General features: G+C 70.8%; 93 protein-coding genes and 1 pseudogene (1 of these 94 running past the window's edge). 47 read left to right on the top strand and 47 right to left on the bottom strand.

Features of this window, described 5'->3' with window-relative positions; translation table 11 throughout:
• Window positions 1–34: 34 nt before the first annotated feature.
• Window positions 35–280, top strand: coding sequence for an exodeoxyribonuclease VII small subunit (locus Vqi01_RS05680; RefSeq protein ID WP_204033464.1), 246 nt, complete (start codon window positions 35–37; stop codon window positions 278–280).
• Between the two features lie 229 nt (window positions 281–509).
• Here Vqi01_RS05680 and Vqi01_RS05675 read toward each other — a convergent pair whose 3' ends face one another.
• The 3 genes from Vqi01_RS05675 to Vqi01_RS05665 form a co-directional block, all read right to left on the bottom strand.
• Window positions 510–1,355 (bottom strand): hypothetical protein, encoded by an 846-nt coding sequence (locus Vqi01_RS05675; RefSeq protein WP_204033437.1) that lies wholly within the window; start codon window positions 1,353–1,355, stop codon window positions 510–512.
• Window positions 1,356–1,534: 179 nt separating this feature from the next.
• Entirely contained in the window at window positions 1,535–2,335 is an 801-nt protein-coding gene (locus tag Vqi01_RS05670) for a hypothetical protein (RefSeq protein WP_239098202.1), read from the bottom strand.
• A 99-nt stretch (window positions 2,336–2,434) separates the two neighbouring features.
• Window positions 2,435–3,082, bottom strand: a complete 648-nt coding sequence (locus tag Vqi01_RS05665) for a DUF4245 domain-containing protein (protein WP_204033436.1) — start codon at window positions 3,080–3,082, stop codon at window positions 2,435–2,437.
• A 165-nt stretch (window positions 3,083–3,247) separates the two neighbouring features.
• On the opposite strand from Vqi01_RS05665, the gene glpX reads away from it, so the two are divergent.
• Both glpX and Vqi01_RS05655 read left to right on the top strand, forming a co-directional pair.
• Window positions 3,248–4,273 carry a class II fructose-bisphosphatase gene (glpX, locus tag Vqi01_RS05660; RefSeq protein WP_204033434.1) on the top strand — a complete coding sequence of 342 codons (1,026 nt, stop codon included), beginning with the start codon at window positions 3,248–3,250 and terminating at the stop codon, window positions 4,271–4,273.
• 4 nt (window positions 4,274–4,277) lie between these two features.
• Window positions 4,278–5,261, top strand: a complete 984-nt coding sequence (locus tag Vqi01_RS05655; protein WP_372444312.1) for a DMT family transporter — start codon at window positions 4,278–4,280, stop codon at window positions 5,259–5,261.
• 37 nt (window positions 5,262–5,298) lie between these two features.
• Here the strand turns inward: Vqi01_RS05655 and Vqi01_RS05650 are convergent, their stop codons facing one another.
• The 5 genes from Vqi01_RS05650 to Vqi01_RS05630 form a co-directional block, all read right to left on the bottom strand.
• Window positions 5,299–5,952, bottom strand: a complete 654-nt coding sequence (locus Vqi01_RS05650) for a rhomboid family intramembrane serine protease (protein ID WP_204033433.1) — start codon at window positions 5,950–5,952, stop codon at window positions 5,299–5,301.
• Window positions 5,953–6,121: 169 nt separating this feature from the next.
• Complete coding sequence (locus Vqi01_RS05645; protein ID WP_204033432.1) at window positions 6,122–6,793, bottom strand: aggregation-promoting factor C-terminal-like domain-containing protein; 672 nt, start codon at window positions 6,791–6,793, stop codon at window positions 6,122–6,124.
• Window positions 6,794–7,087: 294 nt separating this feature from the next.
• A complete protein-coding gene (gene phoH2 / locus Vqi01_RS05640) occupies window positions 7,088–8,500 on the bottom strand; it encodes an RNA 5'-3' helicase PhoH2 (protein ID WP_204033431.1) in 1,413 nt (470 codons plus the stop codon).
• Window positions 8,501–8,827: 327 nt separating this feature from the next.
• A complete protein-coding gene (locus Vqi01_RS05635; RefSeq protein ID WP_204033430.1) occupies window positions 8,828–9,163 on the bottom strand; it encodes a hypothetical protein in 336 nt (111 codons plus the stop codon).
• 28 nt (window positions 9,164–9,191) lie between these two features.
• Window positions 9,192–9,536: a hypothetical protein gene (locus Vqi01_RS05630; protein WP_204033429.1), complete on the bottom strand. Its 345-nt coding sequence runs from the start codon at window positions 9,534–9,536 to the stop codon at window positions 9,192–9,194.
• A gap of 264 nt (window positions 9,537–9,800) precedes the next feature.
• On the opposite strand from Vqi01_RS05630, the gene Vqi01_RS05625 reads away from it, so the two are divergent.
• The 3 genes from Vqi01_RS05625 to otsB all read left to right on the top strand — a co-directional run bounded on the left by Vqi01_RS05625 (window position 9,801) and on the right by otsB (window position 11,647).
• The gene (locus Vqi01_RS05625) at window positions 9,801–10,241 is read left to right on the top strand and encodes a helix-turn-helix domain-containing protein (protein WP_204033427.1); all 441 of its coding nucleotides are present in this window, start codon (window positions 9,801–9,803) and stop codon (window positions 10,239–10,241) included.
• A gap of 160 nt (window positions 10,242–10,401) precedes the next feature.
• Window positions 10,402–10,755 carry a hypothetical protein gene (locus Vqi01_RS05620; protein WP_204033426.1) on the top strand — a complete coding sequence of 118 codons (354 nt, stop codon included), beginning with the start codon at window positions 10,402–10,404 and terminating at the stop codon, window positions 10,753–10,755.
• Window positions 10,756–10,822: 67 nt separating this feature from the next.
• Window positions 10,823–11,647 carry a trehalose-phosphatase gene (gene otsB, locus Vqi01_RS05615; RefSeq protein ID WP_204033425.1) on the top strand — a complete coding sequence of 275 codons (825 nt, stop codon included), beginning with the start codon at window positions 10,823–10,825 and terminating at the stop codon, window positions 11,645–11,647.
• Window positions 11,648–11,660: 13 nt separating this feature from the next.
• On the opposite strand, the gene Vqi01_RS05610 is transcribed toward otsB, so the two are convergent.
• From Vqi01_RS05610 to Vqi01_RS05600, 3 genes are all read right to left on the bottom strand, one after another.
• Window positions 11,661–12,431: an isoprenyl transferase gene (locus Vqi01_RS05610; RefSeq protein ID WP_204033422.1), complete on the bottom strand. Its 771-nt coding sequence runs from the start codon at window positions 12,429–12,431 to the stop codon at window positions 11,661–11,663.
• A 30-nt stretch (window positions 12,432–12,461) separates the two neighbouring features.
• Window positions 12,462–13,604 (bottom strand): geranylgeranyl reductase family protein, encoded by a 1,143-nt coding sequence (locus Vqi01_RS05605; RefSeq protein ID WP_204033421.1) that lies wholly within the window; start codon window positions 13,602–13,604, stop codon window positions 12,462–12,464.
• 230 nt (window positions 13,605–13,834) lie between these two features.
• Entirely contained in the window at window positions 13,835–15,685 is a 1,851-nt protein-coding gene (locus Vqi01_RS05600; protein WP_204033420.1) for a phosphoenolpyruvate carboxykinase (GTP), read from the bottom strand.
• Window positions 15,686–16,068: 383 nt separating this feature from the next.
• Between Vqi01_RS05600 and Vqi01_RS05595 the strand changes: the two genes are divergently transcribed.
• Together Vqi01_RS05595 and Vqi01_RS05590 are read left to right on the top strand one after the other, a co-directional pair.
• Complete coding sequence (locus Vqi01_RS05595) at window positions 16,069–16,635, top strand: GtrA family protein (protein ID WP_204033419.1); 567 nt, start codon at window positions 16,069–16,071, stop codon at window positions 16,633–16,635.
• A 63-nt stretch (window positions 16,636–16,698) separates the two neighbouring features.
• Window positions 16,699–17,412: a GtrA family protein gene (locus Vqi01_RS05590; protein WP_204033418.1), complete on the top strand. Its 714-nt coding sequence runs from the start codon at window positions 16,699–16,701 to the stop codon at window positions 17,410–17,412.
• Between the two features lie 192 nt (window positions 17,413–17,604).
• On the opposite strand, the gene Vqi01_RS05585 is transcribed toward Vqi01_RS05590, so the two are convergent.
• Complete coding sequence (locus tag Vqi01_RS05585) at window positions 17,605–18,162, bottom strand: PH domain-containing protein (protein ID WP_204033417.1); 558 nt, start codon at window positions 18,160–18,162, stop codon at window positions 17,605–17,607.
• A gap of 188 nt (window positions 18,163–18,350) precedes the next feature.
• Window positions 18,351–19,247, bottom strand: coding sequence for a biotin--[acetyl-CoA-carboxylase] ligase (locus Vqi01_RS05580; protein ID WP_204033416.1), 897 nt, complete (start codon window positions 19,245–19,247; stop codon window positions 18,351–18,353).
• Between the two features lie 48 nt (window positions 19,248–19,295).
• Between Vqi01_RS05580 and Vqi01_RS30595 the strand changes: the two are divergent.
• A pseudogene (locus Vqi01_RS30595) lies at window positions 19,296–19,409 on the top strand (carboxyl transferase domain-containing protein); the annotation flags it as partial.
• A gap of 31 nt (window positions 19,410–19,440) precedes the next feature.
• Here the strand turns inward: Vqi01_RS30595 and Vqi01_RS05570 are convergent.
• From Vqi01_RS05570 to Vqi01_RS05560, 3 genes are all read right to left on the bottom strand, one after another.
• Window positions 19,441–20,295 carry a hypothetical protein gene (locus tag Vqi01_RS05570; RefSeq protein ID WP_204033415.1) on the bottom strand — a complete coding sequence of 285 codons (855 nt, stop codon included), beginning with the start codon at window positions 20,293–20,295 and terminating at the stop codon, window positions 19,441–19,443.
• The gene (locus Vqi01_RS05565) at window positions 20,288–20,788 is read right to left on the bottom strand and encodes a SigE family RNA polymerase sigma factor (RefSeq protein ID WP_204033414.1); all 501 of its coding nucleotides are present in this window, start codon (window positions 20,786–20,788) and stop codon (window positions 20,288–20,290) included. Before Vqi01_RS05565 ends, Vqi01_RS05570 begins: the two co-directional genes overlap by 8 nt.
• Window positions 20,789–20,899: 111 nt before the next feature.
• Entirely contained in the window at window positions 20,900–21,643 is a 744-nt protein-coding gene (locus Vqi01_RS05560; protein ID WP_204033413.1) for a M50 family metallopeptidase, read from the bottom strand.
• Window positions 21,644–21,826: 183 nt separating this feature from the next.
• Between Vqi01_RS05560 and Vqi01_RS05555 the strand changes: the two genes are divergently transcribed.
• Window positions 21,827–22,579: a GH25 family lysozyme gene (locus tag Vqi01_RS05555; protein WP_204033412.1), complete on the top strand. Its 753-nt coding sequence runs from the start codon at window positions 21,827–21,829 to the stop codon at window positions 22,577–22,579.
• A gap of 108 nt (window positions 22,580–22,687) precedes the next feature.
• On the opposite strand, the gene Vqi01_RS05550 is transcribed toward Vqi01_RS05555, so the two are convergent.
• The gene (locus tag Vqi01_RS05550; RefSeq protein WP_204033411.1) at window positions 22,688–22,924 is read right to left on the bottom strand and encodes a hypothetical protein; all 237 of its coding nucleotides are present in this window, start codon (window positions 22,922–22,924) and stop codon (window positions 22,688–22,690) included.
• Window positions 22,925–22,987: 63 nt separating this feature from the next.
• Complete coding sequence (locus Vqi01_RS05545; protein WP_204033410.1) at window positions 22,988–25,105, bottom strand: serine/threonine-protein kinase; 2,118 nt, start codon at window positions 25,103–25,105, stop codon at window positions 22,988–22,990.
• A gap of 91 nt (window positions 25,106–25,196) precedes the next feature.
• On the opposite strand from Vqi01_RS05545, the gene Vqi01_RS05540 reads away from it, so the two are divergent.
• The 6 genes from Vqi01_RS05540 (at window position 25,197) to Vqi01_RS05515 (ending at window position 30,090) form a co-directional block, all read left to right on the top strand.
• Window positions 25,197–25,409: an acyl-CoA carboxylase subunit epsilon gene (locus tag Vqi01_RS05540; protein WP_204033408.1), complete on the top strand. Its 213-nt coding sequence runs from the start codon at window positions 25,197–25,199 to the stop codon at window positions 25,407–25,409.
• Window positions 25,410–25,533: 124 nt separating this feature from the next.
• Window positions 25,534–25,995, top strand: a complete 462-nt coding sequence (locus tag Vqi01_RS05535) for a hypothetical protein (RefSeq protein WP_204033407.1) — start codon at window positions 25,534–25,536, stop codon at window positions 25,993–25,995.
• On the top strand, window positions 25,992–27,365 hold the full coding sequence (locus Vqi01_RS05530; RefSeq protein WP_204033406.1) for a hypothetical protein: 1,374 nt from the start codon (window positions 25,992–25,994) through the stop codon (window positions 27,363–27,365). Before Vqi01_RS05535 ends, Vqi01_RS05530 begins: the two co-directional genes overlap by 4 nt.
• Entirely contained in the window at window positions 27,362–28,543 is a 1,182-nt protein-coding gene (locus tag Vqi01_RS05525; RefSeq protein ID WP_372444310.1) for a S8 family serine peptidase, read from the top strand. The genes Vqi01_RS05530 and Vqi01_RS05525 overlap by 4 nt, the downstream gene beginning before the upstream one ends.
• 227 nt (window positions 28,544–28,770) lie before the next feature.
• Window positions 28,771–29,427: a Maf family protein gene (locus Vqi01_RS05520; protein ID WP_204033405.1), complete on the top strand. Its 657-nt coding sequence runs from the start codon at window positions 28,771–28,773 to the stop codon at window positions 29,425–29,427.
• 9 nt (window positions 29,428–29,436) lie between these two features.
• Window positions 29,437–30,090, top strand: coding sequence for an O-methyltransferase (locus tag Vqi01_RS05515; RefSeq protein ID WP_204033403.1), 654 nt, complete (start codon window positions 29,437–29,439; stop codon window positions 30,088–30,090).
• A gap of 75 nt (window positions 30,091–30,165) precedes the next feature.
• Here the strand turns inward: Vqi01_RS05515 and Vqi01_RS05510 are convergent, their stop codons facing one another.
• Window positions 30,166–30,921 (bottom strand): ABC transporter permease, encoded by a 756-nt coding sequence (locus tag Vqi01_RS05510; protein WP_204033402.1) that lies wholly within the window; start codon window positions 30,919–30,921, stop codon window positions 30,166–30,168.
• Between the two features lie 18 nt (window positions 30,922–30,939).
• A complete protein-coding gene (locus Vqi01_RS05505) occupies window positions 30,940–31,899 on the bottom strand; it encodes an ATP-binding cassette domain-containing protein (RefSeq protein ID WP_204033401.1) in 960 nt (319 codons plus the stop codon).
• A gap of 183 nt (window positions 31,900–32,082) precedes the next feature.
• Between Vqi01_RS05505 and Vqi01_RS05500 the strand changes: the two genes are divergently transcribed.
• Window positions 32,083–33,837 carry an acetyl/propionyl/methylcrotonyl-CoA carboxylase subunit alpha gene (locus Vqi01_RS05500; protein WP_204033400.1) on the top strand — a complete coding sequence of 585 codons (1,755 nt, stop codon included), beginning with the start codon at window positions 32,083–32,085 and terminating at the stop codon, window positions 33,835–33,837.
• Between the two features lie 52 nt (window positions 33,838–33,889).
• Here the strand turns inward: Vqi01_RS05500 and Vqi01_RS05495 are convergent, their stop codons facing one another.
• Complete coding sequence (locus Vqi01_RS05495; protein WP_204033398.1) at window positions 33,890–34,795, bottom strand: LysR family transcriptional regulator ArgP; 906 nt, start codon at window positions 34,793–34,795, stop codon at window positions 33,890–33,892.
• Between the two features lie 70 nt (window positions 34,796–34,865).
• On the opposite strand from Vqi01_RS05495, the gene Vqi01_RS05490 reads away from it, so the two are divergent.
• The 6 genes from Vqi01_RS05490 to Vqi01_RS05465 all read left to right on the top strand — a co-directional run bounded on the left by Vqi01_RS05490 (window position 34,866) and on the right by Vqi01_RS05465 (window position 42,493).
• Entirely contained in the window at window positions 34,866–35,462 is a 597-nt protein-coding gene (locus Vqi01_RS05490) for a LysE/ArgO family amino acid transporter (protein ID WP_204033397.1), read from the top strand.
• Between the two features lie 69 nt (window positions 35,463–35,531).
• Window positions 35,532–36,971, top strand: a complete 1,440-nt coding sequence (locus Vqi01_RS05485) for a GuaB1 family IMP dehydrogenase-related protein (protein WP_204033396.1) — start codon at window positions 35,532–35,534, stop codon at window positions 36,969–36,971.
• 75 nt (window positions 36,972–37,046) lie between these two features.
• Complete coding sequence (locus tag Vqi01_RS05480) at window positions 37,047–37,514, top strand: MarR family winged helix-turn-helix transcriptional regulator (RefSeq protein WP_204033395.1); 468 nt, start codon at window positions 37,047–37,049, stop codon at window positions 37,512–37,514.
• Entirely contained in the window at window positions 37,508–39,241 is a 1,734-nt protein-coding gene (locus Vqi01_RS05475; protein WP_204033393.1) for an ABC transporter ATP-binding protein, read from the top strand. The genes Vqi01_RS05480 and Vqi01_RS05475 overlap by 7 nt, the downstream gene beginning before the upstream one ends.
• 76 nt (window positions 39,242–39,317) lie before the next feature.
• The gene (locus Vqi01_RS05470) at window positions 39,318–41,357 is read left to right on the top strand and encodes an ABC transporter ATP-binding protein (protein ID WP_204033392.1); all 2,040 of its coding nucleotides are present in this window, start codon (window positions 39,318–39,320) and stop codon (window positions 41,355–41,357) included.
• 407 nt (window positions 41,358–41,764) lie between these two features.
• A complete protein-coding gene (locus Vqi01_RS05465) occupies window positions 41,765–42,493 on the top strand; it encodes a DUF998 domain-containing protein (protein ID WP_204033391.1) in 729 nt (242 codons plus the stop codon).
• Window positions 42,494–42,558: 65 nt separating this feature from the next.
• Here Vqi01_RS05465 and Vqi01_RS05460 read toward each other — a convergent pair whose 3' ends face one another.
• Entirely contained in the window at window positions 42,559–43,962 is a 1,404-nt protein-coding gene (locus Vqi01_RS05460; protein ID WP_204033459.1) for an NAD(P)H-quinone dehydrogenase, read from the bottom strand.
• A gap of 106 nt (window positions 43,963–44,068) precedes the next feature.
• On the opposite strand from Vqi01_RS05460, the gene Vqi01_RS05455 reads away from it, so the two are divergent.
• Window positions 44,069–44,524, top strand: coding sequence for a gamma-glutamylcyclotransferase (locus tag Vqi01_RS05455; protein ID WP_043719680.1), 456 nt, complete (start codon window positions 44,069–44,071; stop codon window positions 44,522–44,524).
• Between the two features lie 94 nt (window positions 44,525–44,618).
• Here Vqi01_RS05455 and Vqi01_RS05450 read toward each other — a convergent pair whose 3' ends face one another.
• The 3 genes from Vqi01_RS05450 to Vqi01_RS05440 form a co-directional block, all read right to left on the bottom strand.
• Complete coding sequence (locus Vqi01_RS05450) at window positions 44,619–45,356, bottom strand: SCO6745 family protein (RefSeq protein ID WP_204033390.1); 738 nt, start codon at window positions 45,354–45,356, stop codon at window positions 44,619–44,621.
• Window positions 45,357–45,441: 85 nt separating this feature from the next.
• Window positions 45,442–46,374: a hypothetical protein gene (locus Vqi01_RS05445; RefSeq protein ID WP_204033389.1), complete on the bottom strand. Its 933-nt coding sequence runs from the start codon at window positions 46,372–46,374 to the stop codon at window positions 45,442–45,444.
• A gap of 4 nt (window positions 46,375–46,378) precedes the next feature.
• Window positions 46,379–47,011 carry an MBL fold metallo-hydrolase gene (locus tag Vqi01_RS05440; protein ID WP_204033387.1) on the bottom strand — a complete coding sequence of 211 codons (633 nt, stop codon included), beginning with the start codon at window positions 47,009–47,011 and terminating at the stop codon, window positions 46,379–46,381.
• Between the two features lie 115 nt (window positions 47,012–47,126).
• On the opposite strand from Vqi01_RS05440, the gene Vqi01_RS05435 reads away from it, so the two are divergent.
• Complete coding sequence (locus Vqi01_RS05435; RefSeq protein WP_204033386.1) at window positions 47,127–48,104, top strand: DUF4349 domain-containing protein; 978 nt, start codon at window positions 47,127–47,129, stop codon at window positions 48,102–48,104.
• Window positions 48,105–48,508: 404 nt separating this feature from the next.
• Here Vqi01_RS05435 and Vqi01_RS05430 read toward each other — a convergent pair whose 3' ends face one another.
• Genes Vqi01_RS05430 through Vqi01_RS05415 form a run of 4 tightly spaced genes read right to left on the bottom strand, consistent with a single transcriptional unit; the run spans window position 48,509 to window position 51,776 of the window.
• A complete protein-coding gene (locus tag Vqi01_RS05430) occupies window positions 48,509–48,661 on the bottom strand; it encodes a hypothetical protein (RefSeq protein WP_204033385.1) in 153 nt (50 codons plus the stop codon).
• Window positions 48,662–48,712: 51 nt separating this feature from the next.
• Window positions 48,713–49,750 (bottom strand): hypothetical protein, encoded by a 1,038-nt coding sequence (locus tag Vqi01_RS05425; RefSeq protein WP_204033384.1) that lies wholly within the window; start codon window positions 49,748–49,750, stop codon window positions 48,713–48,715.
• Window positions 49,735–50,496: a histone deacetylase gene (locus Vqi01_RS05420; RefSeq protein ID WP_239098200.1), complete on the bottom strand. Its 762-nt coding sequence runs from the start codon at window positions 50,494–50,496 to the stop codon at window positions 49,735–49,737. The genes Vqi01_RS05425 and Vqi01_RS05420 overlap by 16 nt, the downstream gene beginning before the upstream one ends.
• Window positions 50,493–51,776, bottom strand: a complete 1,284-nt coding sequence (locus Vqi01_RS05415) for an amidohydrolase (RefSeq protein WP_239098199.1) — start codon at window positions 51,774–51,776, stop codon at window positions 50,493–50,495. The genes Vqi01_RS05420 and Vqi01_RS05415 overlap by 4 nt, the downstream gene beginning before the upstream one ends.
• Window positions 51,777–52,497: 721 nt before the next feature.
• On the opposite strand from Vqi01_RS05415, the gene Vqi01_RS05410 reads away from it, so the two are divergent.
• The 4 genes from Vqi01_RS05410 (at window position 52,498) to Vqi01_RS05395 (ending at window position 58,422) form a co-directional block, all read left to right on the top strand.
• Entirely contained in the window at window positions 52,498–54,639 is a 2,142-nt protein-coding gene (locus Vqi01_RS05410) for a serine/threonine-protein kinase (RefSeq protein WP_204033382.1), read from the top strand.
• Window positions 54,640–54,711: 72 nt separating this feature from the next.
• Window positions 54,712–56,442 (top strand): phospho-sugar mutase, encoded by a 1,731-nt coding sequence (locus tag Vqi01_RS05405; protein WP_204033381.1) that lies wholly within the window; start codon window positions 54,712–54,714, stop codon window positions 56,440–56,442.
• Window positions 56,443–57,365: 923 nt separating this feature from the next.
• Window positions 57,366–58,226 (top strand): helix-turn-helix domain-containing protein, encoded by an 861-nt coding sequence (locus Vqi01_RS05400; protein WP_307825020.1) that lies wholly within the window; start codon window positions 57,366–57,368, stop codon window positions 58,224–58,226.
• Window positions 58,219–58,422 (top strand): DUF397 domain-containing protein, encoded by a 204-nt coding sequence (locus Vqi01_RS05395; protein ID WP_204033380.1) that lies wholly within the window; start codon window positions 58,219–58,221, stop codon window positions 58,420–58,422. The genes Vqi01_RS05400 and Vqi01_RS05395 overlap by 8 nt, the downstream gene beginning before the upstream one ends.
• A 129-nt stretch (window positions 58,423–58,551) precedes the next feature.
• On the opposite strand, the gene upp is transcribed toward Vqi01_RS05395, so the two are convergent.
• Entirely contained in the window at window positions 58,552–59,184 is a 633-nt protein-coding gene (upp, locus tag Vqi01_RS05390) for a uracil phosphoribosyltransferase (RefSeq protein WP_204033379.1), read from the bottom strand.
• Window positions 59,185–59,393: 209 nt separating this feature from the next.
• Between upp and deoC the strand changes: the two genes are divergently transcribed.
• The 12 genes from deoC (at window position 59,394) to Vqi01_RS05330 (ending at window position 73,559) form a co-directional block, all read left to right on the top strand.
• A complete protein-coding gene (gene deoC, locus Vqi01_RS05385) occupies window positions 59,394–60,485 on the top strand; it encodes a deoxyribose-phosphate aldolase (protein ID WP_204033378.1) in 1,092 nt (363 codons plus the stop codon).
• A gap of 5 nt (window positions 60,486–60,490) precedes the next feature.
• The gene (locus Vqi01_RS05380; protein ID WP_204033377.1) at window positions 60,491–61,921 is read left to right on the top strand and encodes an aldehyde dehydrogenase family protein; all 1,431 of its coding nucleotides are present in this window, start codon (window positions 60,491–60,493) and stop codon (window positions 61,919–61,921) included.
• The gene (locus Vqi01_RS05375) at window positions 61,914–62,732 is read left to right on the top strand and encodes an aldehyde dehydrogenase family protein (RefSeq protein WP_204033375.1); all 819 of its coding nucleotides are present in this window, start codon (window positions 61,914–61,916) and stop codon (window positions 62,730–62,732) included. The genes Vqi01_RS05380 and Vqi01_RS05375 overlap by 8 nt, the downstream gene beginning before the upstream one ends.
• A gap of 418 nt (window positions 62,733–63,150) precedes the next feature.
• Window positions 63,151–64,485: a bifunctional o-acetylhomoserine/o-acetylserine sulfhydrylase gene (locus Vqi01_RS05370; RefSeq protein WP_204033374.1), complete on the top strand. Its 1,335-nt coding sequence runs from the start codon at window positions 63,151–63,153 to the stop codon at window positions 64,483–64,485.
• Window positions 64,486–64,492: 7 nt separating this feature from the next.
• The gene (metX, locus tag Vqi01_RS05365) at window positions 64,493–65,632 is read left to right on the top strand and encodes a homoserine O-acetyltransferase MetX (RefSeq protein ID WP_204033373.1); all 1,140 of its coding nucleotides are present in this window, start codon (window positions 64,493–64,495) and stop codon (window positions 65,630–65,632) included.
• A 9-nt stretch (window positions 65,633–65,641) separates the two neighbouring features.
• Window positions 65,642–66,013, top strand: a complete 372-nt coding sequence (locus tag Vqi01_RS05360; protein ID WP_204033372.1) for a BlaI/MecI/CopY family transcriptional regulator — start codon at window positions 65,642–65,644, stop codon at window positions 66,011–66,013.
• 10 nt (window positions 66,014–66,023) lie between these two features.
• On the top strand, window positions 66,024–66,929 hold the full coding sequence (locus Vqi01_RS05355; RefSeq protein ID WP_204033370.1) for a M56 family metallopeptidase: 906 nt from the start codon (window positions 66,024–66,026) through the stop codon (window positions 66,927–66,929).
• Window positions 66,930–67,044: 115 nt separating this feature from the next.
• Window positions 67,045–68,301, top strand: a complete 1,257-nt coding sequence (locus Vqi01_RS05350; protein ID WP_204033369.1) for a cytochrome ubiquinol oxidase subunit I — start codon at window positions 67,045–67,047, stop codon at window positions 68,299–68,301.
• 10 nt (window positions 68,302–68,311) lie between these two features.
• Window positions 68,312–69,319: a cytochrome d ubiquinol oxidase subunit II gene (locus Vqi01_RS05345; protein ID WP_204033368.1), complete on the top strand. Its 1,008-nt coding sequence runs from the start codon at window positions 68,312–68,314 to the stop codon at window positions 69,317–69,319.
• Window positions 69,316–70,980: a thiol reductant ABC exporter subunit CydD gene (gene cydD / locus Vqi01_RS05340; protein WP_204033367.1), complete on the top strand. Its 1,665-nt coding sequence runs from the start codon at window positions 69,316–69,318 to the stop codon at window positions 70,978–70,980. The genes Vqi01_RS05345 and cydD overlap by 4 nt, the downstream gene beginning before the upstream one ends.
• Window positions 70,977–72,782, top strand: coding sequence for a thiol reductant ABC exporter subunit CydC (gene cydC, locus Vqi01_RS05335; RefSeq protein WP_204033365.1), 1,806 nt, complete (start codon window positions 70,977–70,979; stop codon window positions 72,780–72,782). The genes cydD and cydC overlap by 4 nt, the downstream gene beginning before the upstream one ends.
• A gap of 102 nt (window positions 72,783–72,884) precedes the next feature.
• Window positions 72,885–73,559 carry a permease prefix domain 1-containing protein gene (locus Vqi01_RS05330; protein ID WP_204033364.1) on the top strand — a complete coding sequence of 225 codons (675 nt, stop codon included), beginning with the start codon at window positions 72,885–72,887 and terminating at the stop codon, window positions 73,557–73,559.
• Between the two features lie 81 nt (window positions 73,560–73,640).
• On the opposite strand, the gene Vqi01_RS05325 is transcribed toward Vqi01_RS05330, so the two are convergent.
• Window positions 73,641–73,982: a PadR family transcriptional regulator gene (locus Vqi01_RS05325; RefSeq protein WP_204033363.1), complete on the bottom strand. Its 342-nt coding sequence runs from the start codon at window positions 73,980–73,982 to the stop codon at window positions 73,641–73,643.
• Window positions 73,983–74,127: 145 nt separating this feature from the next.
• Here Vqi01_RS05325 and Vqi01_RS05320 point away from each other — a divergent pair, with 145 nt between their 5' ends.
• From Vqi01_RS05320 to Vqi01_RS05310, 3 genes are all read left to right on the top strand, one after another.
• Complete coding sequence (locus Vqi01_RS05320; RefSeq protein WP_204033362.1) at window positions 74,128–75,066, top strand: SatS C-terminal domain-containing protein; 939 nt, start codon at window positions 74,128–74,130, stop codon at window positions 75,064–75,066.
• Between the two features lie 65 nt (window positions 75,067–75,131).
• Window positions 75,132–77,447: a transposase gene (locus Vqi01_RS05315; RefSeq protein WP_204033360.1), complete on the top strand. Its 2,316-nt coding sequence runs from the start codon at window positions 75,132–75,134 to the stop codon at window positions 77,445–77,447.
• A gap of 127 nt (window positions 77,448–77,574) precedes the next feature.
• Complete coding sequence (locus tag Vqi01_RS05310) at window positions 77,575–78,792, top strand: ABC transporter substrate-binding protein (RefSeq protein WP_204033359.1); 1,218 nt, start codon at window positions 77,575–77,577, stop codon at window positions 78,790–78,792.
• 72 nt (window positions 78,793–78,864) lie between these two features.
• On the opposite strand, the gene Vqi01_RS05305 is transcribed toward Vqi01_RS05310, so the two are convergent.
• From Vqi01_RS05305 to Vqi01_RS05290, 4 genes are all read right to left on the bottom strand, one after another.
• Window positions 78,865–79,458, bottom strand: a complete 594-nt coding sequence (locus Vqi01_RS05305; RefSeq protein WP_089011241.1) for a GTP-binding protein — start codon at window positions 79,456–79,458, stop codon at window positions 78,865–78,867.
• A 1-nt stretch (window position 79,459) separates the two neighbouring features.
• On the bottom strand, window positions 79,460–79,837 hold the full coding sequence (locus tag Vqi01_RS05300; RefSeq protein WP_204033358.1) for a DUF742 domain-containing protein: 378 nt from the start codon (window positions 79,835–79,837) through the stop codon (window positions 79,460–79,462).
• 100 nt (window positions 79,838–79,937) lie between these two features.
• Window positions 79,938–80,342 (bottom strand): roadblock/LC7 domain-containing protein, encoded by a 405-nt coding sequence (locus Vqi01_RS05295; RefSeq protein ID WP_013731521.1) that lies wholly within the window; start codon window positions 80,340–80,342, stop codon window positions 79,938–79,940.
• On the bottom strand, window positions 80,339–83,809 hold the full coding sequence (locus Vqi01_RS05290; protein ID WP_204033357.1) for a sensor histidine kinase: 3,471 nt from the start codon (window positions 83,807–83,809) through the stop codon (window positions 80,339–80,341). Before Vqi01_RS05290 ends, Vqi01_RS05295 begins: the two co-directional genes overlap by 4 nt.
• Before the next feature lie 427 nt (window positions 83,810–84,236).
• On the opposite strand from Vqi01_RS05290, the gene Vqi01_RS30590 reads away from it, so the two are divergent.
• A complete protein-coding gene (locus Vqi01_RS30590) occupies window positions 84,237–84,611 on the top strand; it encodes a hypothetical protein (protein WP_239098197.1) in 375 nt (124 codons plus the stop codon).
• 35 nt (window positions 84,612–84,646) lie between these two features.
• Here the strand turns inward: Vqi01_RS30590 and Vqi01_RS05280 are convergent, their stop codons facing one another.
• Complete coding sequence (locus Vqi01_RS05280; RefSeq protein WP_204033354.1) at window positions 84,647–85,726, bottom strand: adenosine deaminase; 1,080 nt, start codon at window positions 85,724–85,726, stop codon at window positions 84,647–84,649.
• Window positions 85,727–85,800: 74 nt separating this feature from the next.
• Between Vqi01_RS05280 and Vqi01_RS05275 the strand changes: the two genes are divergently transcribed.
• A complete protein-coding gene (locus tag Vqi01_RS05275) occupies window positions 85,801–86,829 on the top strand; it encodes a putative RNA methyltransferase (protein ID WP_204033456.1) in 1,029 nt (342 codons plus the stop codon).
• Window positions 86,830–86,866: 37 nt separating this feature from the next.
• Here Vqi01_RS05275 and Vqi01_RS05270 read toward each other — a convergent pair whose 3' ends face one another.
• The 11 genes from Vqi01_RS05270 to Vqi01_RS05220 all read right to left on the bottom strand — a co-directional run bounded on the left by Vqi01_RS05270 (window position 86,867) and on the right by Vqi01_RS05220 (window position 99,165).
• Entirely contained in the window at window positions 86,867–87,547 is a 681-nt protein-coding gene (locus Vqi01_RS05270) for a DUF4272 domain-containing protein (protein WP_204033353.1), read from the bottom strand.
• Window positions 87,548–87,656: 109 nt separating this feature from the next.
• A complete protein-coding gene (locus tag Vqi01_RS05265) occupies window positions 87,657–88,937 on the bottom strand; it encodes a thymidine phosphorylase (RefSeq protein WP_204033352.1) in 1,281 nt (426 codons plus the stop codon).
• A gap of 123 nt (window positions 88,938–89,060) precedes the next feature.
• The gene (locus tag Vqi01_RS05260) at window positions 89,061–89,762 is read right to left on the bottom strand and encodes a cytidine deaminase (RefSeq protein ID WP_204033350.1); all 702 of its coding nucleotides are present in this window, start codon (window positions 89,760–89,762) and stop codon (window positions 89,061–89,063) included.
• Window positions 89,763–89,777: 15 nt separating this feature from the next.
• Window positions 89,778–91,058 (bottom strand): ABC transporter permease, encoded by a 1,281-nt coding sequence (locus Vqi01_RS05255; protein WP_204033349.1) that lies wholly within the window; start codon window positions 91,056–91,058, stop codon window positions 89,778–89,780.
• A gap of 3 nt (window positions 91,059–91,061) precedes the next feature.
• Window positions 91,062–92,387, bottom strand: a complete 1,326-nt coding sequence (locus tag Vqi01_RS05250) for an ABC transporter permease (RefSeq protein ID WP_204033348.1) — start codon at window positions 92,385–92,387, stop codon at window positions 91,062–91,064.
• On the bottom strand, window positions 92,384–93,904 hold the full coding sequence (locus Vqi01_RS05245) for an ABC transporter ATP-binding protein (protein WP_307825026.1): 1,521 nt from the start codon (window positions 93,902–93,904) through the stop codon (window positions 92,384–92,386). The genes Vqi01_RS05250 and Vqi01_RS05245 overlap by 4 nt, the downstream gene beginning before the upstream one ends.
• 248 nt (window positions 93,905–94,152) lie before the next feature.
• Complete coding sequence (locus Vqi01_RS05240) at window positions 94,153–95,217, bottom strand: BMP family lipoprotein (RefSeq protein ID WP_204033454.1); 1,065 nt, start codon at window positions 95,215–95,217, stop codon at window positions 94,153–94,155.
• A gap of 278 nt (window positions 95,218–95,495) precedes the next feature.
• On the bottom strand, window positions 95,496–95,837 hold the full coding sequence (locus Vqi01_RS05235) for a hypothetical protein (RefSeq protein ID WP_204033346.1): 342 nt from the start codon (window positions 95,835–95,837) through the stop codon (window positions 95,496–95,498).
• Between the two features lie 47 nt (window positions 95,838–95,884).
• Complete coding sequence (locus Vqi01_RS05230; protein WP_204033345.1) at window positions 95,885–96,739, bottom strand: sugar ABC transporter permease; 855 nt, start codon at window positions 96,737–96,739, stop codon at window positions 95,885–95,887.
• Window positions 96,739–97,755, bottom strand: coding sequence for a carbohydrate ABC transporter permease (locus Vqi01_RS05225; protein WP_204033344.1), 1,017 nt, complete (start codon window positions 97,753–97,755; stop codon window positions 96,739–96,741). Before Vqi01_RS05225 ends, Vqi01_RS05230 begins: the two co-directional genes overlap by 1 nt.
• Window positions 97,756–97,863: 108 nt before the next feature.
• Window positions 97,864–99,165 carry an extracellular solute-binding protein gene (locus Vqi01_RS05220; protein ID WP_204033343.1) on the bottom strand — a complete coding sequence of 434 codons (1,302 nt, stop codon included), beginning with the start codon at window positions 99,163–99,165 and terminating at the stop codon, window positions 97,864–97,866.
• A gap of 297 nt (window positions 99,166–99,462) precedes the next feature.
• On the opposite strand from Vqi01_RS05220, the gene Vqi01_RS05215 reads away from it, so the two are divergent.
• On the top strand, window positions 99,463–99,555 hold the start of the coding sequence (locus Vqi01_RS05215; protein ID WP_204033341.1) for a LacI family DNA-binding transcriptional regulator. The gene runs 984 nt beyond the window's last position; 93 of the gene's 1,077 nt are visible here — the first part of the coding sequence; it begins with the start codon at window positions 99,463–99,465; the stop codon falls past the right edge of the window.

Raw genomic sequence — 99,555 nt, 5'->3', positions numbered from 1 at the left:
GGGGTGGGGGTGGGGGTGTGTTGAGATGGGGGTGATGAGTGATGGAGAAAGCGGCGGGTCGGACGAGCGGCTCAGCTACGAACAGGCCCGCGCCGAACTCGCGTCGGTGGTGGAGCGGCTGGAGACCGGCGGCACGTCGCTGGAGGAGTCGCTCGCGCTCTGGGAGCGCGGGGAGACGCTGGCGGCGATCTGCCAACGCTGGCTCGACGGCGCCCGGGCCCGACTCGACGCCGCACGGCAGGAAACGGCCGCTGAGCCCGGCAAGAGGGCGACGGGCTGAGCCCGGGCACGAGCGCAACGAACTACACCCCGGGCACGAGCGCAACGAGCTACACCCCGGGCACGAGCGAGACGGGCTGAGTCGGCCAGGAGAGCGACGGGTCGAGCCCAACAGGCACGCGACGCCCCAACAGGCAGGCGACGGGTCGAGCCCAACAGGCAGGCGACGGGTTGAGCCCGGCACGAGTTGCGGCCCGTGCCGGGTATCGCACGCCGGGGGCGAAAACCGCTCAGTCGAAGAGGTTGTACAGCTCTGGCGGCGCCTCGACGACCTGGTCGGCTGAGGGCTTCTGCGCGGCCGTCGCGTTGCCGTAGTCGCGGTACGTGACCCGGATCTCCTGGGCCGCCGCCTCGCCGACGGCGGGGATCTGGAGGACCAACTCGGTGAGGCGTCCCTGCGCGTCGGTCGACGCGGTGAACGGCACCGAGTTCGCCTGCGCGCCGAGCGCGGTGATCAGCCCCTGGTCGAGCGAGCCGGCCTCGGCGGCCTTCGACACGTCGATGGTGCCGGCGTACGCGCCGTTGCCGGTACGGCGTACCTCGGTGACGGCCTGGGTGAGCACCTGGCTGCCGGCCGGGTCGACCTGGTCGAAGTCGAAGCCCAGGCTGCGGTTGCCGCGGATCCGGTGTTGGTCGAGATGCTGGTACTTGCCGAGGTTGAGCTTGTCGCGACCGGGCACCCCGGCCGCCGCCGCACCGCTGAGGTCCAGCTTGACCCAGCTGTCCGGCCTGGCGTGGATGAGGTCGAGGGTCATCGCCAGGTCGTCGCCCGCATCGCCGATGTTCACCCGCAGCTCGGCGCTCTGGCTCGGCTGGTGCACCTGCCCCTCGGCGGTGGATCCGACGCCGGACATCCGGAACCGGAAGTTGCCCTTGCTGATCTCCCGCGTGGAATCGAGCAACGCCTGCTTGGCGTCGGCGTCGGAAGCGGCGGCGTCCGTGGCGGCAGCGGTGACCGTGGCGGATGGTGTGGCAGTGGCCCCGGCACTACCGCCGCCGGTGGCGGTGCAGGCGGCGGCTGTGGGCGTGAGCAGCGTGGCGGCCATCAGGGCGGCGCTCATTCGTCGTACGCTCATCGATGTCTCCCAGCAGGGTCAACCCGACGCGGCACGCGCCGGAGGTTCACCTCTTTCTGTTCCCTGCCGGCGGCTCGCGCAATCACCGGAGCCTCGGCGGCACGTCGCCGCAGTGCGGCGTCACGGACGCGAAACGGGGGCGAGCCCAGCCCGCCCCCGTTCGCGTACCGCCGTCCGGCCTACTTGAACATCTCGTAGATCTGCTCGTTGGCCTCGATGACCTGGTCCGCCGACGGCTTCTGGGCAGGGGTCGCGGCGCCGTAGTCGGCGTAGGTGACCTTGATTTCCTGCGCCTTGACCTCGCCGACCGCGGGCACGGAGATGACCAGCTCGGTCAGCCGGCCCTCAGCGTCCAGCTTCGCGGTGAACGGGATCTCCTTGGCCTGGTCGCCCAGCGTCTTGAGCATGTCCTCGTCGGCAGCGACCGACTCCTTCACCGCGGTGAGGTCGACCTTGCCGCTGTACGCGCCCTCGCCGGTCTTCTGCACGTCGGTGACGCCCTTGAACATCGCCGCCGCGTCGGCCGGGTCGGTGCCGTCCTTCAGCAGGTCGAGGTTCTTGTTCCCGGCGGCCTTGGTGGCGTCGAGGTGCTGGTACTTGTCCTTGAACGCTTCCATGCCCGGGATCCCGGCGAACAGGTCACCCAGGTCGACCTTCACCCAGGTGTCCGGCTGGATCTGGATGAGATCGAATTCCATGGCGAAGCCTTCGGCGCTCACCTTCATGGCCATCTGGGCACTGTTACTGGGCTTGTGGAACACGCCCGTGCCGTTCATCGAGTCGGCCGCGATCGTGAAGGTGAAGTTGCCCTCGGCCAGGCCCTTGGTGGAGGCGACCAGCGCCTCCTTGGGGTCGGCGGGGACGTCCGACGCGGACGAGGACCCGGTGGGCGAGTCGGTGGTGCCGGAGTTGCAGGCGGCTACGCCGGGAACGAGCAGCGCGGCGGCGATGACCCCCACGCTCCAGCGTCGAATGTTCACAGATTGTCTCTCTTCAACCAGGAAAACCGCCCGGCCGATGTGTCGGCCGGGCATCGAACTCGGGGAGCGTAGCGGATCGGCCCGACATTCGTGGAACGCTCAGTCGACGGCCGTGGCCATCTCCCGCAACTCGTTGTCGCGGGCGTCACCGATCACGATCACGGTGCGGCCCGGCTGGAGCAGCACCAGTGCCTGCTCGTTGCCGCGCGCGGTGTACCGCTGCCAGGTGCTGGCACCGAGGTCGGTCTGCCCCTGGGGCTGCCCCTCGTCGGTCAACTCGGTGGGCAGCAGCCGCTCCGGCGGTACGTCGCTCTGCACCATCTGGAGCCCTCGCCCCTCCGGTGTGACATACCCCACGCGCAGGATCGCGCCCCCGTCGGCCGATCGGTAGCTGGCCCGTACGGTCCGCCACCCCTCGCTCAGCCCGGTCGGTTCGCTCACCGGAAACGCCCCGGCCGACCGCGCCTGCTCGAAAGCTGGCGTCGGGTCGACGGTGTTCGGCTGGTCTCCGCCGAGAAACCCGCGGTAGAAGGCGAGTAACAGGACGATCGGGACCATCAGCACCAGCAACGAGATGGCCATGTCCCGCGGCGACCGCTCGGACCGCACGGCGGGCGGGGCCGGCGGCGCGGCCGGGTGGGGTTGTTTGTCGGGTACGTCCGGTCCGCCCGCCCGGTCGACGGCCGGCTGGTCGCTGGTCGACGGCGAATCTACGGGTGCCCGGTCGGCGGGCTGTGCGGGTTCCACCCCACCATTCTGGCAGCCGCCCGACCGGCGGTATCCGGCCCATCACCGCCCCGCTCCGCTCCCGCATCCGCCATCGTGTGAGGATCAGGAGCACAGCCGGCAGTGGCCATACCCAGGCCCTCCGGCCCGGTCGACCCCGCAACGCCGCGAGGAGGAGCCGTTTCGATGACGACCACCAGGAGCCCACAGAATCTCGACCGCAATCTCGCCCTCGACCTGGTCCGGGTCACCGAGGCGGCGGCCATGGCCGCCGGCCGGTGGGTCGGCCGGGGCGACAAGGAGGGCGGCGACGGCGCCGCCGTCGACGCCATGCGCAAGCTGATCAACTCGGTTCCCATGCGGGGCGTGGTGGTGATCGGCGAGGGCGAGAAGGACAACGCGCCGATGCTCTTCAACGGCGAGGAGGTCGGTGACGGCAGCGGTCCGGAGGTGGATGTCGCGGTCGACCCGATCGACGGCACCACGCTGATGAGCAAGGGCATGCCGAACGCCCTGGCCGTGCTGGCCGTCGCCGAGCGGGGTGCGATGTTCGACCCGAGCGCCGTGTTCTACATGGAGAAGCTCGCCGTCGGTCCGATCTACGCCGACGTCGTGGACATCAACGCCGGGGTCGCCGAGAACCTGCGCCGGATCGCCAGGGTCAAGGGCACCGACGTGTCCGAGGTGACGGTCTGCGTCCTCGACCGGAGCCGGCACGACGACCTGGTCGACCAGATCCGCCGGGCCGGTGCGGGTATCCGGTTCATCTCCGACGGCGACATCGCCGGTGCCATCGCCGCCGCCCGCGGCGAGACCGACATCGACGTGTTGATGGGCATCGGTGGTACGCCGGAGGGCATAACCGCCGCCTGTGCCCTCAAGTGCATGGGTGGGATGATGCAGGCCAAGCTCTGGCCACGCGACGACGCCGAGCGGGAGAAGGCGATCGCTGCCGGGCACGACCTGGACCGGGTGCTCACCACCGACGACCTGGTGACCGGCGACAACTGCTTCTTCGTGGCCACCGGCATCACCTCCGGGGATCTGCTGCGCGGCGTGCGTTACCGGGCTGGCGGCGCATACACCCAGTCGATCGTGATGCGCTCCAGGAGCGGCACGATCCGGGTGATCGACTCGTACCACCGGTTGGAGAAGCTGGCGCTCTACTCGGCGGTGGACTTCGACGGGCGCCCACTGGCTGAGCAGACGTGATGGTGTGAGTGCGGCTGCGACGGCGACCGCGCCGAGGCTGTCGGCGCGCCGCCGGGCCGCCGCGGTGGGACTGGCGACGATCGGCGGGATCGCCGTGGCCGTCCAGTCGCGGATCAACGGGGAGTTGGGCGCGCGACTGGGCGACGGTCTCGCTGCGGCGGTCGTCTCGTTCGGGCTGGGCCTGCTGGTGTTGTCGGTGCTGGTTCCCGCCACCCGTGGCGGGCGACGCGGGCTGCGCGCACTGCGCGACGCGCTCACCAGCGGCGCGCTGCGGCCCTGGCAGTGTCTCGGCGGCGCGTGCGGAGCGTTCCTGGTGTTCACCCAGGGCACCACGGTCGGCGCCCTCGGTGTGGCCGTGTTCACCGTGGCGGTGGTCGCCGGACAGTCGGGCAGCAGTCTGGCCGTCGACCGGGCCGGCATCGGCTCCGGCGGCCGGCAACCGGTGACCGCCGCCCGGCTGGGAGCGGCGGCGCTGACCGTGGTCGCGGTCCTGCTGGCCGTCGGCGACCGGCTCAGCCAGCCGGCGGCTGTCGGCCTGGCCGTGCTGCCCCTGTTGGCCGGCGTCGGAGTGGCCTGGCAGCAGGCGGTGAACGGACGGGTCCGGATGCTCTCCGGCAGCACCCTGACCGCCACGCTGGTCAATTTCACCGTCGGCACGGTCGTGCTGCTGGCCGCGTTCGCCGCCAGCCTCGCCCTGCGCGGTGGACCGCCCGGGAGCCTGCCCAGCGAACCCTGGCTCTACCTCGGTGGATTGATCGGTGTCGCGTTCATCGCGGTGGCCGCGGCCGTGGTTCACCTCACCGGCGTACTCCTGCTCGGCCTGGCCACCATCGCCGGCCAGGTGATCGGCGCGGTGCTGCTGGACGAGCTGCTTCCCACAGCGGCCTCACGCCCGGATCTGACCACCCTCCTCGGGGCCCTGCTCACCCTCGTCGCCGTGACGATCGCCGCGCTCGGTGGTCGGGTCGCGGGACCGGGCGACCGGTAGGGCCCGCGACCGCGGCGGGGGCGATCCGACGTGGGGCTCAGGGCATGGTCATCGGCGACTCGGAGCGGTAGGGCCCGCCGAGGTCGGGCCGCCGGCGGCGGAAGATGATCGCCGCCACGATGCCGCCCAGCAACCCGAACAGGTGCCCCTGCCAGGAGATCCGTTCGTCAGTCGGCAGTACGCCGACCAGTTGGCCACCGTAGAGGAGACCGACCAGCAGGAAGACGGCGAAATTCCACCAGCTCCGCTCGAAGATGCCCCGGGTCAGCAGGATGCCGAGATAGCCGAAGATCACCCCGCTGGCCCCCACGACGATCGTGTTGGGTGACCCGGTGAACCACACACCCAGACCGCTGACCAGCACGATCACCAGGGTGGACCAGAGGAAACGGCGGGCTCCCGCAGCCAGCACGAAGGTGCCGAGCAGGATCAGCGGAATGCTGTTGCTGTAGAGGTGGTCGAAGCCGTGGTGCAGGAACGGCGAGAAGAAGACGCCGTCCAGGCCGTCGATGCGCTGCGGAATGATGCCGGCGGCGCCGTCGAACCCGGCGCCGAGCCACTGGTCGAGGCCCTCGATCAGGAAAAGCACCGGCACCACCGCGCACATGGCGACGAAGGCCCGGCCGATGGACGCGTAGAAGCCCTCGGTGCCGAACTGGTGCGGGTCGCCGCTTCCCGGGTGCAGGGTCACCCGTCAAGAGCTATCAGCAAACGACGACAGCCGCCACTTTTCGCCCCGCCAAAGCGGTCCACCGCCCGTCCGGGGCATTCTTGGGCCGGGTCCGACGCAGTTGCGGCTGACCGCGACGACGGGCGGGAGCCCGGTCACCCGGTGGCTCCCGCCCGTCGTGGCGGTCAGGTCAGTACCATCCCTTGTTCTGCGAATGCGTCCAGGCATTGCAGGGGGTGCCGTACCGGCCCTCGATGTAGCCGAGCCCCCACTTGATCTGGGTCGCCGGGTTGGTCTGCCAGTCGTCGCCGACCGAGGCCATCTTGCTGCCCGGCAGCGCCTGTGGAATGCCGTACGCACCGGAGGACCGGTTGTGGGCCTTCGGGTTCCAGCCGCTCTCCTTGTTCCACAGCCGGTCCAGGCAGGGGAACTGGTCGATCTTGAAACCCGCGTCGATCATCAGTGCACAGCCGGTCTTACGGTGACCGCCGTACTCCTTGCAGGAGGCTGGAACCGGGCCGTTGTACGGCTTGAGGGCCCGCTCTGCGGCCTCCTTGGCCGCCTTCTCCTCAGCGGCCTTCTTGCGCGCCGCCTCCTCGGCCTTCCGGGCCCTTTCGACGGCGGCACGGGCCCGCTTCCGGACCTCGGCGGCCTGCTGCCGCGCGGCCCGTACCTGGCGGGAGACCTGCTGCTCCTGCCGGTAGTCGACGTCGATTTCGGTGACGGTACCAGCCACCTGCGCCCCGAGACCGGGGCGCTGCGACTGGCGGTCCTCGCTGAGGTAGAAACCGCCGGCCACGCCCACGGAGAGCAGCGCTACAGCAGCGCCGCGGGCGGCGAACCGGCTCCACGGCCGACTCACGAAGTGATCCCTTCGTCGGGGTCAGGGACGCGGCGCGACCAGAGCCTGCACTGGGCCGAAGCGCGCCGCGGGCACCCGTGACCGGCGGGTTACCGGTCACCGTCGACGCACCGGTCCGTCTCCCCGGCGAGCCGCCCGTCCCCTTCAGGGGTGAACGATCACCAGCGATACGCAAGGTGCGTGGGAGCCCGTGGGACACAATCGCGCACAGTGAGGCTGATGGGAAACACTCGGGATCAATTGTGATGTGGGTCACTCAAAAACTACGCCCAAATAGGCATGAGACGGGCATCGCTACGGGATGTCCTCCAGTAGATCCGTCACCATCGCGGCGATCGGCGACCGCTCCGAACGGCTCAGCGTGACGTGCGCGAAGAGCTGATGGCCCTTCAGCGCTTCGATCACCGCAGTCACACCGTCGTGCCGGCCGACCCGGAGATTGTCCCGCTGCGCGACGTCGTGGGTCAGCACCACCCGAGAGCCCTGACCGATCCGGGAGAGCACGGTCAGCAGGACCCCGCGTTCGAGCGACTGTGCCTCGTCGACGATGACGAAGGCGTCGTGCAGGCTCCGGCCGCGGATGTGGGTCAGCGGCAGCACCTCGAGCAGCCCGCGCGCGACGACCTCCTCGATCACGTTCTCGTGCACCACCGCGCCGAGCGTGTCGAAGACCGCCTGGGCCCAGGGCGACATCTTCTCCGACTCCGAGCCGGGCAGGTAACCCAGTTCCTGGCCACCGACGGCGTACAGCGGACGGAAGACGATCACCTTCTTGTGCCGGCGGCGCTCCATCACCGCCTCCAGCCCGGCAGAGAGGGCGAGGGCCGACTTTCCGGTGCCGGCCCGGCCGCCGAGCGAGACGATGCCGATCGACTCGTCGAGCAGCAGATCGAGGGCGATCCGCTGCTCGGCGGAGCGCCCGTGCACGCCGAACGCCTCACGATCGCCACGCACCAGCCGGACGGTCTTGTCCGGTAGCACCCGACCGAGCGCCGAACCCCGGGTCGAGTGCAACACCAGGCCCGTGTGGCAGGGCAGCCCGGCCGCCGCGTCCACGTCGATGGTCTCGCCGCCGTAGAGCCGGGCGATCGCGTCCTCGCCCAGGTCCAGCTCGGCCATCCCGGTCCAGGTCGGGTCACTCGCCTGGCCGTGCCGGTACTCGTCCGCGCGCAGCCCGATCGAGGCGGCCTTCACCCGCAACGGCATGTCCTTGCTGACCAGCGTCACCTCCCGTCCCTCGGCGGCGAGGTTCAGCGCGACGGAGAGGATCCGGGCATCGTTGGACTCGTTGCGTAGCCCCGGCGGCAGCACTCCGTCGTCGGTGTGGTTGAGCTCCACCCGCAGCGTGCCGCCGTCATCGTTGGCGGGTATCGGCCGATCCAGCCGGCCGTGGCGCACCCGCAACTCGTCCAACATGCGCAGTGACTGCCGGGCGAACCAGCCCAGCTCGGGGTGATGTCGCTTGCCCTCCAGTTCCGAGATCACCACCAGGGGGAGCACCACCTCGTGCTCGGCGAAGCGGTGGAACGCCGCCGGATCACTGAGCAGGACGGAGGTGTCCAGGACGAAGGATTGGCCCGCTGGTCGGGGCTCCCTGGTGTCGGCCGACCCGGTGGCCCCGGCACGGCGGCTCCGGGTGGTGCGGCGGGTCGTGGCAGTCGCGGCCGGCCCCTGGTCGGCACCGGCGGTCGTACGGCGAGTCGTCACAGGCCTGCTCCGGCGGATGGGCACCCGGCCACCCGCGGTCCGCCTCCTCCGGTGCCCGGCGGACACGGGGTCGGATGCGGGCCCCGTGCGCGAGGTCGCAGGCCGGGCGGGCCGGCTGGCCCGGGACAATCCCGCGCCATGCCTAGACGCTAGCCGTCCGCAACCCGTCCGGCTAGTGCCCGCCGGTGAACCGGCCGGGATGCATGCCCCCTGCGCGCATCCCGGCCGGTGAGGCCACCGTCACCGGTCCGACCGTGGCCCCGGCGGCGCCCGCCCGTCGCAAGACGGTGCACCGCGTCTGCACGGGCCGAGGCCCGTCGACCGGTCTCAGCCGGTCCGTCGAACGAGGGTGCCGGTCGGGTGCCGCCCGGTGACCGAGGCGGCCGGCTCTGCGAACGACGACCCGGTGTACGTGGTGCCCGCGCGGACCACCGTGGCAGCGACCCGGGTGGCGGGGGGCGTGGTGACGGCGAGGGCGGAGGCGATCGCGGCCTGGGCCTCCCGGCGGCGTCGGTTCCACGCTCCGCGGTCACCGTCGAAGTAGCCCTGCCGATAGCCGAAGCGGTAACCGATCCGGTAGCTGAGCTGCCCGTGCAGCCGCCCGGCGGCGTAGCTCGTAGCGGCGAGCACGAGGACCAGGAAGATCGCGAGGAAGGGGCTCATCCGGCGGCTCCGATCCCTCGCGCGCGCCTCATCGCTCCTCCGGCTCGATCGTGGTGGGGTCGGCGACGAGCAGCCGGTCTAGGTCGTCGGTGCCGATCTCCTCCACCAACTCGACACTGATCCGGCAACCGTCCAGGACTACTTCGGCCATCGACGACCGACGTATCTCCCCACCGGCGTCGTAGACCCGGACGCTGAGTTCCGGGCAGCCGAGGTGGGTCCGCCAGGCGTTCCATTCGGCCCGGTCGCCGACGCTCAACGAGAGGTAGCGACAGCCCCGAGCAAGGTAGAGGCGCCAGGGGGCGCTCAACCCGGCCGCGACGCCCTCTGCGACCAGACCAAAGGCCTGGGCGCGGGTAGCCAGTTCGGTCACCAGGCCCTCCTCGAACCGGGCGCGTGACGCTGACGATGAGCAATCGTCTCATGCACGTGACACACCGTAGGTTGTCCCATGCACGTGACAGTATCAGCTTTCCCTTTGTTTGCCTCTACACCTACGCACATCTATCCTGCCCAGGTGGCACCCCTCAACAACACTGCTACATCGGTAACCCGACAGCCGATCCCGGCGTCACGCAAGCGTGACAACCGCGTGCCGAGGCCCTCTGGTCAGGCCAGCCGGTCGTACGGTCGCGAGGTGACCGAGACGACCAACGCGCGGAAAGTCGCCTTCGCCACCTTCGTCCGGCGGGCCCTTGACGAGGCCCGCGCGACCCGGGCCTGGAGCGGCACCGAGGTGGCCCGGCGCACCGGCGTCTCGCGCCAGACGATCAACCGCTGGGTACGTGGCGACTGGGCCAGCGACCCGGCCGCCGAGCGGGTGGTGTCGTTCTGCGAGGGCCTCGGGCTCGACCCCGCCGCGGCCTTCGCGGCACTGGGCTGGGAGCGGAAGACCTCCCGCCGGGAGGCTCCGGTTCCGCCACCGATGGATCCCGACGTCGAGGCGTTGCTGCGCCGGCTGGTCGACCCCGAGGTCTCGGACGCGGAGAAGTTCCACATCCGCGAAACCATTCGTTACCTCGCATACCGCCCCACTCTTCCGACGAATGTCCGAAAACGAGGGGACGCGGCCGGCTAGTTCCTCAGATGGCGAAAGAACGGCAGGTCAGGATCAATCGTTTCGCTACGGGGCCGGAACGGGCGCGCTAGCGTCCGTATTCGTACTGCTTGGGCTCGTCGTCGGCGGGGGGACGGGACAAGGCCGAACCCAGCCCTGCGGGACAGAAGGAGGGTCTCTCATGACCCTGAAGTGGTTGACAGTCGTGGTCGCAACGGTCTCGTTGACGCTGTGCGCCACCGGAAACGCGGTGACCCTGGCCCTGAACGGCGGGCAGTTACCCCTGCTCGTGAACCTCCTTGCGCTCGTCACCGCCGGCACCTCGATCATCCTGGCCGTGCTCGCCGAGCTGCACGACCGGCTCAACGACCGGCTCACCGCGCTCACCGAGTTCCTGGTGGAGCGGCTCCGCGAGATCGAGGCGCACACCGGCGACAGAAACACCGGTTTCGTCGAGGGTTACCTGCTCAGCCACGGTCAGGAGGCGGCCGTGGTGCCGTTCGGCCGCCGGGGACGGGGGGCCGCGGAACGCTGACCCCCACCCGCTGCACGCAACTTCCACGCCGGGATTGACCCGCGGCACCCGGGGTACGCTGTCGCGCGTGCCACCGTTGAATCTGGGCAATTCCCAGCCGAAGGTCCCGCTGAACGCCGACCTGGCCTGGCGAACCACTGCCGACCGGGCGACCGAGACAATCCTCTTCTTCGACTTCGACGGCACGCTCGCGCCGGTCGCTGACGATCCGACGCAGGTACAGCCCGCGCCGAAGGTGTTGGCCGCCATCGAGGCACTTGCGCGGGTGGTACGGCGGGTCGCGATCGTCTCCGCCCGGCCGGTGGAGTTCCTCCGGGAACACTTCGACGGGCTGCCCGGCGTCGACCTCTACGGGCTCTACGGCCTGGAGCACAGCCACTCCGGCGGTCCCACCGTGACCGAGCCCGCCGCCCTGCCGTGGGTGCCCACCATGGCCGAACTCGCCGACCTGGCCCGCGCCGAACTGCCGCCGGGCACCCTCGTCGAGTACAAGCGACTCTCCGTGGCCCTGCACTGGCGCACCGCACCGCACCTCGCCGCCACCGTCGAGGAGTGGGGGCACGCCCAGGCCGAACGCCTCGGCCTGCGGGTACAGGTCGGGCGAATGGTGCTGGAGGTCAAGCCGCCGGTCGACCGGGACAAGGGCATGGTGATCGACGAGCTGGTGCAGGGGGTGGGCGGAGCCTGGTACTTCGGCGACGACGTCTCCGACATCAAGGCGTTCGCCGCGCTGCGGGCCCGGGCCGCCGCCGATCCGGACTTCCTGGGCGTCTGCGTCGCCGTCGCCAACCCGGAGACCGGGCACGAGGTGGCCGAGGCCGCCGATCTCACCATCGACTCTCCGGCCGCGCTGGGCGACTTCCTCACCGCAGCCGCCCATCACCTCCGCTGAGGAAAGGGGCTGTTCAGACCCCGTAACGGCGTTGGCGGGTCGCGTACGAGCGCAGCGCGCGGAGGAAGTCGACCCGGCGGAAGTCCGGCCAGTTCAGCTCGCAGAAGTAGAACTCCGAATGCGCCGACTGCCAGAGCATGAAGCCCGAGAGGCGTTGCTCCCCGCTGGTCCGGATGATCAGATCCGGATCCGGCAGGCCCCGGGTGTACAGGTGCTCCGAGATGTCGTCGACGTCCAGCGACCCGGCCAGCTCCTCCAGCGTGCCGCCGTTCGCCGCCTGCTCCAGCAGCAGCGAGCGCACCGCGTCGATGATCTCCCGCCGGCCGCCGTACCCGACCGCGATGTTCACCTGGGCGCTGCCGGAGCGGCCCCGGGTCCGTTCCTCGGCGGCTTTGAGGGCCGCGGCGAGACCCGCCGGCAGGACGTCGAGCGCACCCACCATGCGCAGCCGCCAGGGATTGTTCTCCTCGGCCAGTTCGGTGGTCAGATCTTCGATGATCTTGAGCAGCGGATCCAGCTCCGCTGCCGGCCGGGACAGGTTGTCGGTGGAGAGCAACCAGAGCGTCACGTGCCCCACGCCGGCGGCGTCGCACCAGCGCAGCAGCTCCTTGATCCGCTCGGCGCCCATGCGGTGCCCGTCGTTCGGGTCGACAAAACCCATCTCCCGGGCCCACCTGCGGTTGCCGTCGCACATCACGCCCACGTGGCGGGGCACCGGGCGGCCCGCGAGCTTGGCCGCCAGCCGCCGCTCGTACACGGAGTAGAGAAGTTTCCGCAGAGTCATCACTTGCAGAGTAGCGAGCCCGCACGCGGATCAGTGTGCCGGTGGCCGATGCCGCGCCGAGAGGCCGAGGGCAATCAGTCCCAGCGTCCTTGCATTCAGCAGACCGTCGCCCAGGCCCAGTTCGACCATTGTGTCGAAGACCCGCTCGTCTCGGCGGGCCGCCAGCACCGCCGCGTCGACGATCCGGACATGCCGGGCCAGCCAGGCCGCCATCGAGCTGTGCCGCAGGTGGGTGCCGAGCCGGCGGCGCAGCGCCAGCGCGTACCACCGGGCGGCCTGCTCGGGTGCGCTGGTCGCGGCGACGCCGGCCAGGGCGCCGGAGCGCAGCGCATAGAAGATCCCCTCACCGGTGAACGGATTGATCAGCGACAGCGCGTCGCCAGCGAGGAGTACGCGACCGCGCCCAGGCAGCGGCCGGAAGGTGGACAACGGCAGGTGATGGGCCCGCAGCCCGGTCACCCTCGCCGATCCGGTACCGGGTAGCAGGGCGGCGAGCCGGTCGAGCAGATGCTCCCGGCTCAACGCCTCACCCCGCAACACCTCGCCGTAACCGACGTTCGCGCGGCCGTCACCGATCGGGAAGGACCAGGCGTACGCTGGCCAACGGGCGGCCGAGGTGACGATGAGCTGGACCGGTGGACCGGGCGGTGCGGGTGCGTATCCCCGGATCGCCAGCGCCAGGTGACGATCGGGATTGGCCCGCTGGCCCAACGCTCGGCGGACGACGGAGCCAGCGCCGTCCGCGCCGACGAGCACCCGCGCGGAAATCTCGCCGTCGAGCACCACCCGATCGGGCCGCGTCTCGACCCGCCGTACCGTACGGCGGCGCAGCAGCGCACCGGCGTCGACCGCCGCCGCCACCAGCCGGGCGTCGAAGACCTTCCGCGGCACCGTGTACGCGGGCCTCGGCAGCACCCGGGCCACCGCGCCGCCACGCGGGGCGATCAACCGCAGCGCCGGCACCGGCGGGTGGCCGGCCACGGCGTCGGCCACTCCAAGTTCGGCGAGTACGTCCAGGGCGTGCGCGGCGATCCCGTCACCGCACGCCTTGTCCCGCGGAAAGTCGGCGCGGTCCAGCAACAGCACCTCGGCCCCCGCTCGGCGGGCCGCCAACGCCGCGGCCGCCCCGGCCGGCCCCGCCCCGACCACCACCACGTCGAACTCGTCGCGCACAGTCCCTCCTCCCGTATCCCCGACAGCCCCTCTTTGCTCTGCTTCAACCCGCGCACCGTCATGGTCGCGAATTTGTTGCGCCGGTTGAAGCAGAGCAGAGCGTGTTGTGGTGGGAGGCCGCGGCGGTGACCGCGAGCGGTGTGGTGAGCGCCCGGACGGCGGACGGCCGCCGGACCTCGGTCTCGGCGGCCGTCCTCATGGAATCCGATGATGCCCGGACCGGGCGCGGATCACACCCCCCGCTGCGGCTGCTCCGCGTCGAGTCGGGCCCGCAGGGCGTCCAACTCGGCCCACAGTACGCCGGGCAGCTTGTCGCCGAACTTCTCGAACCACTCGGTGACGAGCGGCAGTTCGTCCCGCCACTCGTCCGGGTCGACCTTGAGGGCGATCCGGACATCCTCCGGGGTCATGTCCAGGCCCTCGACGTCGAGGGAGTCCGGCGCGGGGACCATCCCGATGGGGGTCTCCACCGCTTCCGCCCGGCCCTCGATACGCTCGATGATCCACTTGAGCACCCGGGCATTCTCGCCGAAGCCGGGCCAGAGGAAGTTGCCCTCCGGGTCCTTACGGAACCAGTTGACGTAGTAGATCCTCGGCAGCTTCGACTCGTCGCCGTCGGCGCCCTTGCCCATCTCGATCCAGTGCCGGAAGTAGTCACCGGCGTGGTAGCCGATGAACGGCAACATCGCCATCGGGTCGCGGCGGACGACGCCCACCGCGCCGGAGGCGGCAGCGGTGGTCTCCGAGGAGAGCGTGGCACCCAGGTAGACACCGTGCGCCCAGTCCCGGGCCTCGGTCACCAGCGGGACGGTGTCGCGGCGCCGGCCGCCGAACAGGATCGCGTCGATCGGCACCCCGTTGGGGTCGTAGTAGTCCTCGGCGAGGATCGGGCACTGCGTGATCGGGGTGCAGAACCGGCTGTTGGCGTGCGAGGAAAGCTCGTCGCTCTCCGGCGTCCAGTCCCGGCCCTTCCAGTCGATGAGGTGGGCGGGCGGGTCACCCATGCCCTCCCACCAGACGTCTCCGTCGTCGGTGAGGCCGACGTTGGTGAAGATGGAGTTGCCCCGGTCCAGCGTCCGCATCGCGTTGGCGTTGCTCTTCCAACCGGTGCCCGGCGCGACGCCGAACAGGCCGTACTCGGGGTTGATCGCGTACAGCCGGCCGTCCGGGCCGAACCGCATCCAGGCGATGTCGTCACCGATCGTCTCGACCTTCCAGCCCGGGATGGTCGGCTCAAGCATGGCCAGGTTGGTCTTGCCGCAGGCCGAAGGGAACGCTCCGGCGATGTGGTAGACCCGCCCCTCCGGAGAGGTGATCTTGAGAATCAGCATGTGCTCGGCGAGCCAGCCCTCGTCGCGCCCCATCACGCTGGCGATCCGCAGCGAGTAGCACTTCTTGCCGAGCAGCGAGTTGCCACCGTAGCCGGAGCCGAAGGACCAGATCTCCCGGGTCTCCGGGAAGTGCGAGATGTACTTGGTGTCGTTGCACGGCCAGGCCACGTCCTGCTGCCCGGGGGCCAGCGGCGCGCCGATCGAGTGCAGCGCGTGCACGAAATCCGCGTCGTCGCCCATCGCCTCAAGGATCTTGGCGCCCATCCGCGTCATGATCCGCATGGAGGCGACCACGTACGCACTGTCGGTGATCTCCACGCCGAACATCGGGTTTTCGGCCTCGACGGGGCCCATGACGAACGGAATGACGTACATCGTCCGCCCACGCATCGAACCGCGGTACAAATCCGTCAGGATGCGCTTCATCTCGGCCGGCGCCATCCAGTTGTTGGTGGGTCCGGCGTCCGCTTCATCGACGGAGCAGATGAATGTACGCTCCTCGACCCGCGCGACGTCCGTCGGATCCGTTCGCGAGTAGAACGAGTTGGGCTTCTTTTCGGGGTTCAGACGGACGAGGGTGCCGGCCTCGACCAGCTCGTCGGTGAGCCGACGCCATTCCTGATCGGACCCGTCCACCCAGACAACCTGCTCAGGGGTGGTCAGTTCAGCGACCTCACGGACCCAGGCGAGCAGTTTGGGGTGGGAAGTCGGGGCCTGATCGATCCCCCGAACGGTGGCCGGAGCAACCATGACACATCTCCTTGTGGTCGACGCTGACCGGTCTATGGAGTGCACGAGTATCGGCGGCGCACTGCGTCGCCTTCGTGGGAACCTGGGATTGGGCTCAGCGTAAACCGGTTGACCTCGTCAGTCAGTGGGACCGGTTGTGAATAACTGCACAAGGTGCGGCCACGCTGCGGCTTCACGGGCCTTTACCCGCTTTCGCGCGCAGTTTCACGCAAATCCTGCGGCGATCTCTGCTCGGGCGGCTCCGGGGGCCCGGGCCGGCCCTCCGCGACCAGCCGACCAGAAGGACAAGCAACTCCGGAGCCGACAGTCGGCGGTTAGGCTCCGTTCGTGCTCGTTCGTCTCGCCGCCCCGGCGGACCCCGCTGGCCGTTGCTACCCGTCCGGATGGCCCTCAACCGGTACGCTCGCACGGTGGCCGCCACGATGACCGGGGAGTCCGAGTCCCCGCCGACCCGCACGGGTCTGGTGCGATCGCTGCTCGACCGGTTCGGTCATCTCGTACGGGAGTTGAGCAAGTTCGCCACCGTGGGCGGGGTCGCCTTCATCCTCGACTTCGTCCTGTTCAACTACCTCATCGGCCCGCAGGGCGTCGAGCAGATCACCGCCAAGACCATCTCCACGGTGGCCGCGGCGACCTTCGCCTTCCTGGGCAACCGGTTCTGGACCTGGCGGCACCGGAAGCGCTCCAACCCGGCCCGTGAGTACGCCCTGTTCTTCGTCTTCAACGCCGTCGGCCTGGGCATCGCGGTGGCGTGCCTGGCCATCAGCCGGTACGGGCTCGGCAGCCTCTGGCCGGAGATCTTCCAGAACCGGCTCGCCGACAACATAGCCAGCTACATCGTCGGCACCGGGCTCGGGACGATGTTCCGCTTCTGGTCGTACCGGCGGTTCGTCTTCGTGGAACCGGGAACTCCAAGCGTCGCGGAAGTGCACCCGGATCTACGGGCGTGAGCTGTCGCCCACAGACCCGGACGGAACCGGCCGATCTCAGTCCACTGCCCTAAGGTGTTTCGCATGCCTCTCGCCCGACTGCTGCCTGAGCGCTGGCAGAAGTTCCTCCACGAGGCGTTCAAATTCGGCCTGGTCGGCGGCATCAACACGGTCATCAATTACGCCGTGTTCAACGCACTCGCACTCACCGTTTTCGTCGACGGTCAGCTAAAGGCGACGGTGGTTGCCACCCTGGTGGCGACCATCACGTCGTATCTGATGAATCGGCACTGGACCTACCGCGATCGCCCGAAATCTGCGCTACGTCGAGAATATGCCCTTTTCTTCTTTTTCAACGGGGTGGGCCTGCTGATCGAGGTCGGCGTACTCGCCGCCGCCAAGTACGGGCTGGGCGTGACCGGACTGTTGGCGTTGAACATCGCCAAGACCGGCGGCGTGGTGCTGGCGACCCTGTTCCGCTTCTGGTCGTACCGGACCTTCGTCTTCCAGCCCGCAGCGCCCCCCGAGGCCGCCGAGACGTGGCAGGGCCTGCCGCGCGACGAGTGGGACACGATGGCCGAGATGGACCCGGTCGCCGAACTCGCCGAGTCCGTCACAGAGTTGGAGGAAGAGGAGCCACCGGCGGGGCAACCGGGAACCAGTCCCCGCCCGCTCCAGCCACGGGCCCGGTCGCTGAGCACCCAGGCCGATCTGACCGCGGCGCTGAACGGGGATTTCGAAGCCGAACTGGCCGAGCTCCACGTCGCCCCGGCACCACGCCGCTTCCGTCGCCGCTGACCCGATCACCCGAACGCCCGGCCGATCACCCGAACGCCCGGCCGATCACCCGAACGCCCGGCCGAACACCCGAAAGCCCACAACGCCCGAACGCCCGGCCGAACACCCGAAAGCCCACAACGCCCGGCCGAACGCCCGCCGCTCGGTCGGCGGGCGTTCGAATTTCACCCCGACGAAGGGCCGGCGGCCTGATCAGGCGTCGGCGCTCCGGTCGCGCTCGGCGAGGATCTCGCGCAACTCGCCGTCGCCCAGCGAGTGCTTGTCGTGGAACGCCTCGACAAGCTCGTAGAGCTTCGTCTGGACCCGGTCCACCTTCGGCACGTCGACCAGCACGGACTGTCCCCGCTCACCGGCCGACTCGATGGTCAGGGTGCCGTAGCCCAGCAGACGCCCGACGAAACGCTGGTTCATCGAGTGGTCGTTGACCCGGCTGAGCGGAATGTCCCGCCGTTCCCGGGAGAAGACCCCGTGCTGGAGCACCACCCGCTCGTTGGTGAACAGGTAGTGCGTGGTGCGCCAGGCGATGTAGGGCCAAGCGCTCAGGCACAGCACCGCCAGCACGGACAGGCCGCCGATCACGGCGAGCGTTATCGAGCCGCCACCGCCGGAGGGGAGAAACAGGACACCGGCCGCCACCGCGGCGATGGCGAGCACCAGCACCGCCACCGGCCGGATCAGGGCCTTCCAGTGTGGGTGCAGGTGCAGCACGACATGCTCGTCCTCGGTGAGCACGTCCTCGGGAAACGCCACGGAAACCTCCTCGCAGAACCGGACGCGCAGACGCTAACCCCCCACCGCAACTCCCCACATCCACCACCCGGCCACGCGCCACCCCCCAACCCCGCGCGATCTTGCACTTTTGGTCGCCGTTTCACACCTTAAGACCCGATTCGCCCCGACAAAAACTGCATGATCGCGTGGGGGGTGGGGGGTGGGGGTCAGCGGAGGTGGAGGAGGTCGGCGGCGGAGAGGGAGTGGGTGGTGGGCGGGCTGGTGGGGGTGGGAGGGGGGGTGGTCAGGAGTAGGTGGCCGTCCTGGTCGATGGTAGTGGCGGTGCCGGTGAGGGTGGTGCCATCGGGAAGCAGGGCGCGGACCTCGCGGCCGACGGTGGCGCACACCGCCAGGTACGCGTCACGCAGGCCGCTGGCCGTCGCATCGCCACCGGCGGCCCGCCAGCGGGCGTACCAGTCGGCGAGCGAGCGGAGCAGGGCGCGCAGCAGCGGATCCCGATCGGTGGCCGTGGCACCGGCAAGGTGCAGCGAGGTGGCCGGCAGGCCGGTCGGGTATTCCGGCAACTCGTCGGCACGCAGCGTGACGTTCAGCCCGATACCGAGCACGACCGCGGGCGGGTCGCCGGGTGTGGGGCCGGGCACCGCCTCGGCGAGGATCCCGGCGCACTTGGACCCGCCGATGAGCAGATCGTTCGGCCACTTCAGGGCGGCTTCCAGCTCGGCCAGCCGGGTCACCGCCTCGACCAGCGCCACACCGGCCAGCAACGGCAGCCAGCCGTACCTCACGGATGCTGCGGGCAGCCAGCCGCGGTCCGGCACGGCCTGTCCGGGCCGGAGCAGCACGCTGGTCGCGATGCCGGCCCGCGGCGGCGACTGCCAGGCCCGCCCGCGCCGCCCCCGCCCCGCGGTCTGCCGCTCGGCGACCACGACCAGGCCCTCCGGCTCTCCGGCCTGGGCCGCCGCAGCGACATCGGCGTTGGTGGAGCCGGTCTCGGTGCGCAGTTCCAGGCGCGACCACGGGCCGTACGGCGCGACCAGCGCCCGGCGCAGCCGCGCCGCCGACAGCGGCGGGCGATCCAGATCGGTGTACGGCGAACGTGGCATTCCGCCAGCCTACGGCTGCGTGACTCAGGCACACCGCACACCGTCGGTGACCTGAACCATCTCGCCCGGCACCGCTGCACCAACTTCGGCCTGGAGAAGACCCGCCCCTACGGCGACGGCGTGCTCACCGGCTACGGCACCATCGACGGCCGGCAGGTCTGCAGACTGGATGAACCGCCGGGCATCCTGGGCGTCAACAGACCGGGTTGGCCGCCACGCAGAGCCGATCGGCCGCGACGGCGGCGAGCCGGCGCAACTCGGACTCGGTGCCGTCGCGGCCGAGCCTCAGCACCGTGACCAGGTCGCCGACCCGCAGCACAGCGGTCGTCTCAGGGCGTGCCGTTCCCCGGCTCCCCCCGGTGTCCAGGTTGCGGGTTTCCGTGACGGTTTGCCGGATCAGCATCGCCTCGTCGCCGGCGAAGTCGCGGTCGGTCACCTCCCACCGGTGGTCCGCCTCGGCCCGCGCGATCCGGCCCCCCCACTGGGCCTCGCCCTCCGATCGCCACCTCGCGCACGGTGCGAGCATCGCGTCGAGCCGCATGAAGAAGCCAGCGACTCTCTCCGGTGCGAGCCGGTAGACATCCTGGCTGAACACCACGTCGGCGGGCCCCGGTTCCGTCCTCGCAGACGTCCGCAGCAGGGTCTGCGAACGCGAGTACCGGGACGTTTCCCAATAGGTTGTCCGCCCTTGCGACTCAAGACAGACCAGCAGCATCTGGTCGATCCGCACCGGCTCACCGAGACCCGCCTGGCCGAGCGGCGGATCGGTCTTCGCGGCGATGTCTCCCGGCTGCACCAGCGCCTCTTGTGGAATCGCGGCGGGTGCCGGAGACGACGCCTGCGACTGTAGCGAGGAGGTGGGCGGCGCCACGAGACGCATCCCCACGATCATCGGCCCGCCGGCCAGGAGCAGCACTGCGATCGCCGCGCCCACCATGGCCCGGCGTCGCCGGCGGCGGGCCCGCGCACGCAGCACCGCAGGTTCCGGCCAGCGGACATCGCGCAGATCGTTGTGGAGTCGCTCGACGAACGTCATCTCGTCATGCACCGGAAGCCTCCTCCAGGTCAGTGACGGCGAGCAGCCCGGCGAGCGCGGCGCGCCCCCGGAAGAGGCGGGCCTTGACCGTGCCAACGGGGGCTGAGGTCTGCCGCGCCACCTCGGCGACCGGCATGCCGACCAGGTAGTACAGCGCGATGGCGACCCGCTGTTCCTCGGGCAGGCGGCGCAGGGCGGCGACCACCTCGACGGTTTCCGTGCCCGGTGGGGGGACGCTCTCCACAGCTCCGTGCCGCAGGTAGGCCCGAGCCCGACTGCGCAGGCTGCGCCAACGGCTCACCGCGAGCCGGCTGGCCACCACCCGTACCCACGCCTCGGGGTCGTCGTAGTCCCCTACGGTGGACCATCGTTGCCACGCCCGTACGTACGCCTCCTGGACGACGTCCTGGGCTTCGGCGAGGTCCCCGGTCAGCACGTAGACGAAGCCGAGCACGCGTTGCCGGCTGCCCCGGTAGAACTCGTCGAACCCGTCGACCTCCGGCACCTGCCACCTCCCTGCGGGTCGTAGGGGACACGCACCAGGGGGTGGGCGCGGTTGCCGGAGCACCCAAACTATCGACATCGCGCGAACCCGTCGGGGCCGGATGGCCCCGGGTCACCAGGTGACGCCGGCCTCCGACAGCAGCGGGCCGGCCAGCATCAGACCGCCGACGACCAGCACAGCAAGGTTGACCAGGCCGAAGAGGGTGACCCAGAAGAACGCCGGAAACCCGGTGATGCCGGCCAGTTGGTCGGCGTCGGAGGCGGGCATCCCACGCTGGGTACGCAGCCGCTGCAGCTCGACCACCGGACGTACGCCGCCGAGGAGCAGGAACCACACACTCGTCCAGGCGAAGGCGGCCTGCACCTGCGGGCTGGCGTACCACGAGACGGCGAGCACCACCCCGCCGGTGACCAGCAACGACAGCACGCCGAACAGATTGCGGATCATGACCAGCATGGCCAGCAACAGGACCACCGCGATCCAGAGCAGCAGCGTGATCCGATTGCTGGCGAGCAGCCACGCCCCGCCGAGGCCGATCAGGGGTGGCGCGATGTAGCCGGCGAGCAGAGTGAGCACCATGCCCGGGCCGGTGGGACGGCCGGCGGAGAGCGTCAGCCCCGAGGTGTCCGAGTGCAGCCGGATGCCGCGCAGTTTGCGTCCGGTGAGCAGCGCGGCCAGGGCGTGACCGCCCTCGTGGGCGATGGTGATCGCGTTGCGCGCGACCCGCCACGGCAACCGGGTGGAGACCACCAGCAGCGCGACGAGGCCGGTGAGCAGCACCAGCAGCGGGGGCGGGTCGGGCTGCGCGCCGAGCAGGCGGTCCCAGAACTCCGTCATGCCCTCGATCGACACCATGGGGCGCGAGCCTACCGTTCGCATTCCGGCCCCGGTCCCCCAGCGGGCGGCCATTCCTGCGCTGATCACCAGGTGGGCCGGCACCACAGTCGATACGTCTAAAGTTTTCCTGGCATCCATTGATTCGTCGGCGGCCCACCTTCAAAGATGGCTGTCAATCGACACCCGTCTCAGGAGGACGTCATGGGTCGTACCAGATCATCGTTGCGCAGGCTGACCGCCGCCGCGCTCACCGTGCTCGCGACCGCTGCCGCCGGGCTCGTCGCCACCGCGACCCCGGCCGCCGCGGCCACCGTTCCCGGCATCGACGTCTCGCGCTACCAGGGCACCATCAACTGGACGAGCGTCCGCAACGCCGGCATCCAGTTCGCCTTCATCAAGGCCACCGAGGGTACGAGCTACAAGGACCCGAACTTCAACGCGAACTACGTCAACGCGTACAACGCGGGAGTGATCCGCGGCGCGTACCACTTCGCCCGGCCCAACATCTCCTCCGGCGCGGTCCAGGCAAACTACCTGGCGTCCAACGGCGGCGCCTGGTCGGCCGACAGCCGCACCCTGCCGGCGGCGCTGGACCTGGAGGCCAACCCGTACAGCGGCGGGTACTGCTACGGCCTGAGCACCACCGCGATGCGCAACTGGGTGCAGGACTTCCTCAACACCTACCGGTCGCGCACCGGCCGCTACGCAGTCATCTACACCACCACCAGCTTCTGGAACCAGTGCACCGGAAGCTGGACCGGCCCATGGAACAACCACCCGCTCTGGGTCGCCCGCTGGTCCTCCTCGGTGGGCGCCCTGCCGGCTGGCGCCCCGTTCTGGAGCTTCTGGCAGTACACCGACTCCGGTAGCGTCGCCGGCATCAGCGGCGCGGTCGACCGCAACTACTGGAACGGCGACCGCAGCCGGCTGATCGCCCTGGCCAACAACACCTGACGTACGGCGGCGGGTCGGCGTCCCTGCTCGTAGCAGGCCGCCGGCCCGCCGCCGCTCACAGCTCTTGCCGGCGGTGCCCACCCGCAGCCTCCGCCAGCGCGGTCACTCTCAGACTCGCCGCCGGGCAGCGAGCCCGGCCGGCACGCTCATGCCGCCACGACGAGTAGCGGTGCCCCGGCGGGTCACACTCCAGCCGACGAACGCGGCTCCGGCCAGCGTCAGAACACTGACCAGCGTGGCCAGCACGGCGGCACCAGCGGCAGTGACCAGCAGTACGACGTTACCCAGCACCACGAGCGTCCACAGTGCCAGACGGGGCCGGGCATCCCATTCTCGGTAACCCATTTCGGGCCTCCCTTCCGTCGTCGGAGATCAAGTACCCCGAAACGGAGGAGGGCATGCCTCGGATCAATCCTGACGGTCCGGCACGAACTCCCGGAAGGCCGTCTCGAAGTTCGGCAGCTGCGCTGCCCACTCGCTGTCCGGCACTTCCCAGCGCAGCGCGAAACCCCGGTTGCTGGCGGTCACGAAACCCCGGTTACGGACCCGGATCTTGACCCCGTTGCGGGTCTGGTACCAGTCCCAGTCGGCGCAGGTCCGCCACTTGCAGTCCAGCGGCGAGATGTCGATCAGCCGGTAATCCTGCACGCCACGGACGTTCTTCCGGCCCGGTTCGAGCTGCCGCCAAGTCGCGGCGGCGTCCCGCTGCGGCCGGTCGGTGCGGTCGATGGTCAGTTCGCTGACGCCGTTCGGGTCCCGGTACTTGACCCAGGTGCCACCGGCGCTGCGCCGCCAGCCGTCCGGCACCGCCACCTTGAAGCCCACCGGGTCGCTACGCATCGTCCACCCTTGCGGCAGGCCACCGGCGGCGGCCTCGGACGGGCTGGGCGAAGCGGACGGGCTGGGCGGAGCGGCGCTGGTGGGTGGTGGTGGGGCGGGTGCCTCGGAGGTCGCCGCAGGGCTCGCCTCGGAGGTGCCGGCCGTGCCCTGCGGGGTCTCCCCCTCGTTTCCGTCGCCACTGCTGAGCAGCGGCACGATCACCACCAGACCTACCAACAGCAGGGCGACCAGGGCACCCACGAGGACGGCGCGACGGGTCTTCTCCGATCGCAGCTGGCCGGCTCTGAAGACGGAGCCGCGAGCCGGTGCCGGGCTCACCGGCGCCGCGGGCAGCAGCGAGGTCCGCTGAGGTACGGCCCGAGCGACGTCCTTCGCCGGTGGCGGCGAGTCCCCCCGCTCACCCGACACGTCGTGGCCCGGCACGTCCTCGTCGCCGTCCTTCTCCCCGGCGGCGGAGTCCTTGCTTGCAGCAGTGGGCGAGGTGTCCTGCTCGCCCGCCGGGGCGGCTGTCTCCACGGCGTCCACCTTCGCCGTCGGCGCGGCATCCGGCTCGACGGTGGGCGCGTCCACCCTGGTCGTCGGGGCGGTGACCGCATCCGGGGCGGCGCTGTCCACCTTCGCCGTCGGCGTCGTGTCCGAGCCGGACGGGGCATCGGTCGAGCGGTCCTGCGCGGAGCCGGCAACGCCAGCGGCGAGGGCGGACAGCGGGGGCGTACGGGGCGCGGGCGGAGTGACCGGGGCGGACGGCGTGGCCGTCCGCTCCCCGGCCGGTCGTGGCCCCGGCACCAGTGGCGGGCGCGGCTCACGCGGACCGTTCGGCCCCGGCCGGCGTACGCCGTCGAGCAGCGAGATGCCGCGTGCCCGCCGGCCGCTCGCCTTGCGCAGCATGCGCTCGGCGGACTCGGCGGTGATGCGCTCCTGGGGATCCTTGCGGAGCAGCCCGGCGAGCACCTGCTTGAGGGGGCCGGCGTTGCGCGCCGGCGGCACCGGTTCGGTGGCGAGCGCGGCCAGGGTGGCGATCGCTGACGGGCGCGCGTACGGCGACTTGCCCTCCACCGCGGCGTAGAGCGTGGCGCCCAGCGACCACAGGTCGGCTTCGGGCCCGAACGTGCCGTCCCGGGCGCGTTCCGGAGCGATGTACGCGGGCGAGCCGAGCACCATGCCGGTGCGGGTGACGTTCGGGTCGCCGGGGATCGTCGCCAGGCCGAAGTCGGTCAGCACCACCCGGCCGTCGTTGCCGAGCAGCACGTTGCCGGGCTTGACGTCGCGGTGCATGATGCCAGCCTTGTGCGCGGCCTTCAGCGCGTTCAGCACGCCCAGCCCGATCTCCACCGCCCGCGCCGGGGACACCGGCCCGTCCGCCGCGAGAGTGTCCTGCAGGGACCGGGACGCCACGTACTCCATGACGATCCACGGGTCGCCGTCGGTGCGGAGCACGTCGAAGATGCGTACCACATTGATGTTGTTGAGACGGGCGATGGCCCGGGCCTCGCGCAGCGAACGCTCGCGCATCTCGCGGCGCTCGTCGTCGGTCAGACCCGGCGGCGGTACGAGTTCCTTGATCGCGACGTCGCGGTGCAGCACCTCGTCGCGGGCCTTCCAAACCCGGCCCATGCCGCCCTGACCGAGCGGCGAGATGAGCCGGTACCGGTCGGCGACGAGTTGGGGGGAGGAAGCGTCAGACATCGCTGAGACGGTACCCGGCAACGCTGAAGGTCACACCGCCGGCACGCCACTGTGCGACGAAGATCAAGGCCATGCCGCGTACGCTGAGGACATGCCTGTGGATGAGCCGCTGTTCCGGATCGTGCGCGGCGCCCCGACGGCCGAGGAGGTGGCCGCGCTGGTCGGCGCGCTCCTCGCGCGATCCCGCCCGGCAGCCCCGCCGTCCCCGGCTCCGGCTTCGGCCTGGGCGCGCAGTGGCCGCCCGGCGGGCACGGGCCACCTGCCCGGTCCTGGCGCATGGCGCGCCTCCGGGCTGCCGAACTGACCCCGAAGCGCCCGGCGGCGCCCCGACGCGCCGGGTCCCGGCTTGGCGGCTGGGGCTCCCGAGGGCGGCGGGCACCCACTAACCTCACTCAGGGGAACGAAGCCGTGACAGTTTGGGAGGGCCGATGATCCCCGAGGAGGATCGACCAGCGTCCTGGTTACGCGGTTCCGGCGGCATCGATGCGGATATCCGGCAGCTGCGGGAGTTCGCCGACCGGCTACACGCCGAGGTGGAGAAAAACTACGCGACCCACCTGCCGTACATCGCCAACGACATGCTCGCCAAGGTGCCCGACCCGGCAGACGCGTTCATCGAGTTGGTGCACTTCATGCGGGCGCACTGGGAGACCCAGCAGGCCGCCGCGAACGCCGTCTGGGGCCTCGGCCACACCACCGGCCACCTGGCCGCTGCCGCAGGCCAGGTCGCCGAGCGGTACGGCACGGCGGACGCGTTCTCCGCCGCGCGGGTGACCGACGTCGAGCAGGCACTCAACCGGGCCGGGGCCGCCTCCATGCGACCCGGGCCATCGCCGTCGCTCACCGACCCCACCGGACCCGACAACGTGAACCCGGTGGTGCTGCCATGAGAGAACCCGGCGTCGGCCGCAGCGGCGGCCTCACCGACTGGTACCTCATGAACGTCGCCGACATGTGGGCCTGCCTCCAGGACCACCAGACCGATCACCACTGGCGGCACGTGGCCGGTTGGCGCAAGGTCTGCGACCTGGCCGGCCAACACCTCGACCGGCTCCGGACATACCGCGACGGCCTGGCAAAGGCCTGGCCGCCAGAGACCAACGCCGCAGCCCGCGTGTACCTCGCCGAGTTGGACGACCTGATCGAGCAGGTACAACACACGCACGATGCCGCCGCCGCCAACCAGAGCGCACTGTCGGCCGCCACCCAGGCGCTCACCAGCACCCGCAGCGAACTGAAGAAGATCTACGACGAGTACGCCAGCAAGCTCCAACAGAAGCGAGCATGGGAAGAGTCAGCAGCCGACCCGAAGGCCGCCGCCGGCAGCAGGACGAGCCAGCCGCCGGTCACCGACACCGACCTGGAACGCCTGAACATCCAGGCACGCGGCATCATGTACGGACTCAGCGGAGAACTCCAGCAAGCCCAAGTGATGCTCCGCCAACCCCCACCGCCACAGCGAGCCCAACCAGCCAGAGATCAGCCGCCGTTCGAAGGAAATCTTCCCACAGCCGCGGTCCCGATCATTCCCCCTATCGTGCCCGTGCCACTAACTGCGCCCCGCAGCGCTCAATCACCTAGCAGCCTGCCCTCGCCGACGCGGCCGGTACCAATGTCCAGCGCTCCCAAGGCGGGCCCAATTCTGGGTATGGCCACCCCCGGCCCAGCGCCCGCCCCTCCCAATCCCACAAATCTCGTGGGATCGCCCACCTCGCCGCCGTCAGGCCTAGGTACGCCGTCGGCACCGCTGCCCCCCGGGCTACCACGACCCGCTATCCCAAACCCCGGGCATATCCAAGCTGGCCAGGTCGGCCGGCCAAGCGGTGAAAGGCCAAACCCGCGATCGATGCCATATGGAGGCGTGATCGGCGGAGACCCAGGTTCCAACCTAAGCCGCCCCGCAGCGAGCGGCGACCAGCCCCGACGGGTCAATCCAATCGGTGGGGTAATCGGCGGTGGTGGAGCCGGCACCGCCCCGACGGGCGCAGCTGGTTCACGCCCGGCCGGGGGCAAGGGATTTAACGGAACCCAAAAGTTCCCAATTGCCAGCACGCCACCGCCCCAAATGGGAATCTCGAACGCGAGCGGGATAGGCGGCGCGCCCGCTCGGCCCGGCGACAACAAAAAAGATTACGAAGAGCTGCGCCAGTGGGACCCGGACAATCCCTGGGAGACGGATCGAGGAGTGAGCCCGGTGGTTCAACCACCCGACGACGAGGGGCCAATCGACCCCGGCCCCGCTATCGGCATTAATCGGTGATGATTTACGCCACAAGGGTGTGGGCTAGCTTTATCTGCACCTCGCTACTCATTCCGACTCCCACCTTGTCTTTGCAGGCTAATGCGTTGATCGCACCAGCAATAGCAACGGAGGCCAGCAAGATTCGTAATAAGCAATGGCATCTCGATTTTCTCGGGATCAGCAGCGCCCACGCGATCAGCAGAGGCGATGGGGTAGTCGTTGCCGTAGTGGATACGGGAGTCGATCCACACCCAGACCTTCGGAGTAACCTGCTTTCAGGCGCTAATGTCATCCCTGGTGAAAGCGGCGACGGCCGACAGGATCGAGACGGCCATGGCACTGGAATGGGCGGGCTCATAGCCGCCCATGGCCAAACGCCAGACAAAGGAGCACTGGGCGTTGCACCAGAGGCGAAGATACTGCCGGTTCGCTTCAAAATAGATGGCCCTCATGGAGAGGCAGGCGGACTTGCTCAATCTATCGGCTACGCGACCCAGAATGGGGCTCGTGTAATTAGCATTTCGTCCACTGGCGCTCCTGGCGCCGAGGTTCAACAGGCAGTTCAGGCGGCAGCTCAAGCGGACATCGTGCTTGTCGCAGCAGCTGGAAACCAACCGGATGACCAGCACATCGGGTTCCCTGCAGCCTATCCGAATGTGATTGCCGTTGGCGGCATTAACCGAGACGGAAGACATGCCGACGTTTCAGTAATCGGACAAGAGATTGACATTGTAGCGCCAGCAGTTGAGATTTACAGCACTGGCATCAACGGCGGATATCGAGTTGGCACGGGTACGTCTGGGGCTGCGGCGATTGTGGCGGGGGCGGCGGCGTTGATTCGGGCGAAGTATCCGTACCTTCCGGCGGACGAGGTGGCGCATCGGTTGACCGCTACTGCGATCGACAAAGGGCCGCCTGGCCGCGACGACCAGTACGGGTACGGGGTGATCGACCTGGTGGCGGCGCTGACGGCAGACGTACCGCCGAGGGGTTTTGAATCGGTGCCGGCGACCGCGCCGGACGACGGTGGCCCGACCACGGCGGCGGATGGGCCGCGGGCCGACCAAGAGAGCAGTGCCGCGACGGTGCGTGGCCTGGTGACCCTCGGCGTGTTGCTGGCGGCTGGCGGTGCCTGGGGGTTGTTTGCTCGTCGCCGGCGCAGATCCGATGATCCGCCACCGCGGATCAGCCGCTGAGGCGCCCAGGCGGAGGCGGCATCCCCGATCGGAGCAGCTGGCACGGGCCCGATCAGGGGCGGGAGGCCATCTTCCTTTTGGACGATATTTCACTGTGACATATTTATTTCTGTATGACATAACGCTCTCAAGAAAGACGGGCCCACGGGGTTACCGCCCGTGACGGACGACGAGATCCAGGCGGTAGTGGGCGCGTGGCGCGCTAGGCAACCGGTAACCTCGGCGGCGTGTCTGATGCCCTGCCGCTCCGTCTGGTGCTCGCCTCGGCGAGTCCTGCCCGCCGCAAGACCCTCCAGGCCGCCGGCATCGAGCCGGAGGTGCTGGTCAGCGGGGTCGACGAATCGCTCGTGGTGACCGAGCAGGCCGAGGAACTCTGCCTGGAACTGGCCCGGCTCAAGGCGCAGGCGGTGCTGACCCGGTTGCGGCCCACCGACGACCAGCGCACGCTCGTGTTGGGATGTGACTCGGTGCTCGCCTTCGACGGCGAGATTCTCGGCAAACCCGAGGATGCCGGCGACGCTACCCGGCGGTGGGAACGGATGCGCGGCCGCAACGGCGTGCTGCACAGCGGCCACTGTCTCATCGACGTGGAGGGCGGGCGTCGGGCCGAGGCGGTGGCCTCCACGGTCGTGCACTTCGCCGACATCAGCGACCACGAGATCGCAACATACGTCGGCACGGGCGAGCCGCTCGCGGTGGCCGGCGCGTTCACCATCGACGGGCTCGGCGGGGCCTTTGTGGAGCGGATCGAGGGCGACCCGGGCACCGTCGTCGGGCTTTCCCTACCGCTGCTGCGGCGGCTGCTCGCCGACTTGGATCTGCGGATCACGGATCTGTGGACGAAGGTCGCGCCGGGCAACCAGTTGATCGAGCCGCTCGGTTAACGTCCAAGCATGACGCTCAAGTCGATCCCGCTCACCGACGAGTTGCACACGTACCTCGTCGCGCACGGCGCGCCGCCGGACGCTGTGGTCCGCGACCTGGCCGAGGAGACGCTGGCCCTCCTACCCGCGCAGGCTTCCATGCAGATCGCACCGGAGCAGGCCGCCTTCCTGACGTTCCTGACCCGGCTGCTCGGCACACGGGAGGCGGTGGAGGTGGGCACCTTCACCGGTCTCTCCTCGCTGGCGATCTCCCGTGGGCTCGCCGAAGGCGGCCGGCTGACCTGCTTCGACATCTCGGAGGAGTACACCAACGTTGCGCGCCGGTACTGGGCGCGCGCCGGTGTGGACGACCGGATCGAGCTGCGCATCGGGCCGGCCGGAGAGCGACTGCGGGAGTTGCCGAACGAGCGGTACCTGGACTTCGCGTTCATCGACGCCGACAAGATCGGCTATCCGATCTACTGGGACGAGCTGGTGCCGCGGATGCGCCCGGGTGGCGTGATCGCTGTCGACAACGTGCTGCGGCATGGCCGGGTGATCGCGCCGCAGAGCGCCGACGACCGGGCGGTAGCCGCGTTCAACGACGATGTCCTGGCCGACGTGCGGGTCGACGCGGTCATGTTGCCGATCGCGGACGGCCTGACCCTCGCGCGGGTGCACTGACCGGTCGCACGCCAGCGGGTTAATAAGGGGCCCCTCCTATACCGCAGGCGTTAATAAGGGGCCCCTCCTTACACTTCAGCGGACGCTGCGGGCGAACTGGCGGGCGGCCCAGAAGACGCCGGCGGCGGCCAGCACGGTGATGATGGTCAAGCCCTGCCAGACCCGGTCGTTGCCGATGTCCCCGTTGAACAATGCCCGGGTGCCGTCGACCGCCCAGGAGAACGGGTTCCACCTGGCGATGCCCTGCAACCAGCCGGGCGCGAAGGCGAGCGGCAGCAGGATGCCGGAGAGCAGCAGCACCGGCTGGGCCACCGTGTTCATCAGCGGGGCGAGCGCGTCCTCGCTCTTGACCTTCAGCGCGACGCCGTAGGAGACCGCCGAGGTCATCAGCGCGATCAGGGCGAGCATGAGGTACGCGAGCAGCAGGTCACCGATGAAGACGCGCAGGTCGAACAGGAGCGCGAGCACGGTGATGATGACCGCCTGGGCCAGCAGCGACACCACGTCGCGCAGTGAGCGGCCGAGCAGCAGGGCGAGCCGGCTGACCGGAGTGACCCGGGAGCGTTCGATGACCCCGGCGCGCAGCTCGGCGATCAGACCGAAGCCCTGGAACAGGCCGCCGAAGATGGCCAGCAGCACCAACAGGCCGGGCACGAAGATTTTGTACGCCTCTGCCTGGGTCGGCGCGTTCAGTGCGGGCTTGAGCAGCGGGGCGAACAGCAGTAGATACATCACCGGCTGGAAGACGCCGACGAAAACCCACACGGGGTTGCGCAGCAGCAGGTGCAGCTGCCGCTGGAAGATCAGCCAGGTGTCACGGGCGAGCTTCATGGGATCTCCTGGGCGGTGTCAGGACTCGCGCAGCGAGCGGCCGGTCTTGGTGAGGAAAACGTCGTCGAGGCTCGGGCGGTGCAGCTCGATCGACTTGAGGTCGAGCCCGGCCCCGTCGATGCGACGCAGGATCCGGGGGATGGCGGTGGCGCCGTCGTCGACGAAGAGACGCAGTGCGCCCTCGTCGAGGGGCTCCAGCCGGTTGACGTACTCCTCGCCCTCGAGCAGCTTTCCGACCGCGTTGGCGGCGGTGAGGTCGAGGCCGACCTGCACCACGTCGCCGGAGATCTCCCGCTTCAGCTCGGCCGGCGTGCCCTCGGCGACCACCTCGCCGTGATCCATGATCGCGATCCGGTCACAGAGCGCGTCCGCCTCGTCCAGGTAGTGCGTGGTGATGAAAACCGTCATCCCGTCGGTACGCAGCCGCCGGATCTCGTCCCACATGTGGGCCCGGCTCTGCGGGTCGAGCCCGGTGGTGGGCTCGTCCAGAAAGACGATCTTCGGCTCGTGGATGATGCCGAGTGCGATCTCGACGCGGCGTCGTTGCCCACCGGAGTACGTCTTGCACTTGCGGTCGGCGAACTCGGTGAGCTGGAACGCCTCCAGCGCCCGGGCGGCCCGCCGCTGCGCCTCAGCCTTGGCGATGCCGTACATCCGGGCCTGGAGGACCAGTTCCTCCCGCGCGGTGGACTCGTCCCAGGTGCTGCCGCCCTGGGCGACGTAGCCGATCCGGCGGCGCACCTCACCGGGATTTTTGAGCAGGTCGGCCCCGGCGATGGTGGCCTGACCACCGTCCGGCTCGATGAGCGTCGCCAGCATCCGCAGGGTGGTGGTCTTGCCGGCGCCGTTCGGGCCGAGGAACCCGAAGATCTCGCCCGCCGACACGTCGAGGTCGACGCCGCGTACCGCCTCCACCGTCTTCGTCTCCCGACCGGCACGGCTGCGGAACGACTTCCGCAGCCCTCTGGTCTCGATCATTTGCACTCCCCGTTCGAAGCCACCGTCGGCCATCTCATCACCGTCACCCGACCACACACGTACGACAAGGTTTCGCCTGGCGGGCCCGACGGGCAGGTGCGCCATCGCACACTGAGCGATCGTTAGGGCCACCAGGGTGAGCTATAAACTCCCGGTCAGTAACCACCGGGAGGAGTCACCAAGGTGCGCAAGGTACTCATCGCCAACCGGGGCGAAATCGCCGTCCGCATCATCCGCGCCTGCCAGGATGCCGGCCTGGGCAGCGTCGCGGTGTACGCGGACTCCGACCGGGAGGCCCTGCACGCCATGCTCGCCGACGAAGCGTACGCCCTGGGCGGTGAGACCGCTGCGGACACCTACCTACGCATCGACAAGCTTATCGACATCGCCACCCGGTCCGGCGCCGACGCGCTGCACCCCGGCTACGGTTTCCTCGCCGAGAACGCCGACTTCGCCCAAGCCGTCATCGACGCGCGGCTGACCTGGATCGGCCCCACCCCGCAGGCCATCCGCGACCTCGGTGACAAGGTCACCGCCCGGCACATCGCCCAGCGGGCCGGCGCTCCGCTGGTGCCCGGCACCCCGGATCCGGTCGGCAGCCCCGACGAGGTGATGGCCTTCGCCGTCGACCACGGTCTGCCGGTGGCGATCAAGGCGGCGTTCGGCGGGGGCGGGCGGGGCCTGAAGGTGGCCCGCAGCATGGAGGAGATCCCGCAGCTGTTCGAGTCGGCCACCCGGGAAGCGGTCGCCGCGTTCGGCCGGGGTGAGTGCTTCGTCGAGCGGTACCTCGACCGGCCGCGCCACGTCGAGGCGCAGGTCCTGGCCGACCAGCACGGCAACGTGATCGTGGTGGGCACCCGGGACTGCTCGTTGCAGCGCCGGCACCAGAAGCTGGTCGAGGAGGCGCCGGCGCCGTTCCTCTCCGACGCCCAACGGGCCCAGATCCACGAGAGCGCCAAGGCGATCTGCCGGGAGGCCGGTTACCACGGCGCCGGCACGGTCGAATACCTGGTCGGCAACGACGGCACCATCTCCTTCCTGGAGGTCAACACCCGACTCCAGGTGGAACACCCGGTCACCGAGGAGACCGCCGGCATCGACCTGGTACGCGAGCAGTTCCGCATCGCCGACGGCGAGAAGCTGCGGTTCACCGGGGACCCGGTGCCGCGCGGGCACTCCATCGAGTTCCGGATCAACGGCGAGGACCCGGGGCGCAACTTCCTGCCCGCCCCCGGCACGGTCACCGCGCTGCGGCTGCCCACCGGTCCGGGCGTGCGGGTGGACACCGGCGTCTCGGCCGGCGACGTGATCGGCGGCAACTTCGATTCCCTGCTGGCCAAGGTGATCGTCACCGGGGAGACCCGTACCGAGGCGTTGGAACGGGCCCGCCGGGCGCTGGACGAGCTGGTGGTCGAAGGGATGGCGACCGCGCTGCCGTTCCACCGCCTGGTGGTGCGCGACCCGGCCTTCACCGCCGAGCCGTTCGCCGTGCACACCCGTTGGATCGAGACCGAGTTCGACAACACCGTGCCGCCGTTCAGCGGCACCGCCGGTGCCGAGGTGGTCGCGGCCGAGCGGGAGACCGTCGTGGTCGAGGTGGGCGGCAAGCGGCTGGAGGTGACCCTTCCCGCCGGCCTCGGCGCGGCTCCGACCGCCAGCGCACCTGCCGCGAAGAAGCCCACCCGCCGAGGCGGCGGCACCATGGCCAGCGGGCCGGCGGGCGGTGCGGCTCTCACCTCCCCGATGCAGGGCACCATCGTCAAGATCGCGATCGCCGAGGGTGACACCGTCGCCGAGGGCGACCTGGTCGTGGTCCTGGAGGCGATGAAGATGGAGCAGCCCCTGCACGCCCACAAGGCGGGCACGGTCAGCGGCCTGTCGGCCGAGGTCGGCGCGGTCATCACCGCCGGCGCCATCATCTGCACCATCGACGGGTGAGGTGAAAGGAAGGGGCCCTTCTTAACGCCTCGTGTATTGAAAGGGGCCCCTTCTAACCGGTCACCGGGCGGAGGGTCTCGGCGGCGACTGCGCGGACGGCGGCGGTGAGCGCGATGAGCATCGGCGAGTCGAGATGCCAGTGCTGCCAGTAGAGCGGGATGTCCACCACCCGGCCGGGTGCGATGTCCACGCAACTGCCGACGGCCACGTCGTCCTCGGCGATCTGCTCCGGCACCAGCCCCCAACCGAGGCCGAGCCGGATCGCCGCGCTGAACGCGGGCACCGACGGCACGTAGTGCACCGGCGGATCGAGGACGCGTCCAGCCACCGTACGCAGAAAGCGGTGTTGCAGGCGGTCCTTGCGGTCGAAGACCACCACCGGCGCGGCGGCGAGCGCCGCCCGGGTGAGCCCGTCGGCGAACCACCGGTCCACCACCGGCGGGGCGGCCAGGGCCCGGTAGCGCATCGCGCCGAGCGTTCGTGCCCGGCAGCCCTGCACCGGTTCGCGCTGTGCAGTCACCGCGGCCATCACCGTGCCGGCACGCAACAGTTCGGCGCTGTGGTCCTGGTCGTCCTGCCGGAGGTCGAAGGAGAACCCGGGCTCGGCCGGCAGCCGGGCCAGCGCCGCGGGGAACCAGGTCGCGAGCGAGTCGGCGTTGACCACAACGGCGACCCGGGTACGACCGGGGTCGACGCCCGCCCCTCGCGCCTCGGCCAACGCCTCCCGTTCGAGCAGGGCGAGCTGACCGGCGAGGCGGAGCAGCGGGCGGCCGGCCTCGGTGGCGTCGCAGGGCCGATGCCGCCGGACGAGCACCTGGCCGACGGTCTCCTCCAGCGCCTTGATCCGCTGGCTGACCGCCGACGGGGTCACGTGCAACAGCCGCGCCGCCGCCTCGAAGCTGCCCTCGGCAACGATCGCGGCAAGCGTACGAAGCTGGATGGAATCCAGGCCATTCATGAAGCGGACCTTAATCATCTGAAGAATCTTTAGCTGGACCGGCGCTGGCACGTGCTCCTACCGTCGGTGCGTGCTCACCTCAGCCATCGCCGGTTTCTCGCTGGCCATCGCCCTGATCGTCGCCATCGGCGCGCAGAACGCCTTCGTGCTCCGCCAAGGCCTGCGTCGCGAGCACCTGGTGCCGGTCGTGCTGACCTGCGCGGCTTCGGACGCACTGCTGATCGGCCTCGGTATCGCCGGGGTGGGCTCGGTGGTGACCGGGCGCCCCGACCTGCTCACCGCGATCCGGTGGGGCGGTGCGGCGTTCCTGCTCGCGTACGCGGCGTTGGCCGCCCGCCGCGCGCTGCGCCCCGGCACGCTGACACCCACCGAACGACCGCCGGCCCGGCTCGGCGCCACGCTGGCGGCCTGTCTGGCCTTCACCTATCTCAATCCGCACGTGTATCTGGACACCGTGCTGCTGCTCGGCAGCCTGGCCCAGCAGCACCAGCATCGCTGGGTGTTCGGTCTCGGCGCGGCGGCGGCCAGCGTGGTCTGGTTCACCGCGCTGGGTGCCGGTGCGTACCGGCTCGCTCCGCTGCTCGCCCGGGCTCGGGTCTGGCGGGTCCTCGACGGCGTGATCGCGGTGGTGATGGTGCTGGTGGCGGTCGCACTGCTGCTCGAATGAGAGCGACTGAGCGGGTGTTTTCGCTTACCACGGACAACGCCGGGGACCGACGACAGGAATGATGGCCGAGTGCGGTTCCTCAACGGCGCGACTCCCGCGTACGACCTGACCTACAACGACGTCTTCATGGCACCGGCCCGCTCGGAGGTGAGTTCGCGGTTGGATGTCGACCTGGCCACCGGCGACGGCACGGGCAGCACGATCCCGATCGTGGTGGCGAACATGACGGCGGTCGCCGGGCGGCGGATGGCCGAGACCGTGGCCCGGCGCGGCGGCATCGCGGTCATTCCCCAGGACATCCCGATCGAGGTGGTGGCCGAGGTAGTCGCGTGGGTCAAGCAGCGGCACCTGGTGTACGACACCGCCATCGCGCTCGGGCCGACCGACACCGTCGGCGACGCGATCCACCTGTTGCCCAAGCGGGCACACGGCGCGGTGATCGTGATCGACGACGCCGGTCGCCCGATGGGGGTGGTCACCGACGCCGACACCGTCGGGGTGGACCGCTTCGCCCAACTGCGCGACGTGATGTCCACCGAGCTGCACACCGTGCCGGCGGACGCGGACCCGCGTACCGGCTTCGATCGGCTCTCCGCCGGCCGGCGGCGGCTGGCCCCGGTGGTCGACGGCGAGGGTCGACTGGTCGGCGTGCTCACCCGGCAGGGTGCGCTGCGGGCAACGCTCTACACACCGGCGGTGGACGGCCAGGGCCGGCTGCGGATCGCGGCGGCGGTGGGCATCAACGGTGACGTGGCGGGCAAGGCCGCCGCGCTGCTGGAGGCGGGGGTGGACACCCTGGTCGTGGACACCGCGCACGGTCACCAGGAACGGATGATCTCCGCGCTCCGGACCGTCCGCGGGCTCGACCCGGGTGTCCCGGTGGCCGCCGGCAACGTGGTCACCGCCGGTGGCGTACGCGACCTGGTCGAGGCGGGCGCGGACATCATCAAGGTCGGCGTCGGTCCGGGCGCGATGTGCACCACCCGGATGATGACGGGGGTGGGTCGCCCGCAGTTCTCGGCGGTGCTCGACTGCGCGGCGGCGGCCCGGCGGCTGGGCCGCCACGTCTGGGCCGACGGCGGCGTGCGGCACCCCCGCGATGTGGCACTGGCGCTGGCCGCCGGGGCGTCCAACGTGATGATCGGCTCCTGGTTCGCCGGCACCTACGAGTCGCCCGGCGACCTCTACAACGACGAGGACGGCCGGCGGTACAAGGAGAGCTTCGGCATGGCCTCGGCGCGAGCGGTCAGCGCGCGGACCGCCGAGGACAGCCCGTACGACCGGGCACGCAAGGCGATCTTCGAGGAGGGCATCTCGTCGGCCCGGATGTACCTGGACCCGACCCGCCCCGGCGTGGAGGACCTGATCGACGAAATCATCTCCGGCGTACGGAGCGCCTTCACCTACGCTGGCGCGCGGAACCTGGACGAGTTCCACGAGCGGGTGCTGATCGGCGTGCAGAGCACCGCCGGCTACACCGAGGGGATGCCGCTGCCGACCAGTTGGTGACCCGCGGCTCGGCACGGAGCGGCCTGGAGCGGAAATTCGTTCGGCCCCTGATTGTCAGGAGGCTAATGTGCGAACATGACTTTGATTCAGCTGGCGGACGTGCCGCTCGGTCGGCTGTTGGTGGTCGCCGGCCACCTCACCGGCCAACGGTGGAATCGCTACCTCGCCGACGAGCACGGTCTCACCCAGGCCGGCATGGCCACCCTGCTGGCCCTCGCCGAGCATGGTGAGCTGCCACACCGGCGAGTGGCCGAGGTGTGCTTCGTCCGCCCGGCCACTCTCACCGGCATCGTGGACACCCTCGAACGGGACGGCCTGGTGGAGCGACATCGCGACGACACGGACCGACGTAGTGTCAACCTCACGCTGACGACGGCCGGTCGGGAGCGGGTGGCCGCGCTCACCGCCGCGATCCGGTCCGGGCAACCGCTCACCTCGGTCGACGCCGATCCGGCGAAGGCAGCCGTCATCCGGCAGTTCCTGTTGGAGGTCATCGGCAGCGACGAGGCATCCGGCGGGGCGGCGGGAGGCCCGACGTGCTGATCCGGTTGCTGCGCGGTCACCTGCGGCCGTACCAACGACTGCTGGCGGCCGTGGTGCTGCTCCAGTTCGTCGGCACCATGGCCTCGCTCTACCTGCCCAGCCTCAACGCCGACATCATCGACCTCGGCGTCGCCCGGGGTGACACCGGCTACATCACCCGCACCGGCGGGTGGATGCTCGCGGTGAGCGTGGTGCAGATCGTCTGCGCAATCGTGGCGGTCCGTCTCGGCGCACGGATCGCCATGGGCTTCGGCCGGGACGTACGGGCAGCGGTCTTCGGACACGTGAACACCTTCTCGGCGCGGGAGGTCGCCCGTTTCGGCGCCCCGTCGCTGATCACCCGGAACACCAATGACGTGCAGCAGGTGCAGATGCTCGTGCTGATGAGCTGCACCATGCTGGTCGCCGCTCCGATCATGAGCATCGGCGGTGTGGTGATGGCGCTGCGGGAGGATGTCGGGCTCTCCTGGTTGATGCTGGTCTGCGTACCGGTGCTGGCGATCCTGCTGGGCCTGGTCATCCGGCGGATGGTGCCCGGCTTCCGGCTCATGCAGACCCGCATCGACGCGATCAACCGGGTGCTCCGGGAGCAGATCACCGGGATCCGGGTGGTTCGGGCTTTCGTCCGGGAGCCGTACGAGGTGAGACGCTTCGCCGCAGCGAACGCCGACCTGACCGCGACCGCCCTCCGCACCGGCCGACTGATGGCGTTGATCTTCCCCGTGGTGATGCTGGTGCTCAACGTCTCCAGCGTGGCGGTGCTCTGGTTCGGCGCGGAACGGGTGGACGCCGGAGCGATCCAGGTCGGCGCGCTCACCGCCTTCCTGCAATACCTGATGCAGATCCTGATGGCCGTCATGATGGCCACCTTCATGCTGATGATGGTGCCCCGCGCGGCGGTCTGCGCCGAACGGATCGTGGAGGTGCTCGACACCGCCTCCTCGGTGGTGCCCGCCCCGGCGCCGATCACCGAGGTGTCGACCCGGGCCGAGTTGGAGCTGCGGAACGTGCGGTTCCAGTACCCGGGCGCCGCCGAACCGGTGCTGAAAGACGTTTCGTTCCGGGTCACACCCGGCACCACCACGGCGATCGTCGGCAGCACCGGCGCGGGCAAGACGACCCTGCTCAACCTGATCCCCCGGCTGGTCGACGTCACCGCCGGCGCGGTGCTCGTCGACGGCGTCGACGTGCGGGAACTCGCGCCGGACGAGCTGTGGCGCCGGATCGGGCTGGTGCCGCAGCGGCCGTACCTGTTCACGGGGACGGTGGCGACCAACCTGCGCTACGGCAACCCGGACGCCACCGACGAGGAACTGTGGGCGGCGTTGGAGATCGCCCAGGCCCGGGACTTCGTCGAGGCCATGCCGGAGGGCCTGGACACACCCATCACCCAGGGCGGTACGAACGTCTCCGGCGGCCAGCGGCAGCGGCTGGCGATCGCACGAGCCCTGGTCCGTCGGCCGGAGATCTACCTGTTCGACGACTCGTTCTCCGCGCTCGACCTCGGCACCGACGCCCGGCTGCGAGCGGCCCTACGGCCGGTCACCGCCACCGCAGCGGTGGTGATCGTCGCCCAACGGGTCTCCACGATCGTCGGTGCCGACCAGATCATCGTCCTGGAGAACGGCGGCGTGGTCGGGATGGGCCGGCATGACGACCTGCTGACCAACTGTCCGACATACGCGGAGATCGTGGCGTCCCAGCAGACCACGGAGGTGCCGGCATGAGTGAACGCCAGCGAACGAATCATCAACTCAGCGTGCTTGTGCCTCAGGCCGGCACGCAGCGAAGCGGAGAGCCGGCATGAGTGAGCAACGAGTTCGCGGCGTACCGGCCCAGCCGTCGGCTCCGGACGGGCCCACGCCGAAGCGACTGCCGGCCGGCGGCCAGCGCGGCGGGCCACCGTGGATGGGCGCGGGGATGCCTGCGGAACGTTCCCTGAACTTCGGGCCGACCGCCCGCCGGCTGCTGCGCCGGCTACGCCCGCAACGTCTGCACCTGGGTGCGGTCATCGGGCTCGCGGTGGTCAGCGTCGGGCTCACCGTGATCGGACCCAAGGTGCTCGGGTACGCCACCGATCTGATCTTCACCGGGGTGATCGGCCAACAGCTCCCATCGGGCACCAGCGCCGACGATGCCGTCGCCGCGGCCCGAGCGGCCGGCAACCACAACTTCGCCGACATGCTCGCCCGGATGGACGTGGTGCCCGGGGCAGGGATCGACTTCCCGGCCCTGGGTCGGGTGCTGCTGCTGGCGCTGGGCCTCTACCTGGCGGCCAGCCTGCTGATGTGGTGGCAGGGCTGGCTGCTCACCGGGGTGGTCCAGCGGACCGTGTTCCAGCTGCGGGCGGAGGTGGAGGAGAAGCTCAACCGGCTACCGCTGCCTTATTTCGATCGGCAGCCGCGCGGTGAGCTGCTCAGCCGGGTCACCAACGACATCGACAACATCTCGCAGAGCCTCCAGCAAACCCTGAGCCAACTGCTCACCTCGCTGCTCACCGTGGTCGGTGTGCTCGGCATGATGTTCTGGATCTCGCCGCTGCTCGCCGTGGTCGCGTTGGTCGCGGTGCCGCTGTCGGTCGTGGTGACCGGGCAGATCGCCAAGCGGTCGCAGCGGAAGTTCATCGCGCAGTGGACCCACACCGGGGAGCTGAACGCGCAGATCGAGGAGGCGTTCACCGGCCACGACCTGATCAAGGTCTTCGGCCGGCGGCGCGAGGTGGAGGCGGCCTTCCACGCCAAGAACGAGCAGCTGTTCCAGGCCAGCTTCGGCGCCCAGTTCATCTCCGGGATCATCATGCCGGCGATGCTCTTCATCGGGAACCTCAGCTACGTGGCGATCGCGGTGGTCGGCGGGCTGCGGGTCGCCTCCGGCGCGATGAGCCTCGGCGACGTGCAGGCGTTCATCCAGTACTCCCGTCAGTTCACCCAGCCGCTCACCCAGGTCGCTTCGATGGCCAACCTGCTTCAGTCCGGGGTGGCCTCGGCGGAGCGGGTCTTCGCGGTGCTGGACGCCGACGAGCAGATCCCGGACCCGGCCGCACCGGTACGCTTCACCGACCCACACGGCCGGGTCGAATTCGAACGCGTCTCGTTCCGGTACGACCCGGACAAGCCGCTGATCGAGGAGCTGTCCCTGGTGGCCGAGCCCGGTCACACCGTGGCCATCGTCGGGCCGACCGGCGCCGGCAAGACCACCCTGGTCAACCTGATCATGCGCTTCTACGAGCTGGACGCCGGCCGGATCACGCTCGACGGGGTGGACATCACCGAGTTGCGCCGCGACGACCTGCGCGGCCGGATCGGCATGGTGCTCCAGGACACCTGGCTGTTCGGCGGCACCATCCGCGACAACATCGCCTACGGCCGGCCCGACGCGACGGAGGAGGAGATCCTCGCCGCCGCTCGGGCCACCTTCGTGGACCGCTTCGTACGCAGCCTGCCGGACGGCTACGACACGGTGATCGACGAGGAGGGCAGCAACGTCAGCGCCGGCGAGAAACAGCTCATCACCATCGCCCGGGCGTTCCTCGCCGAACCCGCACTGCTGATCCTCGACGAGGCGACCAGCTCGGTGGACACCCGTACCGAGGTGCTGCTCCAACGGGCAATGGCGGCGCTGCGATCGGAGCGGACCAGCTTCGTCATCGCGCACCGGCTCTCCACGATCCGCGACGCCGACCTGATCCTGATGATGGAGCACGGCCGCATCGTCGAGCAGGGCACCCACGAGCAACTGCTCGCCGCGCACGGCCCGTATCACCGGCTCTACCAGTCCCAGTTCCATCAGGCGGCCGGGGGCGACGACCCGATGCCCGTTGCGGCGGCGTCCACCGCAGGCTGATCGCCGCGTTGCCGGGCGCCCTGCTCCCGGGGAAGGCCGCAGGCCCTGTCTTCGGGAAGGCCGGGCCGCTGACACGGGACCTGTCAGCGGCCCGGCGGCGGCCTGCGGCGTCAGGAACGGGGGACCCGACGCGGGCCGCACGCCGACAACGGTACGCCGCTGCAGCGCCATCCGGCGACCACGACCCGCCACTAATCAACTTCGATGTACGCAGGTCGGGCCGTCCGCTCGCGGCCGCATGGCGAGCTGTCGCTGCTCACGTCCGTCGGGGATCATTACGGTGATGTCGGACACGTCCTCAGGGCAATCCCAGACCGGGCGGCGGCAGCCGGTAGGGGAGGTCCCCGGGGTGATTTTCCGTGCTCGTCCCGGATCCGTCTGGGGTGCCGCTGGGGCCAGGCTGAGGCATGCCTGGAACCCGGAACCACGGTGTACTGGCCCTCGGCGGGATCGCCCTCGCGGCACTGCTCGCCGTCATCGGTCACACCGGCGTGGACGACCTGGACCCACTGCGCCTGACCGTCAGCGACTACGCCGTCTCCGAGTCCGGCGGGTTGATCCATGTGGCGATGCTGCTGCTCGCCGCAGCCTCGGCCGTGCTCATCCCGGCCCTGAACAGGCTCGGCCGCCCCTACTGTGGTGCGCCCGCAGGCACGGCCGTCACGGTCGGTCGCCGCGGTCGGGTGGCCGAGTGGCTGCTGGCGATCTGGGCGGGCGGTCTGCTGGTGTCGGGGCTGGTGCCGACCAACCCGCCCGGCACCGGCATGGGCACTGCCGCCTACGTGCACCGGTACGCCTCGGTGGCTGCCTTTCTGGCGCTGCCGATCGCCGGCTGGCTGCTCGCCGACCGACTCTCCCCCGGCATCCGCGCCCGCCGCTGGCTGCGCGCCCTGACCCTGGCCAGCCTGCTGCTGGCCGTGGCGATGGTCTGGTCCGCCTACCCCGGCGACCGAGCCCTCTACGGCCTCATCGAACGCGCCCTCATCCTCACCGAGGTAACCCTCCTGACCCTCCTCGCCACCCTCCCCACCCCCCTCCCCACCCCCCGCCGCCCCCTCCCCGCTTCCCGCGATCATGCAGTTTTGGTCGCCGCAAAAGCCGCGAATCGGGACGAACCAGCGACCACAACTGCATGATCGACGAAGAGGTGGGGGTGGCGGGGAGCGTGGCGGGTGGGGAGGGTGAGGGGTGGGGGGTGGGGTTATTCGAGTTCGTGGAGCATGAGCTGGCGGGCGGCCTCGGTGACGGAGCCGGAGAGGCTCGGGTAGATGGTGATGGTCTGGGCCAGCTCGTTGACGGTGAGGTTGTTCTCCACCGCCATGGTGATCGGCAGGATCAGCTCGCTGGCCTTCGGGGCGACCACCACGCCACCGATGACCTGGCCACTGGCGGGGCGGCAGAAGAGCTTGACGAAGCCGTCGGCCACCTCGTCCATCTTCGCTCGGGCGTTGCCGGCCAACGGCAGCATCACCTGCCGGGCGGGGATTTTGCCGGCGTCCACCTCGTTCTGGGAGACGCCCACGGTGGCCAGTTCCGGGTCGGTGAAGACGTTCGCCGCGACCGTCCGTAGCCGCAGCGGCCGGACCGCCTCGCCGAGCGCGTGCCACATGGCGATCCGGCCCTGCATGGCGGCGACGCTGGCCAGCGGCAGCACCCCGGTGCAGTCACCGGCCGCGTAGATGCCGGGCACGTTGGTACGGGAGACCCGGTCGACCGTGACGTAGCCGCCCCGGGCCAGCTCGACGCCGTACTCGGCCAGCCCCAGCTCGCCGGTGTTCGGGATCGAACCGACCGCGATCAGCGCGTGCGAGCCGTACACCTTGCGCCCGTCGGAGAGCTCGACCTCGACGCCGTCGGAGGTGCGGCGGACGCCCTCGGCGCGGGAGTTGTTCAGGATGGTCATGCCCCGGGAGCGGAAAACCCGCTCGATCGCCTGCGCGGCGTCGGCGTCCTCGTGCGGCATCACCCGGTCCCGGCTGGAGACCAGGGTCACCTCGATCCCCATCGCCAGGTACGCGCTGGCGAACTCGGCACCGGTCACGCCGGAACCCACCACGATCAGGTGCTGCGGCAGCTCAGGCAGGTCGTACACCTGCCGCCAGGTCAGGATGCGTTCGCCGTCGGGCACCGCGGTGGGCAGCTGGCGCGGGGTCGCGCCGGTGGCGATCAGCACCGTCGAGGCGTCGATCGCGTACGCCGCCTCCTCGCCGCCGGGCGTGACGATCACGCGGTGGGTGTGGCCGAGGGTGTCCTCGCCCATCCGAGCCTGGCCGGAGACGAACGTGACCCCCGCCTTGAGCAGCTTGGCGTGGATGTCGGCGGACTGGGCCAGGGCGAGGCGCTTGACCCGCTCGTGGACCGCGCGGGCGTCGACGGTGACGGCGTCCAGGCCGCCGGAGTGCACCCCGAACACCTCGGTGTCGCGGTACCCGGTGACCACCTCCGAGCTGGCGATGAAGGTCTTCGACGGTACGCAGTCGGAGAGCACGCAGGCACCGCCGGCGCCGTCGGCCTCCACCACGGTGACGTCGGCGTCCATCTGGGCGGCGACCAGTGCCGCCTCGTAGCCCGCCGGCCCCCCGCCGATGATCACGATCCGGCTCACCACGACCGCCCCTCGTCCATGCTCACAGTGATTTTCTTCTTCTCGACACGTGCGACACGCACCGCCGTATTCTCCCCCACGCGCCAGCCGGGCTATCGTCATCGCCGTGCGTCATTACGCCGCCTACGGCTCGAACCTGGACCCCGCCCGAATGCGGGCATACTGCCCGCATTCGCCAATGGTGGGCATCGGCTGGCTGGAAGGATGGCGCCTCACCTTCGCCGGTGAGGACGTCATCGGCTGGGAGGGTGCGGTCAGCACGGTGGTCGAGTCGCCCGGCGACCGGGTGTTCGTCGCGCTCTACGACATCCACCCCTACGACGCGGCCCAGCTGGACGAGATCGAGGGCGTGACCTCCGGCACCTACCGGAAGCTGACCGTCCGCGTGTCGACTCTGGATGGCGACGTGACCGCCTGGGTCTACGTCTTCGACGGCTACGAGGGCGGGTTGCCCACCTCGTGGTACCTGTCGGAGATCGCGAACGCCGCCGAGAAGGCGGGCGCGCCGGACGACTACGTCCTCGAGCTGCGGTCCCGCCCCACCGGCACCGCGTCGGCGTAGTACGTCTTCCACGCCCCCAGTCTGCTATCGGCCGCCGTCGGACCGGGCCCCGGCCCCGAAGCCCGGGTGGTCCGTACCCGTTTCGGGCGGTTCGTCAGCCCTGGGTGTGCGCCCGCGTCACGGCCAGTAGTTCCAGCAGCTCGGCGCAGTCGCCGGGACCAAGCGCCCCGAACGCGGGTGAGACGAGCCGGTCGGTCACCGCCTCGGCCCACAGCCGGCGCCGGACCAGCGGTCCGACCGGTGGGTACGGCGGCGGCCACCCACAGGCGACCGCGCCGCTCTCGCCCTCCGGGCCGGCCAGCACCGCCTCCAGCGGACTCATCCCGCTGGCCCGCACGGCGACCAGATGGGCGCCGGTGAAATGCTCCCGGAGCAGGCGCAGCCCGGCGGCGGCCCGGGCACCGGGGTGCTGCGCCTGCGGCGGCATGGCCCGCCACGCCGCGAACAGCGGCATCCCGCTGGCGTCGGCTGCCGCGACCGCCCGTTCGACCAGCGTGGCGAGCCGGTCGACGCCGGGCAGCGCGGACAGGTTCTCGTCGCCCCAGCGGCAGCACTCGGCCAGGCTGGCGGCGGCCACCTCGAAGGGCCGTGCGGTGCGGACGGCGGCGTCCCAGCCGTCGGCGACCGCGTCGGGGGCGATGAAGCCGAGCGCGGCGGCCACCGTCTCGGCTCGGACGTCGCCCAGCGCGCCGGCCCGGCCGGTGATGTAGAACGCCCAGCCCGAGATGCCGAGCAACCGGGCCCGGTTCAGGGTGGTGGGACACCGGTTGTAGGCCTCTCCGAGCGCCAGCACCGCCGGTTTGCCGGCCGCGGCCGCCTGTTCCGGGGTCATCCCGCTCCGCCCGAACGCCCGCCCACGAGGAATTCGTCCGCAGCACCGTCCATGAGGGATCCGGCGGTAGGTCCGTCCACGAGAATCAGTCTGCCGCCCCGTCGCCGCCGCCGGCATCCCCCTCCTCGGCTGCCAACGCCTCCATCGCGGCCTCGACCTCACCGGTACGGCGCCGGGCGGCACTGGCGGCCCGCTCGGCCGCCCGGCGGGCCAACCGCGCTCGGCTCAGTTCCTGCTCGGCGATGGCTCGGTGACGCTCCAGCTCGGCCAGTTCCGTCTCGACGGCGTCCAGGGCGGCGCTCCCGTCCCGCTCGGTCGCCGCCGCGCCGGCCAGCTCCGCCTCGGCCCGTTCCTGGTCGGTACGCGCCCGTGCCAGTTCCTTCTCCAGTGCCGTACGGCGGCGGGCCAGTTCCGCCCGCGCCGCCCGCCGCGCCTGCTCGGCCCGCAACGCGCCCCGGTCCGGCCGGCGCTCGCGGGCCGTGGCGGCCGGCGGCTCCTCACCGCCGGTCACCAGGCGCAGCTGGGGCCTGGGCACCTCGCCGAACCCGGCGTAGTGCACGGACCGCAGCAGCCGGCCGGCACGCACCTGCTCGGCCACCTCCGCGTCGGAGAGCGCGGCGTTCAGCGTCGACTCGACCTCGCCCAGCGGCAGCTTTCCGCCCGCGGGCGCCCCTTCGACCCCGGCGGCGAGCCGGCGTACCTCGGCGACGAGCGCGCCGACCGCGGCCCGCCGCTGCCCCGACAGTTCCCGCAGGCGCGAGCCGCGCAGTTCGCGTTGGGCGTCGCGCAGAGCATCGGCCAGCTGCACCAGGTCGGCCACCAGTTCGGGGCGTTCGATGGCGAGCAGGTTGACCAGCCAGGCGGCCACCGTGGGCCGGCGCAACCGGGCGATCTGCCGAGCGGACCCGGGGTCGCCGGCGCGACGCGCCTCGGCGGCGGCGGTGTCCCGGGCGGCGACGAACCGGTCCGGCGGCGTTCGGTAGAGCCGCTCGACGAGGTCGCGCGGGAGGTCGGGCATCGGTTCAGCCGTCGATCCGGCTGCCCGGCTCCAGCCGTTGGTACGCGCTGCCGGACAGGGCGGTGTACTGCCGGTCGAGCACCGCGTACCCGTTGTCGTTGAGCAGCGCGTCGTGCAGGGCGAAGACCCGGCGCGGGGACACCGCGCGGATGAAGTCGACCACCTCGGAGAACTTCGACCAGGGCGCGTGGATCGGCGCGAAGAGGGTGTCGACCTGAACGTCGTCCGGGACGAACAGGGCGTCGCCGGGGTGGTAGACGACATCGTTGATCAGGTAACCGAGGTTCTCCACCACCGGGATGTCGGGGTGGATCACCGCGTGCCGGCCGCCGTAGGCGCGTACCGGGACGCCGGCGGCGGTGAACGACTCCCCCGGCACGACCGGACGCAGCATCTCGGCCGCGTCCCCCAGGGTGTCGGCGAGCGCGGCCGGGGCGTGGATGACGAACGGGCGCCGCGTCAACTGCCGGTTGACCGCTTCGACATCGACGTGGTCGGGGTGCTCGTGGGTGATCAGCACCGCGTCGACCCCGTCCAGCGCCACCGCCGGTTCGCTGAACATTCCCGGATCGACGACCAGCACCCCTCCGTCGTGCTCGACCCGCAGGCACGAGTGGGCGTACTTGGTGAGCCGCATCGTGATGCCTCCCATATCGAATCGTGACGTCCTGAGCGCAGTCTGCCGGAACCCGTGGGGTGGCGCGGGCCGTCCGAGCTATCACCGATGCGGGAAAAATGAAAGGGGAACGGGGATGAGCGTGCGAAGATCGCGGCGATCTCCGGCGGTGGCGGTGGCGGTCGTCCTGCTGCTGCTCGCCGGCTGCGGGAGCGGCAGCGGCAGCGACAGTACGACGGCGACCGACGCGGGGGCCGCCGCCGGGCCGGCGCACGAGGGCGGCAACGCCGCCCCGGAGGAGAGGCAGGGCGGCACCGGAGCGGCGACCGACACCCGGGTCGACCAGCGTTCGATCATCTACACCGGATCGCTCCAGGTGAAGGTGGACGATGTCGCGGCGGCCGCGCGCAGGGCCGCCGCCACGGCCACCCGGGCCGGTGGCTTCGTCGGCGCGGACCAGCGACGCAGTTCCGACGCCGACGCGGTCGCGGAGTTGCAGCTGCGGGTGCCGGCGGACCGGTTCTACGCGGTGGTGGAAGAGCTCGCGGATCTCGGCGTCCAGCAGCAGCGTGAGATCAACACTCAGGATGTCACCGAGGAGAGCATCGACCTCGATGCCCGCATCACCAGCCAGCGGGCCCGGGTGGAGAGCGCGCGGCGGCTGCTCGAGCGGGCCAGCTCGATCAGCGATCTGGTCACTCTGGAAAACGAACTGGGCCGGCGGGAGGCCGACCTCGCCTCGCTGGAGGCGAAGAAGCGGCGGCTGACCGACCTGACCGCACTGTCGGCGGTCACCGTCACCCTGGTCGGGCCGGATGCGAGCATCGCCGAGGAGAAGAACGAGATCGGCTTCCTGGTCGGGCTCCGCGGCGGTTGGAAGGTTTTCCTGACCTCGATGACCGTCCTGCTCACCGTGCTCGGGGCGGTCCTGCCGTGGCTGCTGGTGCTCGGCGTACCGCTGGGGGTGCTGTGGTGGCTGCGCCGTCGGCACGGCAAGCGTCGCCCGGAGGCCACCCCCGTCGCACCGCTCGTCACCACGCCACCGCCCGCCGCTGCGCCACCGCCCGAGGGCGGGGCGCCGACGCCGGTGCCGCACACCCGGTCGTCCTCCTGACGGGCCATTTCGGGAAACGGTGGTGGCCGTTCGCGCCGGCCGAACGGTCACCACTGGGCCGGGTCCACTGCGGACGGCAACACGTACGGCGGCGCTCCGCCATACTCGGCGTGACAGCCCGTCATGATGGGCGTCGTCGATCTCCGGGGAGGTGGCGTCCCTTGCCGAGCGACCGCATCGAGCATCCCCGGATGGAGGAGCTGGAGTCCCGGCTCATCACCTTCGCTCTCGTCGTGGCCCTGGCGGTCAGCATCGCCGACAACATCTTCATCGAGAGCCTGAACTGGGCGGCGCCGCTGATCTTCCTGACCATGCTGATCTTCCTGCGTTGGCTGAACGTCAACTTCGCGGTGATCGACTCGTCCGTGGTGTTCCTCGGCTACGCGGTGGACGACCGGGGCGAGCTACACGGGTTCAGATCCACGCTCCGCGAGCGCGACGAGTTGACCGGCCACCTCACGTACGGGGACTGCGATCCCGTCCGGGCTGCTCTCCGCAGCCTTCAAGGTGATCAGATCGAGCGCCTCGGTACGGAGGTCGGCGAGCAGAATGGACACCTCGCGGCAGACTCATGGTCGAACCACCACTTCGACCCTCCCCGTGCGAGGTCAGCTCAGGTTGGCGGAGGGGGTGGCCGCTGGGTCCGAGCGTACCTCCGCATGGCTCGTCTCCCGGAAACGCCACGGGGCCGTGGTCACCCAGGAGCGGATCTGCGATTCCGTGGCGAGCAGATCCTTGCGCAGGTCGTAGACGAGGTGGCGCGGGGAGGCCGGATCGCCCTGCCGGGTGCCACGGAACGGCAGCACCGGCAGCAGCAACGGGTAGTCGACCTGGCCGGTGCCGTTACCGACCCCGATCTCCTGCTCCAGGAAGTCGCGGATGTCGTCGCGGACCGCCTCGATGTCGGCCAACCGGGCCAGTCCCGGGTCGCCCGCGGCCAGATAGTTACCGGCCCGGTCCACCGGCGACCGTCGCCAGATCAGTTGGAAGGCCGGGCGCTTGGTGGTGAAGCCCCGGTCCCAGGGACGCGGGCTGATCGAGTACACGTCGTAGGTGTGGTGGTGGTAGACGGCGCCCTGGCCGTCCATCTCCCGCAGCAGGTCGTCGACGGCCGTCAGCCAGGGCAGCAGCTCCTCCTCCCGCAGCCGCAGCCCCTCGCTGAGGTGGTAGTCCCGGTACAGTTCGGCGCTGCCGGCGTACGGGTTCTCCGGAACCTGCTCGTGGGCCGCGTCCCGGTTGGCGTCGAGCAGGATGCGGGACAGGTGGAAGCCGGCGACCGCCACCCCGGGCGCTCGCCCCGCGACGATGTCCTCCACCAGGTGCCGGTAGATGGCGGCGGTGCCGAGATCCAGGTTGTCGTGCACCAACTGGGCCAGCTTCCCGTAGTCCGCCGGGTCGACGGCGGCGAGCAGGTCCGGCGGCAGCTCGGTGCCGCAGTGCGGAAGGACGTGCAGTTCGCGTACCGGGGCTGTGGCGTCGGCCACGATGGTGCCGCCGCCGACTCGCAGTCGACGCACGTGTGGGCCGACGGACGTGAGGTCGGCGTCGAGGTACGGGTGGCCGCAGTCGGAGCAGTCGTGTTCCCGTTGGTGCTTCAGGAACAGGCCGGTGGTGTCCGGGTCGGCCGTTGTCACGCTGGGGTGCACGACCGGTCCTCCTTTGCTGCTGGGGATGCCGGTGCAGCATCGGGCTCGGTCAGCAGGAGCCGAACCTCGTCCGGCGTCCAGTTGCCCATCGAGCCGGGCCGGCTGCTGAGGTAGGCGGCGATCCGGTACGGCGACCAGCGGTGCGCCTCGGCGAGCCCGGTGGCCAGGTGGCGCAGGTAGACCGCGGCCGGCTTGCGATGCTCGACCTCGTGACTGCGCCAGGGCGAGGTGAAGGTGAAGGCGGGCAGCCCGGCGAGCGCACCGAGGTGTAGCAGGGTCTGGTAGCAGCCCGGGCCGAGGGTCAACCGTCCGTGGCTCATCGCCTCGCTGAGGTCGATGTCGTCCCCGGGCTCCAGGCACATCTCCTGCGCGATGATGTCGGAGAACTGCGAGACGGTGAGCCGGTAGGCCCGCGCCGGCGTCCCGCCGGGGTGCTCGTGGTCGTAGAAGGCCATCCCGCCGGTCCAGGCGCGCGCCTCCAGGGCGAAGTAGATCGTGCCGGGCAGTCGGACGGCCCGGCTGTCGCTCGGCAGGCTCTTGTCCCGGCAGCCCGGATAGGTCAGCGCGCCCGCCGGGGGACGCCCGCCGACCAGGTAGTACGACAGCCGGTCGAGGCTCATGTTGGAGCCGTAGCAGACGTACCAGATGTCCGTGGGCGGTTCCGGCGAGGAGCCGGGTGTCAACGCCTCGATCAACTCCTCCACCTGATCGACGAGGTCGTCGGGGTGCGACAGGGTGGGGTTCATCGGGCACCTCCCGTGTCCGCCGGTGGCGGGGCGCCGAGAGCAGCGAGAGCGGTGTGCGCGAGAAGCCGTACGCCGTACTCGATCGACCGCTCGTCGATGTCGAAGCCGGGGTGGTGGGTGTCGCACCAGGCGGTCGCGCCGGGCGGCGCCACCCCGAGTCGGATCATCGATCCGGGCACCCGCTCGAGGTAGTAGGAGAAGTCCTCGCCACCCATGCTGACCTCGGCCTCGAAGACGTTCTCGGGACCCAGCCCGCGGGCGGCGGCGGCGCTGATCAGATCGGTGGCGTGCTTGTCGTTCACGACCGGCGGGAATCCTCGGACGTACTCCACCTCGACGTCGGCCCCGGTGCCGCTGACCAGGTCCGACACCAGCTTCGCGATGATCTCACCGGCGTCCTGCCAGGCCTCGCGGTGCAGCGAACGGACCGTCCCACGCAGGTACCCCTGGGCGGGGATGGCGTTGAACGCCACCCCGGCGTGCACCGCACCCCAGACGACGGAGACCGGCCAGCGCGGATCCATCCGCCGGGCGAGTTGGGCGGGCAGGTCGACGGCCACCCGGCCGAGCAGGTCGATCAGGTCGGTGGTCAGGTGTGGGCGGGCGGTGTGCCCGCCCGGGCCGCCGAGGCGGACCTCCAGGGTGGCCGAGGCTGCCGTCAACGGGCCGGTACGCACCCCGACCGAACCCACCGGCAGTTGCGGTGCGCAGTGCACGGCGAAAATCGACGAGACCTCGTCCAGGCCGCCCGCCTCGATCACCTCCGGGGCGCCCGAGGGCACCGCCTCCTCGGCCGGCTGGAAGATCAACCGCACTCGCCCGGGCAACCGGCCCCGATCGACGAGGCGGGCGAGCAACGGCGCGAGTCCGAGCAGGATCGTGGTGTGCGCGTCGTGACCGCAGGCGTGGCAGACGCCCGGCACGGTCGACCGGTAGTCGACGTCCTTGCCGTCGGTCATCGGCAGGGCGTCCAGATCGGCACGGAAGGCGACCAGCGGGCCATCCCCGGCGCCGATGTCACAGATCACGCCGTTGCCCTTGGGCAGCAGCCGGGGCCGCAGGCCGATCTCGGTCAGCCGCCGGTGCACCAGGGCGGTGGTCTCGAACTCCGCACCGGCCAACTCGGGATGGGCGTGGATGTGCCGACGGGTCGCGACGAGGGCTGGTACCTGCCGGGTCAACAGCTCGTCCAGGCCGTCGGGCAGTGGCTGCACGGCGGGTGAGGTCGCCGGCGAGGATGACGTCCAAGCGCCGCCGGGCGCCGTCAACGCACTCGTCACGTCGGATTCTCGATCACTAGGACTGAATGGATCACCGGGAAGAACAGCAGACAGGGTAGACCGACCATGGTAACTCTGCGCAACGTCGTTCTGGTGATGATCGGACCGCACAGCGTCACGTATGCCCTGCTGAGAGCCCTCGTCGTCGCGCAGGACAGCAGGTAGATCACGGTCAAGGCCCGCCATCCGCCGCACACCTCCTACAACGCGTAACCGGGTCCGCGGGTCAAGAATCTCCTCGGATCCCCGCAGCCTCGTTCCGAATTGTCGCATTGGTCGCACCAGCGGAACGACCTACGACAACTACCCGACCGCGCTCGGCGATCGGCGTCCGTGGACCCTCACACGACCCGCCGATTCGCAACCGCACATCGTGTGCGTCAACGGTCACTCAGAGTGCAACGGCCGCCCATTCCGACCCGATACCCGCAATCGGCCGTCACGACACAGCCGCATGCCCGCGTCCGGGTGCGAGAGCACGAGGGGCCCGTCGCGCCGGCTCGCAACACCGGCGGCACCGCGCGTTGGACTCGGTGGCGGCGCCGAAAGCCGGCATACTGGCGCATGGTCCACGGACGCCCATCACCGAAGGTGAGCGCGAGGACGCGTACTGCTGAGTAAGTTAAACGTCCCCCGCGCCGGCTTTCGCATCGGGCGTCTGAACTAGCAAGATAGGGGAGTTGTGTCCCAGCCCCCCTCGACTTCCCCCGGTGGCTTTTCTGTGACTCAGATCCCGACGTGGAGCGGCGGACCAGTCAGCATCCCCACCAACGACCGCGCGACACCCGGCACCGTCATCGGTGACCGGTACTCGTTGCGCTCCACGGTCGGCAACGGTGGCATGGGCACGGTCTGGCGGGCCACAGACACACTTCTGCGCCGCGACGTGGCGGTCAAGGAGGTCGTCCTCCCGCCGGGCCTGGCCCCGAGCGACCGCGACGCGATGTACGAACGCACCCTGCGCGAGGCCCGCGCCGCCGCCGCCCTCGCCCACCCTGCCGTTGTGCAGGTGTACGACGTGGTCACCGAGGGCGGTCGGCCGTGGATCGTGATGGAACTCCTCGACGCCCGCAGCCTCGCCGACATGGTGATCGAGGACGGTCCGATCGCCCAGCGGGTGGTCGCCAAGATCGGGATTGCCCTGCTCGGCGCGCTGGAGGTGGCTCACGCGATCGGCGTACTGCACCGCGACGTCAAGCCCGCCAACGTGCTGATCTGCTCCGACGGGCGTTGCGTGCTGACCGACTTCGGGGTGGCGCGGATGCCCACCGACGTTCAGCTCACCACGCCAGGCATGGTGCTCGGCTCACCGCACTTCATCTCGCCCGAGCGGGCCATGGGCCAGGAGTTCGGCCCGCCCAGCGATCTCTTCTCGCTCGGCGTGACGCTCTACACCGCGGTGGAGGGTCGCCCGCCCTTCGACCGGGGCGACCCGATCGAGACCATGCACGCGGTGGTCGAGGACCCGCCCGCCCCGCCGCAGCGCAGCGGCCCGCTGACCCGGGTGCTGATGGGGCTGCTGGAGAAGGACCCGGCCCGCCGGCTCGACGTGCACACCGCCCGCGCCATGCTGCGCGAACTGCTCGCCGGGCCGCTGAGCAGCAACGCCGCTGCGGTCAACTCGATGACCGACCCGTACTCGGTGATGCAGATGCCGCAGCCCGCGCCGATCACCGCGCCGCCGGCGAAGAAGCCCGAGCCGAGCGGGCAGATCGGCGGCCCTGCGATGCTCGCCCCGGGCGAGTCGCTGACCGACCGGCTCGCCGCGCTGCGCCGCGGTGAGCGCCCCGGGCAGGTCGCCCCGGTCAGCGCCGCCGCGATGGATGACACCAACGCCGACGCGCTGGCCCGACCGGCGCCGCAGAACGTCACGTCCCCCACACCAGTCGGCCGCACCTACGGCGGCACCTACGGCGGCGGGGCGGAGGCGACCCAACACATCGGCGGGGCCGAAGCCACCCAACACATCGGCGGGGCCGAAGCCACCCAGCGGATCGGCGGGGCCGAAGCGACCCAGCGCATCGGCGCCGACAGCACCCAGCGCATCGGCGCGGACGCGACCCAGCGCGTCGGGCCCGAGGTGTTCGGCTACGGCGGCGGAGCGCCGGAGGCCACCCAGCATCTCGGCGGCGGCTACGGTGCCGGCCAGTGGCCGGCGGCGCCGAGCCAGCCGTACGGTGCACAGCCACCGGCCGGCGGTGGTGGCGGCAGCAGCCCGCTCGACCGGGCGAAGGCCACCGGCGCCCGTCTGGTCGCCACGGTGAAGGGCTGGCCGCGCAAGATCCAACTCGCTGCGGCCGGCGGCCTCGTGCTGCTCCTGGTGATCGGCGTCGTGGCGCTCTCCGGCGGCGACGACGCGCCGCCCACCACCCCGGTCGCCGACCCGGCCAACACCAGCGAGGAGGGCCCCGGCGTCGAGATGCAGGAGCACTCGGCGCGCGGTGTGCGGGTGCTGGTGCCCAAGGGCTGGAAGAAGGCCGCGCCCAAGGGTGCCGTCTACGTCGACTACACCGACCCGGAGGACAGCGGCCGGCGGGTCCGCATCCTCAACGAGGAGTGGCGCGGCGACTCGGCCCGCTGGGCGCAGAGCGCGGAGAACTTCCTGCGCGACAAGGCCACCTCCTGCGCCAAGCCGTACACCCAGATCTCCATGGAGACCAAGGAACTCGCCGGCAAGCCGTCGGCCGAGTTCGAGTACACCTGCGGCGAGGGTGACGACATGCGGCACGGTGTGTGGCACGGGGTGGCCCACGACGGCCGGATGTACTCCTTCTACCTCACCGCGAACGACTCCCGGTTCGCGGAGAGCAAGCCGATCTACGACGAGATGCTGAAGTCGTTCCAGCTCACCGCCGCCGGCTGAGCCAGGGCGCGCGCATCCGGCTCAGCCAGGGCGCGCGTCCGTGGTGATCCGCCGTCGTGCTATCAAGAGGCCATGGCGGCGGACACCACTGACCTCGACATCCTCCGCGAGCGGGCCGAGCGCTGGCTCGCCGACGACCCCGACCCGGCCGACCGGGCGGAGTTGCGGGCGGTGCTCGATCGCCTCCCGGCCAGCGCAGCCGAGTTGGCCGACCGGTTCGCCGGGCCGCTGACCTTCGGCACCGCCGGGCTGCGCGGGCCGCTGCGTGCCGGCCCCAACGGGATGAACCTGGCGGTGGTCACCCAGGCCGCCGCCGGGCTGGTCGCCTGGCTCGCGGCCCAGGGCGGCACCGGCCCGCTGGTGATCGGGTACGACGCCCGGCGCGGCTCTCGCGAGTTCGCCGAGCGGACCGCCCAGGTCGCCACCGGGGCGGGACGCCCGGCGCTGCTGCTCCCCCGCCCACTGCCCACCCCGGTGCTCGCCTACGCCGTGCGGCACCTGGGCGCGGTCGCCGGAGTGATGGTGACCGCGAGCCACAACCCGCCGCAGGACAACGGCTACAAGGTCTACCTCGGTGCCGAACTCGGCGGGGCGCTGGGCGCCGGGGCGCAGATCGTGCCGCCCGCCGACGCCGGCATCGAGGCCGCCATCCGCGCCGTCGGCCCGCTCGCCGAAGTGCCGCTCGGCCCGACCGGGCAGGTGCTCGGCGACGACCTCGTCGCCGGGTACGTGGCCCGGGCGGTGCAGGTGGTGCCCGCCGGTGGTGCTCGGGACCTGAACGTGGCGTACACCCCGCTGCACGGCGTCGGGGCGACCGTCCTCACCGCCGCCTTCGCCGCCGCCGGGTTCGCCGTGCCCGGGGTGGTGCCGGACCAGGCCGAGCCCGACCCGGACTTCCCCACCGTGAGCTTCCCCAACCCCGAGGAGCCGGGAGCGGTGGACCGCCTGGTCGCACTTGCCGAATCGACCGGCGCTGACCTGGCCATCGCCAACGATCCCGACGCCGATCGCTGCGCCGTCGCGGTCCCCGACCCCGGCAACGGTCCGGTCACATCGGACGGCAGCGCCGGTGCCGGCGGTCCGCAGGCCGCGCCGGGGCGACCCGGCTGGCGGATGCTGCGCGGGGACGAGCTGGGCGTACTGCTCGCCGACCATCTGATGCGGCGTGGGGTGACCGGCCTGTACGCCACCACCATCGTCTCCTCGTCGCTGCTGCAGGCGATGTGCGCCGCGCGGGGTCTGCCGTACGACGAGACGCTGACCGGTTTCAAGTGGATCGTGCGAGCCGGCGGTGGCGCCGAGCCGCTGGTGTTCGGTTACGAGGAGGCGCTCGGCTACTGCGTCGCCCCCGAGCACGTTCGGGACAAGGACGGCATCACCGCCGCGCTGACCGTCGCCGAGTTGGCCGCCGGCCTCAAGGCACAGGGCCGCACGCTCACCGACCGGCTGGACGAGCTGGCCGCCGAGTTCGGCGTGCACCACACCGATCAGCTCTCGGTGCGCGTCGACGACCTGCGGCTGATCGCCGACGCGATGGCCCGCGTCCGCGCCGCCACCCCGACCACGCTGCTCGGCCAGCCGGTCACCGAGACCCGGGACCTGCTCCCCGAGGCGGATGTGCTGATCCTGCGTACCGGCACCGCCCGGGTGGTGATCCGCCCCTCCGGCACCGAACCGAAGCTCAAGGCGTACCTCGAAGTGGTGGAACCGGTCGCCGACGGCGACGTGGCCGCGGCGCGTTCGCACGCCACAAGCGCCGTCGCAACCCTACGCACCGAAATCGCCCACGCCCTGGGCGTGTAAGGAAGGGCCCCTTTTTAACGCCTCGTGTATAGGAAGGGCCCCCTTTTAACAAACCGGCAATAGGCGAGGTCGGGGTCCATGCCCGGTAATGCTCTGTGCCTGGGGTGGTGGATGGCGCGGGATGCGGCATGTCGGGGCGTTCCGGCCGACCGGGTGGGCACGAGTTGCGGCATGCCGCGCTATCCCGCCCGGTGAGCGGCGCGGCTTGCGGCATGTCGGGGTGTCCGGGTTCGCTGAGGCCGCAAGTCGCGGCATCTCGTGCCCAGACCCGCGACTTGCGGCGTCTTGGGCGACGGTGCCGGAAGAGAGCGCCTCAGGCAGATCGGCCGGTCGCTGCACGGGCCGGGACGTCACCATCGCTCTACTGCCGGACTCACTTGACACCCGACCAAAGGTTCTGCCGCTAACAGGCGAATATCGGCTAATCGCGGGAGGCGTTGGCTCCGCGGCGCTGACGGAGTGGATGAGTCAGCCCGCCCTCACCCCCTCCACTGTGCGTCCTCTCAGTGATCGGCCGCTGACTTTCGCTGCCAGTTCATCGACTCCGTTTCGTCGGTATGGCGGTGTCTGATCGGTCGGGATGGCGCCATCACGGCGAAACGGCGATCGGCGATCGGCGATCGGCGATGATCGAGCGCCTGGAGTCGGGCGAGTTGATAGGAGAGGCGACGCCGACCTCGTTGTGGCGGTCGCCGATGACGAGGCATAGCTCGGACGGTACGACCGGAAGATGACGCCCGCCAGAACAACACTCCGTTGCGGCTTGCTCACTCAGGGCTCTACCAAATAGCATCACCACATCAGCCATCGTCATATTCCGCTTTTAGCGGGCAATACGGTTTTTGGCGTTTCACCGCTCAACCGTATGCGTTGCATTCTGGGACGGAGGGTGTTGCACGGTGCATGCAACAAACAGTTCGACGGTGCCGCGACGGCAACTCGGCAGGCTGCTCACTCAACTTCGGATGGACGCCCAGGTCAGCATGGACGCGGCCGCTGAGGAGCTGGGCTGCTCGCGGCAGAAGATCTGGCGCATCGAACGGGGCGACACCGCCGCGCGGACCCCGGACGTCCGAGTGCTCTGCGAGCTGTACCGAGCCACCCCGGAGCAGGCGAGCGTGCTGCTCGGGCTCGCCGAGGTCGGCCGGGCGGAGGGTTGGTGGCACGCGTACGGCCGCTCCATCCCGGCCTGGTTCTCGCTCTACATGGGGTTGGAGAGCGTGGCCAGCAGCGTCCGGCACTACAACGCCGAACTGGTGCCCGGACTGTTGCAGACCCCCGGGTACGCCACCGCGCTCTTTTTGAAGAACCGGCCGGAGCTGGCGGAGGAGGAGCGGCAGAAGGCGGTGAACCTACGGATCCAGCGCCAGGGCCTGCTGGCCCGACGGCTACCGCCGGCCCCGCACCTGACCGTGATGCTCAGCGAGGCGGTGCTGCGTCGCCCGGTGCCGGACCGGCCGGTGATGGCCGACCAACTCCGGCACCTGCTCACCGTCGGCCAACGACACAACATCACGATCCGGGTGCTGCCGCTGGCGGCCGGTCCACCGCTGGCCGCCGAGGCGGGCACCTTCGTCCTGCTCGACTTTCCCGACTCGACACTGGGCACCCCCAGCGAGCCGCCGACGGTCTACGTCGAAGGGCTCACCGGCGCGCTCTACCTCGACCAGCCGGCGGAAATCGCCGCCTATGAACGGGTCTGGCGAGGGCTGGAGTCGCTCGCGTTGGATGAGCGACAATCAGTGGAACTGATCGATGCCATCCGGGGAGAGTGCTATGAGTGACCTGACCGGCGCCCGCTGGCGCACCAGCACCCGCAGCGGCACCAACGGCGGCGACTGTGTCGAGGTTGCCGACAACCTGCCCGGTGTCGTCGGCATCCGGGACAGCAAGGACCCGGCCGGACCGGCGCTCACCATCGCACCCGCCGCCTGGTCCGCCTTCGTCACCGCCGTCCGGTCCGATCAACTGCCCCGCTGACCCTGCTGACCGGCTCACCGGTAGGCGTCGCCGCCAGCGTCCCGTTGATCATGAGGTTAGCGGCAGTACGGAGATCAACCACTGCCGCTAACCTCATGATCAACGGTGAGGTGCCGGGCGCCGGCTCCGTTAGAAGCGGGGCATGCCGCCGAACTGGCGGTCGCCGGCGTCGCCGAGGCCGGGCACGATGAACTTGCTGTCGTTGAGGCCCTCGTCGATCGAGGCGGTGACCAGACGCAGAGGCAGGCCGGAACGCTCCAGCCGCTCGATGCCCGCCGGCGCGGCCAGTACGCAGAGCACGGTGATGTCGGTGCAGCCACGCTCGGCCAGCAGCCGGCAGCAGTGCTCCAGCGACCCGCCGGTGGCCAGCATCGGGTCGAGGACCAGCACCGGCAGGCCGCTCAGGTCCCGGGGCAGCGACTCCATGTAGGCGCGCGGTTCGAACGTCTCCTCGTCGCGGGCCAGCCCGACGAAACCCATCGACGACTCGGGCAGCAGCCCCAGCGCGGCGTCGGCCATGCCGAGCCCGGCCCGCAGCACCGGCACCAGCAGCGGCGGGTTGGCCAGCCGGGTGCCCTCGGTGGCGGTGACCGGGGTCTGCACCGGGTACTTCTCGACCGGGAAGGCGCGCGCCGCCTCGTACACCAGCATGGTGGTGAGTTCGTGCAGCGCCGCCCGGAACGAGGCGGCGTCGGTCCGTTCGTCCCGCATGGCGGTCAGCCGAGACTGGGCGAGCGGATGGTCAATGACGAGTACGTCCACGATCGGTCAACCTACCCCGCCCGGCCGCCGGCGCGCGGGGCCCGCCCGGACCAGCGGCGTCGCTCACCCGCGAACCGCCACAGTCCGAACCCGATCAGCACTCGCTCGGGCAACGGCAGCGACAACGACAACGACAACGACAGCGACAACGGCAGCGGCAGCGGCAGCGACCAAGATCACTGCGGGTCGGCCCGCGTAGACTTCCAGCCATGACGGCGACAGCGACGTCGGCCCGGTCGGACCTCTCCGAACTGGGACGATCCGAGACTGCTCTGCGAGCCTTCCTGCACGGCCTACCGGGCGTGGACCAGGTCGGCGCGGAGCAGCGGGCAGCCCAACTCGGCACCCGATCCATCAAGACCACCGCCAAGGCCCAGGCGATCGACCTCGCCATTCGGATGGTGGACCTGACCACGCTGGAGGGGGCGGACACCCCGGGCAAGGTGCGGGCGCTCGCCGCCAAGGCACTGCGACCGGATCCGGCCGACCCGTCCTGCCCGCACGTCGGCGCGGTCTGCGTCTATCCCTCGATGGTCCCGTACGCGGCCGAGGTGCTGCGCGCCACCGGGCCCGGACGGCCATCCGACGGACCGGGACCCGGCAGCGCCACCGGACGGCCATCCGACGGATCGGAACCGGCGGGCGGCGCCGCGCCGACCGGACTCGGCGGAGTGCACCTGGCCAGCGTGGCGACGGCGTTCCCGTCGGGTCAGGCGCCGCTGGAGGTCAAGCTCGCCGACACCCGCGCGGCGGTCGAGGCCGGGGCCGACGAGATCGACATGGTGATCAACCGAGGTGCCTTCCTGGCCGGTCGCTACGGCGAGGTGTACGACGAGATCGTGGCGATCAAGGATGCCTGCGGCGGTGCTGATGCCGGTCGCCAAGGGCGACCGCGAGCCCACCTTAAGGTGATCCTGGAGACCGGCGAGTTGGCCACCTACGACAACGTGCGCCGCGCCTCCTGGCTGGCGATGCTGGCCGGCGGCGATTTCATCAAGACCTCCACCGGCAAGGTCCCGGTCGCGGCCACCCTGCCGGTGACGCTGGTGATGCTGGAGGCGGTCCGCGACTTCCGGGCCGCCACCGGACGGCAGGTCGGCGTGAAGCCGGCCGGCGGCATCAGGACCACCAAGGACGCCATCAAGTACCTGGTCATGGTCAACGAGACCGTCGGGCCGGACTGGCTGGACCCGGACTGGTTCCGCTTCGGCGCCTCCAGTCTGCTGAACGACCTGCTGATGCAGCGCACCAAGCTGAAGACCGGCGTCTACGCCGGCCCCGACTACTTCACCCTGGACTGACCGCGATGTTCGAATACGCCCCCGCCCCCGAGTCGCGCTCGGTGGTGGACATCAAGCCGTCCTATGGCCTGTTCGTCGACGGGACGTTCGTCGACCCGACCGACGGCGGCAGCTTCAAGTCGATCAATCCGGCCTCCGAGGAAGTGCTCGCCGAGATCGCCGAGGGCGGCAGCCAGGACGTGGACCGCGCGGTCCGGGCCGCCCGGAAGGCGTACGAGCAGGTCTGGGGCCCGATGCCGGGCCGGGACCGGGCAAAGTACCTGTACCGGATCGCCCGGATCATCCAGGAGCGCTCCCGCGAGTTGGCCGTGCTGGAGTCGCTGGACAACGGCAAGCCGATCAAGGAGTCACGGGACGTCGACCTGCCGTTGGTCGCCGCGCACTTCTTCTACTACGCGGGCTGGGCGGACAAGCTCGGTTACGCCGGCTTCGGTCCCGACCCGAAGCCGCTGGGCGTGGCGGCGCAGGTCATCCCGTGGAACTTCCCGCTGCTCATGCTGGCCTGGAAGATCGCTCCGGCGTTGGCGACCGGCAACACGGTGGTGCTGAAACCGGCCGAGACCACCCCGCTGACCGCGCTGCTCTTCGCCGAGATCTGCCAGCAGGCCGACCTGCCGGCCGGCGTGGTCAACATCGTCACCGGGGCGGGCGAGACCGGCCGGGCGCTGGTCGAGCACCCGGGTGTGGACAAGATTGCCTTCACCGGCTCCACCGAGGTCGGCCGGGCCATCGCCCGCGCGGTCGCCGGCAGCCGCAAGAAGCTCACCCTGGAGTTGGGCGGCAAGGCCGCCAACATCGTCTTCGACGACGCCCCGGTCGACCAGGCGGTCGAGGGCATCGTCAACGGGATCTTCTTCAACCAGGGGCACGTCTGCTGCGCCGGCTCCCGGCTGCTGGTCCAGGAGTCCGTCGCCGAGACGGTGCTGGAGTCGCTCAAGCGGCGGATGGCCCGGCTGCGGGTCGGTGACCCGCTGGACAAGAACACCGACATCGGTGCGATCAACTCCGCCGCCCAGCTGGCCCGGATCCGGGAGCTGACCGACGCTGGCGCCGCCGAGGGTGCGCAGCAGTGGTCGCCGCCGTGCGAACTGCCCGAGCGGGGCTTCTGGTTCGCGCCGACCATCTTCACCGGGGTCACCCAGGCGCACCGGATCGCCCGGGAGGAGATCTTCGGCCCGGTGCTCTCCGTGCTGACCTTCCGCACCCCGGCCGAGGCCGTGGAGAAGGCGAACAACACGCCGTACGGGTTGTCGGCCGGGATCTGGACCGAGAAGGGCTCCCGGATCCTGTGGATGGCCGACCGGCTGCGCGCCGGAGTGGTCTGGGCCAACACGTTCAACAAGTTCGACCCGACCTCGCCCTTCGGGGGCTACAAGGAGTCGGGCTACGGTCGCGAGGGCGGCCGGCACGGGCTGGAGGCGTACCTCAATGTCTGAGCGGGTCGCGGTACGCAAGACGTACAAGCTCTTCATCGGCGGGAAGTTCCCGCGCAGCGAGTCGGGACGGTCGTATCTCGTGCAGGACTCCAACGTGTCGCTGGCCTCCCGCAAGGACGCGCGGGACGCGGTAATCGCCGCCCGCGCCGCCGTGCGGGGGTGGGCCGGGGCGACCGCGTACAACCGGGGTCAGATCCTCTACCGGGTGGCGGAGATGCTGGAGGGCCGGCGCGAGCAGTTCGTCGCCCTCGGTGTGCCCGGCGACGAGGTGGACGCGGCGACCGACCGCTGGGTCTGGTACGCGGGCTGGTCCGACAAGCTGCCGCAGGTGTACGGCGGCGCGAACCCGGTGGCCGGGCCGTACTTCAATCTTTCCGCGCCCGAGCCGACCGGCGTGGTGGCGGTGGTGGCCCCCGAGGCGCCGGCGCTGCTCGGCCTGGTCAGCGTGATCGCCCCGGCGATCGTCAGCGGCAACACGGTGGTGGTGTCCGCCTCGCCGGCGGCTCCCCTCGCCGCGGTGACCCTGGCCGAGGTGCTGGCCACCTCGGACCTGCCCGGCGGGGTGGTGAACATCCTGACCGGCCGCCACGCCGAGACCGTGCCGACGTTGGCCGCGCACATGGACGTCAACGCGATCGACCTGACCGGGGTGACCGATCCCGAGCTGGCTGCCGACCTGGAGGTCAAGGCGGCAGAGAACCTCAAGCGGGTGCTCCGGCCGGCGGATCACGACTGGTCGGGGGACCCGGGGTTGGGCCGGATGACGTGGCTGCTGGAGACGAAGACCGTGTGGCACCCGAAGGGCGTCTGAGTTATGCCCGTCACCGTGGATCCACACTTCGAGACGATTCGTCTCGAACCCGGCCGGGTAGGCTAGCGTTTGACATTTAACAGACCGAGCTTAAATGATCATGATGTCAGTGGAGCCCGACATGTCGCACGCACAGGTCCCGCAGCTGCGGATGCGCCTTTGCTCACGGCGTCACGTCGACCTGATGCGTGTCACCACCGCGCTCTGTCGCGCCTGATTTGCGCGACGCCCCAGATCGGCACCTTGGGACAAGCCGAGCGGCTCGCCGCCCGCCAGCTGCAGATCATCGATCTCGTGATCGACGCTGGCGGGTCCTGTTTTCTGCGCTCCGACTCCGTCCGGTCAGATCCGGACCGGTGACCTCGCCCCTGTAGCCCGCAGCGACACGGCCGCCCACCCGGCCTGAAGGAGATACGTCATGACCACCTCCGACTCGGACACCACTGCAGCCGAGCCCACACCAGCGACCTGGTCCTTCGAGACGCTGCAGGTGCACGCGGGCGCCGCTCCGGACCCGGCCACCGGCGCCCGGGCAACCCCGATCTACCAGACCACCTCGTTCGCCTTCCGCGACGCCGACCACGCTGCGGGCCTGTTCGCACTGGCCGAGACGGGCTACATCTACACCCGGATCAACAACCCGACCCAGGATGTCCTGGAGCAGCGGGTCGCCGCCCTCGAAGGCGGTGTCGCGGCCCTGGCCGTGGCCTCCGGCCAGTCCGCGGAGACCCTGGCGATCCTCAACCTGGCCCGCAGCGGTGACCACATCGTGTCCAGCGCGAGCCTGTACGGCGGCACCTACAACCTGTTCCGCCACACCCTGCCGAAGTTCGGCATCGAGGTGAGTTTCGTCGAGGACCCCGACGACCTCGACGCCTGGCGGGCGGCGGTCCGGCCGAACACCAAGGCCTTCTTCGGCGAGTCCATCGGCAACCCCCGCAGCAACATCCTCGACATCCGGGCGGTCGCCGATCTTGCCCACGAGGTCGGCGTCCCGCTGCTCGTGGACAACACCGTCGCCACGCCCTACCTGCTGCGCCCGCTGGAACACGGCGCGGACGTGGTGATCCACTCCGCGACCAAGTACCTCGGCGGTCACGGCACCGCCATCGGTGGTGTGGTCGTCGACGGTGGCAGCTTCGACTTCTCCGCGCACCCCGAGCGGTTCCCTGAGTTCGTCGAGCCCGACCCCACGTACAACGGACTGCGGTACTGGCCGGCGCTGGGGCCCGGCGCGTACGCGATCAAGATGCGGGTCCAACTGCTGCGGGATCTCGGTCCGGCGATCTCCCCGTTCTCGGCCTTCCTGCTGTTGCAGGGCATCGAGACCCTGTCGCTGCGGATGGAACGGCACGCCGCCAACGCCCAGGCCGTCGCCGAGTGGCTGGAGCAGCGCGACGACGTCGTGAGCGTCAACTACGCCGGCCTGCCCTCCAGCCCGTGGTACGACCGTGCCCGCCAGTACCTCCCCCGCGGGGCCAGCGCCCTGCTCACCTTCGAGCTGAGCGGTGGGGTCGAGGCCGGCATCGCCTTCGTGGACGCGCTGAAGCTGCACTCCCACGTCGCCAACATCGGCGACGTGCGATCGCTGGTGATCCACCCGGCGTCGACCACCCACGCGCAGCTCACCGACGACGCGCGGCGGGCCGCCGGGGTGGGCCCCGGGATGATCCGGCTCGCTGTCGGAATCGAGCACATCGACGACATCCTGGCCGACCTGGAGGCCGGGTTCATCGCCGCCAAGGATGCCTGATCCGGCGATGACCCTCATCCCACTGCGTGCCGAGGCCGGGCAGCCGCCCGGCCTCGACACGGGTGTGTCCGGTCGGCGATCCGCCCAGATCGGCGAGCTGACTCTGGAGTCCGGGCGGGTGCTGCCCGACGTACGGATGGCTTATCAGACCTGGGGCACGCTGAACTCCGCCGGCGACAATGCGGTGCTGGTGCTGCACGCCCTCACCGGGGACTCGCACGTGGTCGGCCCGGCCGGTCCGGACCAGCCGACGCCCGGCTGGTGGGACGGGCTGATCGGCCCCGGCGCGCCGTTGGACGACCGCCGGTACTTCGTCGTCGCGGCGAACGTCCTCGGCGGCTGCCGTGGCAGCACCGGGCCGGCCACGCCCGCGCCGGACGGCAAGCCGTGGGGGTCGCGCTTCCCGCGCCTGACCCCTCGGGACCAGGTACGGGCCGAGGCCGCGCTGGCCGATCTGATCGGGATCAAGTCGTTCGCCGCGGTCATCGGCGGCTCGATGGGCGGCATGCGGGCACTGGAATGGGCGATCATGTACCCGGAGCGGGTCCGCCGGTGTGTCGCCATCGCCACCACGCCGTACTTCTCCGGCGATCAGATCGCCTGGAGCGTGCCGCAGCTCGCCGCCATCCGAACAGATCCGAACTTTCGAGGTGGCGACTACTACGACGGGCCGCCGCCCCTGGCCGGAATGGCGGTCGCCCGGCAGATCGCCCACGTCACGTACCGCTCGGCGCGCGAGCTGAACGAGCGGTTCGGTCGCGCCCCGCAGCCCGGGGAGCAGCCGGCCGAGGGAGGCCGGTTCGCGGTGCAGTCGTACCTGGACCACCACGGTGACAAGCTTGGCCGGCGGTTCGACCCGAACTCCTACCTGGTGCTCACCGAATCGATGAACGCCCACGACATCGGGCGTGGGCGGGGTGGGGTGGACGCGGCCCTGGCGAGGATCCGGGCCGAACTCACCGTGGCCGTGGTCGACTCCGACCGACTGTTCCCGCCGGAGCAGGGTGCGTTGCTCGCCGCCGCACCGACCGCCCGGCCCCTGATCACCATTCGGTCCGACTTCGGTCACGACGGCTTCCTGATCGAGGCCGAGCAGGTCGCGGCGGTGGTCCGGGGAGCCTTGGGAGGCGTCTACTACGGGAGGTAGGATCAGGGGGTGACTCGGCTTGGTGATCTCGAACGCGCGGTGATGGACGTGCTGTGGGACTCCGTCCCCGCCACGTCGAACGGCGCCACTGTGCGCGAGGTGGCCGACGCCCTCGCCGGGCGGGAACTGGCGTACACCACCGTGATGACGGTGCTGGACCGGCTCGCCGGCAAGGGCATGGTGCAGCGTGAGCGAGAGGGCCGCGCCTGGCGCTACCGGCCCGCCGCGAGCCGTGAGGCGCACATCGCCCAGCTCATGCTCGCCGCGCTGGATCTCGGCGGCAGCCGGGACGCGGCACTGATCCGGTTCGCCCGCTCGGTCACCGGCACAGAGGCGGACGTGCTCCGGGCCGCCCTGGCCGACGAGGCGGCGGAGCGGTAGGGGCGACGCCATGGCCCACACTCTGCACTTCGCCGCGTCGATGCTGGCGTGCTGGTTGATAGCGCAGGTGCTGGCCCGTTCCACCTGGACGTGGCGCAGCCCCCGGGTGGCGATCCTCTGCTGGCAGGCGGTCGGCCTGGGTGCCGGCCTCTCCGCGGTGGGCCTGCCGATGTCGCTCGGGCTGGCCCCGTACCAACGGGGCACCGGCAGCGCCCTGCTCGCGCTCGCCGACGACCTGTGGCACAGCACCCTGCCGGCCGGTCTGGGCGCCGTGCACCTGGGGCTGGTGGGCGTCGGTTTCGGCATCGGGGCGGTGCTGCTCACCACCACGGTACGCAGCATCCACGGTGCGGTACGCGCCCAGCGCCGGCACCGCGACCTGCTCACCCTGGTGGCTCGACGGGATCCCACCGTGCCCGGCGCGCTGGTGCTCGACCATCCGGGTGCGGCCGCGTACTGCCTGCCCGGGGTGCGGCCCCGGGTGGTGGTCAGCGCGGGCGCGCTCGACCTGCTCAGCCGAGCCGAACTGGAGGCGGTGCTCACCCACGAGCGGGCACACGCGCAGGAGCGGCACGACCTGGTGCTGCTGCCGTTCACCGCGCTGTGCCGGGCACTGCCCTGGCTGGGCTGGGTCAGGAAGGCGCACGATCGGGTCTCGCTGCTGGTCGAGATGCGCGCCGACGACAAGGCCCGGGAACTGCACGCCGATGCACCGTTGGCCGGGGCGCTGCAGCGCTTCGCCACCGCCGGCAACCGGATCACTCCGGCGGGCGCGCTCGGCATGGGCGACCGGGACCTGGCCGTACGAATGCAGCGGCTGATGGTCAACGAACGCCCGCCGCGCCTGCTCGGTGCCGTCGCGCTCGCGGTGACCACCACCGCTGCCGCCCTGCCGATCTCCCTGTTCCTGAGCTGAGCCACCCTGAACTGACCCTGATCTTCCCGGGATCGGGCCGCGCGACACCCTATAGGTAGGTTGCCTACCGGTAGCCTCCCTACTAAATCAGGCCCCCACCCCAGGAGAGCTGGCCATGGACACCCTGCTCCTCGCCCGCCTGCAATTCGCCGCGACCGCCTCGGTTCATTTCCTCTTCGTGGCCGTCACCCTCGGCCTGGTCACCCTCCTCGTCGGACTGCAGACCGCCTGGGTGGTCACCGGCAATCCCCGCTGGGAGCGGCTGACCCGGTTCTGGGGCCAGCTCTACGTGATCAACTATGTGCTCGGCATCGCCACCGGCATCGTGATGGAATTCCAGTTCGGGCTGAACTGGAGCGGTCTGTCGCGCTACGTGGGCAACGTCTTCGGCGCCCCGCTGGCGATCGAGACCCTGGTCGCGTTCTTCCTGGAGTCGACCTTCCTCGGCATGTGGATCTTCGGCTGGCACCGGCTGCGCCGAGGCGTACACCTCGCGCTGCTGTACGGCGTGGCGCTCACCGCGTACGCCTCGGCGTTCTGGATCATGGTGGCCAACTCCTGGTTGCAAAACCCGGTCGGCTACGAGGTACGCGACGGCGTCGCCCACCTGACCGACTTCTCCGCGCTGCTGACCAACCCGGCCCTGGGCATGGCGCTCGGGCACGTGGTGTCGGCGGCCCTGCTCACCGGCGGGCTGCTGATGGCCGGGATCAGCGCCTGGCACCTGCTCCGACGCACCCCCGATCACGACCTGTTCCGGACCTCGCTGCGGATCGGCGTGGTCACCGCCACGCTGGCGATCAGCCTGGTGCAGGGCTTCGGCTTCGCGCAGTTCGGGCCGGTCCTTTCGGTGCAGCCGACCAAGTTCGGTGGCACGAGCCCGGAGGCCGAGGCGCTGATCGCCGAGTGGAGCGCCCGGTTCGGGCCCGGCGACTACCTGCCGCCCACACTGGCCAACGTCGGGCTCGGATTCATGATCCTCATCGGCCTCGGCCTCGGCCTGCTCTGGCTGCTGCTGCCGCTGCTCTGGCGGGACTGGATCATCCGGCTCCGGTTTCCGCTGTGGCTGCTCATGCTGGCCGTACCGCTGCCCTTCGTGGCGCTGATCCTGGGCTGGATCTCCCGCGAGGTCGGCCGCCAGCCCTGGGTGGCGTACGGGCTGCTGCCGGTGGACCAGGCCGTCTCCCCGATCAGCGGATGGCTGATGGCCGTCTCACTGATCGGCTTCACCCTGCTGCTCGGCACCCTCGCCGTCACCAACTGGGTGTTGCTGGCCCGGCACGCCGCCCGGGGCACCGCCGACCCTGCCCTCGGCCGCCCACCGGCGCAGCCCGCCGCCGACGACAGCCGCCCCGAACCCGCCTTCGCCTGAGGAGACCGCCATGGAACTCGCCTGGTACGCCCTGCTCGGCCTCTTCTTCGCCGGATACCTGGTGCTCGGCGGCTACGACTACGGCGTCGGGCTGCTGCTCGCGCGCGGCGCCGATCCCGCCCGGCGGCGGGCGGCCCTCAACGCGGTCGGGCCGTTCTTCCTCGGCAACGAGGTGTGGCTGGTGGCCGCCGTGGGCATCCTGTTCGGCGCATTCCCTCTGTTGGAGGGGGAACTGCTCGCCGGCAGCTATCCGGCCGTGCTGGGTGCGCTGGCCGGGGTGATCCTGGTGACCGCCGGGGTGCAGCTGCGCAGCCGGCCGGCCAGCCGGTGGGCCCGGGCCGGTTGGGACCGGGCGATCACGGTGGGCAGCCTGCTCGCCGCGCTCGGCTGGGGCACCGTGCTCGCCGGGCTTCTCCAGGGCGTACCGCTGCACGCCGACGGCCACGTGGCCGGGGTGGCGCACCTGTTCACTCCGTTCGCCGCCGCCACCGCGCTGGCCGTGGTCGCCCTGGTCGCCGCGCACGGTGCGGCCTTCCTCGCCCTGCGACTGCCGGCCACCGAGGGCGACCGGCTCCGGCCGCTGGCCCGCCGGCTGATCGTTGTCGCGATCATCGCGGTCGCCGCGGCCGCCGCCGTCGGCCTGCTCTCCGATCGGGTACGCGGCGCCGCGCAACGCCCCGCGGTCGGCGTACTGCTGGGGGTGTCGCTGGTCGCGGCCCTGCTGCTGGCACGGGCGGCGCTCGGCCGGCGGCGGCACGGGGTGGCCTTCGCCGCCACCGCCGCCGCCCTCGCGCTGCCGGTCGTGCTGGTCGGCGCGACCCTGTGGCCGTACGTGCTGGTGTCGACCGTCGACCCGGCAGCGTCCCTGACGGTGGCCGACGCGGCGGCGAGCGCCCCGACACTACGCCTGCTGGGTTGGCTGGCGCTGCCGCTGCTGCCGGCCCTACTAGGCTTCCAGGCGATGTGCTGGTGGATTTTCCGGGGACGGACAGACAGTAGAGCGCCGGTGTACTGGTGAACCGCCGCCCCTTCGACCCGCGGCTGCTACGCCGGGTCCCCGCGGCCCGACGTGACCTCGTCCTGCTCGCGCTGCTCGGTCTGCTCGCCGCCGGGCTGATCGTCGCGCAGGCCACCGCTCTGGCGACGCTGCTGGCCACGGCGTTCGCCGGGCGGCTCGACCGGGCCGCGCTGGCCGGCTTCGTGGCCGCCGTGGCGGCCCGGTCGGTGCTGGTCTGGGCGCAGGGCGCGGTGTCGGCACGGCTGGCCGCCACGGTCAAGGCCGCGCTCCGGGCCGACCTGCTCGGCGCGGTGGCCCGGCACGGGCCGGGCTGGGTCGCCGGGCAGCGGGCCGGGCAACTGGCCACCCTCGCCGGTCGCGGGTTGGACGCCCTGGACGCGTACTTCACCGGATACCTGCCGCAGCTCGTGCTGAGCGTCACCGTGCCGCTCGCCGTGCTGGGCCGGATCTTCCTCGCCGACTGGAGCTCGGCGGTGATCATCGCGCTGACCCTGCCGCTCATCCCGGTCTTCGGGGCGCTGCTCGGCTGGCAGGCCCAGGCCGCCACCGAACGCCAGTGGCGGCGGCTGTCCCTGCTGGGTGGGCACTTCCTGGACATGGTGGCCGGGCTGCCCACGTTGCGGGCCTTCGGCCGCGCCCGGTCCCAGACCGAGGCGGTACGCCGGATGGCCGACGGTCACCGGGTATCCACCATGAAGACGCTGCGCATCGCGTTCCTCTCCGCGCTGGTGCTGGAACTCGTCGCCACCCTGTCGGTGGCGCTGGTCGCGGTGCCGGTGGGCGTCCGGCTGCTCGGCGGCGGGCTGACCCTGCAGACCGCGCTGCTGGTGCTGCTGCTCACCCCGGAGGCGTACCTGCCGCTGCGGGCGGCCGGCAGTCGGTTCCACGCCAGCATGGAGGGGCTCACCGCACTGGACGAGGCGCTCACCCTCTCCGGCTCCGCGCCGGCACCGACCGGCCGCACCGGGGCGCTGCCCGACGGGCGCGGCGAGATCCGGTTCGAGTCGGTGACCGTCGCGTACGAGCGCACCACCGCACTGCGGGACGTCACGCTCACGATCCGGCCGGGCGAGCGGATCGCGGTCATCGGCCCGAGCGGTGCCGGCAAGAGCACGCTGCTGAACCTGCTGCTCGGCTTCGTGGCACCGACCAGCGGCCGGGTCACCGTCGGCGGGGTCGATCTCGCCGACGCCGAACTGGAGGGCTGGCGCCGGCAGGTGGCCTGGGTGCCGCAGCGGGCGCACCTGTTCGCCACGTCGCTGGCCGACAACATCCGGCTCGGCACCCCCGACGCCGAACCGGCCCAGATCGCCGCCGCGGTCCGGGACGCCGCCCTCGACGACGTGGTCGCCGCGCTGCCCGAGGGGCTGGACACCAGGCTGGGCGAGCGCGGGCATGGCCTGTCCAGCGGGCAACGGCAGCGGGTGGCCCTGGCCCGGGCGTTCCTACGGGACGCGCCGGTGGTCCTGCTCGACGAACCGACCGCGCGCCTCGACGCCGCCGCCGAGGAGGCGGTGCTGTCGGCCACCCACCGACTGGTCACCGGCCGCACCGCGCTGCTGGTCGCGCACCGGCCCGCGCTGCTCAAGGGCGTCGACCGCGTCCTGCGGGTCGCCGACGGTCGGGTCACCGAACTCGCGCCGGCCGGGGAGGTCCGATGAGCGGTCCCTCACCCGAGCTGACGGTGCTGCGTTTGGCCCGGCCGTACCTGAAACGGCTGGTCGGCGCCGGACTGCTCGCCGCCGCCACCGAGTTCGCCGGGCTGGCCCTGATGGCCACCGCGACCTGGCTGCTGATGACCGCCGCCGGTCAACCGCCGCTGGACCGCCTCACCGTGGCGATCGTCGCGGTGCGGGCGCTCGCCGTCGGCCGGGGCGTGCTGCGCTACACCGAACGGCTCGCCGGTCACGACGCGGTGCTCCGCCTCGTCACCGACGTACGCACCCGGGTCTTCGCCACGCTGGCCGAACGACGCGGCGCGCCGCCACGCACCGGTGACGCGCTGAGTCGGCTGGTCTCCGACGTGGAGGCGGTGCAGGACCTGCTGCTGCGCGTACTCGTCCCGGGCGCGGCGGCCGGGCTGGTGAGCGTACTGGCGGTCGGCCTGACCGCGCTCGTCTCCCCGCCGGCCGCGCTCGTTCTCACCGGTGGGTTGCTACTGGCCGGGGTGGCACTGCCGGTACTGGCCACCCTCCTCACCCGGCGGGCCGGTGCGGAGGTGGCCCCGCTGCGTGGCGCACTCGCCGCCGACGCCGTCGACCTGACCCACGGCGCCGCCGATCTGGCCGCCTTCGGCGCCACCGGCGATGCGCTCGGCGCCGCCGGTCGGCGGGCCCGCCGGCTGGCTCGGCTGGAGCGCCGGCTCGCCGCGCTCGGTTTCGCCGTCGATGCCGCCGGGGTCCTGGTGGCCGGGGTGACCGCCGGTGCGGTGGTGCTCGTCGCGCTTCGCGCCGGATTGGACGGGGTGCTGGTCGGCGTCCTGGCGGTCGGCACGCTGGCCGCGGTGGAGATCGCCCTCGCGCTGGTCGGTGCCGCTCGGCAGTGGACCGGGCTGCGCACCGGCCTGGTCAGGATCGCCCGGCTCGTGGCTCCCGGCCCGCAGACCGGGCCGGAGACCGCCCCGCAGGCCGGGCCGCAGGCGGGTCGGGCAGTGGTTGCGGGCGACGTGGCGGCGGGCGACGTGGTTGCCGGCGCGCCGGACGTGCGGTTCGAGCGGGTCACCGTCCGGTACCGGGCCGGTGCCCCCGCCGCGCTGGACGACTTCGACCTCGACCTGCCGCCCGGCCACCGGGTGGCGGTCGTCGGGCCCAGCGGCGCGGGCAAGAGCAGCCTGGCCGCCGTCCTGACCGGCGCGGTACATCCCGACAGTGGCCGGGTGACCCTGGACGGACGGGACGTGTCGAGTTTCCCGCCCGACGTGTTGCCGCGGCTGGTCGGCGGGCTGCTCGCCGAGGCGTACGTCTTCCACGCCTCGGTCCGGGACAACCTGCTGCTCGGCCGTGCCGGCGCCGACGAGGCGGCGCTCACCGGGGCGGCGGACGCGGCCGGGTTGGCGGACTGGGTCCGGGACCAGCCGGAGGGCTGGGGCACCGTGGTCGGCGAGCAGGGCGGGCAGCTCTCCGGCGGCCAGCGACAGCGGCTCGCGCTGGCCCGGGCGCTGCTCGCGGCGCCCGCGGTGCTGGTGCTGGACGAGCCGACCGAGGGCCTCGACCCGGTCGCCGCCGACGAGGTGCTCGCCGGCGCCCTCGCCGCTGTGCCGGCCGGGCACTCGGTGCTGCTGATCTCCCATCGGCTCAGCGGTCTCGCCGAGCTGGACGAGATCGTGGTACTGGACGCCGGTCGAATCGTCCAACGCGGCCGGCACGCCGATCTGGTCGCGACTGCCGGCTGGTACCGCGACCAGTGGCTGCTCCAGCAGGCCGCCGAGCACGGCTACCTGGCACTCTCCACCCGCTCCGCCTAGAACGGATCTTCGTGCGGGAGCGCCCCTCCGGGGGCACTTTCGCACCAAGATCCGGGGCAACCCCTGGTGAATCCGCTTGCGCTGGGTGGCAGGGTGGGACGCATGCCGGTCCGGGATGACGTGTTGGTCGACGAGCACCTGCGGCAGTTGGCCGGCCGACTACGTGGGCCACGCCGGGTGCGGGCGGATCTCATGACCGAGGCGCGGCACGGGCTGCTGGACGCCGTCGAGGCGTACCGGGATGGTGGTCTGCCCGCCCACGAGGCCGCCCGGCGCGCGGTCGCCGATTTCGGTACGCCGGAGCAACTCGCCCCGGCGTACCAGGCCGAGTTGGCGGTGGCGGCGCTACGCGGACTGTCGCTGCGGATCCTCGCTTTCGCCGGCGCCACCGCGCTCGCCGGCGACCTGACCTGGCAGGGGTCGAGCTGGAGCGGCGAGGGTCCGCCACCGCCCGCGGGCTACCTGCTGGTGTCGCAGTCGGTGGAGTGGATCTGGGCGATGGCGTTCCTGCTCGGCGCGGCCGGTCTGGTGCTCGTGGCGGCGACCGCGCGCTCGCCCCGACCCGCGCTCACCACGCTCGCCCACGCGGTGGGCGGTCTGTTGACCGCTGCCGCCGTGCTGGGCGCGTTGACCGGTGCGGCACTGTTCGGCTGGTCGATCCTGCTCTGGGACGCGGCGCTCACCTGGCCACCGATGATCGTCGGCATGCTCGCCGCCGGAGCCGCCCATGTCTGGCTGGGCCGGGCGGCGCACACCTGGCTGCTCGCCGTCCGCTGAGCAACGTCGATCAGCCCGCCGGCACGGCCGAGTGATCAGCGCCGATCAGCCCGCCCGACGCGGATGAGTGAGCAACGCCGATCAGCCTGCCGGCGCGGACGAGGGCCCCGAGTCGAGGAAACGGGCGACGGTCGCGCTGAACTCACGCCATCCCGACCGCTGATCGGCCAGCGCGCGTCGGCCCGCGTCGGTCAGCTCGTAGGTGCGCCGTTCACGGCCGTTGACCGTGCTCCAGGCGCTGGCCACGTGGCCGGCCCGCTCCAGCCGCCGCAGGGCCGGGTAGACCGTGCCGGTGGCCAGGTCGAGCCGGCCGTCGCTGCGGGCCCGCAACGCCTCGATGATGGCGTAGCCGTGCAGGGCGCCCCGCTCGAGCACGGCGAGCAGCAGTGCGTCGAGGTGTCCGTGCAGCGCCTGGGCGTTCATAGGTAGACAAGCTACCTGTCAAGGGGCGACGCCGCCACCGGGGCCGGCCCCCGTTACCCAGCGCAGCCAACTAGGGTATGTGCCCAGAGTCACCCACCGGCACCGCGCCAGTGGGTGGGCAAGCCCGACGCACACGGAGGTCACCGTGGCCCGCCAGTCGCCTGAACGGCCGGACGCCGACGAGCCAGAGCTCGATGACACGAGCGGTCCCGCCGAGCCGGACGCCGCCGCGTCGGCCGACGCGGCCCGCGCGCTCTGGGACGAGCTGCGGATCGACCCGGTGGAGATCGCCCTGCCCGCCGGCACCGGTTACACCCTGCGGGCGTACCGCCCGGCCCGTGAGCTGACTCCGACCGATGTGGCCGAACGCGACGCCGACGACCCCTTCCTGGCCCGCCGTCAGGTGGTGGAGGCCGAGGACGACGAGGACGGCGAAGTGGTGATCCTCGACGATGAGGTCGCCCGGGAGTTCGCCGAGAGCGACGACGAGGAGAAGCCCGCCGGACGCGGCGCGGGTGACGCCGAAAAGGGCGACGCCGAGGAGAGCGACGCCGACGAAGATGACGCCGACACGAAGGCGGCCGACGAGGCCGGCGACGAGGAAGTGCCGGTATTCCTGAGCCACCGGGGCCGACTGCTGTTGTTCAAGACCCCCGAGTCGCTGGTGAGCTTCGTCCGTTCCGGCGCACCCAACGATCTGTCTCAGCTGGACAGTTGGAATGAATTGTCCGAACGGGTGGAACCGGCCGACATCGCGCCGCGCGACGAGGACGTCTACGAGCTCGATCTCGTGGTGGAAAACCTCCGCGGCGGGCACGACAGCTGGGATCCGACGCTGCTCATCGAGGCTGGCGAGGTGGCCCGCGACGTGGCGTACGCGTTGCGCCTGCCCGCCGTGCTCGACATGCTCTCCAGCGGCTCCAGCCTCGATGATCTGGACGAGGCGCTGCGGGCGTCGATCAATGGCGGGATCGGCGGATTCATGGGTCGTCGTCGATTGAAGAAAATCGGGGCACAAACCGCAAGTCTGGGCTGGCGGACCATTGTCGGGAAGATCTCTGCGGTCGTGGACTGGCGCGACTGACCCGCACCAGGGAGCATCAGTCTCTGGCAGAGGAAGCCCTGTGTCCCGGAGGGAGGACGATCGCCGTGGCGCTCGTGCGCGTGTACTGCGGTCTGGCCTCGGCGGATCCGGCCGACCGATCGGCTCCGGCCGGTTCGGCGCTGACGTCCGCTGTGGTCGACGACGCAGGCCGTCTGCTGCATGTCTGCGAGGTCGGCGACGACCCGGCGGGCTACGCCCGGCTGGTCACGCTGCTCGTGGAACGCTCCGGCGGGCCGAGCGGCGCGGCGATAGCCGCCGACAGCGACGATCACAGCGTCACTTCTCTGCTCAGCGCCGCCGGGCGCCCCTTGGCGATCGCCGACGACGACTCGGTCGACGACTTCGCCGAACGGTTCGCTGATGACGATTCGATCGAGGAGATGCAGTCGCCGCCGGCCGTACGCCGGGCCGTGGGCCTGGCCCGCGCGCTACAGGCGGGCGCGCTGTCGGCGGTGACCCTACCGGCGCCCCGGGACCTCGCCGGCTACAAGCAGGTGCTCGCGGCGCATGCGGCGCTGACCAGCGGGCGGCACGCCGCCGCGGTCGCGCTCCGCGAGGTGCTCCGCGAGCTCTACCCGGCCGCGCTGCGCGCCTATCCCGACCCCGCCGACCTGATTCCGCTGGCCGTGCTGGACGTCCTCCCCGACCCGGGAATGCTCACCGATGCCGCCCGCGGCCGCGACGCCGCGGTCACCGCCGACGCCGTCGCCGCTCAGCTCGCGGCCGACGGCTTGGGCGACGCCGACGCGATCGACGAGGCCGTGACCGCCCTGCGAGTGGCGATCGCCGAAACCCCCCGTCGGTCCGCGGTCAACCGGGCCCTCACCTCTGCTGCGGCCGAGACGATCCGACAGGCGGTCGCCTCCGTACGCGCCTGTGACGCCGGCTGCCAGGCGCTGGTCGGCGCGTTGCACGCCCGCACCGCGCCGGTGCAGTTGCCCGGCCGGCGGGCCGTCGACCGGCACGGTGAGCCAGCCGGTGAGCTGTCGACCGCCGGTCCCGGGACCGGTCTGCGTGCGGTGCGTCCCGCCGGGCCCGAGCCGAGCGGTGGGCGCCGCAGCCGACCCGAGCCGGTGCCGGGAAGCGGGACGCCTCCGTCGCCCCGACCGATGGGTCCGCCGCCGGTGGCGCCCGCCCCGGTCACCCCGCCGCCGGTCGCACCCGCTCCGGTGGCGCCGGCCGCGGCCGCCGGTCCGCCCGTCTCGGCGCCGCCGTCGCGACCCGAGCCCCTCCCGTCGCGGATCGACGGCCCGACCAACCGGCCGATCTCCGCGCCACCGCCGCCTCCGCCCGGGATCACCCCGATCGCGCCCGCGCAGCGCGGCTCGGTGCCGCCCGCCGAGGCGGGCGAACCGTTCCGGCCGACCCTCACCACCGCGGCGATCAACAGCGCCCGCGCCGAACGCCAACGCACCGTCATACCGTCGCGACCGAAGACGAACGGTGAACCACCGGCACCGACGGGCGGCTTCAGCGCCACCGACCTGAGCATCCCGATGCCGACGTCCCGGCCCGGCCAGGAGCTACCCGCGCCCGGTTCCCGGGCGAACTGGCCGCTGGTCAACAACCCGGAGAGTCCGGCCGAGAGCCCGGCGAACAACCCGCCCGCCGGTCCCTACGAGGGCGCCCGGCGGGCGGCCGCCGACTCACCGGCCGACGATCCCACCGCCGAGCGCAGGGTGACCCCGCCGTGGCTCGCTGACGACCTACCGCCGGAGCCGCCGGTGCTGCGGCTGGTCGAGCCCCCGCCGCTGGCCGACCGGGCACTGCGCACCGGGGCGGAATCGCAGTTGGACACCCCGCCGCTGCGCCTGGTGAATCGGGAGGGCACAGAGCGCAGTGACCGGCCCGCCGAGCGGCTGGACGTCACGCCGCCGTCACGCCGGCCGGAGCCGCCGGTCGAGCGCCGACCGCCACCGGTCTCCGACGAGGGTGACGGCGACCTGCTGATCTTCGCCCAGGCCAGGTCGGCCTGGTTCGTCGGGCACGGGGAGGACTCGGATCTGGACTGGTCGTCCCTGGCCGACAGCGGCTGGCAGGCCGCCGAGCAGGCGGCCCGCCCGGCGGTGGGGGCCGAGACCCCAGCCGGTCTGCCCAAGCGTGTGCCGCAGGCCAATCTCGTGCCCGGGTCTCCGCTGCGCGAGGAACGTCCACTGCGCATCGTTCGGGACGCGGCCAGCCTGGCCGAGAACACCACCGGCTACTTCCGCGGCTGGCGCCGGGGGCAGGAGATCGGCGGGTTCGCGGTCGGTGGCCGCCCGGGGCGGGAGTCGGCCGGCGGCTGGGACTTCAGCCGGGACACCGGTGACCGCGACGACGATCGGGAGTATGAATACCGCTCTGCCGGCTACCGCTCCTGACGGCCCCCGCACCCCCGCTCACCTGCGTGTTTAGGCCCACACCCCGATAATTTGACGCCGGGTCGCAGGGGCCGGGAGCATACCCGCGGAACGACCGGCGGCAGGTCGCCGGGCGGGAAGGCGAGTCATGGCAACACCGGCAAGCGGCCCATCCGTGCTCACCCGGCGGGGGGTTCTGGCCGCTGCCGCGGGCACCCTGCTGCTGGGTGCCTGCGGGCGCGACGGGAAGCCCGAGGCCGCCGCCGTCCGGGCCGGCGGCGGGCCGGAGCTGGTCATCGGGGCGACGCTGGAGCTGAGCGGCCCCGGAGCCGCTCTGGGGGTGGCCCAGGAGCGCGCGCTGGCCATCAGCGCGGAGGCCGTGAACGCCAAGGGTGTCATGGTCGGCAACATCCGCCGGACGGTACGGCTCGAAGTGCTGGACAATCGCAGCGATCCCCGGCTGGCCGCCCGGCAGGCCACCGAGCTGGGTCGGCGCGACGACGTGCACGCCCTGCTCGGCGGCACGCTCGCGGAGACCTCGATGTCGGTCATCGGGGTGGCACAGGAGCTGCGGCTGCCCTTCGTGTCGTTGGCGTTCGGCGATGCGATCACGGTTCCACTTGCCCAGCGGGCCTTCATCTACAAGGTCACTCCCGAGGCCGGAGACGTGGCCCGCCGGCTGGCCCAGGTGATCGACACCGAAGGGCTGCGCCGGGTCGTGCTGCTGGCCGAGGAGGGGCTGCACGGCGACTCCGGAGCCCGGGCCATGACCGGGGCCCTGCGCACCGCCGGGGTCGCGCTCGCCGGAACGGTACGGCTGCCCCGGTCGAAGGACGGCGTCGCGCGGGCCGCTGAGGAGGCCGTGGCGGCGCGAACGGACGGAGTGGTGGTGTGGGCCACCGCGCCGAACTCCGGCGCCGCCGCACGGGCGCTACGCAGCGCCGGATTCACCGGCCGGCTGTTCTTCGACGCCGGGGCAGTCGCCGAGGAGACGCTGGAGAGCCACAACGCCCCCGCCGTCGAGGGTGCCTACGCCATCCATCCGGCCTCGTTGGGCGGTTCCACTCTGGCCAACAGCAGCGCCACCGGGCGGGCGTACCGCGAACTCGTCTCGCAGTACGTCCGCCGGCACGGTGCCTACAACGGCTTCGCGCCGTACGCCTCGGACGCCCTGCTGATCATCACCACCGCCGCCAAGCTCGCAGCCAGCGTGGACCGGGGCCGGCTGCGGGCCTACCTGCAGAACCAGATCACCGACGGGATGGCGGGGTTGTATTCCTTCACCCCGATCCGGCACAGCGGCATGGAGCGCCACTCCCTCGGTGTGTACCGAGTGGACGGTGGCGCCTGGAACCGGCTCAGCTGACCCGCCGGGACACCACGGACAGCGACCAGCGCCCGGTGTCGACAGCAGCGTCACCGGGCACGGCACCGATCGTCAGGCCGGGGCGACGGCGCGGGAGCGACGCATGGTGAGCACGTACTCGACCAGCGAGATCAGCACGTGCTTCGTCGACTCCCGGTTCCGGGCGTCACAGGCCACCACCGGAACGTCGCTGGAGATCGCGAGCGCGTCCCGGACGTCCTGCGGATCGTGGTATTGCATGCCGTCGAAGCAGTTGATGGCCACCAGGTACGGCAGCCGCCGATGTTCGAAGAAATCGATCGCCGCGAAGCAGTCGGCCAGACGACGGGTATCCACCAGCACGACCGCGCCGATCGCGCCCCGGACCAGTTCATCCCACATGAACCAGAACCGAGTCTGACCCGGCGTACCGAACAGGTACAGGATCAGGTCACGATCGATCGAAATGCGGCCGAAGTCCATGGCCACCGTGGTCGTCGTCTTTCCCGGCACCTGTCGGGTGTCGTCAACGCCGACCCCGGCTGAGGTCATTATGGCCTCGGTCGTCAGCGGCGTGATCTCCGAGACCGAGCCGACCAGAGTCGTCTTGCCGACGCCGAATCCACCGGCGATAACGATCTTCGCCGACGTCACGCGCCCGCTTGGGGTCGGCGGGCGGTGCGACATGTCAGAGCCTGCGAAGTCCACTCAGCACCCTCTCCAGCAGTTCAGTGCCCACCGCGTCGTCCGAGTCGTCCAGAATGGTCGGCTCGTGGACCGCGACCAGGCCGTCCGTCGCCATGTCGGCGATGAGCACCCGGGCCACGCCGAGCGGAAGCTGCAACCGCGCCGCAATCTCAGCGAGCGACTGCACCCGTCCGTCACAGAGCGCGGCGATGTACTGGTGCTCACGGCCATGACCACCGTTGCCTGTGGCAGCGGCCCGACCGCGCACCGTTGTCTCGACGAGCGCCTCCAGGGCGATGTCGAGGCGGGGACGGGTACGACCGCGGGTCACGGCGTATGGACGGACCAGAGCGCCGGTCGGCTCGTCACGATCGGTCATGTCGCCGCTCACCTCCTTCGTACCCGGCACCGGATTCCACCGGTGCAATCCATCGTGTGCAGTGTTCTCGACCTACTCGTCTCACCGGATGGCGCGACGATCAGCCCATCATCCCGACAGCCGTACGTGGCTGTGGAGTCAGGGCATCGCCCACCCGGTCGACGAGTAGAGCCATTTCATAACCAACCTGCCCGACGTCGCAGCTGCGTGCGGCGAGCACCGCGAACGACGAGCCGTCCGATATCGACATCAGGAACAGGAAGCCGTTGTCCATCTCGACCACGGTCTGCAGCACCGCGCCTCCTTCGAAGCAGCGGGCCGCGCCCTGGGTAAGGCTGACCAGCCCGGAGGCGATCGCCGCCAGCTGGTCCGCCCGGTCCCGCGGAAGGTCGCGTGACGACGCCAGGAGCAGGCCGTCCGCAGAGACGGCGACCGCATGCGCGACACCGGGCACCCGATCGGCGAAGTTGGCCAGCAGCCAACCGAGATCCTGCGTACTAGTCATCCTTCTTGCTCCTTCTGCCCGCTCCCGGCCACCGGGCCTGAGCCAGACTGCGAGGATTGCTGCCCGCCCGAAGTCTCCTCCGGGCCGGTCGGGTTGCTGTCCGAGGAGTGGCTGCTGCTACGCCCTCGCTGGACACCCCGGTGGTAGGCGGAGAGCAGGCCGCGCACCGACTCCGGGTTACGCCGCTGCACCGAGGTGGTCGGCTTTTCTACCGCACCCGGAACGAGCTGGGCCATCGGCGTACGCTTCGGCAGCCCGGTCGGGGTGGTTCCCGCAGCCGACACCTGACTGGCGGCGCTGGCCGCCCGCCAGCCGTCGTCGGCGGCAGTCTGCCACACACTCTCCTGCGGCGACGAGCGGTACGAGGAGCTGCTCTCGGCGGCGCCTGGGCGGGCACCACCGCTTGCCGCCGCGTACCCGCCGGACGCCCCCGCGGCCGTCGGAGTCTCTGCCATCGGCTCGTTACCTGTCGTCCCACTCGGACTCTGCTGTACGGCCGGCCGACCGGCGTTGTCGACCGTGGAAAGCTGCTGGGTCACGCCGTTCGCCGCCGGCTGCCGGGCACCCGCCGACTCTTCGGGGCCGGGGCGGCGGGTGCGGAACCACGCCGACTCCAGCTCCCGGAAAATCGGCAGCTCCATCGTCTCATCCGCGTACCGCTGTCGGTTCTGGGCCTGCGGCATGGTCGGCTGGGCGGGTCGGGCGGGTGCGGCCGGGCGCTGCACTCGCGGCAGCTCGGTGGTCATGTCCAGCGCGGCGGCCAGCCGCTCGGGCACGGGCGGCGTGGCCGGCTCCCCGGCGACCGGTGGCCACGCCGGCGGTGCCGCGGCGTACGTGTTCGCCGGCCCGGCGGTGGGTGCCGCCGAGACGGGCCGCTGCGGCAGCGGACCACCGGGCGGCGTCGAGACCGGCGAACCCGACATCGGCGCCGCCGAGATCGGAGCGGACGACACGGGCTGGCCGGAGACCGGAGCGGCCGAGACGGGCGGGGCGGAGTAGGGCGTACCCGAGATCGGGGGCGACGAAGAGGCCGAAGGCGCGTACGGCCCGGCCTCGGGGCTGCTCGGCAACTGACGAGGGATGGTCGGGTGCTGGTCGGTGACGGCCGGTTCGTCAGCGGCCCGGCGCTGCGGCAGCGGATCGGTCGGCTGGCCGTTGGAGCTGCGCGGGGTGAAGCCGCTCCCGCCGCTGACCCCGCTGGCGCCGGTCAGGTCCGACCAGGCGGGCAGGTTTGCCGCGCCCGCCGCCTGGGCCGGCGTGCCGGAACCGTTGCGGCTGGCCGGATCGAAGGATCGGCCGCCCAGGGTCACCTGGTTGCCCGAGCCACCGGGACGCGGGGCGGGCGTCGCTGGCGCAGCCGTCCCGCCACCCAGCGCAGGCAGCGCACCGAACGCCGGGTTCGGCCCGGACACCGGCGCCGGTGCGGCAGACAGCGCGGGCGGCTGCTGCCCCCGACCGGAGAGCGCCCGGGGCACCAGCACCGTGGGCGGCAGCGCGACCTCGGCCACCGTGCCCCGATCGCTGCTGCCCTGACGCAGCTCGACCTTGACGGCGTGCCGGGACGCCAGCCGGGCGACCACGACCAGACCCATCATCCGGGAGACGGCGACGTCCACCTGCGGCGGCGTGGCCAGCCGCTCGTTCAGGTCGGCCAACTGCTCGGGACTGATGCCGATGCCCCGGTCCTCGACGTACAGCGAGGCGCGGTCACCGACCCGGCGGGCCTCGACCAGCACCTGCGAGTCCGGCGGCGAGAAGGCGGTGGCGTTGTCGAACAGCTCGGCGACGAGGTGGACCAGGTCGTTGACTGCGTGCGCGGCGACCTCTATGTCCCGGTCGATCACTCCGAACTCGATCCGGGTGTAGTGCTCTACCTCGGACTGGGCGGCACGGAGCACGTCGATCAGCGCGGCCGGCTCCCGCTGCACCCGGGTCGAGTCCGCGCCGGCAAGAACCAGGAGGTTCTCGTCGTTGCGCCGCATCCGGGTGGCGAGGTGGTCCAGCTGGAACAGCTCGGCCAGTCGGTCCGGGTCCTCCTCGCCGCGCTCCAGCCGGTCGAGGTGCCCGATCAGCCGGTCGACCAGGATCTGGGAACGGCGGGCCAGGTTGACGAACATGGTCGCGACGGACGCCCGCAGCGCGGCCTGCTCGGCGGCGGTGCGGACCGCCTCCAGGTGGACCGCGTTGAACGCCTCGGTCACCTGGCCGAACTCGTCCTTGCTGCGCACCGGCAGCGGCTCGGCGATCTGGTTGGCCAACTGCACCGGGGAGAGCTGCCCGGTCACCTGCGGGTCACGCAGCCGGGCCACCGCGTGGGGCAGCCCGTACTGGGCGATGGAGAGCGCGCCCAGGCGGAGCTCGCGCAGCGAACGGGCCATCGAGCGGGCGACCAGGTAGGCCAGGAAGATGGCCAGCAGCAACATGGTCAGCAGCAGGCCGGTCTCCAGGAAGACCTGACGCTGCACGCCGGAGCGGATCTCGCCGGCCTGCGCCACGATGTCCGAGTCGAACTTCGACTCGACCGTCCGGATCAACTTGGCGTTTGCCACCAGCGCCGCGTCCCACTGCTCCGGTCGGAACGAGATGCCGGAGAGGTTCTCGGAGGTGTCGGCGTTGACCTGACTGATGTAGATGGTGGCCTGCCGGCGGTCACCGCCGCCGATGGTCTGGGCGTGGAACTCCGACTCGGCCTCGGTGGCCACCGCGTTGAAGCTCTGCTGCGCCTGCTGCTGGCCGGTCTCACTGGAGATGTAGTCGGTCCGCAGGGTGGCACTCATGCCGCCTTGGATCAGGGCACGGTGCACCACCACCCGGCGGATGGAGAGCCACTCCTTCTCTCTGGACACGGCGGCAGCGGCCCGCATCCGGTCGCTGAGTTCGCTGTCTCCGGCCAGCTGGCTGGCCGAATCCCGGACGGTGAGCAACTGGTTGATCAGTTCGTCGTACGACTGAAGGGCGTCGGTGATCTTGAACTTGCCGTTCAGCACCTGGCTCCGGGTGCCCGGTAGGTCACCTAGGCGCTCGTTGATCTGGTTGAGCAACGTCTCCAGGCTTTCGGGCAGGTCACTCAGGTCACTCCGCTGCTGTGAGTAGGGGGCCTTGGCGTCGTCCACCCGCGCCGACACCTCTGTGTAGAGGGCGGAGTAGCGCTTCTTCTCCTCCGACTCGGCCTGGCCCGACTGCGGCGTCACGCCGAGCAGCAACACGGCCGCGGTCCGCTCGTCCTGGAGGCCGTCCACCAGCGCGCCGGAGTGCCCGATGAGCTCGGCGAGATCGCCGGCCCGGTTGGCGTTGCTCAGCGAATCCAGGTGGTCGATCAGGCCGCTGGTGCCCACGACAACCGTGGCGATGGTCGGCACGATCATGATGAGACCGAGCTTGGACCAGATCGGCATGTCGCGGAGCCGACCAGCCGGCCGGCGCAGACGCGACAGGAAAGAGCCTGCCGTCTTCGGCCGTTTGCTCACGTCACCGCCCTCGTGATTGCAGCGTCCGCGTTGCCTCGGGCAACGCCTAGCAGCCGACCCCGCGGGGCCGGACCATCCGAGATTCCATCACGCCGTCCGGGAAAGAGAAAGCCCAGGTTGTCCCCAACCGGAGGTGTGATGAGATGTTGATGCAATTTGCTCGCGGTCCGTCTGTCCGGAGTCACTGAAAGTTATGGAATTCCCTCGCAGAGTCGTGCTACTTGCCGGCCCCTCCGGCTCCGGAAAGTCGTACATAGCTCGACAAACTGGGTTACCAGTCCTTTGCCTGGACGATTTTTACAAGAACGGGGATGACCCAACGTTACCGCGACGGAACGGTCAGATCGACTGGGAGTCACCCGGCTCGTGGGATGCGGCGACCGCTGTCGAGGTCATTACCCAACTTGTCCGGAATGGCCGGGCAGACGTGCCGGTCTATGCGATCAACCAGGATCGCCGGGTCGCCACCCGACTGTTCGAACTGGCCGACTCGCCACTTTTTGTGGCCGAAGGGATATTCGCCGCCGAGATTGTCGAGGAATGCCGGCATCGGGGCCTGCTCGCCGGGGCGTACGCCCTGCGGCGACCGCGCGGCGCGACCTTTCTCCGCCGGCTGGCCCGCGACCTCGCCGAGCAGCGTAAGGGGCCCGGGGTGCTGCTCCGTCGCGGCCTGACGCTGTTGCGCGCGGAGCCGGCGGTGCTGCGCCGGCAGACCGGCCTGGGCGCGGAGGCGGCCCGTGGCCGGGACGTGCTGCGCCGGGTGGCGGGCCTGCTCGCCGCCGGGCACCCACAGGCCCGCTGAGTTCTCCCCGCCCACGCGCCGCTGCCGCGTCGCCCTCACGCCAGCAGCTTCGCGTACGCGGGCTTTATCACCTCGTCGATGATCTGCAGCCGCTGGTCGAACGGGATGAAAGCGCTCTTCATCGCGTTGATGGTGAACCACTGCACCTCGCGCCAGCCGTAGCCGAACGCCTCGCAGAGCAGGGCCATCTCCCGGGACATCGACGTGCCGCTCATCAGTCGGTTGTCGGTGTTGACGGTGACCCGGAACCGCAGATCGCGCAGCAGCCCGATGGGGTGCTCGGCGATCGAGGCGACGGCGCCGGTCTGCACGTTGGACGACGGGCAGAGTTCCAGCGGGATCCGCTTGTCCCGCACGTACGCGGCCAGCCGGCCGAGCACCGGCTCGGGACCGCCAGTGATGTCGTCGACGATGCGTACGCCGTGGCCGAGGCGGTCTGCCCCGCACCACTGGATCGCCTGCCAGATGGAGGGCAGCCCGAACGCCTCGCCGGCGTGGATGGTGAAGTGGAAGTTCTCCCGCTGGAGGTACTCGAAGGCATCCAGGTGCCGGGTGGGCGGAAAACCTGCCTCCGCGCCCGCGATGTCGAAGCCCACCACGCCGTGGTCGCGGTGCCGTACGGCCAACTCGGCGATCTCCTGCGACCGGGCCGCGTGCCGCATCGCGGTGAGCAGCGTGCCGACCCGGATCGGGGTACCAGCCTCGGCGGCGAGCGCGCTGCCCTCCACGAAGCCGGCCAGCACCGCCTCGACCACCTCGTCCAGGGTCAGGTCCCGCTCCAGGTGCTGCTCCGGGGCGAACCGCACTTCGGCGTAGACCACCCCGTCGGCGGCGAGGTCCAGGGCGCACTCGCGGGCCACCCGGCGCAACGCGGAGGCGGTCTGCATCACGGCCACGGTGTGGGCGAACGTCTCCAGGTAGCGCTCCAGCGACCCGGAGTCGGCCGCCGCCACGAACCACCCGCCCAGCGCCACCGGGTCGGTGGTGGGCAGTTCGTGACCGACCTCGGCGGCCAGGTCGACGATGGTCGCGGGCCGCAGGCCGCCGTCCAGGTGGTCGTGCAGCAGCGCCTTGGGCGCCTTGACGATGTCCTCGTAGCGGATCCTCGCGACCATGACCAGACCCTAGTCCGCGGCGATGCACTCGGTACGCTCGGGCACGTGGAACCGGCCTGCGACCTGCTGCGGTGATGGAGCGTCGAGTCGTCGACCGGCTGCGCTGCCCGGTCTGCGCCGAGCCCCTGGCCGAGGTCGCCGCCGGTGCGGCCCGCGCGCTGCGGTGCCCGCGCCGGCACAGCTTCGACATCGCCCGTCAGGGCTACGTCAATCTGCTCGCCGGCCGTGCCCCGCACGGCGGAGACACCGCCGAGATGGTCGCCGCCCGAGCGGACTTCCTGGCCGCCGGCCACTACGACATCATTTCCGCCGCGCTCGCCACCGCCGCCCGCAGCGCCCTGCCCGCCGGGGCGGCGGACGCACCCCACCAGTCCCTCCCACGCGGCCTTTGCTCTGCTTCAGCCCACGCAACGGAAACCGGGCGAGACCGTTGCGCTGAGGTAAGCAGAGCAAAGGGCACGCGAGACGGAGTGACCGGCGGCCGGAGACACGGCGACACCCGAGAACACGGCGGCCCCGCTGGGTCGTACCCCCTGGTGGTGGAGACCGGCGCGGGGACCGGTCGGCACCTCGCGGCGGTGCTGGCGGCGCTGCCGGGCGCGGTCGGTCTCGCCCTGGACGTCTCCAAGCCGGCGTTGCGCCGAGCCGCGCGGATCCACCCGCGCGTCACCGCGGCGCTGGCCGACACCTGGCAGCGGTTGCCGCTGGCGGACGCCTCCACGGCGCTGCTGCTCAACGTCTTCGCGCCCCGCAACGGCGCCGAGTTCCACCGGGTCCTCGACCCGGCCGGCCGGCTGCTGGTGGTGACCCCGGCCGCCGACCACCTCACCGAACTCGTCGACGCCCTCGGCCTGCTCCGGGTCGACCCGGCCAAGGCGGACCGGGTCGCGATCAGCCTCGGCGGGCACTTCACCGAGGAATCGGCCGCCGTGCACCGGCAGGAGCTGATCCTCTCCGGAGCGGAGGTCGCCACGCTGGTCGGCATGGGCCCGAGCGCATGGCACGCCGACCCGGCGGGACTGGCCGCCCGGATCGCCGCGCTGGGCGAGCCGGTGCGGGTGACCATGGCGGTACGCCTCGGCGTGCATCGCCCAAACCACTGACCCGCCGCCACGACCACCGCCACCAGGCAGGCCGCCGTCAGGTGGAGAGATCCACCTCTTCCCAGCCGGGCGGCTCGTCGTGGTACGGCCCGCGCAGGATCACCGCCCACTCCAGCGCCCACCGGCGCTGACCGATCGCGTTCGCGTCCACCAGACCGGGCAGCGTCCGGCCCGACCGGTCCACCTCCAGGTACGCCCAGTCCAGGCAGTAATGCAGGTCGAGCAGAGCGGCGGCATCCGCCGGGTGCTGCGGCGCGGCCAGGATCCGCGAGCGCCACTGCCGGAAGGTCTCCCCCTCGGCGATGTTGGGCAGGCGCTCGACCAGCCGCTCGTCCACCGGCATGGTGGGGTCCAGTTGCTTGGCCAGGCCGAGCACCCAGGCCAGCGAGAACAGCGCGTCATGGTGCAGGACGAAGGAACGGTGGTCGCCCTTGGCGCCGGTGACGAACTGGAACTCCGGCGGGGTGACCATCTCCACCAGATGCGAGGCGAGCAGCCAACTCATCGCCGCCTGGGGCGGCATGCCGAAACACCGGGCCAGGATGAGGTGCAGCACCGCTATCCGGGCCTCGATCTCCGCGGTGGGTCGCAGCTCGATCCGGTCGCCGGGCTCCCAGACCAGCGGGAACTGCGGCGGCGGCAACGGCAGACGCAGCCGGGACAGTTCCTCCAGGCTCGCCTCACGCACTTCCCGAGGATCGGGGGCGGGAACGATCACGGCAACATCCCTGTCTGCTCACGACGGCGCGACGCCGCCTGTCCCCCCTTGGCCTGCGAGGGTAGTCGTCTCGTCGGCTCGGCACCATGGGTGCCCGACCAGGGTCGCGTTACTCGACGCGATCGATCACCAACGGCAACGGAGCCGGGGGACGCTCCGCGACGGTGACCGCCCGAGCTGCCTCCGCCAGGGCCGGCGGGAACTTCTCCGGCTGCTCGGCGCGCAACTCGTAGAGCGGCTCCCCGGCCCTGACCGGGTCACCGGGGCGTTTGTGCAGCACCACGCCGGCGGAAACACTGACCGGATCCTCCTTGCGCGCCCGGCCCGCGCCGAGCCGCCACGCGGCCACCCCCATGGCGTACGCGTCGACCGCCGCGACGTATCCGTCCCGGTCGGCGCGCACCACCTCGACCTCGTTCGCCTCGGGCATCGGCGCGTCCGGGTCACCGCCCTGCGCCCGGATCATCGACCGCCAGACGTCCATGGCCCGGCCGTCGCGCAGCGCGGCGGCGGGGTCGGCGTCGGGCAACCCGGCCACGTCGAGCATCTCCCGGGCCAGCGCCAGGGTCAGCTCCACCACGTCGGCGGGACCTCCGCCGGCCAGCACCTCCACGGACTCGGTGACCTCCACCCCGTTGCCGATGGCGCGGCCGAGCGGGGTCGACATGTCGGTGAGCAGGGCGACAGTCCGCACGCCGTGCGCGCCACCCAGCTCCACCATGGTCCGGGCCAGCTCGCGGGCGTCGTCGACCGACTTCATGAACGCGCCGGAGCCGACCTTCACGTCCAGCACCAGCGCGCCGGTGCCCTCGGCGATCTTCTTGCTCATGATCGAACTGGCGATCAGCGGGATCGCCTCGACGGTGCCGGTGACGTCGCGCAGCGCGTACAGCTTGCGGTCGGCCGGGGCGAGCCCGGACCCGGCGGCGCAGATCACCGCGCCGATCTCGCGCAGCTGGGAGGCGAACTCCTCATTGCTCAGCGCAGCGCGCCAGCCCGGAATCGACTCCAGCTTGTCCAGCGTGCCGCCGGTGTGCCCGAGCCCGCGACCGGACAACTGCGGCACCGCCGCGCCGCAGGCGGCCACCAGCGGGGTGAGCGGCAGGGTGATCTTGTCACCGACTCCGCCGGTCGAGTGCTTGTCCACAGTCGGCCGAGGCACGGCGGAGAGGTCGAGCCGCTCGCCGCTGGCGATCATCGCCGCCGTCCACCGGGCGATCTCCGGCGCGGTCATCCCGTTCAGCAGGATCGCCATGGCCAGCGCCGACATCTGCTCGTCGGCCACCACCCCCCGGGTGTACGCGTCCACCACCCAGTCGATCTGCGCGTCCGACAGCACCCCCCCGTCCCGCTTCACCCGAATGACATCAACAGCAGTAAAAGCACTCACCCTTGAAGCCCAATCAGTATTCGAGTCGACCGTCGTCCCACCCCGCCGCAGGCACGACGTCATGTCCCGGGACCAACGCACGGACCGCGCCCGCGACGGGCCGGGGCCGACCGCAACCCCAGCTCAACCCCAGCGAACCGGTATCTCCGCAGGCGGCTCGCCCTCTCCGGCCCAGAAGATCGTGCCGGACGCGTCCACCACCACGACCCGGGGCGTACGCGCCAGCCCCCAGGCGATCGCCTCGGCCGGATCGTGCCAGCTGGGCCCCTCCTCCAGCACCCCGGTCTCGGCGCCCGCGTCGTTGCCGGCCGAGCGTTCCCAGTAGGCCGTCCAGACCTGCTGCCCCGCCGACAGGTCGGGGTGCACGAAGACGGTGCCGCGTCCGCGCCAGGCGGCCAGCCGGTCGGGCACCACCGGCACCGGTTGCTCGCCGGTGACCGCCTCGAGGTCGGCCACGTCGAAGGCGTGCGGCAGCAGCTCGGCCATCCGCAGCGGGCCGCCCCTGGCCTCGACGAGGCACTCCGGCCCGCCCTGTTCCCAGAGCAGTTGCCGGCAGCGCCCGCACGGCATCAGCGGCTCGCCGGTGGCGTCCACGCAGGAGAGCGCGACGATCCGGCCACCGCCGGTGGCGTGCAGCGAGGAAACCACGCCGCACTCGGCGCAGAGCACCACGCCGTACGCGGCGTTCTCCACGTTGCAGCCGACCACGATGCGGCCGTCGTCGACCAGCGCCGCCGCCCCCACTGGGAACTTCGAATACGGCACGTACGCGTGCCGCATCACCTCGATGGCGGCGGCCCGCAACCGTTCCCAGTCGATTTCCATGGTTCGCTCCCTGGATCAGCCCTTGATGTACGGCTTGCCGTCGGCGGCCGGCGCCCGGACCCGTCCGACCAGCCCGGCCACTGCCAGGATCGTCGCAAGGTAGGGCAGCATGGCCAGGAACTGGCCGGGGATGATGCTGTTGATCGCGCCCAGGTAGGTGGCCAACTGGTCGGCGAAGCCGAAGAAGAGCGCGGCGAGCAGTGCCCCGGTCGGGCTCCACCGGCCGAAGATCAGCGCGGCCAGGGCGATGAAGCCCTTACCACCGATCATGTTCTTGGTGAACGAGAAGAGCGCCAGCGTGTACGACGCACCGCCGATGCCGGCGACCGCGCCGGCCATGATCACGTTGCGGTAGCGCAGCCCGAGCACCTTCACGCCGAGGGTGTCCGCCGCCGTGGGGTGCTCGCCGACCGAGCGGGTCCGCAGCCCCCACCGGGTCCGGAACAGCCCGATGTGGATCACGAGGACCAGCAGCAGGGCGAGGTAGAGGAAGATGTTGCCCCGGAACAGCGCCGGTCCGAGCACCGGGATGTCCGACAGCAGCGGGATCTCCCAGTTGCTGAAGCGGGGGGCGCTGTTGTAGCGCGCGGCGTCGGTCTGCATCAGCCGCTCGTAGAGGAAGCCGGTGATGCCGAGCGCCAGCAGGTTCAGCACGATGCCCATGACCACCTGGTCGACCAGGTAGCGGATGGAGAAGACGGCCAGCAGCAGCGAGATGAACGACCCGCCGATCGCGGCGGCGACCAGGCCCACCCAGACGTTGCCGGAGATGCTGCCGAAGAGCGCGCCGCTGAACGCGCCCATCAGCAACTGCCCCTCGATGGCCACGTTCACCACGCCGGAGCGCTCACAGAGCACTCCGGCCAGCGCACCGAAGATCAGCGGCAGGGCGAGCAGGAAGGTGCCCCGCACGATGTTGACCAGCGGCATGAAGTTCTGCCCGGCCGGGGCGTCGGAGACCTGCCAGCACAGGAACGACAGCACGAAGCCGACCAGGCCCATGGCGAGCAGCGGGATGAACCAGCGCTTCGGCGGCCCGGCCAGCATCGCGCCACCGGCGGCGAGGGTGATCAGGCCGAAGAGGACCGCGCCGAAGGTGCCGTGGATCTCCAGCGCCGCCCCGGCGGCGTCCTCGCTGAGCGTGAAGCGGGCGGTCGCGTCGGTGGCGAGCGCGCCGAACAGCACCGTGGCGAGCAGGCCGAGCGCCACCAGCACCAGACCGACCTTGCGGGTCCGGGTCCAGAAGCCCTCGTCGACGGGTGCGACCGCGACGTCGGGAACAGCCGTGGTGGACATGCCTCACCAGCCCTTCGCGAGGCTCGTCTGCAGCCGGGCGGCCCGCGCCGCCCGGAGCTGGAAGATCGCCTTCACCAGGGCTGGCGCGGCGATGAAGATGACGATGAGCGCCTGGAGCACGGTGACCAGTTCCAGCGAGATGCTCGCGTACGACTGCATCCGGTTGCCGCCGGCCTGCAACGCGCCGAAGAGCAGCGCGGCCATCGCCACGCCCCACGGTTTCACCCGGCCCAGCAGGGCGACCAGGATGCCGTCGAAGCCGATCTGGGCGACCACCAGCGGGGTCAGTGCGGCGGCGGTGGTGCCCAGCACCATCTGGGAGCCGCCGAGCCCGGCCAGGGCCCCGGCGAAGACCATGATCAGGACGTACGTCCGGGTGACGCTGATGCCCGCGGTCCGGGCGGCGTCCGGGTTGGCGCCCACCGCCCGCAGCTCGAAGCCGAGCGTGGAGCGGTTGAGCAGCCAGGCGACCGCCCAGGTGGCCAGCACCGCCAGGATGATGCCGGCGTGCGCCCGCAGCGGGTCGTCGAACAGCCGGGGCAACTGGGCGGAGGCGTCCACCCGCCGGCTGATCGCGTCGGTCCGTCTCGGGTCCTGCACCCCGTTCTGCACGATCAGCCAGGTCAGGAAGTAGACCGCGATGTAGTTCAGCATGATCGTGTTGATCACCTCGTGGGCGCCGGTGCGCGCCTTGAGGATGCCGGGGATGAAGCCCCAGACGGCCCCGCCGACGGCACCGGCCAACACCGCGACCAGCAGGTGCAGCCCGGGCGGCAGCGGCAGCAGGAAACCGACCAGCGCGGCCAGGATGACGCCCATGATGGCCTGCCCCTGGGCGCCGATGTTGAACAGGCCGCCACGGAAGGCCAGCGCCACCGACAGGCCGGTGAAGACCAGCGGCGCGGTGTAGGTGAGCGTCTCAGAGATCGGGCTCAGCGCGGCGGTGAGGGTGGTCGCGCCCGGGTCGAAGACGGAACCCTTGAACAGGTTGGCGTACGCCTTGCTGACCAGCGCCCAGCTGGCATCGAGCGCGTCCGTCGGGCGGGCGGTGAAGTAGGCGTAGGTGGCCAGCACCTTCGGATCAGAGATGATCATCAGAACGGCGCCGACGACCATCGCGAGCACCAGCGACAGCAGGGTCACGGTGAACGTGTTGGCGGCCCAGAGGTTCTCCAGGAACAGCCGCCCCAGCGTGGGGCGCCGCTCCTGGGTGGGTGTGGCCGTGCTGGCCGGCTCCGCGCGTTCGGTGTTGCCGAGCGCTGTCCGGGCGGCCTGTTCCTCGCTCGCCGGCTCCTTGTCCGGGGAGCCCGGCTGGGGGTGGGTGGTCATGCCTTCTCGTCCTCGCTACCTGGACCCTCGGGGGCCGGTGCCTCGCCGTCGCTGGTGGCCGGCGCGTCGCGGTCGGGGGTGATGCCCGCCATCAGCAGGCCGATCTCCTCGCGCGGGGTGTCCGGGCCGACGATGCCGATGATCCGCCCGCGGTACATCACCGCGATCCGGTCGGCCAGCCCGATCACCTCGTCGAGTTCGCTGGAGACCACCAGCACGGCGGTGCCGATGTCGCGCTCGTGGACGACCTGGCTGTGGATGAACTCGATCGAGCCGACGTCCACCCCTCGGGTGGGCTGGGCGGCGATGAAGAGCTTCAGCGGCCGGGACAGTTCCCGCGCCACGATCACTTTCTGCTGGTTGCCGCCGGAGAGGGTGCCGACCGGCGCCTGTGCCGACGAGGTGCGTACGTCGAACTGCTCGATCCGCTCCGCCGCCGACTTCGTGATGGCGTCCGGCCGCAGCGACAGCCCTCGACCGAACGGCGGCCGGTCGTAGATGTCGAGCACCAGGTTCTCCGCGACGGAGAACTCCTTGACCAGGCCGTCCACGCTGCGGTCCTCCGGCACGTAGCCGACGCCCGCCCGGAGCACCTTCTTGGTCGACCAGCCGTCGATCGACCGGCCTTCGAGGGTGATCGTGCCGGCGAGCACCGGGCGCAGCCCCATGATCGCCTCGATCAGCTCGGTCTGGCCGTTGCCCTGCACGCCCGCGATGCCGAGCACCTCGCCCGCGCGTACGGTCAGGTCGACGCCGTCCACCGCGCGGCACTGCCGTTCGTCGTCGACGACCAGGCCGGAGACTTCCAGGACCGGCTCGCCCGGGGTGGCGGGGGCCTTGTCCACGGTGAGCCGGACGGTACGGCCGACCATCAGCGCGGCCAACTCGTCGCGGCTGGCCTCCGGCGACGCCGTACCCACGGTTTTGCCGCGCCGGATCACCGTGATCCGGTCGGCGATCGCCTTGACCTCGCCGAGCTTGTGGGTGATGAAGACGATCGACTTGCCGGCGGCCTTGAGCGACCGCATCACGGTCAGCAGTTCCTCGGTCTCCTGCGGGGTGAGCACCGCCGTGGGCTCGTCCAGGATGAGCAGGTCGACGTCGCGGGTGAGCGCCTTGACGATCTCCACCCGCTGCTGGACGCCGACCGGCAGGTCCTCGATCACCGCGTCCGGGTCGACCCGCAGGTTGTACCGCTGCGAGACCTCGGCGACCTCGCGCCGGGCGCGGCGACGGTCCAGGAAGCCGGCGATGCCGCCGCGCACCTGCTCGGCGCCGAGCATGACGTTCTCGGTGACGGTGAAAACCGGTACGAGCATGAAGTGCTGGTGCACCATGCCGATGCCGGCCGCGATCGCGTCGGAGGGACCGCGCAGCTTCAACGGCTTCCCGTCGACCAGGATCTCGCCCTCGTCGGGCTGGTAGAGCCCGTAGAGCACGTTCATCAGGGTCGACTTGCCGGCGCCGTTCTCGCCGAGCAGGGCATGAATCTCTCCAGGCTCCACCGTCAGGTCGATGTGGTCGTTGGCGACCAGATCACCGAACCGCTTGGTGATGCCGCGCAGTTCGAGTCTCAGCGCAACCTCCCGGGGTGCGAAGCGATGGTGCAGCGTAGCCGCTGGAGAGCTGGTCGCGGCGGGGCCGGCGACCGGTGGCGCGGACCGGCCGCTCCGGCACGTGGGTGTCCCCCGCGCCGGAACGGCCGGATCAATCTGTGGCGTGCTCTGCCGGCCACCCCCGGTTCACCGCGGGTGGCCGGCGATGATCACTTCGGCTGAGCGGGCGACTCGACCTTGACGGTGCCGGCGGCGATGTCCGCCTTCAGCTTGTCGAGCTCGGCCTTCAGCTCGGCCGGGACCTTGCTGTCGTACTCGTGGAACGGGGCGAGCGAGACGCCGTCGTTGGCCAGCGTTCCGACGAAGCCCTGCTCGGCGTTGAGCTTCTCGTCACCGGCGGCCTTGAGCACGGCCTCCTTGACCGCGCCCGGGATGTTCTTGACCACGGTGGTGAGGATGGCCGGGCAGTTCGGGGTGCTCTCGCAGCCGTCGACGTCCACCCAGATGGTGTGGTACTTGCCGCCGGAGGCCTGGGCCGCACCGGTGGTGCCGAGGCCGGCGCCGCCAGCGACCGGCATGATGATGTCCGCGCCCTGGGCGACCAGCGCGTCGCTGACCTTCTTGCCCTCGTCCTGCTTCTCGAACGAGTTGGTGAAGGAGCCGTTCTGGGTGTCCTTGTTCCAGCCGAGGGCCTGCACCTTGGCGCTCTTGGCCTGGTTGTAGTGCGCGACGCCGTCGACGAAGCCGTCCATGAAGATGGTCACCGGCGGGATCTTCATGCCGCCGTAGGTGCCCACCTTGCCGCTCTGGCTCATGCCGGCGGCGACGTAGCCGGCGAGGAAGCCGGCCTGGGCGGTGTCGAACTCCATCGGGTAGACGTTGGCCACCCCGGGGTTGGCGTCGACGATGCCGAACTGCTGGTCCGGGTTCGCCTCGGCGATCTTCTTGGTCGACTCGAGCATCAGGCCGCCGACGGCCAGGATGAAGTCGCACTTCTGGTTGACGTACTGGGTGAGGTTCGGCTCGTAGTCCGCCTCGGCCCGGGACGCGGTGTGCTTGATCTCGATGTTGCTGTTCTCCGCCTCGGCGTCCTGGAGGCCCTTCCAGGCCGAGGCGTTGAACGACTTGTCGTCGATGCCGCCGACGTCGGTGACCATGCAGGCGGTGTACTTCTCGCCGCCGGAGCCGGCGTTGTTGTCCTCATCCGGGGCCTCGCCACAGGCGGCGGCGCTCAGCACGAGCCCACCCGCCGCGATGATCGAGGCGATCCGCATCCCACGCACCGAGCGCAAGACGACTCCCTTCCATTGCTCACCGCGTCGTGCGCGATGGCAGCCATTGAACCGGCCTGCGCTGTTGCCGCCGGCGTCCCACGTTACGGACGCAGAGCGTACGCCCGCACCCACCTGCCGGCCGACAATCGTGCACGACTGTTGGAGGCCTGTTACCCGTACGTAATGCTGGGGTGTGGCAGATCACGCACCGTGCCGGCAGGCGGGCGGACGAGTGCCGGGAAAGTCTGTTTTCCAGGCGTGGGCAGGCGGCCCGGCGATCATCGCCAGAAGACCGCCACGGCTGCGTTGAGCAGGGTCAACCCCGCGATCGCGAGGAAGTGCCCCCGGTTGACCTCGGCCCGCTTCCGGGAGAAGAAGACCATAACGAAGATAAGCAGGGCGAGCACCAGCTTCGTCACAAGTTTGGCCGGTGCCGGCTCGTCGCCGTCGCGCAGCGGCGCGGACAGCCCGATGCCGGACAGCACCTGGATCACCGCACCCCAGAGCATCGCGGCGTTGATCCGGAGCTTTCCGGTGAGGTATTGGGCGATCGTGCCGCCGAGCAGCAGCGCGAACCCGATCAGATGGACATAGAGGAGGATGAGTCGAAGCGTTTCCACCCGACCATCCTGCCCTACCAACGACGGTTTGTAGTAGTCGCGTTCGCTCAGCCCTTGGTGCCGCCCGCGGTCAGGCCGGACACCAGGTGCTTCTGGGCGAAGAAGAAGACCAGCCCGGCCGGGACGGTGACCAGCACGGCCGCGGCGGTCAGGTACTCCCACTGCGGGTTGAACTGCGGCACGAACTGCTGGAGCCCGTACGCCAGAGTGAACCGGTTGTCGGTCTGGATGAACGCCGACGCGTACGCCACCTCACCCCACGCGGTGAGGAAGGTGTAGAAGGCGGTGACCGCCACGGCCGGCCGGGCCAGCGGCAGCACCACCCGCCAGAAGATGGCGAACGGCCCACACCCGTCCAGCGCCGCCGCCTCGTCCAGCGAGGTCGGGATGGAGTCAAAGTAACCCTTCAACATCCAGGCACAGAACGGCACCGCGATGGTCAGGTACGAGATGATCAGCGCCGGCATGGTGTTGATCAGCCCGAGCCGGGCCATGATCGTGTAGATCGGCACGATCAGGATCGCCACCGGGAACATCTGGGTGACCAGGAAGACCATCATCAGCGGCCGGCGGCCCGGGAAGTTGAACCGGGACACCGCGTAGCCGGTGGTGGCCGACAGGAAGATGCCGATGATCATGGTGAAGGCCGCGACGATCACGGAGTTGAGGAACCAGCGCGGAAAGTTCGTCTCGGTCAGCACATAGCTGTAGTTGGCCAGGGTGGTATCCCGGAACAGGGTCAACTGGCTGCTCTGGATCGCGTACCCGGGCTTCAACGACGAGAGCAGCACCCAGGCGATCGGCCCGATCGCGATCAGCGAGGCCAGGATCAGCGTGCCGTGCAACAGCACCGACTTCGCCGGGCTGCGCCGGCTGCGCGTCGAGTGGTTGGCCTTTCCCATCACCACACCTCGCCTTGCTTGCGCAGCGCCCGCCGGTAGAACACCGAGAACACCAGCAGGATCGACAGGATCAGTACGCCGTACGTCGAGGCCAACGAGTAGTTGCGGATGCCCTCGAAGGCGGCCCGGTAGGCACCGGTCACCAGGATCTCGCTCTGCCCGGCCGGCTGCCCCTCGGTCACCAGGAAGATGATCGGGAACATGTTGAACGTCCAGATGGTGCCGAGCAGGATCACGGTCATGCTGACCGGACGCAGGCCGGGCAGAGTGATGTTGCGGAACCGCTGCCACGCCGAGGCGCCGTCGATCTCGGCCGCCTCGTAGAGCTCGCCGGGGATGGTCTGCATGCCACCGAGCAGCGCCACCATCATGAACGGCACGCCCAGCCAGACGTTGGTGACGATGGCGGTGAACAGTGCGGTCCAGCGGTCGGCGAACCAGGAGACCGGGTCGATGCCGATGGCGGAGAGCAGCGCGTTGGCCAAACCGAAGCGCTCGTTGAAGATGAACTTCCAGGCGAACGCGCTGACGAAGGCCGGCACCGCCCAGGGCAGCACCAGCAGCACCCGGTACAGCCCACGGGCCCGCATCGGACGGTTGAGCATGCTGGCCAGGCCGAGACCCAGACCGAAGTGACAGGCCACGCAGGCGAACGTCCAGATCAGCGTTACCCCGGTCCACTGCCAGAACTCACCGACCTCGCCGGTGAGCACCCGGACGTAGTTGTCGAGCCCGACGAACTCCCACTTGTTGGGGTTCTCGGTGCAGACCTCGCCGCCGGTGATCGACCTGGTGCAGATCTCGGCGACCTGGTTGGCCTCGGTCAGGTTGGTGAAGGAGAGCCAGATCCCGCGGAACAGCGGGTAGAAGATAAGTACCGCCAGGACGATGACGACGGGCAGCACCATCGCCCAGGCGTACCAGTGCCTGTCCCAGCTGTGGCGCAGCCGGGACGGACGAGCGGACCGACCTGGCGGCGTCGACGACGGCGCCGGATCGGCTGTGACGGTGGTCATCAGCAGCTCCACTGCTCAAGGGCCGGTGGGATCGCGCGGCCGTCGCGGTCACGCGACCCCACCGGGATGCCGAAAGGTCACCGGCCGACGCCGGCGTCGACGATCCGGTCAGAGCCCGTAACCGGGCACGACCTCTGCCTTGTACTTCTTGGCCACGGCGTCCAGCGCGGCCTTCGGGTCCTTGTTCTGGATCAGGACCTCGGTGGCCAACTGGTCGAGCGGGCCGAAGAACTGCCCGGCCTCGGGGATCCACGGCCGACCCACGGCGGCCTCGTTGACCGCCTGGAACGCGGCGACCACGGCGTTGTTCTTGACCGCGTCGACCTGGTAGGCGGAGCTGCGGGTGGGCAGCAGGCCGAGCTTCTCCGACAGGAACGCCTGCGACTCGGCGGAGCTCATGAACTTGACGAACGCGACGGCCGCGTCGACCTTCTCCTGCGGCATGCCGGACCAGATCACGTAGTTGTGGCCGCCGACCGGGCCACCGGCGCGGGCCGAGCCGGCCGGCACCGGGGCGACGCCCAGGTTCTCCACGCCACCGAAGTCCGGCGCGGACTTGACGTTGTTGACCTCCCACGGGCCGTTGATGATCATGGCGACCTTCTGCTCCTTGAACAGGGTCATCATGGTGCCGTAGGCGTCGTTGGCGGAGGGCTTGGCAGCGGCGCCGCTGTCGACCAGATCCTTGGCGATCTTCAGCCCGGCCGCGTTCTGCTCCGAGTTGACGACGATCTTCTTACCCTCGGTGTCGACCAGGTCGCCGCCCTCGCCGTACATGAAGGGCAGCAGGAAGTAGCCGGCCGGGTTGAGGTAGACACCCTCGGCGCCGGTCTTCTCCTTGATGGTCTGCGATGCGGTCTTCAGCTCGGCCCAGGTCTTCGGCGGCTCGCCGACGCCGGCCTTGCCCAACAGTTCCTTGTTGTACATCAGCGCGAGGCTGTCGGTGACCTGCGGAACGCCGTAGGTCTTGCCGTCGTACCGGTTGGAGGCGAGCGGAGTCGCCAGGAAGTCGGACTCGTCGGCGAGGAGTTCGGAGCCATCCAGCGCGTACAGGTAGCCCAGCGAGGCGAACTCGGGGACCCAGGCCACCTCGGCCCGCAGGATGTCCGGGGCGCCGGTCTTGGCCTGCGCGGCGGTCTTGAACTTGTTCTGGGCCTCACCGAACGGGACCGACTGGTAGTTGATCTTCACGTTCGGATAGGTCTGGTTGAACTTGGCGATCAGTTCCTTGAACGCCGGGCCCTCGTTCTGCGGATCGGAGGTGTCCCACCAGGTCAGTTCTGCGGTGAGGGCGGCGGGATCCGCCTTGGGCTGCTCCTCGGACGCCTTGTCCTCGCCGCCACAGGCGGCGACGGAGAGGGCGAGGGTGGCAGCGGCGAGTACGGCGATCCCCCTGGCTGTGCGGCGCATGTTCGCTCCTAAGTTGCCTGCCGGGTAACGGCGGGACAGTAGCAAGAAGTTTCGAAACTAGAAACCCTTTGCGAACCCCTTGCCGTAACCGTGGCCCATCCGCAACACCGGCAACGGACAACTGCGGCCTCCTGGGCATTCCACGCCGCACCATGGGCCACTCACCGACCCCCTACCGGCCTGCTCACGGCACCGGCCGGGGCGGATGTCGAGGGACGTCTCCACGGCCCGCTGCTCGATCCTGCAAGTTCTTTCCAGCCACTGCGCAAGAAGTTGTCAGTGAGCTACAGTGCCGCCATGCGCGCTCGCCTGTCCGACATCGCCCAGCAGGCCGACGTCAGCGAAGCCACCGTCTCCCGGGTGCTCAACGATCGTCCCGGCGTGGCACCC

Source organism: Micromonospora qiuiae (genome assembly GCF_016863555.1).
Lineage (GTDB): Bacteria > Actinomycetota > Actinomycetes > Mycobacteriales > Micromonosporaceae > Micromonospora > Micromonospora qiuiae.
This window is presented reverse-complemented; position numbering and strand designations above follow the sequence as displayed.

What these genes read in the sequence shown, in the direction of transcription:
- Vqi01_RS05680 (WP_204033464.1), top strand. Translation starts at nt 35, where the DNA reads ATGAGTGATGGAGAAAGCGGCGGGTCGGACGAGCGGCTCAGCTACGAA.
- Vqi01_RS05675 (WP_204033437.1), bottom strand. Translation starts at nt 1,355, where the DNA reads ATGAGCGTACGACGAATGAGCGCCGCCCTGATGGCCGCCACGCTGCTC.
- glpX (WP_204033434.1), top strand. Translation starts at nt 3,248, where the DNA reads ATGACGACCACCAGGAGCCCACAGAATCTCGACCGCAATCTCGCCCTC.
- Vqi01_RS05635 (WP_204033430.1), bottom strand. Translation starts at nt 9,163, where the DNA reads ATGAGCCCCTTCCTCGCGATCTTCCTGGTCCTCGTGCTCGCCGCTACG.
- Vqi01_RS05620 (WP_204033426.1), top strand. Translation starts at nt 10,402, where the DNA reads ATGACCCTGAAGTGGTTGACAGTCGTGGTCGCAACGGTCTCGTTGACG.
- Vqi01_RS05610 (WP_204033422.1), bottom strand. Translation starts at nt 12,431, where the DNA reads ATGACTCTGCGGAAACTTCTCTACTCCGTGTACGAGCGGCGGCTGGCG.
- Vqi01_RS05600 (WP_204033420.1), bottom strand. Translation starts at nt 15,685, where the DNA reads ATGGTTGCTCCGGCCACCGTTCGGGGGATCGATCAGGCCCCGACTTCC.
- Vqi01_RS05595 (WP_204033419.1), top strand. Translation starts at nt 16,069, where the DNA reads ATGGCCCTCAACCGGTACGCTCGCACGGTGGCCGCCACGATGACCGGG.
- Vqi01_RS05590 (WP_204033418.1), top strand. Translation starts at nt 16,699, where the DNA reads ATGCCTCTCGCCCGACTGCTGCCTGAGCGCTGGCAGAAGTTCCTCCAC.
- Vqi01_RS05580 (WP_204033416.1), bottom strand. Translation starts at nt 19,247, where the DNA reads ATGCCACGTTCGCCGTACACCGATCTGGATCGCCCGCCGCTGTCGGCG.
- Vqi01_RS05560 (WP_204033413.1), bottom strand. Translation starts at nt 21,643, where the DNA reads ATGGTGTCGATCGAGGGCATGACGGAGTTCTGGGACCGCCTGCTCGGC.
- Vqi01_RS05555 (WP_204033412.1), top strand. Translation starts at nt 21,827, where the DNA reads ATGGGTCGTACCAGATCATCGTTGCGCAGGCTGACCGCCGCCGCGCTC.
- Vqi01_RS05550 (WP_204033411.1), bottom strand. Translation starts at nt 22,924, where the DNA reads ATGGGTTACCGAGAATGGGATGCCCGGCCCCGTCTGGCACTGTGGACG.
- Vqi01_RS05545 (WP_204033410.1), bottom strand. Translation starts at nt 25,105, where the DNA reads ATGTCTGACGCTTCCTCCCCCCAACTCGTCGCCGACCGGTACCGGCTC.
- Vqi01_RS05540 (WP_204033408.1), top strand. Translation starts at nt 25,197, where the DNA reads ATGCCTGTGGATGAGCCGCTGTTCCGGATCGTGCGCGGCGCCCCGACG.
- Vqi01_RS05535 (WP_204033407.1), top strand. Translation starts at nt 25,534, where the DNA reads ATGATCCCCGAGGAGGATCGACCAGCGTCCTGGTTACGCGGTTCCGGC.
- Vqi01_RS05530 (WP_204033406.1), top strand. Translation starts at nt 25,992, where the DNA reads ATGAGAGAACCCGGCGTCGGCCGCAGCGGCGGCCTCACCGACTGGTAC.
- Vqi01_RS05515 (WP_204033403.1), top strand. Translation starts at nt 29,437, where the DNA reads ATGACGCTCAAGTCGATCCCGCTCACCGACGAGTTGCACACGTACCTC.
- Vqi01_RS05510 (WP_204033402.1), bottom strand. Translation starts at nt 30,921, where the DNA reads ATGAAGCTCGCCCGTGACACCTGGCTGATCTTCCAGCGGCAGCTGCAC.
- Vqi01_RS05505 (WP_204033401.1), bottom strand. Translation starts at nt 31,899, where the DNA reads ATGATCGAGACCAGAGGGCTGCGGAAGTCGTTCCGCAGCCGTGCCGGT.
- Vqi01_RS05495 (WP_204033398.1), bottom strand. Translation starts at nt 34,795, where the DNA reads ATGAATGGCCTGGATTCCATCCAGCTTCGTACGCTTGCCGCGATCGTT.
- Vqi01_RS05480 (WP_204033395.1), top strand. Translation starts at nt 37,047, where the DNA reads ATGACTTTGATTCAGCTGGCGGACGTGCCGCTCGGTCGGCTGTTGGTG.
- Vqi01_RS05470 (WP_204033392.1), top strand. Translation starts at nt 39,318, where the DNA reads ATGAGTGAGCAACGAGTTCGCGGCGTACCGGCCCAGCCGTCGGCTCCG.
- Vqi01_RS05465 (WP_204033391.1), top strand. Translation starts at nt 41,765, where the DNA reads ATGCCTGGAACCCGGAACCACGGTGTACTGGCCCTCGGCGGGATCGCC.
- Vqi01_RS05450 (WP_204033390.1), bottom strand. Translation starts at nt 45,356, where the DNA reads ATGACCCCGGAACAGGCGGCCGCGGCCGGCAAACCGGCGGTGCTGGCG.
- Vqi01_RS05445 (WP_204033389.1), bottom strand. Translation starts at nt 46,374, where the DNA reads ATGCCCGACCTCCCGCGCGACCTCGTCGAGCGGCTCTACCGAACGCCG.
- Vqi01_RS05440 (WP_204033387.1), bottom strand. Translation starts at nt 47,011, where the DNA reads ATGCGGCTCACCAAGTACGCCCACTCGTGCCTGCGGGTCGAGCACGAC.
- Vqi01_RS05435 (WP_204033386.1), top strand. Translation starts at nt 47,127, where the DNA reads ATGAGCGTGCGAAGATCGCGGCGATCTCCGGCGGTGGCGGTGGCGGTC.
- Vqi01_RS05420 (WP_239098200.1), bottom strand. Translation starts at nt 50,496, where the DNA reads ATGAACCCCACCCTGTCGCACCCCGACGACCTCGTCGATCAGGTGGAG.
- Vqi01_RS05405 (WP_204033381.1), top strand. Translation starts at nt 54,712, where the DNA reads ATGGCGGCGGACACCACTGACCTCGACATCCTCCGCGAGCGGGCCGAG.
- Vqi01_RS05395 (WP_204033380.1), top strand. Translation starts at nt 58,219, where the DNA reads ATGAGTGACCTGACCGGCGCCCGCTGGCGCACCAGCACCCGCAGCGGC.
- deoC (WP_204033378.1), top strand. Translation starts at nt 59,394, where the DNA reads ATGACGGCGACAGCGACGTCGGCCCGGTCGGACCTCTCCGAACTGGGA.
- Vqi01_RS05380 (WP_204033377.1), top strand. Translation starts at nt 60,491, where the DNA reads ATGTTCGAATACGCCCCCGCCCCCGAGTCGCGCTCGGTGGTGGACATC.
- Vqi01_RS05375 (WP_204033375.1), top strand. Translation starts at nt 61,914, where the DNA reads ATGTCTGAGCGGGTCGCGGTACGCAAGACGTACAAGCTCTTCATCGGC.
- Vqi01_RS05370 (WP_204033374.1), top strand. Translation starts at nt 63,151, where the DNA reads ATGACCACCTCCGACTCGGACACCACTGCAGCCGAGCCCACACCAGCG.
- metX (WP_204033373.1), top strand. Translation starts at nt 64,493, where the DNA reads ATGACCCTCATCCCACTGCGTGCCGAGGCCGGGCAGCCGCCCGGCCTC.
- Vqi01_RS05355 (WP_204033370.1), top strand. Translation starts at nt 66,024, where the DNA reads ATGGCCCACACTCTGCACTTCGCCGCGTCGATGCTGGCGTGCTGGTTG.
- Vqi01_RS05350 (WP_204033369.1), top strand. Translation starts at nt 67,045, where the DNA reads ATGGACACCCTGCTCCTCGCCCGCCTGCAATTCGCCGCGACCGCCTCG.
- Vqi01_RS05345 (WP_204033368.1), top strand. Translation starts at nt 68,312, where the DNA reads ATGGAACTCGCCTGGTACGCCCTGCTCGGCCTCTTCTTCGCCGGATAC.
- cydC (WP_204033365.1), top strand. Translation starts at nt 70,977, where the DNA reads ATGAGCGGTCCCTCACCCGAGCTGACGGTGCTGCGTTTGGCCCGGCCG.
- Vqi01_RS05330 (WP_204033364.1), top strand. Translation starts at nt 72,885, where the DNA reads ATGCCGGTCCGGGATGACGTGTTGGTCGACGAGCACCTGCGGCAGTTG.
- Vqi01_RS05325 (WP_204033363.1), bottom strand. Translation starts at nt 73,982, where the DNA reads ATGAACGCCCAGGCGCTGCACGGACACCTCGACGCACTGCTGCTCGCC.
- Vqi01_RS05310 (WP_204033359.1), top strand. Translation starts at nt 77,575, where the DNA reads ATGGCAACACCGGCAAGCGGCCCATCCGTGCTCACCCGGCGGGGGGTT.
- Vqi01_RS05305 (WP_089011241.1), bottom strand. Translation starts at nt 79,458, where the DNA reads ATGTCGCACCGCCCGCCGACCCCAAGCGGGCGCGTGACGTCGGCGAAG.
- Vqi01_RS05300 (WP_204033358.1), bottom strand. Translation starts at nt 79,837, where the DNA reads ATGACCGATCGTGACGAGCCGACCGGCGCTCTGGTCCGTCCATACGCC.
- Vqi01_RS05295 (WP_013731521.1), bottom strand. Translation starts at nt 80,342, where the DNA reads ATGACTAGTACGCAGGATCTCGGTTGGCTGCTGGCCAACTTCGCCGAT.
- Vqi01_RS05280 (WP_204033354.1), bottom strand. Translation starts at nt 85,726, where the DNA reads ATGGTCGCGAGGATCCGCTACGAGGACATCGTCAAGGCGCCCAAGGCG.
- Vqi01_RS05275 (WP_204033456.1), top strand. Translation starts at nt 85,801, where the DNA reads ATGGAGCGTCGAGTCGTCGACCGGCTGCGCTGCCCGGTCTGCGCCGAG.
- Vqi01_RS05260 (WP_204033350.1), bottom strand. Translation starts at nt 89,762, where the DNA reads ATGGAAATCGACTGGGAACGGTTGCGGGCCGCCGCCATCGAGGTGATG.
- Vqi01_RS05255 (WP_204033349.1), bottom strand. Translation starts at nt 91,058, where the DNA reads ATGTCCACCACGGCTGTTCCCGACGTCGCGGTCGCACCCGTCGACGAG.
- Vqi01_RS05250 (WP_204033348.1), bottom strand. Translation starts at nt 92,387, where the DNA reads ATGACCACCCACCCCCAGCCGGGCTCCCCGGACAAGGAGCCGGCGAGC.
- Vqi01_RS05240 (WP_204033454.1), bottom strand. Translation starts at nt 95,217, where the DNA reads ATGCGGATCGCCTCGATCATCGCGGCGGGTGGGCTCGTGCTGAGCGCC.
- Vqi01_RS05230 (WP_204033345.1), bottom strand. Translation starts at nt 96,739, where the DNA reads ATGGGAAAGGCCAACCACTCGACGCGCAGCCGGCGCAGCCCGGCGAAG.
- Vqi01_RS05225 (WP_204033344.1), bottom strand. Translation starts at nt 97,755, where the DNA reads ATGACCACCGTCACAGCCGATCCGGCGCCGTCGTCGACGCCGCCAGGT.
- Vqi01_RS05220 (WP_204033343.1), bottom strand. Translation starts at nt 99,165, where the DNA reads ATGCGCCGCACAGCCAGGGGGATCGCCGTACTCGCCGCTGCCACCCTC.